Origin of the sequence: Microbacterium sp. Clip185 (assembly GCF_028743715.1) — a bacterium.
Classification (GTDB): Bacteria; Actinomycetota; Actinomycetes; order Actinomycetales; family Microbacteriaceae; genus Microbacterium.
In genome coordinates, this window is the sequence record NZ_CP117996.1 from 1,470,487 (window position 1) to 1,585,829 (window position 115,343).

Sequence of the window (115,343 nt, forward strand, 5' to 3'; positions counted from 1 at the left end):
CGCCGGGGAGGACGGCCGCGGGGTGGCTACCTGGCTCGGACGCGGCACGCCCGGCGCGGAGGCGCCGTGGCTCGCGCTGCAGTCGCGCGCCAGCGAAGCGGACGCGGAACAGGGAGTACGCGAGAGCGCGCTGCGCGCCGCTCGCGAACGCGGCCGCTTCACGAGGAACTTCGTGGTGCAGGGCACGGCGGCGGAGTGGGCGTTGTGCTGGTTGGCAGAGATCCGCCGGCGCCTGGATGCGCTGCCGACGACATCAGGGCCGCCCGCATCCGCATCCGGGCCCGCGTTCGCAGACCGCGCGCATCTCGTGTTCTTCCTCCACGACGAGGTCATGGTGCACGCGCCGGAGGAGTTGGCGGATGCGGCTGCGCAAGCCGTGACCGAAGCCGCCGAGGCGGCCGGACGCCTGCTGTTCGGCACGTTCCCGATCGACTTCCCGCTCGACGTCGAGGTCATCCGGCACGATCCGGAGGATGCGGACGCGCCCCGGTAGACTCGGAGCGCGAATGGGTCGGCTGGACGGTCGCGTCGCGGGAAACCGCGCCGAGGAACGTCCGGGCTCCGTAGGGCAGGGCGGTGGGTAACACCCACCCGGAGCAATCCGCGAGACAGTGCCACAGAGAGCAGACCGCCCGGGTTTCGGCCCGGGTAAGGGTGAAAGGGTGGTGTAAGAGACCACCGGGGTCGTGGTGACACGACCCGCAAGGTAAACCTCGTCCGGAGCAAGGCCAGACAGGGGATGATGACGCGGCTCGCCGAGTCCCCGGGTAGGCCGCTGGAGCGGCACGGCAACGTGTCGCCGAGAGAGATGACCGTCCACGGGGCGAAAGCCCCCGGACAGAACCCGGCGTACAGGCCGGCCCATTCGCGCCGCCTGCCGCAGACCTAGTCCCCGCGGGACTCGACGTAGATTCGCTCGCGGAGTTCGTCGAGCCGTCGGTTCACGGGCGCGACCTGATCGGCAGCGACGGCGTGTCCGTTTGCCGGGTGGATGACGAGATCGTTCAGGCTGCCCATCCCGCCGAACACGCCGCGTACGTCGCCGGGATCGCCGCCCGCGGCGAGGCGTTCGGCCGCGCGCGCCGCCCACTGCGCCCAGAACGTCTCGCTCACCGAGGACAGCAGTGCGTGCAGATCCCGCAGCGACTGTTCCAACAGCGTGTCGCCCATCTCGCCTCCTCGGGAACCGGTGCGTTTCGACGCGCCTTCGGCTTGCTCAATGAACGGGTGGCTGCGCATCCGGTCGTTGAGCGAGCGCAGCGAGTCGAAACGCCGGCGCCCGGTCACTGACCGGTGACGGTCTCCTCGAGATCCGGCTCGACGCCCAGCGAAAGTGCCGCAGCGCCGATGATGCCCGCGTTGTTGCGATGCACGGCGGGGACGATCGGGGTGCGCAGGTCGAGCAGATGCAGGAACTTGTCCGCGTGCTTGGACACGCCACCGCCGACGATGAACAGGTCAGGGCTGAACAGGAACTCGACGTGCGAGTAGTACCACTGCAGGCGTTCGGCCCACGCCTCCCAGCTCAGCTCGTCGCGCTCCATCGCGGAGTAGGCGGCGTACGCCTCGGCGTCCTTGCCGTGCTTCGCGCGCTGGAGGTGGCCGAGCTCGCTGTTGGGGATGAGGACGTTGTTGTAGATGACAGCCGAGCCGATGCCGGTGCCGAGGGTCGTGAGGATCGTGAGCCCGTCAACGCCCTTCGCGGCGCCGAAGCGCATCTCGGCGACGCCGGCCACATCCGCGTCGTTGGCGAAGTGGATGTCGCGGCCGAGACCTTCTTCGAAGAACTCCTCGGCGGGGAAGTCGATCCACTTGTCCGAGACGTTCGCAGCCGACAGCGTGCGACCGTTCTTCACGATCGCGGGGAAGGCCACACCGAGCGGGTAGTCGGAGTCCGCGACCTCGAGAGTGTCGAGCACGCTGCGCACCGCATCCAGCACGTCCTTCGGCTCCGCTCCCGAAGGTGTGGACACCTTGATCCGGTCGCTGATCAGCTCGCCCTTTTCGAGGTCGACGATTCCACCTTTGATGCCGGTTCCGCCGATGTCGATACCCACCGCGCGAGACTTCTCTGCTGCCATGGGTTCAGCCTATCCAGCACACGGGTCGCGATCAGTAGGATCGTCTCGAGAGCGATGAGGAGTCTGCCGTGAGCGAAGACAGCGAGAAGTACTGGTACAACCTCACCACCGGTGAGGTGGAGCGAGGTTTCGAGTCTCCGGCGATCGACCGCGCCGGTCCGTTCGACACCGCCGAAGAGGCGGCGAACGCCCCCGAACTGATCAAGCAGCGCTCCGCGCAGTGGGCGGCCGACGACGCCCTCGAGAACGACTGACGCGCCGCTCGGAGCGCATCCCCACCACGTGATCGGGCCCCTGCGGGGCCGGGAGGAAAAGCATGGACAAGCAGCGCGATTTCGTACTGCGCACGATCGAAGAGCGCGGCGTCAAGTTCATCCGTCTCTGGTTCACCGATGTCATCGGAACCCTGAAGTCGGTGGCGATCGCTCCCGCCGAGGTCGAGGGAGCCTTCACCGAGGGCCTCGGCTTCGACGGTTCAGCGATCGAGGGGCTCACCCGCACCTTCGAATCCGATCTGCTGGCCCATCCGGATCCCACGACGTTCCAGATCCTGCCGTGGCGCGGTGAGATCGACCCGACGGCGCGGATGTTCTGCGACATCACCACGCCCGACGGTCAGCCCGCCGTCGCCGACCCGCGTCACGTGCTCAAGCGCACGCTCGCGAAGGCATCGGATGCCGGGTTCACCTTCTACACGCACCCCGAGATCGAGTTCTACCTGCTGAAGTCCTCGACCTACGGCCCGGGCGGCCCCGAGCCGGTCGACTCCGCGGGCTACTTCGACAACGTCCCCGGCGGCACGGCTCACGACTTCCGCCGCCGCTCGGTGCGGATGCTGGAAGACCTCGGCATTTCGGTCGAGTTCAGCCACCACGAGGGCGGTCCCGGTCAGAACGAGATCGATCTCCGCTACGCCGACGCGCTGGCTACCGCCGACAACATCATGACGTTCCGCACGGTCATCAAGGAAGTGGCCATCGAGCAGGGCGTCTACGCGACCTTCATGCCGAAGCCGCTCAGCGGGCAGCCCGGCAGCGGCATGCACACGCACATGTCGCTCTTCGAGGGTGACCGCAATGCCTTCTACGAGGAGGGTGCGCAGTACCAGCTCTCCAAGGTCGGCCGCCAGTTCATCGCGGGTCTGCTGCGTCACGCGAACGAGATCTCCGCGGTCACGAACCAGTTCGTGAACTCGTACAAGCGCCTGTGGGGCGGCGACGAGGCTCCCAGCTTCATCAGCTGGGGTCACAACAACCGGTCGGCGCTCGTGCGCGTTCCGCTCTACAAGCCCAACAAGGGCGGCTCCTCGCGCGTGGAGTACCGCGCCCTCGACTCGGCCGCGAACCCCTACCTGGCCTACGCGCTCATGCTCGCCGCCGGCCTCAAGGGCATCGAAGAGGAATACGAACTGCCGCCCGAGGCCGAGGACAACGTGTGGTCGCTCACCGATTCCGAGCGCCGCGCGCTCGGATACGCACCGCTTCCCGCGAGCCTCGACCAGGCGTTGCAGTACATGGAGGAGTCCGAACTCGTCGCCGAGACGCTGGGCGAGACCGTCTTCACCTACGTGCTCGCCAACAAGCGGCGCGAGTGGGCGGGCTACCGTTCGCAGGTGACACCCTTCGAGCTGCAGAGCAACCTCGAGATGCTCTGAGCCGGCCATGGCCGGCACGGAGCGCTCCTCGAGCAGAACGGATCTCGTCCGTCTCGGACTAGGCGATCTCGAGGCGGCGGAGCAGGCGTTCGACGAATTCGTCGAGCTGCTGACGCTCAGCCGTGCCGAGGTGATCACCGACCTGGGTCTCGCCGCCGACCCGGACGGCGCGCTGCGCTGTGCGAGCCGGATCGCGCGTCGCAACCCGGATGCGGTCGCCGCGACCCTGCGCGATCCGCACGCGCGCCGCGTGTTCTGGCTGCTGCTGGGCGCATCGGACGGATTCGGCGAGTTCTATCTGCGCCATCCGGAAGAGCTCGCAGACCTCGCGACGGCGGGTGAGATCCTGCCGCGGGCGGATGAGATGCAGCGGGAGCTGCAGGAGTCGGTGGGCGCCGAGGACGGCTTCGCCGCATCAGGTGACGAATCAGCCTGGGTCGCGCTGCGCGTGCGCTACCGGCGGCTGCTGGCTCGCATCGCGGCATTCGATCTACGGGCACCGGACGCGATCGATGTGCTCCCCGAGGTGGCTGCGGCACTCGCTGATGCTGCGGGCGCAGCCCTCGAGGCCTCGCTGAGTGTCGCCCGCACCCGCATCTCGCAGGGCCGACCCGGGGGGCTCTTTCCCCGGGAGCAGGTAGCCGCGACGCGCCTGTCGATCATCGGCATGGGAAAGACCGGCGCTCGCGAGCTCAACTACGTCAGCGACGTCGACGTCATCTTCGTCTGCGGTGCCGCCGAGGGGGCCGAGGAGGAATGGGGCGCGAGTCGCCTCATCGACATCGCGACGCGCCTCGCGGTGCAGACGATGCAGGGCATCTCGGGAATCGAGATCGAACCGCCGTTGTGGGAGGTCGATGCGAACCTGCGCCCGGAGGGAAAACAAGGGGCGCTCGTGCGTACCCTCGAGTCCCACCTGTCGTACTACGACCGCTGGGCGGGCAGCTGGGAGTTCCAGGCGCTGCTGAAGGCGCGGCCACTCGCCGGCGACCTGGAGCTCGGACGCGAGTACGTCGCCGCCGTGCAGCCCAAAGTGTGGACGAGCGCCGCACGCGAGAACTTCGTCGACAGCGTGCAGCGGATGCGGGAGCGCGTCACGGATCACATCCCGGCGCACGAGGTGCCGCTGCAGATCAAGCTCGGTCCCGGCGGCATCCGCGACATCGAGTTCACGGTGCAGCTGCTCCAGCTCGTGCACGGTCTCACTGACGATCGCATCCGCCAGCGCGGCACGCTGGACGCGCTGGATGCGCTCGTCGCAGAGGGCTACATCGGGCGGGCCGAGGCCGCAGCTTTCGCCCGCGACTATCGGTTCCTCCGTGTGCTCGAGCACCGGCTGCAGTTGCGCGGACTCCGCCGCACGCACCTCATGCCCGAGAAGGACGATGATCGCCGCGTGCTCGCGCGCGCCAGCGGCGTCGCCGACAGCGCCGCAGGGGTCACGGCGGAGTGGGAGCGGGTCAAGCGCGAGGTGCGCGACATCCACGTGCGCCTGTTCTACCGGCCGCTCCTGTCGGCCGTGGCGGCGCTTCCGGAGGGCGAGCGCACACTGTCCGCCGCGCAGGCACATGATCGGCTCGCGGCCATCGGGTTCCAAGATCCGGCCGGCGCGCTCCGGCACATCGCGGCGCTGACGAGCGGCATCAGCCGAAAGGCCACGATCCAGCGGCATCTCATGCCGATCATGATCCGGTGGTTCGCGGACGGTGTGGATCCCGACTACGGGCTGCTCGCCTTCCGCCGCATCAGCGAGCGGCTGGGGGACACCCCGTGGTTCCTCCGCCTGCTGCGCGACTCGTCGGCGGCCGCCGAAAGCCTCACCCGCGTGTTGTCGGGCTCCCGCTACATCGGCGAGCTGATGGAGTGGATCCCGGAAGCGGCGGCCTGGCTCGACGATCCGGAGCTCTTGCGTCCCCGCAGCGGTGTCGCGTTGCAGACCGAGGCTCGGGCGATCCAGACGCGGCATGAGACCCTCGACGACGCGATGCCGTTCGTGCGGGCCCTGCGCCGTCGTGAGCTGCTGCGCACGGCGATGGCCGCCGTTCTCGGTGTCCTCACAATTGAAGAGCTCGCCGACTCGCTGAGCACGATCACGGAAGTCACCATCCAGGCGACGCTGCGGGCCGTGCGTCGCGAGGTCGTGCCGCCCGAGGACGACGCGCTCGACTTCTCCGTCATCGCCATGGGGCGCTTCGGAGGACGAGAGCTCGGCTTCGGCTCGGATGCGGACGTCCTGTACGTGTATCGGCCGAACGGTGTCGACCCGGAACGTGCGCACGCGCTGTCGCTGAAGCTCGTGCAAGGGCTGCGCACGCATTCCGAAGACCACCGTGTTCCCCTCGATCTGGACGCCGATCTGCGTCCCGAGGGGCGCAACGGTCCGCTCGTGCGATCGCTGGAGTCGTACGCGGAGTACTACGGCCGCTGGTCACTGTCGTGGGAGGCGCAGGCGCTTCTGCGCGCTCGGGGCGTCGCGGGGAGCGTGAAGCTCATCGACGCGTTCACAGAGCTGGCAGACCGCGTGCGGTACCCGGAGCGTGCAGACCCGCAGGGCGTGCGAGAGATCAAACGCATCAAGGCGCGCGTCGAAAGCGAGCGGCTCCCGCAGGGCGTCGATCCGTCGCGCCACCTCAAGCTCGGGCCCGGCGGTCTCAGCGATGTGGAATGGCTTGTCCAGCTACTGCAGCTGCAGCATGCTCACGCCGTGCCGGCGCTGCGCACGACGTCGACCACGGATGCGTTGCGCACCGCCGGGGAGGCGGGGTTGCTGCCTGAGAGCGCGGTTCCGCGCCTTCACGAGGCCTGGCGGTTCGCCAGTCGCCTGCGCTCGGCGAACACCCTGCTGTCGGCGCAGACGAGCGACGTGCTCCCCGCCGACCGACGTCGCCTCGACGGAATCGGGCGTCTGTTGGAGTATCCGCCGCGCTCCGCCTCCCGGGTCGAGGAGGACTGGATGCGGGTGGCACGCCTGTCGCGGCGCGTCTTCGAGAAGCAGTTCTACGGCTGAGCGGCGGCTCGGGTCGAGCGACGCGTCATCGGCTGCGACAATAGGCTCGTGCGCCGTTCCCGTCTTCCTCGCTTGTTGCGCGGGGCGACGTCTGCGGCCGTGGCGACCTTCGTCGCCCTCCTCTCGCATGTGAGCGCGGGCGGCACGGTGCCGGGGTGGCTCGGAATCGCCATCCCCTTCGTGCTGTCGCTCGCGGCGTGCACGGTGTTGACGGGGCGCCGCCTCTCCTTGTGGCGTCTCTCCGTGGCCGTCGTGCTGAGTCAGGCGCTCTTCCACACCCTCTTCGTGCTCGGCTCCTTCGCGGAGCCCGGTGCGGCGCAGGGGCATCACACGATGCACGGCATGGGTGAGATGCCGCCGGCGTCGAGCGCGCCCATGGCCGACGCGCTGCAGGGCGATCCCGTCATGTGGCTCGGTCACGCCGTCGCCGCCGTCGTCACCGTTCTCGCCCTGCACCGCGGCGAGCGCTGCGTGCGTGCGCTCATCGAGCTGACCCGCACTCTCGTCGGCCGTCTCCGCATCCGTCTCGCGCTCGTTGTCGCCGACGTCGAGGTCGACGCCCCCCGGTTCGCGTCCGCCGTCTTCACGCGCGCACTCCGCGTACGCCCGCGCCTCCTCCTCCGAGACATCGCCCGCCGGGGCCCACCTCACCTTCACACGGTCTGATCACGCGGCCTCGACGCCCTGGCGTCGTGTGCTGCGCTTCCGCCTGTCGCCCCGACAGGTGTCCCGTGTGGTGCGGCGCGTCAGCGCGCCGCTGTCGAAAGGTGTCCCATGTCCCTGTCGCGACGTATCGTCGCGGGGATCGTGGTGGCGTTCGCCGCCGTCTTGGCGGTGGCCGCTCCCGCGTCCGCTCACGATGAACTTCTCTCCTCCACGCCCGAAAGCGGGCAACGACTCACCGAAGCGCCCACGCAGGTCACGCTGACCTTCTCCGCCGACGTGCTCGACACCGGTGCGGCGGTGATCGTCGCCGACGCCGAGGGGCACGACTGGGCCGCCACCGAGCCGGTCCTCGACGGCCCGACGGTCAGCGTCGACCTGCAGCCGGACATGCCGGCAGCAGGGTACGAGGTGCGGTGGCGCGTGGTGTCGTCGGACGGGCATCCGATCGCCGGCACCGTGCCGTTCACGATCGGTGACGGCACGCCTCTCGAGCGCACGGCGCAGCCGACGGCTCCGACGGACGACGAACCGGCGGCGCAATCGGACGATCCGACGGCCGACGAGGCCGGTCAGGAGAACGCCGGAGCGCTGCGCATCGCGTTCGTCGGCGCCGCGGGCGCGGGCATCGCGGTCGCGCTCTTCGCACTCATCCTCTTCCTTCGCCGCCGCTCCGACGCGCGCGGCACGGACGACACCGAGCAGTGAGCTCGGCGTCTTCCCCGCCATCGAAAGGCACACCCCTGTGAACATTCCCACCAACCGCATCCGCTTTGCCGCCGTTATCGCGGCCGCTGTCCTCGCTCTCGCCGGCTGCGCGGCCGATGCTCAGCCCGCCGCGACGAGCACGAGCGCCGCCGACGCGATCACGGTCACCGACGCCTGGGTCAAGTCCGCTGGTTCCGGTATGTCCGCCGCCTTCGGCGAGATCAACAACGGCAGCGATGCTGATGTCACCGTCACGGCGGCGTCCACCGCCGCATCCACCTCGGTCGAGCTCCACGAGACGGTCGAGAACGAGTCTGGGCAGATGGTCATGCGCCAGATCGAGGGCGGATTCGTCATCCCCGCCCACGGCAGCCTGACCCTCGCGCCCGGGGGCAACCACATCATGCTCATGGATCTCACCGCGCCCCTGGTGGCCGGCGACGACGTCACCCTCACGCTCACCTACTCAGACGGCACGACCTCGCAGATCACCGCGCCGGTCAAGGACTACGCCGGAGCGAATGAGAACTACGAGAGCGGCGACATGAACATGGACATGAGCGGCGACAGCGAGACGGGCCAGTGATGTCACCGCGAGATCCCGACGACACGGCGGTGCGCACACGGGCTACCCGGCGTCAGTTCCTCCTCGGGGGAGCAGTCGCTGGAATCGGCGCTGCGGCGGCCATCGCCATCGACGCCGCGCTCCCTGCCTCGCCGTCTGCACCTTCGGCGGTCGCGCCCTTGAACGGCGACGTCACGGTGCCGTTCTACGGCGTGCACCAGGCGGGCGTCGACACGGATGCGCAGTCGCACGCCGTCTTCCTCGCCCTCGATCTGAAGCCCGAGGTCGACCGCGACGGCCTCCGCCGGCTCATGCGCACGCTGAGCGACGACGCGGCCCGGATGACGCAGGGAGAGCCCGCTCTCGCAGACTCCGAGCCCGAACTCGCGCTGGCACCGGCCCGCCTCACCGTCACGTTCGCGTTCGGACCACGCTTCGTCGCGGTGGCGGGCGGGGCCGCTCCGGCGTGGTTGGCGCCCCTGCCGGCCTTCGGCATCGACCGCCTGCAGCCGGAGTACTGCGACGGCGACCTCCTGATCCAGGTCGCCTCCGACGATCCTGTGACACTCGCTCACGCCTCGAGGATGCTGCTGAAGGATGCGCGCAGCTTCGCGAGCGTGCGGTGGACGCAGAACGGATTCCGTCGCGCGCACGGGACGGTCAAACCCGGAACCACGATGCGCAACCTCTTCGGGCAGGTGGACGGCACGGCGAATCCCGAGCCGGGCACGGCCGACTTCGACGAGGTCGTGTGGCATCCGAGCGGATGGCTCACCGGCGGCACCGGGGTGGTCGTGCGCCGCATCGCAATGGACCTCGACAAGTGGGATCGGCTGGACCGCCCAGGGCGTGACCAGTCCGTCGGGCGTTTCCAGTCGAACGGCGCGCCGCTGACGGGCACGCAGGAGCACGACGAGCCGGACTTCGACGCGAAGACGCCGATCGGCTTCCCCGTCATCCCCGAGTTCTCGCACATGCGTCGTGCACGCAGCGACGATCGTCGGGAGCGCATCTTCCGGCGCGGATACAACTACGACGACACTCCCGTCGGCGCAGAGATCTCCCGCGCGGGTCTCGTGTTCGTGTCGTTCCAGGCGGATGTGGCGGGCCAGTTCGTGCCGCTCCAGCGGCGCCTGGACGAACTCGACCTGTTGAACCAGTGGACGACGCCCATCGGGTCCGCGGTCTTCGCCGCACCCCCGGGCTGTGCGCCGGGCGGGTTCATCGGCGAGACCCTGCTGGCGTGAGGGAGCGAGTGATGACCGAGACCCTCATCCGTCCGCACCAGGAGCGCCCTCGCCCGGCCCGTCCCCGCGGCGGCTGGTTCGGCGCCCTTCTGCTGCGACTGCATTTCTACGCGGGGCTGCTCGTCGGTCCCTTCATTCTGGTGGCCGCAACGAGCGGGGCCCTGTACGCGTTGACGCCGCAGCTCGAACAGGTCGTGTACGCGCACGAGCTGCATGCGCCCGGGACGGCCACGAGGCTGTCGCTCGCCGACCAGATCAGGTCGGCGGAGGCGTACGTCGGCGACGGAGCGGTGCTGAGCGCGGTGCGGCCGGCCCCGGGACCCGGTGACACCACCCGCGTCATGTTCGCCGAGGACGGGCTCGGAGCCAGCGAGTCGCGCGCGGTGTTCGTCGACCCGGGCACGGGGGAGATCCGCGGAGATCTGACCGCCTACGGGACGAGCGGCGCGCTGCCGCTGCGTACCTGGGTCGACAACCTCCACCGCAACCTCCATCTCGGCGAGCCCGGGCGTCTGTACAGCGAGCTGGCCGCATCCTGGCTTGCGATCATCGTGCTCGCCGGCGGTGCGCTGTGGGTCATGCGCATCCGGAAGGCCCGCGCGAAGCGGGAGCTCCTTCGGCCCGCGGTGCGACGGCGCGGGTACCGGCGCCTGTTCAGCTGGCACGCGTCGGTCGGGATCTGGGTTCTCCTGGGAGCGCTCATGCTCTCAGCGACAGGCATCACGTGGTCCACCTATGCCGGTGCGAACGTCTCCGCTCTGCGTGCGGCGGTCGGCGGTGCCACGCCGGTGCTGCAGACGGATCTCTCGGGTGCGCAGGAGGCGCCGGACGAGCACGCCGCGCACCACGGTGGGGCAGCACCGACGCCGACGGGAGAGGCGAACCCCGCGACGTTCGACGCCGTGCTCGCGATCGCGCGCCGGATCAACGTCAACACGGGCGAAGTCGAGATCAAGCCTCCCGCCGCGCCTGGGCAGGCGTGGACGGTGACCGAGATCAAACGCTCGTTCCCGACGGAGGTGGATGCGGTCGCCATCGACGGGGCCTCGATGCAGGTCGTCTCGCGGGTGGACTTCGCGGACTTCCCGTTGCTGGCCAAGCTCGCGCGCTGGGGGATCGATCTGCATATGGGTGTGCTCTTCGGCTGGGCGAACCAGCTCGCGCTCCTGTTCATCGCCATCGGCATCGGAACACTCGTCGTGCTCGGCTACGCGATGTGGTGGAAGCGCCGACCGACCCGCGGCGGTCGGATGGTCGGGACGGCGCCGGCGCGCGGAGCGATGCGTGCGGCGCCCTGGTGGGGCGTTCTCGCGGTCATCGCTGCCGCTGCGGTCATCGGATGGTGGCTCCCGCTGGTCGGCTATCCGCTCATCGCGTTCGTGGTGGTCGACGTGCTCCTCGGCTTGCGGGCGCGACGGCGACCTCGCTGAGCCGACCGCTCTCTCCGGTGACCGCGGCGCGTGTCCCCGGTCACCGGAGAGAGCATGCTCGGTTATCCCCGGCATCGGCAAGGGTCGGTCGGTGCGGCATCCGCATCCGTAAGCTGGACGGCAACCGCTGAGCCTGTCTGAACGGCTCGGCCCGATGCACGTGACACGACGACAACCGGGGGAACGATGTCCGATCCGCAGCAGCCGTCCGAGCCGCAGACGCCGGCGCCCGACGCCGGGGTCCAGCCCGATCCCGCAGCGAGCGAGCAGCCGGCGGCGTCGCATTCCGGCTACGCTCCACAGCAACCGACGTCAACCGCACCCCAGCCGGGCTACCCGGCGTACGGGGTTCCGCCTCAGCCCTACGGCGTTCCGCCGGAGCAGAGCTACCCCGGATACGCGCAGCCGCAAGCTCCCGGCTACGCGCCGGCGCCGGGCTATGCGCCTGTTCCACAGGGGTACGGCCAGCCGCAGGCCCCGGGCTACCCTCCGGCGCAGGCATACAGTACGCCGCCGCAGGGGGGCGGATACCCGCAGCCCGCCTACGCGCCGCAGCCGGGCTACCAGCCTCCGAACGCCGGGCAGCAACCCGGCTACGCGCCGCAGGCCGCGTCCGCGGTCGAGGGGGCGCCGACGAACAACCCGGCGCTGTGGTCGCTCATCCTGGGGGCGATTTCGGCCGCTTCGTTGTTCAGCCTGCTGATCCCCTTCCTCGGTTTCTTCATCGTGATCATGACTTTCCCGCTGAGCATCTGTTCGGTGGCGCTCGGCTACGCGGGGCTCGCGAAGGCGAAGCGTTCGGGCGGTGTCGGCCGAACGAACGCGATCATCGGCATGATCCTCGGCCACATCGTGCTGCTGCTTGCGATCGCCGTCGGCGTCTTCCTGCTGGTGGCGCTCATCGCTGCTATGAGCAGTGGGTCCTTCGGCTGACTCCGGCAACGAAGAACCGCCCCGGCGAATGCCGGGGCGGTTCTTCGTGGAGAGCGCGAGGCCCTCGGCGTCAGACGCCGAAGTAGAGCTCGTACTCGAAGGGGTGCGGGCGCTGAGCGATCGGCTGGATCTCGTTCTCGATCTTGTACTCGATCCAGGTCTCGATGAGCTCCTCGGTGAAGACACCGCCCTGCAGCAGGAACTCGTGGTCGGCGCGCAGCGCCTCGAGCGAGTCGAGCAGCGAGTTCGGCACCTGCGGGATGCCCTTGGCCTCCTCGGGGGGAAGCTCGTAGAGGTCCTTGTCGACCGGCTCGTGCGGCTCGATGCGGTTCTTGATGCCGTCGAGACCGGCCATGAGCTGCGCGGCGAACGCGAGGTACGGGTTGCCCGAGGCGTCGGGCGCGCGGAACTCGATGCGCTTGGCCTTCGGGTTGGTGCCCGTGATCGGGATGCGGATGGCCGCCGAGCGGTTGCCGGCCGAGTAGACCAGGTTGACCGGAGCCTCGAAGCCCTTCACCAGACGGTGGTAGCTGTTCAGCGTGGGGTTGGTGAACGCCAGCACGGCGGGCGCGTGCGCCAGGATGCCGCCGATGTACCAGCGGGCGATGTCGGACAGGCCGCCGTAGCCCTTCTCGTCGTAGAACAGCGGCTTGCCGTCGTTCCACAGCGACTGGTGCGTGTGCATGCCGGAGCCGTTGTCGCCGAAGAGCGGCTTGGGCATGAAGGTCGCGACCTTGCCCCACTGCTCGGCGACGTTCTTGACGATGTACTTGAACTTCAGGATGTCGTCGGCCGCGTGCACCATGGTGTCGAAGCGGTAGTTGATCTCCTGCTGTCCGCCGGTGCCCACCTCGTGGTGCGCGCGCTCGAGGATCAGGCCCGCCTCGATGAGGCGCAGGCTGATGTCGTCGCGGAGGTCCGCCGTCTTGTCGACGGGGGAGACGGGGAAGTAGCCGCCCTTGTACGGGGTCTTGTTGGCCAGGTTGCCGCCCTCTTCGGCGCGGCCCGTGTTCCAGGCGCCCTCTTCGGAGTCGACCGAGTAGAAGCTCGAGTTCTGCTTCACCTCGTAGCGGACGTCGTCGAAGATGTAGAACTCGGCCTCGGGGGCGAAGAACGCGGTGTCGGCGATGCCGGTGGAGGCGAGGTACTTCTCGGCCTTCTTGGCGACCTGACGGGGGTCCTTCGAGTAGATCTCGCCGTTGCGCGGGTTGTAGATGTCGAAGACCATGACGAGCGTCTTCGCCTCGCGGAACGGGTCGAGGTACGCGGTCGACACGTCGGGGATGAGCTGCATGTCCGATTCGTGGATGTTCGCGAACCCGCGGATCGACGAGCCGTCGAACAGCTGGCCGACGGTGAAGAACTCCTCGTCGACGGTGGACGCGGGGATGTTGAAGTGCTGCTGCACACCAGGGAGATCCGTGAAGCGGATGTCGAGGAACTTGACGTCCTCGTCCTTGATGAACTTCAGCACCTCGGATGAATCACTGAACATGGAGACTCCAGAGGTAGGGCATTTCGGGAAGTTCCGCCCGCCACGGCGGGCTGATCCGACGCTATCGATCGGGCGTTGCTCGCCAGTGTCCCATATGTTTCCGGGATGTTACGGGTCCCCGATTAGGGTTGATGCATGCCCGAGACCCCCGTCGAATCCCGTTATCCCGGTGAGCGCCTCGGGCTGCCCCGTACCGGATCGACCTCGGTCGCTCGCGTCGGCCGGCGCCTTCTGGCGCTGCTGATCGACTGGACCTGCGCCACGATCCTGGCCGTCGCCTTCCTGCGGTACGACCCGTGGGCGCTTCCGGGGGAAGCGGGACCCTCGACGTTCGCCCCGATGCTGGTGTTCGCGCTGGTGCAGATCCTGTTCATCCCGCTGATCGGCGGAAGCCCGGGGCACCGCATCCTCGGCATGCGGCTGGTTCTCGTCAGGGGCGGATGGATCGGCCTGTGGCGACCGATCGTCCGTACGCTGTTGCTGCTGCTCGTCATCCCCGCGGTCGTGTGGGACGCCGACCAGCGCGGGCTGCATGATCAGGCCGCGGGCAGCGTGCTCATCCGCGGCTGAGCATCAACGCGGGCGCTGCGCCCGCACGCGGTTGGGATCGACGCCCTTCGGAATCGGCAGCGACGTCAGCGACTGCGACACGGAGTCGATGCGCTTGATGACGGCGGCCATCGTGGTGCGGTCGATCTTCTTCGGAAGGGCCTTGATCGTGCTTGCGAGCTTGGCGATCGGCACCTCGTCCTCGCCGTGACCCACGTAGAACACGGTCACGGGGACCCCCGACGCCACGCGCTGCGCCTTCGAACGCTCATCGGCGATGAGACGCGTCAAACGACCGCGGGCGCCCTCGCCCACGAGGACGATGCCGCCGCGCCCGACGGCGCGATACACGGCCTCCTGGGTGCGGGGGTTGATGCCGACGGGCATCTCGCTGGCCTGCCAGCGGCGTCCGAGCGACACCGACATCACACGCCCGGCGGCACCGGGCATGCCGTCGATCTGCTTGTACATCGCGGTCGTCGACAGGCGCGTGGTCAGAATGAGCGAGCCCAGGATGCCGGCGAACAGACCCGTGATGCCCCAGAGGATGACGCTCCAGACAGCGAACGGCGGGATGAGGAACCCGACGCCCGCGCCGAGCGCGATGCCGAGAAGCACGATGCCGATCAGGGCGTACGGCAGCCAGGAGTACGCGTCCTTGGTGTAGCGGTACAGGGTCTTCAACTGCGAGAAGAATCCGGGGCGCTTCTCGGGTGCGGAATCGCGGGCTGCCATACCCTCCAGCCTACCGGTGCCGTTCGATCTCTTCTCCCCACCCCCGAGCGCCGTACCGAGTGCCTCCCGGGCTGCTGAACGCGACGATGATCCGCCACGTGGCTGCGCATGATCGGAGCATGTCCTCGTCCCTCCTGCCCGCACCGCCGCCGCTGCGCCCGCTCCTGGAGCCCGTGGTCCTGCGTTCCGTGGCGGCTGACGCGGCGCCGTTCGGCGGGGAGGTCGTGGTGCACGAGGGTGAGCCGGTGCTGGCGGTGGCGGCGGACGACGTCGAGGGCACAGGAATCTGGGCGGCTTCGGGGGAGCATGTGATGGCTCCCCTGGATGTCGTGGCCGCAGCGAAGGGCGCCGTCGTCCTTCTCCCGATGGTCCGCTGCACGCTGGAATCCGCGCTTCGTCGGCGGGGAACGGTGGAGCCCGGCGAGGCGGTCACCATCGCCGTGAGCCTGTTGCGCGGCGTCGCGGCCGAGAACACCGCGCATCCGCGAGGCACCTGCGTCGGCAGCTGGTGGCTGGACAGCGCGGGGACCCCGCTGTTCGTCCACGGATGCGCGGGCTCGGTCGCCGCGGCCGGAGCCGCGGAGCTGATGGCGATGCTGGATCTCGGCGACCACGATTCCGTCGTGCACGCGATCCACGCCGCAACCGTCGCGGTGCGTGACGCGCGGCGGCTGCTCGGAGCTCTCGCTGCCCTGGAGGACGAGCTGTTCGCCGCAGCGAGGCCGCAGGCACTGCGCCTCGACGAGCCATCCGTGACGACGTCGATCACCCGCGCCCAGGCGCGTGCGGAGGTGAGTTCGTCGACCCCGGCGTGGCGTCGACTCACCGTGGCGATGGACGGTTCCCTGAGCGATCTGATCGCAGAGCGTGTCGACGCCCTGCGTCAGAGGCTGCGGCGTTCGCCGTCGGCGATGAAACCCCGCTCTCGGCGGCCCCTGCTGCTGTTCGGGATGGGGATCGTGGCGCTCGTGCTCGCCGTGGGGCTTCTGTGGCCGGAGCCCGATGGCGCGGCTCCCGCGCCGGAATCCTCCGCTGTGCCGACGGCGGCGGAGGATCCCGGCACTCCGCAGCCGCCCGTCGATGCCCCTCTCGCCGCGATGGCGCCGGACGACCCCATCACGGCGGCTCGAGCGCTGCTCGCGGAATGGACGGCGTGCAGCGACGACGCGTGTCGGGAAGGACTGCAGGAAGCGAGAATCGACGCCGACCCGACGGGCGCAGCCATGGTCCCCGAGGTCTCCTTGACGGTCATCGACGATCTCGGTGGGCTCACCCTGCTGCGCGCCGACGATCCGACGGGTGAAGCGGCGCCGCAGATCGTCGCGATCGTGCGTCAGAACGACGAATGGGTGCTGCGCGGCATCCACGATGTCGCACAGCACCCATAGGTGCGGGAAGGCTCAGATCCCGAGGTCTCCGGCGAAGTCGGCCGTCTCGAGGCGCGTCTTCATCGCCGAGAGGAAGCGTGCCGCGTCGGCGCCGTCGATGATCCGGTGGTCGTACGACAGAGCCAGATACACGTAGGAGCGAACCGAGAACGCGTCCTTGCCGTCGACCGTCACGACGCCGGGGCGCTTGACGACGGTGCCCGTGCCGAGGATGGCGGACTGCGGCAGGAACACGACCGGGGTGTCGAAGAGCGCACCGCGCGAACCGGTGTTCGTGACCGTGAACGTTCCGCCGGCGAGCTCGTCGGGCTTCAGCTTGTTGTCACGCGTACGGGCCGCGAGGTCGGCGATGTCGTGGGCGATCTGAGCGAGGTTCTTCTCGCCCGCCTCGCGCACGACCGGCGTGAGCAGACCGCGCTCGGTGTCGACGGCGATCGAGATGTTCTCGCTCGACGGGTACACGATCTGCTCGCCATCGACGGTCGCGTTGATGACGGGGTAGGTCTTCAGTGCCTCGGCGGCAGCCAGCACGAAGAACGGCAGGAAGGAGAGCTTGTCGCCCGTCTTCTGCTGGAACTCGTTCTTCACGCCGTCACGGAACAGCGCGACCTTCGTCACGTCGACCTCGACGACGGTCGTGAGCTGCGCGGTGGCCTGCATCGACTCGACGGCGCGCTTCGCCAAGACCTTGCGCAGACGCGACATCGGCTGCGTCGTGCCGCGGAGATCCGACACCTCGACGGGAGCCTTGGCCGCAGCCGGGGCCGTGGGAGCGGATGCTGCGGCGGGAGCGGCAGCAGCCTCGGCGGCCTTGAGCACATCCTCCTTGCGGATGCGCCCGCCGACCCCGGAACCGGTGACGGTCGCGAGGTCGACACCCTGCTGAGCAGCCAGACGGCGCACGAGCGGCGTCACATATCCCGAGCCTTCATCGCCGGCGGTCTCGGCCGCTGCGGGCGCGGCTGCGGGTGCCGGCGCGGCGGCTGCGGGCGCCGGCGCGGAAGCGGGGGCTGGGGCAGCGGCCGGAGCCGGCGTCGCGGGAGCCTCGGCCTCGGCCTGCTCGACCTCGACCGGCTTCTCGGTGGACGGAGCCTCGGGAGCGGCCTCGGCGGCCGGAGCGGCGCCGTCGCCGATGCGCGCGAGCGGGCTGCCGACGGCGACCGTCTCATCCTCCTGGACGAGGATGGCCTGCAGGGTGCCGGCGAACGGTGCGGGGATCTCCGTGTCGACCTTGTCGGTCGAGATCTCGAGCAGCGGCTCGTCCACGGCGACCTCGTCGCCGACGGCCTTCAGCCAGCGCGTGACGGTGCCTTCGGTGACGCTCTCGCCGAGTTCCGGGAGAACGACGTCACGACCGCCGGACGCGGAGGGCGCGGGTGCGGGAGCTGCCTCGGCCGCAGCCTCGGGCTCGGCGGCAGGAGCAGCCTCGGCGGCGGGCTCGGGAGCCGCGGCCGCCTCGGGCTCTGCTGCGGGAGCGGATGCTCCCGAGCCGTCCCCGATCTTCGCGAGGACAGCGCCCACCTCGACGGTGTCGTCCTCCTGGAAGAAGATCTCTTCGATGACGCCGCTGACCGGCGAGGGGATCTCGGTGTCGACCTTGTCGGTGGAGATCTCGAGCAGACCCTCGTCCGCCTCCACCGTGTCACCCACATTCTTGAGCCAGCGGGTGACCGTTCCCTCGGTGACGCTCTCGCCGAGAGCGGGGAGGACAACGGAAGTGCTCATGGGATTTGCTCCTTCGAACTGCGATATCAGTGTCTAGCTTAGTGAAGCCGAAGCCTCATAGCGTGTGCAGGGGCTTGCCTGCCAGGGCCAGGAACGCTTCGGACAGCGCCTCGCTCTGCGTGGGGTGCGCGTGGATGAAGGGAACCACATCCTCGGGGTGCGCATCCCAGCCGATCACCAGTTGCGCTTCGGTGATCAGCTCGCCCACTCGCGGGCCCGCGAGATGGACGCCCACCACCGGGCCGTCGACGCGTCGGATCACCCGTGCGACGCCGCCGCCGCCCAGGATCTCACTGCGTGCGTTGCCCGCGAGGTTGTAGTCGACGACACGGATGCCGTCGGCGCCGTATCGATCCTCGGCCACTGCGCGGGTGATGCCCACCGATGCAAGCTCCGGTGAGCTGTACACCACGCGGGGGACCAGCTCGTCCGAGACGATCGTCGGCTCCAGGCCCGCGATGCGCTCGGCTACGGCGATGCCGTGCTGGAAGCCGCGGTGGGCGAGTTGCGGTCCCGCCACGATGTCGCCGACGGCCCAGATGCCCGGCACAGCGGTGCGCAGCCGCTCGTCGACGACGACGAAGCCTCGGTCGAGGACGACCCCGGCCTCCTCGAGTCCGATGCCGTCGGCCGCGGGCTCGCGGCCCACGGCCACCAGAAGGTAGTCGCCGGTGATCACGGTGCCGTCGGCCAACTCCACCCGAACCTGCTCCGAATCCTGCGTGACTGCGGCGAAGGGGGAGCCGAGCCGCGTCTGGATGCCACGGCGGCGGAAGGCGCGGGCGAGCTGCTGACGCAGGATCTCGTCCTCGGCCGGTACGAGGGTGTCGGCAGCCTCTACGACCGTGACCTCGGCACCGAGGGAGCGCCACAGGCTGGCGAACTCGACACCGATGACTCCTCCGCCCAGCACGATCGCCCGCGACGGAACCTGGTCGAGCTCGAGCGCTGTCTCGCTGGAGAGGATGCGGCCGCCGAGCTCGATCCCGAGAGTGCGCGTGCGCGCTCCCGTGGCGACGACGATGTCGGTCGCTCGAATCGTCTCGCCGTCCACCTCGACCACGCCGGGGGAGACGATGCGGCCCCGGCCGGGGATGATCTCCACGCCGCGTGCAGCCAGCAGGCCTTGCAGCCCCTTGTACTTCTTCGCGACCAGATCTACGCGGAACGCGTGCATCGCGGGAACGTCGATCTCCTCGAGCGTCGCTTTCACGCCCAAAGACGGTCCTTCACGGACCGCATCCGCCGTCTCGCCGACGTGCAGAAGCGCCTTCGTAGGGACACAGCCTCGGTGCAGGCACGTACCGCCGACCTTGTCGGCCTCGATGACGATGACCTTCTTACCCAGCTCCGCTGCGCGCAGGGCCGCCGCGTAGCCCCCGCTGCCGCCGCCGATGATGGCGACGTCAGTGCTGCGGGCGGTCACCGGGAGGTTCCGGTGACGAGGTCGATAAGGCTGCGGACCGTGGCGGCCGTGGGTCCCTTGTCGGTGAAGCCGTAGCCTGCGCCCTTGTTCATCCCGACGCCGGCGATATCGAGGTGCACCCAGGGGATGCGCGGCGAATCGGGTCCGTCGGTGCGGCCGACGAAACGCTGCAGGAAGAGGCCGGCGAACAGCGAGCCCGCGGCGGGGTCGCCGATCTTGGCATTGACCATGTCGGCGATCGGGGAATCCAGCTCCTCCTCCATGTGCGCCGGCAGCGGCAGGCGCCAGGACAGCTCGGAGACCCGGTCGGCCGACTCCAGGTACTCGGCAACGGCGTCGTCCGAGCCCATGACACCCGTGAGGCGGTTGCCGAGCGCGACGGTGATGGCGCCGGTGAGGGTCGCGACGTCGACGATGAGGTCGGGGTTCTCGCGACTGGCTGCGACGAGGCCGTCGCCCAGAACGAGGCGACCCTCCGCATCCGTGTTCAGCACTTCGACCGTCGTTCCGTCGGCCATGCGAAGGACGTCGCCCGGGCGGGTCGCGCGGCCGGACGGCATGTTGTCGGCGATGCAGAGCCACGCCGTGACGCGGGCGTCCGCGGCGAGCTGCGCTGCCGCGCGAACGACGGCGAGGACCGTCGCGGCACCGCACATGTCGTACTTCATTCCGACCATGGATGCGGCGGGCTTGAGCGAGAGGCCGCCCGTGTCGAAGGTGATGCCCTTGCCGACGAGCGCGATGTGCCGCTTCGCATCGCCGGGGGAGTAGTCGAGGCGGACGAGGCGGGGCGGCCGGTCGGAGCCCTGGCCGACACCGAGGATTCCTCCGAAGCCCTCGTCGCGAAGTCGCACCTCGTCATAGACCTCGACCGTGATCGGGAGCTCGGCGACGAGTTCGGCGGCCCGGTCCGCCAGATCAGCCGGACCCAGCCACTCGGCAGGCGTGGACACAAGGTCTTTCACCACGGCGGCGGCGGACGCGTTCGCACGTGCGGCGGCAAGGTCGGCCTCGGAACCGTCGGCGTGGACGGTCACCGACTCCGCGCGCGTCTTGCCCGCGGAGCTCTTGTAGCCGGCGAAGCGGTAACCGCCGAGGCCCGCACCCTCTGCGAGCTCGCGTGCGCCGCCGACGACCGACGGCGCGGCGAGCGAGAGTGACGCGAAGCCGACGAGCGTGCGGACACCCGCACCCGCGGCGAAGCGCAGCGCCCCGCCATCGGGCGAGGCCCCGGTACCGACGACAGCGGTGGGAACGGCGGGAAGCTCTTCCACTCCGGTGAAGACCACACGCTGCACGGCCCCGGCCGCGCCGGTGAAGCCGACCGCGTCGAGCGTGTCGCGCACCGTCGCCCCGAGCCCGTCCTCGTAGAACGGGTCGTCGAGAGGGGGCAGCGCGAGCAGCAGCGCGTCCGCGGTGCTGTCGGTGAGAGGGGCCGAGGTGAAGTGCAGATCCGGGAACGGCATGAGTCCATCCTAAGGACGCTGACGGGAGTAGAGACGGCCCGCGGCGCCCGTTGGGTCTTCGGGGCCTCGTACCATGGAGGAATGTCCTGGACCCCGCCGCTGTACGTGAGCGTCGATGACGCGCCCGCGGTGCCCACCGGGTTGCCGCTCGTGATCCTGCTCACGGGTTTCACGGATGCGGGCTCCGCCGTGTCGCAGTCCATCGGCTACCTGCGCGAAGAGGCGAGCCCCACCGTCCTGCTGCGCTTCGAGAACGACGTTCTCCTCGACTACCGGGCGCGCAGGCCCCAGATCACGTTCGACGCAGACCACCTCACCGACTACCGTCCGGCGCGTCTGGAGCTCTCGCTTGCCCACGACGCCCTCTCGCGCCCCTTCCTGCTGCTCGCCGGCTACGAGCCGGACTTCGCGTGGGAGGCGTTCGTCAACGCCGTCCTGGGCGCGGCCACGGCGTTCGCCGTCTCCTCGGTGACGTGGGTCCACGCGATCGGGATGCCCGTGCCGCACACACGTCCCCTGGGTACGACGGTCTCCGGCAACCGTGCCGCGCTGACCGAGGCGCACTCGGTCTGGAAGCCGCACACGACCGTCCCCGCCACGGTGGGCCATCTGCTCGAATACCGATTCGTCGCATCCGGTCACTCCGTCGCTGGTTTCGTCCTGCTCGTTCCGCATTACCTGAGCGACACCGAGTACCCGGCTTCAGCCATCACCGCGCTCGACAGCATCACGGCCGCGACCGGGCTCGTGTTCGCTGTCGATGACCTGCGGGAGCAGAACGAGGACTTCCTTTCCAAGGTGGGGGAGCAGGTGAGTGCGAGCGACGAGCTCACCGCGATGCTCACCGGCCTCGAGGAGCGGTACGACGCTTACATGGCGGGCGCGACGCTCGCGACCCCTCTTCTGCACGAGGCCGATCTGCCTAGCGCGGACGAGATCGCGGCGGAACTGGAACGCTTCCTCGCCAACGGTTCGCACGACGACGATCAGCGAGGACCGAGTTTCGGCTGAGCCCGGACATCGGGGAATGCGGGGGGATCCGGGGGTGTTGTCAAGAGCAGTGGACCGCGCGTGCATAGCCGCGGTCGGGGGTATGAGACAATAGAGCACCGGCCCGTTGTCGATCAAGGAGTTTCCCGCTCCGGACTTGACAAGGGTCTTACTCGTGTTCGAGAACGACCGACGTGATCGCGTCGGTGAAAGGTGAACCGTGACTCCTGGCACGAAGACCGAATCCCGCTCGCGGAAGACCGCGACGCCGGGTGACGAGGAGGTCGTCGACGCGGCGACCGAGACCGCGGCGCCGGCCAAGAAGGCGCCCGCGAAGAAGGCTCCGGCCAAGAAGGCGCCCGCGAAGAAGGCTCCGGCTAAGAAGGCAGCCGACGAGGACGAGGAAGAGTTCGAGGACGACGTCGACGTGGACGTCGAGGTCGACGACAGCGACGACGCCGAAGAGGGCGACGAGCAGCAGGCTGCGGGCGGCAAGAAGACCGCCAAGGCCTCAGACGACGACGCGGACGACGAGGACGGCGAGAACACCAAGCCGGCCTTCAGCGAGCCGCTTCCCACGGGTGCGATCGTCATCTCCTCGAGCGACGAGGACGACGTCCCCGTCTACTCCACGCAGATCACGGGTGCCACCGCCGACCCTGTGAAGGACTACCTGAAGCAGATCGGCAAGGTTCCGCTGCTGAATGCGGCCGAAGAGGTCGAACTCGCCATGCGGATCGAGGCGGGCCTGTTCGCCGAGGAGAAGCTGTCGAAGATGTCGGCGGCCGAGAAATCGACGCAGCTCGGACTCGACCTCCAGTGGGTCGCCCGCGACGGACAGCGTGCCAAGAGCCACCTGCTGGGCGCGAACCTGCGACTGGTCGTCTCGCTCGCCAAGCGCTACACCGGGCGCGGCATGCAGTTCCTGGACCTCATCCAGGAGGGCAACCTCGGCCTCATCCGTGCGGTGGAGAAGTTCGACTACACCAAGGGCTTCAAGTTCTCGACCTACGCGACGTGGTGGATCCGTCAGGCCATCACCCGCGCCATGGCCGACCAGGCACGCACCATCCGTATCCCGGTGCACATGGTGGAGGTCATCAACAAGCTGGCTCGCGTGCAGCGTCAGATGCTCCAGGACCTGGGTCGTGAGCCCACGCCCGAAGAGCTGAGCCGCGAACTCGACATGACCCCCGAGAAGGTCATCGAGGTGCAGAAGTACGGCCGCGAGCCCATCTCGCTGCACACACCGCTGGGTGAAGACGGTGACAGCGAGTTCGGTGACCTCATCGAGGACACCGAGGCCGTGGTCCCCGCCGACGCGGTGGGCTTCACGATGCTGCAGCGTCAGCTCGAGTCTCTGCTCGACTCGCTGAGCGAGCGCGAGGCGGGCGTGATCCGCATGCGTTTCGGTCTCGGCGATGGCCAGCCCAAGACTCTCGACCAGATCGGCGACACGTTCGGTGTGACCCGCGAGCGGATCCGCCAGATCGAATCGAAGACCATGGCGAAGCTGCGGCACCCCAGCCGTTCGCAGTCGCTGCGCGACTACCTGGAGTGATCGCGGCGTGAGCGGCAGCATCCGTTATGTCCCCGCGGTGCTCGCAGGCAAGGCCGCCCGCTTCGCCACGCGTCTGCGCGGCGGCGGGTCGGCCTTCCCGGGCTACCTCGCCAACCGGCTCGCGCCGACACTGCTGAGCAGTCTGGCGGCGCAGTTCCCTTACGGCGTGGTCTTCGTCCTCGGCTCCAACGGCAAGACGACCACAACGCACATGGTCAGCGAGGTGCTGCGCGCCCACGGACTGCGTGTGTTCACCAACCCCACCGGCGCCAACCTGCCGCAGGGCGTGACCAGTGCACTCCTGGCTGAAGCCACTCCCACCGGTAAGGTCCGGGCGGATGTGGCGGTGCTCGAGGTGGACGAGGGGTACGCGGCGGAGCTCGCCGACATCCTGTCGCCCCGCGTCATCGTCGCCCTCAACGTGCAGGTCGATCAGCTCTACCGCTTCTACGAGACCGAGCGCGTCGCGGACATGATGCTCGACGCCGCGACCCGCGCCTCCGTACGCGTCGTGGTCAACCGCGACGACCCGTATCTCAGCAAGATCGACGCGTCGACGCTGCGGTCTCCGGTGTCGTTCTTCGGTGCGTCGAGCGAGGTCGTCGCGGCATCCGCGCACGGCTTGAACAACGCTGCCGACACGCGCAGCGGCACAGTCGGCGCCCTCGAGCATCCCGCCGAGAGCGAGGTCACCGCGGTGGCCGGGCGCAACGTCGAGATCACGCTCGACGGGCGGCCCATCGCCGTGACGCTGCCCGCTCGAGGACTGCATTACGCGGTCGATGCGGCCGCCGCGATCAGCACCGCGCGCCATGTGCTCGGCGATGCCTTCCGCGCTGACGCGGCCGCTGCGGGCTTCTCGAAGATGACGCCGGCCTACGGGCGAGGAGAGCTCGTGCCGCTGCGCCGCGACCGTTCGGGTGAACAGGTCGAGTTCGTGATGTTCAAGAACGGCCCCAGCCTGCAGCTCAACGTCGACGCGCTGGACGGTGCGCCGGAGCGCATCCTCATGGCCATCGACGAAGGCACGCCCGATGTGTCCTGGCTCTACGACGTCGATCTCAGCGCGTTCGATCACGTCGATGTCGTCACGGGGGAGAAGGCGCACCAGATCGCGACGCGCCTCGCCTACGCGGGCATCCCGATCGGTGTGGTGGAACCCGATATGGAGAAGGCGGTCGAGCTCATGCGGGCATTCGCTCCGACCTCGGCCGGCCGCCAGATCTGGTTCGTGAACTACGAGCTCATGATGATCGGACGCCGCATCCTCGGCTACGGCGACCAGGAGGTGGCTCGACGATGACGACGCTGCGAATCGTTCAGCTCTACCCTGACCTGCTGGGTGTCACCGGCGACCGAGGCAACGTGGAGGTGCTCGCGGCGCGCGCATCACTCGCGGGTCACGAAAGCGAGGTGACTCCGGTCGGCCTCGGCGAAGACGCGCCCTCGGAAGCGGACATCGTCGTGATCGGCAACGGTCCGCTGTCGGCGCTGCGCGTCGTGCGGGAAGACCTCGCCTCCCGGCGCGAATGGCTCGCAGCGCTCGTGGGTGCCGGCGCGGTCGTGCTCGCCGTAGGCGGGGGATCGGAGCTGCTCTCGGAGGGCATCGACCTCGTCGACGGCAGTCACCTCGACGGACTGGCGCTCATCCCGGCTCGTGTGGGCCGCACCAAACAGCGCCGTGTGGGTTACGTCGTCGCCGACACCGTGGACGGGAAGCTCATCGGGTTCGAAGACCACGCGTCGCTGTGGCGCCTGGGCGATCCGAGCATCGCCTACGGCACTGTGATCGCCGGTAACGGCGGGATCGATGGCGGGTTCGAGACGGTGCGTATGGGTACGGTGTATGCCACGAACGTGCAGGGGCCCGTGCTGCCGCTCAATCCCGACCTGGCCGACGCGATGCTCTCTCAGGCCTTCACGCGTCTCGGCTCGACCTACTCTGCCGGTCCTGCGCACGCGGAGATCGACGCTCACGCTCGCGCCGCGCGTGCTGAGATCGAGCGCCTCGCTGTCGACAAGCGTTTCACCGCCATCCAGCTCTGAGCGTATGAGCGACGACGGCGCCCCCGTGGCACGCATCCGCACGTCGGCCGTCGTGGCCAACGTCCGATCGGCAGGTGTCAGTGCGCCGGTCATCGATCTCCGCCGCGACGCATACGGGCACGGGCTCGTGCATGTTGCCGACGCGCTGCGCGCCGGCACGGATGCCGTCCTGCTCGTCGACCACACCGCCGAACTGGCTGATCGCGACCGTACGGTGACGGTCGGAGCCCCGACCCTGTCGCCCGACGTCGTGTTCGGGTGGGAGCTGACTCTTCCGGCCATGACACTGGTGGGCACCGTCCTGTCCACGAAAGCTCTGCGCGCGGGCGAGGGCGTCTCGTACGGGTACATCCACCGTGCGTCGGAGGACACGCGCGTGGCGCTCGTCACGGGCGGCTATGCGCAGGGTGTGGTACGAGAGCTCGGCAATCGAGCACACGTCCTCATCGGCGGTGTCTCCCATCCGATTGTCGGCCGTGTGGCGATGGATGTGTGCGTCGTCGACATCGGCGACACTCCCGTCGCTCGTGGCGACCGCGCGGTGTTCTTCGGCGATGACGCGCCGCGTGTGGCCGACTGGGCGCGCGCGACCGGATGGCGGGCGGACGAGATCGCGACGGCCGTGGGGCTGCGGGCCCGTCGGGTGGTGACCTCGTGAGTGCCGTTCTGCACGTTGACCTCGACCGCCTCGCCCGCAATATCGCTGTCGTGCGTGCTCGCGTCGCGCCGGCCGCCCTCATGCTCGTGGTCAAGGACGATGCGTACGGGCACGGCGTGACGCACGTGGTGCGCCGAGCTGTCGCCGAGGGCGTCGGCTGGATCGGTGCGTTCGACGTCGCGACGGCGCTCGAGGTGCGAGCGGCTGTGGGGCAGGAGCCGCGGGTGTTCGTCTGGATGATCGCCGGCGAGAGTGCGATCCGCTCGGCGCTCGATGCCGATCTCGACCTGGGGGTCGGTGATGCGGAGCTTCTCGAGGAAGTGGCGGATGCGGCCCGCGCGCGCGGCACCCGCGCCCGCATCCATTTGAAGATCGACACCGGTCTGCACCGCAATGGCATCCGCCCCGAGGAGTGGTCGGATGCGGTGGCCCGCGTCGTCGCACTGGCTCAGGAGGGCGTTGTGGAGCTCGCCGGTGTGTGGAGCCACATCGCCGAGGCGTCCGATGAGGAAGACGATCTTTCACGTGCCGCGTTCGAGCGGGCGGTCGCGGCTGTCACAGCCGCTGGATTCGACCGACCTCTTCGGCATCTCGCCGCGAGTGCCGCTTCTTCGGCGCGCGCGGAGTTCCGGTACGACCTCGTTCGGGTCGGGGCGTTCTGCTACGGGATCAGGCCGGCGGGCGGCCCCACGGACGCCGAGCTGGGCATCAGTCCCATCGGCTCGTGGGACGCACGTGTGATCTCGGTGGACGGAGACCGGGTCCGCATCGATGCGGGAGCGCTGGACGGACTGGTCTCAGCGCTGTCGGGTCTTGTGGACCTCGTGACGCCCGCCGGGCCGCGGCGACTTCTGGCGGTGGACGAGGTCAGCGCTGTCGTCAGCGGATGGGACGGGGCGCGCGTGGGGGATGTCGTTCGCATCTATGGCACGGATGCGGCGAGTCCCACCGATCTGGCCGAGGCGATCGGCACGATCGGTGAGGAGATCGCGCTGCGGGTATCGCCGCTCGTGGAGCGGCGATACCGCTGAGGCGGATCAGACCGCGTCGACCAGGCGAGCGGTCTCGTCGTGCCAGCTGGTGGCGACGGCGCGGAGCTTCTCTTCATACTTGCGGCCGTGGTGCGCGCAGAAAAGCAGCTCGCTGCCGTTGACCTCGGCGGCGATGTACGCCTGAGCTCCGCAGGAGTCGCAGCGGTCGGCGGCAGTCAGCCGGTGTTCCAGTACGGCGGACTGCTCGGTGGGTGTCGACGTCGTGCTCATCGGAGACCTCCTCGGTGCGTCGGGCGAGTACGGATATGACATGTAACCATGCGGGCCTATGACCCATGCCCGCTGTGTCGCGCGTTTCGCTGACCGCGTACGGCGGCCCCGGTGGGGTCGTGTCTGTGCAGAGCCGTGAGGGCGGCCCCGGATACCCTTGAGGATTGTGACTGCCGAGTACTCCGCCCATCATCTGCAGGTCCTCGAGGGGCTCGAGGCCGTGCGTAAGCGCCCGGGCATGTACATCGGCTCCACCGACTCCCGGGGACTCATGCACTGCCTCTGGGAGATCATCGACAACTCCGTCGACGAAGCCCTCGCCGGACACGGTTCGCGCATCGATATCCTGCTGCACGCCGACGGCAGCGTCGAGGTGCGCGACCGCGCTCGCGGCATCCCCGTCGACGTGGAACCGCGCACGGGATTGACCGGCGTCGAGGTCGTCTTCACCAAGCTCCACGCCGGCGGCAAGTTCGGTGGCGGCTCCTACGCCGCATCCGGCGGTCTGCACGGCGTCGGCGCATCCGTCGTTAACGCACTCTCGGAGCGCCTCGACGTCGAGGTCGACCGTGGCGGCAAGACCTACGCGATGTCGTTCCACCGCGGCGAGCCCGGCACGTTCGCGGGCGACTCGCCCGACGCCCCGTTCACGCCCTACCAGCGCTCGTCGGAGCTGCGCGTCGTGGGCAAGGCGCCGCGCGGAGTCACGGGAACCCGCATCCGCTACTGGGCGGACCGGCAGATCTTCACGAAGGACGCCACCTTCGGACTCGACGAGCTCGTGCAGCGGGTGCGCCAGACGGCCTTCCTCGTTCCCGGGCTCGAGATCGTGGTCGACGACCAGCGCGGCGAAGAGCGGGTCGAGACCAGTTATCGGTTCGACGGCGGCATCTCCGAGTTCGCCGACTTCCTGGCACCCGACGCTGCGATCACCGACACCTGGCGCCTGACCGGCGCGGGCACGTTCACCGAGACGGTGCCTGTACTGCAGCCCTCGGGTGCCATGGTGCCGACCGAGCTCGAGCGCTCCTGCGATGTGGACGTCGCGCTGCGTTGGGGAACCGGCTACGACACGACGATGCGCTCGTTCGTGAACATCATCGCCACCCCGAAGGGCGGCACCCATCAGGCCGGCTTCGAGGCCGGCCTGATGAAGGTGATCCGCGCGCAGGTGGAGCAGAACGCCCGCCGGCTCAAGGTCGGCAACGACAAGCTCGAGAAGGACGACATCCTCGCCGGACTCACGGTCGTTCTCACCGTGCGCCTTCCGGAGCCGCAGTTCGAGGGCCAGACGAAGGAGATCCTCGGTACGCCGGCGGTGCGTCAGATCGTCGCCAACGTGGTCTCTCGCGAGCTGACGGCGAAGTTCACCTCCACCAAGCGCGACGACAAGAACCAGACGGCACAGCTGCTGGAGAAGGTCGTCTCCGAGATGAAGGCGCGTATCTCCGCGCGCACCCACAAAGAGACGCAACGCCGCAAGTCGGCCCTCGAATCCTCGTCGCTGCCCGCGAAGCTCGCTGACTGCCGCACGAACGACGTGGCCGAGTCCGAACTGTTCATCGTGGAGGGCGACTCCGCTCTCGGCACGGCGAAGCTGGCACGCAACAGCGAGTACCAGGCGCTCCTGCCGATTCGAGGCAAGATCCTCAACGTCCAGAAGGCATCGATCAGCGACATGCTGTCCAATGCCGAGTGCGCGGCGATCATCCAGGTGATCGGTGCCGGTTCGGGACGCTCCTTCGACATCGACGCCGCGCGCTACGGCAAGGTCATCCTGATGAGCGACGCCGACGTCGACGGCGCCCACATCCGCACCCTCCTGCTCACGCTCTTCTTCCGTTACATGCGTCCGCTCGTCGAGGCCGGCCGCGTGTACGCCGCCGTGCCTCCGCTGCACCGCGTGGTCGTGATGAACCCGGGTACGAAGCCGAACGAGACGATCTACACGTACAGCGAGAAGGAGCTGCACGCGCTGCTCGCGAAGCTGCAGAAGGCCGGCAAGCGCTGGCAGGAGCCTGTGCAGCGTTACAAGGGTCTGGGTGAGATGGATGCCGACCAGCTCGCGACCACGACGATGGATCGCGCCGGCCGCATGCTCCGTCGCGTGACCGTGGAGGACGCGGATGCGGCCACCCGCGCGAACGAGGCCTTCGAGCTCCTGATGGGCAACGAAGTGGCCCCGCGCCGCGACTTCATCGTGACCTCGAGCGACCGGCTGTCTCGCGAGTCCATCGACGCCTGACCGGCCGCATCCGCCGCCCGTTCCCTTCTCCCGTCCGCGAGACTGCATTTCGCGCACGAGATCACGGGTATTACCCGTGATCTCGTGGCGGAGATGCAGTCTCGCCGAGGGAGGGAGCGCGAGGAGGGAGCGCGGTCAGGCGATGGCGGTGCCGATGGCGCCGATCACGTCGTCGAACGGCTGACCGGATGCGTCACGCTTCGCGCCCGCCTCGGGAAGCGTGCGCACGGCCCCGTCGGGTCCGACGGCGCGCGGCTGGTCGCCGACCCACGCGAGCATGAGGGTGTCCTCGCCCTTCAGGAAGCGCTGTGCGCGCACGCCGCCGGTCGCGCGTCCCTTCGCGGGGAACTCGGAGAGCACCGACACCTTGCCACTGCCTCCGGCGGTGCCGGCGAGTGCCTGCGAGGAGTCGGCGATCGTCACGACGACGGACTCCTCGGATGCGGCGACGGCGGTGAACATGATCACCTTGGCGCCGTCGGCGAGCCGGATGCCGGCCATGCCACCGGCGCTCTTGCCCTGGGGGCGCACCGCGGATGCATCGAATCGCAGCAGTTGCGCGTCCGAGCTCACGAAGACGAGTTCGACGTCGTCGGCTGCCAGAGCGGCGCCGACGACGCGGTCGCCGGGCTTCAGGGCGATGATCTCCGCATCCGGCTTGCCGGGCGCCAGCTCGGTGACCGCGACGCGCTTGACGACACCCTGGGCGGTGCCCAGGGCGATCGGGGCCGACGCGTCGAGCGGCACGAGAGCGAGGACATGCTCGTTGGCAGGGAGGCCGAGGTACTGGTCGGCCTTCGCGCCGGCGGCGGGCTGAACACTGTTGCCAGGCACCGAGGGCAGGTCGACGGGGGAGAAGCGCACGAGGCGTCCGGCGCTGGTGACCGCCCCTACATCGCCGCGGACCGTCGCATCCACCGCGCTGCGGATGGCGTCGTGCTTGCTGCGCCGCGCGGGAGGCACGATGCCGCCGTCGAGTGCATCCGCGACGAGCTCGGCACGCAGCATCCGTCCGGTCGCCGTGAGGAAGACACGGCACGGTGCGTCGGCGATCTGCAGGTCGGCCGCCGCCTTCGCGCCGCGGGGCGTGACGGGTCCGCCGTTCAACAGCAGCGTGCGACGCGGCGTGCCGTAGGTGTCAGACGCCACCTCGAGCTCCCGCGCCACCTGTGCGCGCAGGAGCACGTCGCTGCCCAGCAGTTCTTCGAGCGCTGCGATGTCGGCGCGCAGCTGGTCGCGCTCTGTCTCGAGCTCGATGCGCGAGAACCTGGTGAGGCGGCGCAGACGCAGCTCGAGGATGTACTCCGCTTGCAGGTGCGAGAGGTCGAACACCTCGATCAGGCGTGTGCGCGCTTGTTCGCTGTCGTCCGAGGACCGGATGACCTGGATGACCTCGTCGATGTCGAGGATCGCGATGAGCAGACCTTCGACGAGGTGCAGGCGCTCCTGCTTGCGGGCGAGGCGGTACCGACTGCGCCTCGTGACGACGGAGATCCGGTGGTCCAGGTACACGCGCAGGAGCGCCTTCAGCCCGAGTGTCTGCGGCTGACCGTCGACGAGGGCGACGTTGTTGATGCCGAAGGAGTCCTCCAGCGGCGTCAGCCGGTAGAGCTGATCGAGGACGGCCTTCGGATCGAACCCGGTCTTGATCGTGATGACCAGACGCAGGCCGTGGTTGCGGTCGGTGAAGTCGGCGACATCCGCGATGCCGGTGAGCTTCTTGGCGTTGACGGCATCCTTGATCTTCTCGATCACGCGCTCCGGACCCACCATGTAGGGCAGTTCGGTGACGACGAGGCCGGTGCGCCGTGGGCCCAGTGATTCGACCGAGACCTTCGCACGGGTGCGGAAGCTGCCGCGACCGTGGGCATAGGCGTCTTTGATCCCATCGAGGCCCACGATGACACCGCCGCCGGGAAGGTCGGGGCCCGGCACGAACTCCATGAGCTCTTCGAGCGTGGCGTCGGGGTTCTCGAGCAGATGGATGGCGGCAGCGACGACCTCGTTGAGGTTGTGCGGCGCCATGTTCGTCGCCATGCCGACCGCGATGCCGGTCGTGCCGTTCACGAGCAGGTTGGGGAAGGCGGCGGCGAGGACCTCGGGCTGCTGGAACTGGCCGTCGTAGTTGGGGATGAAGTCGACGACGTCCTCGTCGAGATTCTCGGTGAGAGCCAGCGCGGCCGGGGCCAGACGTGCCTCGGTGTAGCGCGCGGCGGCCGGACCGTCGTCGAGGGAGCCGAAGTTTCCGTGCCCGTCGACGAGCGGCACGCGCAGAGCGAAGTCCTGCGCGAGTCGCACCAGGGCGTCATAGATGGGGGAGTCGCCGTGGGGATGCAGCTTTCCCATGACCTCGCCGACGACACGTGCGCTCTTCACGTGCCCGCGGTCGGGGCGCAGCCCCATGTCGGCCATCTGGAACAGGATGCGCCGCTGCACGGGCTTGAGTCCGTCGCGTGCGTCCGGGAGAGCGCGCGAGTAGATGACCGAGTACGCATACTCGAGGAAGGACCCCTGCATCTCGGCAGACAGGTCGATGTCTTCGATGCGGCCTTCCTCGGCAGGCGCGGAATCGGACGTGGCTCGGGACATGCGCAACACCTCGGGTCGAAAAGGGCCTGGCGCGGGTATGCGAGACTGGGCCCGATGACCCTCAGCCTACCGGCGGACCCCTCCGGCGCCCCGAGGCTCACCGGTGTGCTGCCCGACGCGGTCGCGGCCCTCGACGGCGGCTCCGCCCGCTGGCCCACCGTGCAGAGCCTCATCGTCTTCGTCGTCGACGGACTCGGCGCCGCGAACCTCGCCGAGAACCTCGCGTACGCCCGTTTTCTGGCCGAGCATCGCGGCAAGAAGCGGGTGGCGACCTCGGTGTTCCCGAGCACGACGGCCGCCGCTCTGACGAGCCTGCTCACCGCATCCGATGTGGGCAGGCACGGACTCGTCGGCTACCGCGCGCGCGATCCGCTGACGGGTCTCGTGCACAACCAGCTCACGGACTGGGGCCCTCGCGCTCTCGACCCGCTCTCGTGGCCACAGGTCGCCCCGTTGAGCGCGAGCGACACGGCGCACCGCTGGGTCGTCGCATCCAAGCCCGAGTACGCAGGCACGGGGTTCACCGAAGCGACGCTCCGAGGGGCAGAGAACTTCGGTGAGAAGCGGCTCGACGACCGCGTCGACCGCGCGATCGCCGAGGCCCGCAGCGCGCCCGGCACCATCGTCTACCTCTACGCGCCCGAGCTCGACTCAGCGGGGCACCGGCACGGCGTCGCATCCGATCGGTGGACCGCCGCGCTCGAAGCGGTGGATGCGGCGGCACGCCGCCTGCACGCGGGAGCAGGCGCGGGTGTCGGGGTGATCCTCACCGCCGACCACGGAATGGTGGACGTCCCCCGGCACCGTCAGATCGTGATGACGGAGGGCGATGCCCGGCTGGAGGCTGCTGCGGCCATCGCCGGAGAACCACGGATGCTGCACCTGTACGCGCATCCCGGCGACGAAGCGTCCTTGATCCGTGCGTGGCGCGATGAGCCGATGGCATGGGTGTTCACGAGGGCACAGGCGATCGCCGCCGGCCTGTTCGGCGACACCGTCTCCGCTGCGGTCGCCTCGCGGATCGGCGACGTGTTGGTGGCAGCGCGCGGTCGCGTCGCCTACTACGACGGCCGCCTCGCCGACACCTCCGCGCAGCGCATGGTGGGTCAGCACGGGTCGCTCACGACGGAGGAGAGGGTCGTGCCCCTCATCGGTCTCGGGGGCTTCGCCGGCTGAGAGCGTTCAGCTCTCGTCGGAACGTGCTCCGAAGACGATCTCGTCCCAAGAGGGCATCGACGTGCGACCCTTACGTCGACCCGCATCGGAGGCCGGCTCAGTGCGCACGGTCTCCGCGGGCGCAGGTTCGCTGGTCTCGTTGTACCCCGGTTCCAGGGCGTCGAAGAGGGCGACCGGCGAGGGCGAACGAGTCGGCTCCTCGGGAGCATCTGCCGTCGGAGCCGCCGTGCGCTGACCGCGGCGACGCCGCAGGGCTTCCAGCAGGTCCGCCGTCTCGGCGGAGGTCTGCACCGCTTCGGGCGCCCGCTTGATCGCCGCATCCTGCACGGCGGGACTCGCCGGTGCCGGAAGCGTCGGACGCTCGGCCGCGTCGTGACGCGGGCCGAACGCGCCGCTGTCGAAGCGCGTGTCGTCCTTGATGCCCGGGGTGTCGAGTGCCCGAAGTCGAGGGATGAGGCCCTCCGGGAGTGACCCCTGTCGGGAGAGCTGCGTGGCGTCCGCGTTCAGCGGTGACAGCGAGCTGCGTCGGGGTTCGAAGCTCCAGCGCGCGTCGCGTTCGACATCGCCGGCGACGAAACCGAGCTTGACGACCCACCCGGTGGGTTCCTTCCAGCTCGTCCACCGCTCGCCGGTCGCGCCCGCTTCCGCCAACTTCGCGCGTACGGCGTCGCCGAAGCTCGTCTGGTTGTCGCCGTCGAAGTCGGATCCCAGCAGCACCGGCACTGAGAGAGCCTGTCCGACGATGAACTCCCGTTCGGCGAGCACGGGCGGCTCGAACCGGACGACGTCCTCGAGGGACGTGCCGAGCACTTCGGCGACCTCCCGGGCGGAGAGACCGGCGCGGATCTGCGCCTGGATCTCGCGGGGGCTGGGGCGGTTGGCCTTGACGGGCTCTTCGCGCTCCTTGCGTGCCCGACGAAGCTCTGCGCGCAGCACGTCATCGATGGCCAGGGAGTAGCGCTGCCCGGACTCGGTGGAGACCACCAGCACACCGTCTTCGGTGCCGATCACTCTGAGTTGTTCCATGCGACACACGCCTCCCATCTGCCGTGTGGGCCCATGCTGACACAGGGCGTCCCCGCTGGCGGGAATATCCGGGGCGTGGCGCGAGTTTCGATGCGTGCCGACCGCGGTGAGAGCACCATGCATCCGCATTTGCTAAATGCCACCCGGTCATGCAAACTATCGCCGCCTGCCCGACGGCGGGAGATCCACAACGCGACAAGAGACACGAGAAGAATGGCTACGGACTACGACGCCCCCCGCAAGACCGAAGACGACAGCGAGTCCATCGAAGCGCTCAAGGAGCGCGTTCCGGACAAGATGTCCGGGGCCGTCGACGTCGAGGACGCCGACAACCCGTCGGGCTTCGAGCTGCCCGGCGCCGACCTTTCGGACCTGGAGCTCGACGTCGTCGTGCTCCCCGCGCAGGAGGACGAGTTCACCTGCGTCAGCTGCTTCCTGGTGAAGCACCGCTCACAGATCGACCACGAGGAGTCGCTCGGCGCTATCTGCGTGGAGTGCGCTGCCTGACCTGCGCTCTGCGCACCGCCGCGGCGAGTCGGTCGGGGGTCCGTGAGGACACCACCCACGCCGGTGTCGGATCGTCCGCATCCTCGACGGGAACGACGACCGCCCCACCGATTCCGCCGCGCACCAGCATCCACGACCGAGGGTCGGCATCCCGGCCACGCGCGAACCGCGCGTCCTCGCCCGAGTAGGCGACCGGCTCTCCCAGAAGGTCGACCGGGATGTGGGCTCGACCCGCACGAAGCTCCCCACCAATGACCTCGACGCGAGGCGCGGTCGCCATCAGGGCCCAGACGATCAGGGCCGCGACCGCGACGCCCGCCACCAGCGCGAGAGTGGTGTCGACGGGGGAGAGGGCGAGCGCCACCATGGGGGCGCAGACCGCGGCTGCGACGAGCGTCCACAGCGAGGGGCTCAGGCGTTCGCGATAGACGACGTCGGAAGTCATGTTCTGCATTACCCTCGTGAGGTGGCCGAAAGCGTGGACATCCCCATTATCGCGCCCGTCGTCCCGGCGTTCGCTCATCCGGGCGACGCCGGCGCCGACCTGATCGCCGCGGAGGGGGTGCGACTCGGTCCCGGAGAACGTGCTCTCGTGGGCACCGGCGTGCGCATCGCGCTGCCCGAGGGGTACGCGGCGTTCGTCATGCCCCGTTCGGGGCTCGCGGCCAAGCACGGGGTGACGGTGGTCAACGCCCCGGGGACCGTCGATGCGGGTTACCGCGGCGAGATCAAGGTCGCGCTCCTGAACACCGACCGCACGGAGGCCTACGAGGTCTCGGCGGGGGACCGGATCGCGCAGCTGGTGGTCCTTCCGATCCCGCCGGTGCGCTTCCTGCCGGTCGACGAGCTGCCCGCCAGCGTGCGCGGCGAAGGGGGCTTCGGCTCCACCGGATACGACACTTCTGCGAGGACGACCCGATGACCGACGCATCTCTGGAACCGAGCGGCAAGAGCGCTCCGATCGACCGCGAGACCGCGGGACCCTTCGACGAGTCGGAGGTGAACCCGGTTCGTCCCTACATCGATCTGGGTGCGATCAAGGTGCTGCCGCGCGAGGGGCTCAACCTGCGGCTGGAGGTCGAGGAGCAGACGAAGCGCATCGTCGCCGTCGGACTCGACTATGCGGACTCCACGCTCCAGGTGCAGCCGTTCGCCGCGCCCCGCTCCAGCGGGCTCTGGGAGGAGACCCGAGAGCAGATCCGCCAGCAGGTACGTCAGCAGGGCGGGCGGGTCGAGGAGCGTGAGGGGCCGCTCGGCCCGGAGCTGCTCGCCGAGGTCCCGGTCGTCGTCGCCGGCGACGCCGGAAGCGGCGCCAAGCGGCTCGCGCGCTTCGTCGGCGTCGACGGTCCTCGCTGGTTCCTGCGCGGTGTGATCGGAGGAGCGGCGACGTCCAACGTCGACGCCGCGGCTCAGATCGAGGATCTCTTCCGATCGCTCGTGGTGGTCCGCGGTGGCACGCCGATGCCGCCGCGCGACCTGATCCCTCTGAAGATGCCGGCGACCCCGGGCGCCGCGTGAGCTCCGACGAGACGCACGGCGAGCGGCCGTCGCTGGAACCGCCGGCGCCCGCCGAGCCCCGCGCGTCCGAGCTCATCGGATCCGCTCTGGGCGCGGCCGCGCGACGCGCGGGGCTGGACCCGGCGCAGGAGGCGAGCACGGGTCACGTGGTGTGGCGGGCCATCGGCGGATGGCGCGGCATCATCGAGTCCGTGCTTCCGAGCCTCGTCTTCGTGGTCACCTTCACGGCGACGCAGGACCCCGCGGTCGGGACAGGGAACCTCCCGCTGTCCCTCGGGCTGTCGGTGGGCATCGCGGCGTTGTTCACGGTGGTGCGCCTGATCTGGCGGAGCAACGCTTCGCCCGCGCTCGGCGGTCTGATCGCCGCGGCCCTCGCGGCCGGACTGGCCTTGTGGACCGGCCGCGGTGAGGACAACTTCCTCCTCGGGTTTTTCATCAATGGGGGCTATGGTGCTGCCTTCGTCGTCTCGGCCTTCATCGGCTGGCCCATCATCGGACTCGCCGCAGGGTGGCTCATGGGTGAAGCGACCGCGTGGCGGAGCGACCGGCGCAAACGTCGCACCTTCTTCTGGCTCACGCTGGTCTGGGGGCTGTTCTTCTTCACGAAGTTGGCGGTCCAGCTGCCGTTCTATCTTTCGGGCGATGTGACCACACTCGGCGTGCTGAAGATCGCGATGGGGCTCCCGCTGTTCGCACCGTTGCTCGCGGTGACATGGCTGGTCGTCCGAGCGTCATACCCTCGAACCGGCGCCGTGTCCGACGCGGAAGGGTCCACCCGCCGGTGATACTATTTATCTCGACATCGAGATAAATTTCCGGGCGACGGGGTAAGGCTTACCTTCCTAGCAACCCCTTCCGGACGCGGGGAAGATGGGCAGATCGGGCCCCGCGACGACGCCCGTGAACGCCGACGAAGGAGACAGACGTGTCCACGGTTGACAGCTTCGGTGCGAAAAGCACCCTGACGGTCGGCAGCACCGACTACGAGATCTTCCGTATCGACACGGTCGCCGGTTACGAGAAGCTCCCCTTCAGTCTCAAGGTCCTCCTGGAGAACCTGTTGCGCACCGAGGACGGCGCCAACGTGACGAAGGAGCAGATCCAGGCCCTCGGCTCGTGGAACCCGGATGCGGAGCCCGACACCGAGATCCAGTTCACACCCGCACGCGTCGTGATGCAGGACTTCACGGGTGTGCCCTGCATCGTGGACCTCGCCACGATGCGCGAGGCCGTCACCGCCCTCGGCGGCGACCCGAACCGCATCAACCCGCTCTCGCCTGCCGAGATGGTCATCGACCACTCGGTCATCGCGGACCTCTTCGGTTCCGAGAACGCGCTCGAGCGCAACGTCGAGATCGAGTACGAGCGCAACGGCGAGCGTTACCAGTTCCTGCGCTGGGGCCAGACGGCCTTCGACGACTTCAAGGTCGTCCCGCCGGGAACCGGCATCGTGCACCAGGTGAACATCGAGCACCTCGCCAAGGTGATCTACGACCGCTCGGTCGACGGTGTGCTGCGCGCCTATCCCGACACCTGTGTCGGCACCGACTCGCACACCACCATGGTCAACGGTCTCGGCGTGCTCGGTTGGGGCGTCGGCGGCATCGAGGCAGAGGCTGCGATGCTCGGTCAGCCGGTCTCCATGCTGATCCCGCGCGTCGTCGGCTTCAAGCTCACCGGCGAGATCCCCGCCGGTGTCACCGCGACCGACGTCGTCCTGACGATCACCGACATGCTGCGCAAGCACGGCGTCGTGGGCAAGTTCGTCGAGTTCTACGGCGAGGGCGTCGCCTCCGTCCCCCTGGCCAACCGTGCCACGATCGGCAACATGAGCCCGGAGTTCGGCTCCACGGCCGCGATGTTCCCCATCGACGACGTGACCCTCGACTACCTGCGCCTCACCGGCCGCAGCGACGAGGCGATCGCGCTCGTCGAGGCGTACGCCAAGGAGCAGTCCCTCTGGCACGACCCCTCTCGCGAGCTGGTCTTCAGCGAGTACATGGAGCTCGACCTCGCCACGGTCGTCCCCTCGATCGCCGGCCCCAAGCGTCCCCAGGACCGCATCCTGCTGTCGGAGGCCAAGGCTCAGTTCGAGAAGGACATCCTCAACTACGCGACGGCGTCCACCTCGGACTCGATCGTCGACCTGGAGGGCGACCAGTCCTTCCCCGCATCCGACCCCGGTCCGGTGCCCGGTGACGAGCACGTGCACACCGGCGAGATCCTGATCTCCAGCGGGGGCCCGGCGGCGGCGTCCAAGCCCGTCAAGGTGACGCCCCCGGATGGAGCGCCCTACATCCTCGACAACGGCGCGGTCACCCTGGCGGCGATCACGTCCTGCACCAACACGTCCAACCCCTCGGTCATGATGGCCGCGGGCCTGCTGGCGAAGAAGGCCGTCGAGAAGGGCCTGACGCGCAAGCCCTGGGTCAAGACGACGCTCGGCCCGGGCTCGAAGGTCGTCACCGACTACTACGAGAAGTCGGGCCTCGACAAGTCGCTCGAGGGTCTCGGCTTCTACACCGTCGGCTACGGCTGCACGATCTGCATCGGCAACTCGGGTCCGCTCATCGAAGAGGTCTCCGAGGCCATCAACGAGAACGACCTCGCCGTGACGGCCGTCCTCTCGGGCAACCGCAACTTCGAGGGTCGCATCAGCCCGGACGTGAAGATGAACTACCTCGCGTCGCCGCCCCTGGTGGTGGCCTACGCGCTGGCGGGTTCGATGAACTTCGACTTCGACAACGACCCGCTCGGCAAGGACCAGAACGGCGAGGACGTGTTCCTCAAGGACATCTGGCCCTCGACCGAGGAGGTACAGGCCGTCATCGACACCTCGATCTCGCGCGAGCAGTTCATCAAGCAGTACGCGACCGTCTTCGACGGCGACGACCGCTGGCGGAACCTGCCCACGCCCACCGGCCCGGTGTTCGAGTGGGATGCGGACTCCACCTACGTGCGCAAGGCGCCCTACTTCGACGGTATGTCGATGGAGCTGACCCCGGTCTCCGACATCACCGGTGCCCGCGTGATGGCGACCCTGGGTGACTCGGTGACCACCGACCACATCAGCCCGGCAGGAAACATCAAGGCGGGCACCCCCGCCGCGCAGTACCTGACCGAGCACGGCGTCGCGCAGAAGGACTTCAACTCCTACGGCTCTCGCCGTGGAAACCACGAGGTCATGATCCGCGGAACGTTCGCCAACATCCGCCTCAAGAACGCGATCGTCAGCGCGGTCAACGACGGGGCGGTCGTCGAGGGCGGCTACACGCGCGACTTCACGCAGCCCGGTGGTCCGCAGTCGTTCATCTACGACGCCTGCCAGAACTACGCTGCGCAGGGCACACCTCTCGTCGTGTTCGGCGGCAAGGAGTACGGCTCCGGCTCGTCGCGCGACTGGGCGGCCAAGGGCACGAGCCTGCTCGGCGTCAAGGCCGTCATCACCGAGAGCTTCGAGCGCATCCACCGCTCGAACCTGATCGGCATGGGCGTCGTCCCGCTGCAGTTCCCCGAGGGTGAGAGCTGGTCCTCGCTCGGCCTCGACGGGACCGAGATCGTGTCGATCACGGGCCTGGAGAAGCTCAACGAGGGCGTCACGCCCAAGACGGTGACCGTCACGGCCGAGCCGAGCGAGTTTTCGCCGGAGGGCAAGCAGACGATCACGTTCGAGGCGAAGGTGCGCATCGACACCCCCGGTGAGGCGGACTACTACCGCAACGGCGGCATCCTGCAGTACGTGCTGCGCTCGCTCGTCTGAGCGTTCGCACCCGGACGGGTCGGTCCTGGCAAGGGACCGGCCCGTCTTTTGCTGCAGCGGCTAACCTGTGGAGATGAGCCGGATCTTCGCGACGCCGTTCGCCGACATCTACCCGCTCTACGTGGCCAAGATCGAGCGGAAGGGGCGCACCAGCGCCGAGCTCGACGAGGTCATCCGGTGGCTCACGGGGTTCGAGGACCGGGATATCTCCCGTCACCTCGCCGAGCGCACGAGCCTCGAGGAGTTCTTCGCGCAGGCGCACCTGAACCCGCACGTCGATCGGATCACCGGTGTGGTCTGCGGCATCCGCGTCGAGGAGATCGAAGACCCGCTCATGCAGCGCATCCGCTACCTCGACAAGCTCGTCGACGAACTCGCGAAGGGACGCCCGATGGCGAAGGTGTTGCGGCAGGAGCCCGCAGGCGCCGGGGGGACCCGCTCATGACGGCCTCGCCCGAGAGGAAGGGAACAGATATGTCGTTGTTGTCCGACGTCACCCGGCCGAGCGATCTGCGCACCCTGACGACCGCTCAGCTCGAAGAGCTCGCGGGAGAGATCCGCGCCTTCCTCATCGAGAACGTGGCGCGCACGGGAGGACACCTCGGACCGAACCTCGGGGTCGTGGAGCTCACCATCGCGTTGCACCGCGTGTTCGACTCCCCGAACGACCCCATCGTCTTCGATACCGGGCATCAGTCATACGTGCACAAGCTGCTCACCGGACGGCAGGACTTCTCGGCGCTTCGCTCGCGCGGGGGCCTGGCCGGCTACCCGCAGCGGTCGGAGAGCGAGCACGACATCGTCGAGTCTTCGCACGCCTCCAGCTCGCTCAGCTGGGCAGACGGCATCTCTCGTGCCTTCGCGCAGACGGGGCGTCGGGACCGGCACGTCGTTGCCGTCGTCGGCGACGGTGCGCTCACCGGCGGCATGACCTGGGAGGCGCTCAACAACATCTCCGACGACAACGACCGCAACCTCGTCATCGTCGTCAACGACAACGGCCGCTCCTATGCGCCGACGATCGGCGGGATGGCACGCTATCTGAATCGCGTCCGCACCGCCGATGCCTACCAGAGCCTGCACCGCGGTTCACGTAACCTCATCACCCGCCTGGGCCCTGCGGCGCGCGCGTTCTATCGGGGCGTTCGCGGCGGCACACGGGGCTTCCTGTCCCGTTTCACCAACAACGAGGCGCTGTACTCCAACCTCGACATCAAGTACCTGGGCCCGATCGACGGGCACGACATCCGGGCGCTGCTGGAGACACTCGAGCTGGCGAAGAACTACGGTGCTCCCGTGATCGTGCACACCATCACGGAGAAGGGCCGCGGCTATCAGCCCGCCGTCGAGGACGAGGCCGACCAGTTCCACGCCGTCGGCCGCATCGACCCCGTGACGGGTGCGACGCTCGGCTCGAGCGCGGGGACGGCGTGGACCGACGTCTTCGCGGAGGAACTCGCGCGCATCGGCGCGGCGCGTCCTGATGTGATCGCCGTCACCGCGGCGATGCTGCGCCCCACGGGTCTTCTGCCCTTCGCGCAGCAGTTCCCCGATCGGGTCTACGACGTCGGGATCGCCGAGCAGCACGCGGCCGCATCCGCGGCAGGTCTCGCCTACGGCGGTCTGCATCCGGTGGTGGCGATCTACGCGACGTTCATGAACCGTGCGTTCGATCAGGTGCTGATGGATGTGGCGTTGCACCGCGCGGGCGTGACGTTCGTCCTGGACCGCGCCGGCGTGACCGGGCCGGATGGGCCGAGCCACCACGGGATCTGGGATCTCGCGATGCTGCAGCTGGTTCCTCGCATCCGGATCGCCGCGCCACGCGACGCTGCCCGGCTGCGTGAGGAACTCGCGGAAGCCGTGGAGGTCTCGGATGCACCGACCGTGCTGCGCTATCCGAAGGGAGCGGTGGGCGAGGAACTCCCCGCCGTCGAGCGTCTGCACGATGGTGTCGACGTGCTCGCGAAGCCGCAAGCGGCAGACGTGCTCATCATCGGCATCGGTCCCATGGCGCACACGGCGATGGAGGTCGCCGAGCGACTGTCCGCGCAGGGAATCGGTGCGACGGTCGTCGATCCCCGATGGGTGGTCCCCGTGGCCGGCTCGCTCATCGAGCTGGCCGCCGCGCACCGCCTGGTGATCACGATCGAGGACGGCATCCGGGTGGGCGGCATCGGTACCCGCATCCGTCAGGTGCTCCGCGAGAACGGCGTCGATACGGCCGTGGACGAGCTCGGGGTGCCGGACGAGTTCATCGATCACGCCTCCCGCGACCAGATCCTGGTGGATGCGGGCCTCACGGCCGCCAAGATCGCCCAGGACGTCGTGGCGCAGGTGCTGGGTACCCGGATCCCCGTCGCTCGAGGATCGAAGGATGCGGCCGATCTCCGTGTCCCGGACGACGAAGGCGTCGGCTCTCGCAAGGCGTGACGCGCCGGAACAACGAAGGGGCGGCCCACCGATCGGTGGGCCGCCCCTTCGTCGTTCGTCAGGCGCCGACGCCGCGGATCGGGGGGTTGTGGAACGTCGCCCCGAACACGCGCTCCGACGCGCCCTCTCGATCGAGATAGGGCGATGCCCCGCCATCGATGAACGGCCAGCCGGCGCCGAGGATGAGGCACAGATCGATGTCCTGCACCTCCGGCACGACCTCGTCGTCCAGCATGATGCGGATCTCCTGTGCGAGTCCGTCCTGTACGCGCTGGAGGATCTCCGCCTCAGCGACGGGCGTCGTGCCCAGAGCTGGCTTCAGCACCTTCTCCGCCGCCTTCGTCCAGCCGGTGACCCGTCCGTTCTTGTCCTTCTCCACGATCTGGGACAGCTCTGCGAGCTCGTGGAAGTTCTCCGAAGCGAAGAACCGGTCGGGGAACGCATGCGCCATCGTGTCCTGCACGTGCGCGGCCACCTTCCAGCCGACGAGATCGATCAGCTGGAACGGCGTCATCGGCAGGCCGAGGGGCGCGAACGCCTTCTCGACGGTCAGCAGCGGAGTGCCCTCGTAGACCGCGCGCGCCGCCTCACCCATGACCTTGGCCAGCAGTCGGTTGACGACGAAGCCGGGAGCGTCGGCGGTGAGCACCGCGTTCTTGCCGAGGCCCTTGGCCACGACGAATGCGGTGGACAGCGCCGCATCCGAGGTCGCCTCCGTCTTGACCACCTCGATCAGGGGCATGACGGCGACGGGGTTGAAGAAGTGGAAGCCGACCAGGCGCTCGGGGTGAGCGAGCTTGGACCCGATCTCGGTGACCGACAGCGATGAGGTGTTGGTCGCGAGGATCGCGTCGTCGGCGACGATCGACTCGATCTCCGCGAACACCTGCTGCTTGACGCCGACTTCCTCGAAGACGGCCTCGATGACGAAGTCGCAGTCCGCGTACTGCGACTTGTCGGTCGTGCCGGTGACGAGCCCGCGCAGCTGGTTAGCGGCGTCGGCGTCAAGCCGACCCTTCGCCTCCAGCTTGCCGATCTCCTCGTGGATGTGCGCGACGCCCTTGTCCACTCGAGCCTGATCGATATCGGTGATGAGCACAGGCACCCGGAGCTTGCGCACGAACAGCAGCGCGAACTGGCTGGCCATGAGGCCGGCGCCGATGACGCCGACCTTCGTGACCTTCTTCGAGAGCGCCTTGTCGGGTGCACCGACCGGGCGCTTGGCGCGCTTCTGCACGAGGTCGAACGCGTACATCGAGGCGGCGAACTGGTCGCCGATGACGAGATCTGCGAGCGCCTCGTCTTCGCGCGCGAAGCCCTCCGCCCTGGTGCCGCCCTTGGCCTCGTCGAGAAGCTCGAGAGCGACGTAGGGAGAGCGCGGGACGGTGCCGATGCGGCTCTCGAGCATGCCGCGCGCCATCTTGATCGCGATGGGCCATTTCGTGAGGCGCTCGATCTTGCCGGGCTCGTTCTTGCGTTCCACCTTGATCGTGCCGCCGATGACGCCGTCAGCCCAGACGAGCGACTCCTCGAGGAAGTTCGCCGGCGAGAAGATCGCGTCGAACATCCCGAGTTCGTATGCCTGGCGCGGCTTGAGAGTCCGGTTCTGCTTCAGCGGGTTCGAGATGACGACCTCGAGCGCCTTCTCGATGCCGATGAGGTTGGGGAGCAGGTATGACCCGCCCCAGCCCGGGATGATGCCCAGGAACACCTCGGGCAACGCGATGGCGGCCGCGGATGCGTCGACGGTGCGGTAGGTGGAGTTGAGCGCGATCTCGACCCCACCACCCAGCGCCAGGCCGTTCACGAAGGCGAAGGAGGGTACGCCGAGCTCCGACAAGCGACCCAACACCTGATGACCGCGCTGCGCGATGAGCTTGGCGGCATCCCGCGAGGGGACCTTCGAGACATCCGAGAGGTCTGCGCCCGCGGCGAGGATGTATTGCTTGCCCGTGATGCCGACGGCCTGGATCTCGCCCGCGGCGGCGCGGGCGGCGAGGGCCGTGAGAGTGTCGCCGAGCTCTTTCAGCGTGGCCGGTCCGAGGGTGTTCGGTCGCGTGTGGTCCCGGCCGTTGTCGAGCGTGATGAGCGCCAGAACCTTGCCGGAGGGCAGCCGGATGTCGCGCACGGGGGAGTGGGTGACGACCTCGTCGCCGCTGAACTGATCGAGCGGCGAGAAGTCGATGGCGTCGTAATCGGTCATGTTCGCACTCACTTCCGCTTCTTGCCGTCGAAGAACGGGTTCTCCCAGATGACCGAGCCGCCCTGCCCCAGCCCCACGCACATCGCCGTGAGTCCGTAGCGGACATCCGGCCGTTCGCGGAACTGCGCGGCGAGCTGGATCATCAGACGCACACCGGATGCGGCCAGCGGGTGTCCGAGCGCGATGGCGCCGCCCCACGGGTTCACACGCGGGTCGTCATCGGCGATCCCGAAATGGTCGAGCAGGGAGATCACCTGGATCGCGAAGGCCTCGTTCAGCTCGAACAGACCGATGTCGTCGATCGTCAGTCCCGCCTTGCGCAGGGCCTTCTCCGTTGCGGGGATCGGCCCGATGCCCATGATCTCCGGCTGCACGCCGGCGAAGGCGAAGGAGACGAGACGCATCTTGGGTTGCAGCCCGAGTTCCTTGACAGCGCCGCCGCCCGCGAGCAGGCCCATCGTGGCGCCGTCGGTCAACGGGGACGAGGTGCCCGCCGTCACACGACCGTGAGGGCGGAACGGGGTCTTCAGGGTCGCGAGCTGTTCCAGCGTCGTCTCGGGGCGGCGTCCCTCATCTTCGGTGGCGAGGCCCCACGCGCCGTCCGCGTCCTTGATCGCCACCGGGACGAGGTCTGGCTGGAACTTCCCGTTCTCGTACGCCGCCTGCGCCTTGTGCTGGCTGAGCATGCCGAACATGTCGCTACGCTCGCGCGTCAGGTGCGGGAAACGGTCGAAGATACGCTCCGCGGTCACGCCCATGTTCAGCGCTCCCGGGTCGACCATCCGCTCGGCGATGAATCGCGGATTCGGGTCGGCGTTGGCTCCGATGGGGTGACGCCCCATGTGCTCCACACCGCCGGCGAGGGCGACGTCGTACATGCCGACGCCGATGGAGCCGGCCATCGTGGTGACGCTGGTCATGGCGCCGGCGCACATGCGGTCGATCGCGAAGCCGGGAACCGTCATCGGCAAGCCGGCGAGGATCGCGGCGGATCGGCCGAGGGTGAGTCCCTGGTCGCCCGTCTGGCTGGTCGCTGCGATGGCGACATCGTCGATGCGGTCCGCGGGGACCTGCGGATTGCGCTCCATGACGCCGATGATCGTCTTGACCACCAGATCGTCCGCGCGGGTGTTCCAGTACATGCCCTTCTCGCCGGCGCGCCCGAAGGGCGTACGCATGCCGTCGACGAAGAAGACGTCCGAAATCTCGGCCACTCTGCCTCCAATGATCGGGGTTTCCTCCAACGTAGGAGGGGCTCCGGGCCGGAAAAAACCGGTTGGGTCGAACCTACGAAGCGCTCTCCGCCGCATTCTCGACCGATTGCACGGAAGCCACAAAAGCATCGGCGATCACCTGTGCGGTTTCTCGCACCTGCCACTGCCGGGCGCCGAGCGCCAGCAGTGCGGCGCCCACCGTGTCCGCGTCGATCGATGCCGGCGGCTCCCATGCCACGCGTCGCAGCAGCTCGGGGGTCAGCAGGTTCTCGGTCGGCATCGTCAACTCCTCGGCGCGCGCTTCGACGAGCGGACGTGCCGCCTTCAGTCGGGCGTCCGCCTCGGGGTTGCGGTCGATCCATGCGCGCGGCGGAGGCAGAGCATCACTGCCGACACGCTCCAGGGGGAGATCGGTCGTCGCGCGCCCCTCCTCGATCGCCGCCCACCAGCGGTCGAGCTCCGACCGGCTTGCGCGACCGGTGAACTCCTTCACCGCGGCAAGAGCGCGTTTGCTGTCGGGTGCGGCGGCGACGGCGGCGACGAGCGCGCGGTCGGGCACCAGACGACCCGGCGACACGTCCTGCGCGATGGCGAGCTCTTCGCGCGCCTGCCAGAGTGCACGGGCGATGGCGAGGTTGCGGCGCCCCCGCAGCGTGTGCAGACCGCTCAATCGCCGCCACGGATCCGTCCGCGGCGGCTTCACGGGCCGGTCGAGCACGGCCTGGAACTCCTCCTCGGCCAGCTCGGACTTGCCCTGTTCGGCCAGCTCCGACACGAGTACGTCGCGAACGTCGATCAGATGCAGCACATCCAGTGCGGCGTACTCGAGCCAGGACTGGGGGAGCGGACGCGTCGACCAGTCCGCCGCGGAGTGCGCCTTGGCGAGCGTGATGCCCAGCGTGTCCTCGACGACCGCCCCGAGCCCGACTCGGGCGTGTCCGAGAAGCCGCGAGGCGAGCTCCGTGTCGAAGATGCGGGGTGGCTCCAATCCCAGCTCCCGCAGCGACGGGAGATCCTGGCTGGCGGCGTGCAGTACCCAGTCCGCGGTACCCAGCACGGACTGCAGGGGCGCGAAGTCGGACAGGGCGGGCGGGTCGATGAGGAACACGCCCGATCCGCGTCGATAGATCTGCACGAGGTATGCGCGCTGCGAATAGCGGAAACCGGATGCGCGTTCCACGTCGACAGCGAACGGACCTTCACCCTCGGCGAGTCTCGCGATCGCCGACGTGAACTCTTCTTCGTCGGCGATGACGGAGTACTCAGGCACGGGATGAACCCCTTCCCCGGATCTGCGCGATCCCTTCCGAGCCGGGTGGGAGCCCGGCGAGCATGCATACCAATTCTGCCCATGCTTCGACGTGACGTTCGATCTCGCCCTCGGGAGACCAGGACGCCCGCAGCTCGATCTGCGCACCGTCGCCCTCGGCGGCAAGCGACCCGAAGCCCTTGGACAGGGTCTTGGTGGCGGTGCCGGATGCGGCGTGATAGCCAGCGCCGCGCGTCTGCAGGGCATCGACGAGCCAGGACCAGGCGACGTCTGCGACGAGCGGATCCGTGCCGATCTCCGTGTCAAGCGGTGCTTGCGCGAAGCACACGATGCGCCAGGGAGAGTCCCAAGGCTCTGGCTCTGTCACATCGTGCAGGAGGAGGAAGCGGCCGGTGCCGAATGCGGACTCGTGCTCGCCGGGCTCGGGACGTACATCGCCAGCCAGCGCGAACGCGGCGGGGGCGATGCCGGAGGGGGCGGGAATCTCGCGCACGACGAGGTCCTCGCGGAACGACACCTCGAGGATCCGCGCGACGGCGTCGTCGAGTGCAGACGCGGGTGCGGCTGGGTCGGAGGGCACGGCGACAGACTAGAGTGAAGCCACGATGTTGGACTCCAGGCGCGCCGCCCGCCATGGCGCCTCACCCACAGCCCTCGCCCTCTTCCGCGGCGCAGCCGTCGCCCTCGCGACCGCGACCGCGTTGTGCTCCGCTCTGATCGGGGCCGTCGCCATCCGCGTCGCGCGTCAGGTCGTGACGCCCGCCGGGCGTCGGGCAGACACCCGCATCCTTGCGCTCGATCCGGCGTCGCAGACGATCACCCTCGAGCGCAATGACGACACCGAGCTTCCCGGGCGCTACGGACTGTTCACCCGCGGCACCGAGGACTACGTCAAGCTCGGCAGCGTCCTCGCCGAGAACGAAGCGGGCGTCAAGCGCAAACTGCTCACACACGTCGGCCAGGATGCGCGGCTCTCCGCCGAAGCGGCCTTCAGCGGCTGGTACTTCGACCGCCCCGAACAGCTGCAGCTGCCCTTCACCTCGCAGCTCATCGGTTCGGCAGTCGGGCCGTGCCCCGCGTGGCTCTTCCCCGCGGAGCAGGAGACGGATCTGTGGTGCATCCAGATCCACGGCCGCGGCACGACGCGGGCAGAATGCCTCCGCGCCGTGCCCCTCATGCACGGCTTGGGGATCACGACGCTCGTCGTCTCGTACCGCAACGACGGCGAGGCGCCGCGCAGCCGCACGGGAACCTACGGGCTCGGTGCCACGGAGTGGCGCGATGTGGACGCGGCGATCGGATTCGCCCGCCGCAACGGCGCGCGCCGCATCCTGCTCATGGGATGGTCGATGGGGGGCGCGATCGCGCTCCAGCTGGCGCTCAGCTCGGCGCACCGCGACATGATCGCCGGTGTGGTGCTGGACTCGCCGGTGATCGACTGGCGTGTCGTGCTCGACTACCAGGCGGGCCTCATGAAACTGCCTCCTACGGTGACGAAACTCGCCATCTCTGCGCTCGAGTCGGACTGGGGGACGGCCTTCACCCGCACCGGAACGCCGATCCCGTTCGACCGCCTCGACGTCGTCGCCCGTGCGGACGAACTGCGCGACCCGATCCTGATCCTGCACAGCGACGACGACGGCTTCGTCCCCTCGGATGCGTCGCACAGCCTTCGTCAGGCGCGCCCCGACCTCGTCGAGCTCGAGGTCTTCGAGGTGGCCCGCCACACGAAGCTGTGGAACTACGACGCGCAGCGGTGGAGCAGCCGCATCCGGGAATGGGTGCGCGCGCACGGTCTCACGCCGACGGTCGAGCCCGCAGATAGCTGAAGCCGGAGTCGTCAACGAGCAGCCCATGCGGGGCTCTGAGCGCATGCCCTTCGGGAACGCGGATGAACGGCGCCGGCGCCGGCACGAGCTGCGGCGCAACGGACACACAGAACTCGTCGATGACACCTGACCGAGCGAATTGCGAGGCGAGCGTGGGCCCGCCCTCGCAGACGACACGCAGCCAGCCACGGTCGGCGAAGGCCGAGATGACGCGGGAGGGGTCGAGATCATCGCCCGGAACCGCGATGACATCGAGTCCGAGGCCGTCGCTGTTGTGCCTCACGGTGTCGGCATCGCGCTCCGCGCACACGAGGAAGACGCGGGCGGTGTCGTCGTCGGGCGCCAGCCGATGGCCTTCGAGTCGTCCCGTCCGCGTGACGATCGCCAGCCGGGTGCGCTTGGGCACGACGTACCGCTCGGCGCGCACGCTCTGAGCGCCCACCACGACGACATCGCTCCATCCGCGGATGACCCCGAGAATACGTCGGTCGACGGGGCTCGAGAGCGTGTCGCTCGTGCCGTCGGCACCCGTCGCCGAACCCGTCAACGACGTGATCATGTTGAGCCGCACCGACCGCTCCTCGGCCGGCTCGTATTCGGCGCGCAGCCACTCGAGACCCGTGTCGTCGCCGGCATCGATGCGCTCGAGCGGTCGCGGGATGACGCGCGTGAGATGCATCGTCAGGCGCCGCTCTTGCGCACGATCTGTCGCTTCGCGCGAAGGAGCATCCCGGTCATCCCCGCGATGCGCAGGGGAGAGACCGCTCGCGTCAGCCCGAGGCTCTGCGGGTAGTCGTCGGGTACGGCGAGGGCGTCTGCCGCGGTGAGACCGGTCAGCCCCTGGGCGAGGATGCTCGCGAATCCGCGCGTCGTCGGGGCCTCCGCCGGAGCCGTGGCGTGCATCGCGACGATGCTGTCGTCGTCGACATCCACGACGATGTACACGGGCGACTGGCACTCGGCGACCCGTTCGCACAGTTCGGGATGCCCCTCGTACTCCGCCGGGATGGGCGGCAGCTCCTGCGAGAACTCCAGAAGAAGCTGCAGGCGTTCGGGTTCGGCGAGCGCGAGGAAGTCCTCACGGATCTCGGCGAGCTTCTCGGGGAGGGCGCTGTCGGTCATCCGCGACATTCTCGCACGCGGCGTCTAGCGTCCGGGCACCTGGCCCGGCTCCGAGCCGGTGACGATGGGAACGCGCACAGCGCTGCCCCATTCGGTCCACGAGCCGTCGTAGTTGCGGACGTCCTCGAAGCCGAGAAGGTGCTTCAGCACGAACCAGGTGTGGCTGGAGCGCTCACCGATCCGGCAGTACGCGACGACCGGTTCGCCGTCGGTAAGTCCGGCCTCATCGCGGTAGATGGCATCCAGCTCGGTCCGCGACTTGAACGTGCCGTCCTCCGCGACGGCGCGCGCCCACGGCACGCTCTGCGCGGACGGGATGTGACCGGCGCGCAGCGCGCCCTCCTCGGGATATGCGGGCGCGCTCGTGCGCTCGCCCGAGTACTCCTCGGGGGACCGCACGTCGATCAGCGGGTGCCCGAGGTGTGCCAGCACGTCCTCCTTGTAGGCCCGCAGGATGCTGTCGTCGCGCTCGACGACGGGGTACTCGGTGTGCGGCCGGTGCACGGGATCGGTCGTGATCTCGCGTCCTTCGGCGATCCAGCGGTCGCGGCCGCCGTCGAGCAGCCGGACGTCCTCGTGGCCGAACAGCGAGAACACCCACAGGGCGTACGCGGCCCACCAGTTGTTCTTGTCGCCGTAGATGACGACGGTGTCGTCGCGCGAGATGCCCTTGCGGCTGAGGAGGTCGGCGAACCCGGCGCCGTCGACGTAGTCGCGCACGACGGGGTCGTTCAGCTCGGTGTGCCAATCGACCTTCACCGCACCCGGGATGTGGCCCGTCTCGTACAGCAGTACGTCCTCGTCGGACTCCACGACGACGAGTCCGGGCGTTCCCAGGCGCTCCTGCAACCACTCGGTGGTCACGAGTCGCTCCGGGTGGGCGTAGGCCGCGAACTTCTCTGAGGTGGAATCGAGGTCGACGGGCACGGGGTTCTCCTGTTCAGCCGGGGCGTGACAGACCCCGTAAAGTGGGGAAGTCGCCTGATCGAGCCTAGGTTCGTGTCGCCGCGTCCGCATCCACCCCGTAACCGTGTGACACAGGATTCCGCATGACTTCGCCCGCGCATCAGAACGCCTTCGTTCACCTCGCCGAGCGGTCTCCGCAGGTGACCGGCGCGGACATGGTCGCCTCTCTCGTTCCGCCGCCGCAGTTCGCCGACGCGAGCTTCGACACGTACCGTGCGGATGATGCCTTCCCCTCGCAGGCCGAGGCCAAGCAGGTCCTCCGCGAGTTCGCCGGGGCGGTTGCCGAGGCGCCGAAGCGCGGACTCTTCCGCCGCGCCCCCCGAGCACCCGAGCGCAAGCCCGGCGTGTACCTGGACGGCGGGTTCGGCGTCGGCAAGACTCACCTGCTCGCATCGATCTATCACGCGATGCCCGCGCGCCGGAAGTACTTCGGATCGTTCATCGAGTACACGGCTCTGGTGGGCGCTCTCGGCTACCAGCAGACGGTGGAACTGTTCCGCGGTTCCGACCTGCTGTGCATCGACGAGTTCGAGCTGGATGACCCGGGCGACACGATGGTGATGACGCGATTGCTCGGCGAGCTCGTCGCATCCGGCACCAAGCTCGCCGCCACCTCCAACACGCCGCCCAACGCGCTGGGCGAGGGACGTTTCGCCGCACAGGACTTCCTCCGGGAGATCCAGGCGATGTCGGCATCGTTCGAGACCCTGCGGATCGACGGTGTCGACTACCGCCAACGTGCCGTCGACGGTCATGCCGTCGTTCTGGATGCGGGCGCGTATGAGAGCGCGCTCGTCGATGCCGCGTCAACTGGTGTCGCCTCCGAAGACGAGTTCGCGGCTCTCATTGCGCACCTGGCAAAGGTTCATCCGTCGCGCTACATCCGTCTCATCGACGGCGTCACGACCATCGGGCTGCGCGATGTGCAGCAGCTGACCGACCAGTCCGCGGCCCTTCGCTTCGTCGCTTTCGTCGACCGCGCCTACGACGCGCAGATTCCCGTGCGGGCGACCGGCACGGCTCTCGACCAGGTCTTCGGCGATGAGATGCTCGCGGGCGGCTACCGCAAGAAGTACCTGCGCGCCATCTCACGTCTGATCGCCCTCACCCACTCCTGAGCGGCGATCCCTGGCGGGTTCCCGGTGTGAGGAAACCTGTTGTTTACCGTGGCGGGCGCGCTGTAACAAGGCCGAAACACCATTCGCGCACCGCTGGAATTCCTTCTCGACAAACTGTGGACGTCCTGAAGCACCGCTACCCGATCTGCGGTCCTCGGACACCTCGAGTAACACGACATGGATGAGGAATTTCATGGATAGCGGAAATCTCGCCTGGGCCGTCACTGCGACGGCACTGGTGCTCTTCATGACGCCGGGCGTCGCGTTCTTCTACGGAGGACTCGTCAAGGCCAAGAGCGTCGTCAGCATGATGATGATGAGCTTCGGCGCGCTCGGCCTGGTCAGCGTTCTGTGGATCCTCTACGGGTTCAACATGAGCACGGTCACCGACGTGATGCAGTTCTCGGGCAACCCCTTCTCCGACTTCGGTATGGGGTCGGTGGGAGACAACAGCCTCGTGGGCGCCACCTACGGCGCGACGTTCGCGATCATCACGGTCGCCCTGATCTCGGGAGCGATCGCCGACCGCGCCAAGTTCGGTGCCTGGATGATCTTCGCGGGTGTGTGGGCCACCGTCGTCTACTTCCCCGTCGCGGCCTGGGTCTGGGGCGGTGGCTGGATCATGCAGCTCGGCACGACCTTCGGCTTCTCGACCGAGGTCATCGACTACGCCGGTGGTACCGCCGTGCACATCAACGCGGGCGCGGCCGCCCTCGCCCTTGCGCTCGTCCTCGGTAAGCGCATCGGCTTCCAGAAGGGCATCACGAAGCCCCACAACGTGCCGCTGGTCATGCTCGGTGCGGCCATCCTCTGGTTCGGCTGGTTCGGTTTCAACGCGGGTGCGCAGGGCACCGCGGGACTGCTGGGTGCTGAGGATTCCTCCGTCGGTCTCATCATCATCAACACGCTGGGTGCGACTGCAGCGGCGATCATCGGCTGGCTCGTCGTCGAGAAGCTCAAGGACGGCAAGGCCACCTCGGTGGGTGCGGCCTCGGGCGCTGTCGCCGGTCTCGTCGCCATCACCCCCGCGTGTGCGAACCTCACGCCCGGCTGGGCGCTGCTCCTCGGTGTGCTCACCGGTGCGGTCTGCGCCCTGGCGATCGAGCTCAAGTGGAAGCTCGGCTATGACGACTCCCTCGATGTGGTCGGCATCCACCTCGTCGGCGGTCTGATCGGAACGATCTACCTCGGCTTCTTCGCAACCGAAACCGGCCTGTTCGTCGGCGGTAACTACGAGCAGCTCGTGGTGCAGGTCATCGCGGCACTGGGTGTTCTGGTCTACTCCTTCGTCGTCGCCTGGATCATCGGCTTCGCGATCGAGAAGACGATGGGCTTCCGCATCAAGAACGAGGACGAGCTCGCCGGCGTGGACTCCACGGTTCACGGCGAGGAGGGTTACTCGCTCGCCGAGCAGTCCTGACACATCGATTCCAGCGGGAGAGGGCGTCGCGGGTCACCGCGGCGCCCTCTCCTTTCGGTGCCTGCGGCATCCGTCGGGCTGGATAGGCTGGCCCGATGGGTCTGCTCTCCCGCCTCGGCCGCGGTGTCCTGCGCCTGGTGCGCCCCGCGCCGTCGTCGCAGACGTACGAGGTGGATCCCCGTTCCATCGACCGGCTGAGGCTTACGTACGCACCGCGTCCCGATGGGATTCCGGATGCGGGGGAGATCGTCTGGACGTGGGTGCCCTACGCCGAACGCGACGGGCGCGGCAAGGACCGCCCCGTGCTCGTCGTGGCGCGTCAGAGCCGCGACCGCGTGTACGCGGTCAAACTGACCAGTCGCGCACACGCCGGCTCGGATGCCTATGTGGCACTGGGTGCGGGCGGATGGGACCCGCAGCGTCGCCCCTCGTGGGCGGACATCGATCAGCTGTACAGCGTGTCGCATGCCGGTCTGCGTCGCGAGGGAGCGACGCTCGACGCGGCACGCTTCGCTCGTGTCGCCGACGCGTTGCGCGCCCGGTTCGGCTGGCGTTGAGTTTCAGTCGTCGCTGATCGATAGGCCCACGTGCGCCGCGAGAAGCGGTGCCAGCTGCAGGGCCTGATCGTGCGTGATCGTGGCGCCGGACAGTTGGCCGACGCCCGCGACGGATGAGAGCGCTGCGCCTCTGAGATCGACATCCGCCAAGACCGCCCGAGGCAGCTCGAGCGAGGCGATTCGCGTGTCGGTGAACCGCACCCGCCGGCAGCGTGCGTCGGCCAGATCGAGTTCGTCGATGGCGCAGTCGGTGAACTGGACGTCGAGCAGCTCAGAGCCGCGCAGGTTCACGAAGCCGAGGCGGCATCCCATGAAGTGGATGCTGCGCAGCGAGCTGTCGTATGCGGTGAGGGCGCCGATACGGCCGCTCAGATGCGCGTCGGACCAGTCTGTGCCCGCGGCATCCATCACGGGAACGTCCAGCGCTTCGAAGGCGACCTCGAGCAGGCCCGCGCCGCGCATGTGCAACTCGGGGACGGCGAAGCGGCCGAAGCGGACCCCGTCGAGCCTGGCGTCGGTGAGATCGGTGGGGGAATGCCTCTCGACGGTGACTCTCACGCCCGTCACCGCCGCCCCGGCGCGCAGCTGTCCAGGGCTGCCCTCCGCGAGGTCGTCGAGGTGCAGGGTGTTCAGCTGCGGGGGCGCCGGCGGAAAGGCCATGCATTCATCCTGGCGTGTGCCGTTCGGATGCGCGAAGAGGGATGTCGATCCGTGAGTGCTCGCCGATATCCTCGCGTCATGAGTGAGAGCAGGCCGCGAACACGGAGGTCGCTTGTTCGCGGCCTGCTCTGGGGAGCGCTGGCGGTCATCACCGCGGGGATCCTCTTGTTCATCACGACGTCCAGTCAGGGAGCGTGCTATGACTCGGGCACCGACGCCGACGCGAGCTACTGCACCAGCGGACCTGTCGTGGGCGCGACCGGGGTGTGGATCCTCTGGACTCTTTGGGCGCTCCTCGCCGCCTATACCGGCTCCCGGGTACTTCGGCGAGGATCTCCGTGACAAAGACGCGGGGTGGGGCGGAAACACGAAACCCCCGGCTGTACCGGGGGTTTTGATGGTGGGCGATACCAGACTCGAACTGATGACCTCTTCCGTGTGAAGGAAGCGCGCTACCAACTGCGCCAATCGCCCGTGACCCGTGGGGCCGAGAATCGAGCATACCGGATGCGGACACGCTTCGTTGACCACACGGCGAGACACGCGCGGGCCCGTCTCGGTTTTGCGAAGCGTCGGAGTTGGGATAGTGTTTTCCAAGTGCCCGAGAGATCGGGAACGAAATGCGGATGTAGCGCAGTTGGTAGCGCATCACCTTGCCAAGGTGAGGGTCGCGAGTTCGAGTCTCGTCATCCGCTCGAGTGCGGGGATCTCCCTCCGGGGAGATCACGTCACGTGGGTCGAACCACACACGGTGGCGTGGCCGAGCGGCTAGGCACCGGCCTGCAAAGCCGTTTACACGGGTTCGAATCCCGTCGCCACCTCGCCTACAACTGAACAGCCTGTATAGGCGCGATTGGCGCAGCGGTAGCGCGCTTCCCTGACACGGAAGAGGTCACTGGTTCGATCCCAGTATCGCGCACCGAAGAACCCCCGGTCATCCGGGGGTTTTCTCGTTTTCGGGCTGGATTCTGCGCAGAAGCCCGGTTACTCGGATCCTTACGGCGCGTGGGGTGCCTTCGCGATCCAGGCCATCACAGGCTTCGCGCAGATCATGCTGCTCTGACCCGCCCCATGCGGTTCGGATGCGGTGAGCCCGCCCGGCGCGGCAGAGCGCCGGACGCCGGACGGGCGCGGTGCGTCAGGCGAGTTCGGCGAGAGCGGTCTTGATCAGCTCTGCGACGGCGCCGGGGTTGGAGACCATCACCGAGTGTGAAGCACCATCGATCACACGGGTGCCGCGTGAGCCCGCACGCTCCGCCATGAACGCGAGCCCTGCCTCGGGGATGTTCTTGTCGCCCGTGCCGTACACGAACCACGACGGCAGCGTCTTCCAGGCCGGGGTCTCGGCGGGCAGGCCTTCGCCGAGCGCGTAGTCGCGAATAGGACGCTGCGTGAGGGCGGACAGCTTGGCGACCTCGAGCGGCACATCGGCGGCGAACTGGTCGGGGAACAGTGCACGGTCGACGACGAGGTCATTGGTGCCGTCGCCGAGCGGATACGGGCGCACGCGCTCACCCAGGGTGCTGCCCGGGAACTGACCGGTGAGGTCGAGAGCGTTCTCGCCGTGGTCGGGTGCGAAGGCCGCGACGTACACGAGTCCCTTGACCTTGCCGTTTCCCGCGCCGGCCTCGGTGATGACCGCACCGCCGTAGGAGTGGCCGACGAGCAGTACGTCGCCGGGCAGCGAGTCCACGAGCCGACGCACGTTCTCGGCATCCGTGGTGACGCTGCGCAGCGCGTTCGGCGTCGCGATCGCGTCGATGCCCGCATCCTGCAGCAGGGTGAGGACGCCGTTCCAGCTCGATGACTCGGCGAAGGCGCCGTGGACGAGGACGACGGTGATATCGGACATGGGTGGGTTCTCCTCAGGTTCCTGTGCTCGCTCGCGAGGCGCCCGACGGCGCGGCGGTACGGCCCGAAGCTACAAGCGGTGGTGGCCGCCCGCATCCGCTCTGAGTCGGAATCCGCCCCGCTCCCTGACGAGCCGCGTCCCAGCCTCGACGCGAGTCGAAGCGACTTCCGTCACCGCGCGGTGCCGCCTCGGGGCGCGACTCGGCGAGACTCGCCGGCATCCACTTCACGGGACGAAGGAGCACCACCATGGACACGCCGGAGCGCACAGCGCCGCACCACGAGGCAGCGACGTTCGGAAATCCCGACCTTCCGCCGGAGGGCGAGATCAACACGGTCGACCGGCCGCAAAGCACCGTCATGACGGGCCCGCAGAACCCGGTCATCGCGTCGCAGTTCCCGAACCAGATCGACGCCCCGGCCACCGACATCTCCACGCAGCCGTTCTTCTGGTCCTCGTTCAACATCTCCCCGCGTCGCGTCCAGCGCGGGGGATGGGCGCGCGAGCTCACCAGCAGCGACTTCCATATCTCGGACGAGATCGCCGGCGTCAACATGTACCTCGAGCCGGGTGGGATCCGCGAGCTGCACTGGCATCAGACCGCGGAATGGGCCGTCATGACGCGCGGAAGGGCCCGCGTGACGACGCTCAGCCGCGCAGGCCTGCCGGCGGTCGAGGACGTGGAGGAGGGGGACCTGTGGTTCTTTCCCGCGGGGACCCCGCACTCGTTACAGGGGCTCGGGCCGGACGGTGCGGAGTTCGTGCTCGCTTTCGACGATGGACAGCAGTCGGAGTCGAACACGCTGCTGCTGACGGATTGGTTCGCACACACGCCGCCGGAGGTGCTGGCGAAGAATTTCGGGGTTGCGCAGGAGGTCTTCTCCGACATCCCGCTGCACAACCTCTGGATCTTCCCCGGGGACGAGCCGCCGGCACTTGAGGTCGATCAGGCCGCCGCCGGCGTCGAGTGGGGGATGGAGCCGGTCATCTTCCGGCTGTCCCGCTCTCAGCCCCGATATCAGAACTCAGGCGGCAGCGTTCAGGTCGCCGACTCGACCAACTACGCGTACTCGAACACCGTCGCTGCGGCGCTCGTAACGGTCGAACCGGGCTCGATGCGTGAGCTGCACTGGCACCCCAACGCGGACGAGTGGCAGTACTACCTGCGCGGCTCCGCCCGCATGACCGTGTTCAACACCGGCCCGCACGCCAACACCACGGACTTCCGTCCGGGGGATGTCGGCGTGGTGAAGAAGAACTACGGCCACTACATCGAGAACACGGGCGACGACGTCCTGCAGTTCCTCGAGGTGTTCCGCACCGACAAGTACGAGGAGATCAGCCTCGCCAACTGGCTGGCCCATGTGCCGCCTCAGCTCGTCGCCGCCCACCTCAACATCGATCCCGCCGTGCTCACCACCTTCCCCCGCACAGCTCAGGGCATCACGCCTCTGCGCGGCTGAACGGATGCGTGCGCCGGCGCCTCGTGGCGAGGCACTGGCGCACGCGTCCTCTCAACGTCCGGATTCGGGCGGCAGCGCCAGCCACGCGGCGCGGCGCTGCGCTTGGGCCACCGGATCAGGCACCGGCAGCGATGTCAGGAGACGTTCCGTATAGGCATCGTGAGGGTGCAGGAGCACCTGCGCGGTCGTTCCCTGCTCGCGCACCTCTCCCTGACGAAGCACGACGACCCGGTCGGCGACGGCGTCGATGACAGCCAGATCATGGCTGATGAACAGGGACGCGAAGCCGAGCTCCCGCTGGAGCGCCGCGAACAGCTCCAGCACCGTCGCCTGCACAGACACGTCGAGCGCGCTCGTCGGCTCGTCGGCGATCAGGAGCTTCGGGTCGAGCGCGAGGGCGCGCGCGAGCGAGGCGCGCTGACGCTGCCCGCCGGACAGCTCGTGCGGAAAACGGTCACCATATGCCGCGGGCAGACGCACCGCATCCAGCAGCTCGTCGACCCGCTTGCGCGCCTGAGCGGCGCTGCGCACCCGCTTGTGCACCACCAGGGGTTCGGCGATGCACTCCGCGATCGTCAGCAGGGGGTTGAAGCTGGTGGCCGGATCCTGGAAGACGAATCCCACCTGGGGTCGAAGGGCGGCGAGCGCTCGCGGCTTCACATCGCGCATCTGGGTTCCGAGCACCTCCAACGACCCGTCGACGACGGAGGTGAGACCGACGATCGCGCGACTGATGGTGGTCTTGCCGGAACCGGACTCCCCGACGAGTCCGAGGACCTCACCCGGGCCGATCCAGAAATCGACTCCGTGCACCGCCACGACCCCCGTGCGGCCGAAGCGGCCCGGGTAGGCGATGTGGAGATTCGAGGCGACCACGAGGCTGCCCGCGGGCGGCTCGGTGGGCGCGGGAGTCGCCGGATCCTGCGCGGCACTCTTGCCGGCGCCGACGTGAGGCACCGCGGCCAGCAGTTCCCTCGTGTAGGGCTGCTGCGGATCGGCGAAGAGCTCGCGCACCGGGGCCTGCTCGACGATCTCGCCGCGGTACATGACCACCACGCGATCGGCGAGGTCGGCGACCACGCCCATGTTGTGCGTGATGAGCACGATCGTCGCGCCGAACTCGTCGCGACATGCCCGCAGCAGTTCGAGGATCTCCGCCTGCACCGTGACATCCAGAGCTGTCGTCGGCTCGTCGGCGATGATGAGGCCCGCGTTCAGAACGAGGGCCATCGCGATCACGACGCGCTGCTTCTGCCCACCGGAGAACTGGTGCGGATAGTCGTCGACGCGCTTCTCCGGCTCGGGAACACCAACCTTGCGGAGGATCTCGACCGAGCGGCGCCGCGCCTCGGCGCGCGTGACTCGCTCGTGGGCGCGGATGCCCTCGGCGATCTGCCAGCCCACGGTGAACACCGGGTTCAACGCCGTCGACGGCTCCTGGAACACCATGGCGGCATCCCGACCACGCATTGCGCGCAGCTGGGCGGCGGTGGCGTGGACGATGTCGGTCTCGCCGCCGTCGCGCGCCTGGATCACGACAGCGCCGGAGGTCGTGGCCGTCTCCGGGAGCAGACCGAGCAGCGTGTTGGCCGTCACGGTCTTCCCCGAACCGGACTCTCCGACGATCGCGAGGACTTCGCCCGCGTGCGCCGCGAGTGAGATGCCGGCGACGGCGACGACGGGTTCGCCATCGGTCGCGAAGGTGACTTTCAGATCATCGATGCGCGCGATGTCGGTCATGCGGATGCCTCCTTCGTACGCGGGCGTGCGGCGCGGCGCCGGGTGCGAAGGCGCGGGTCGCTCAGATCGTTGAGGCTCTCACCGACGAGCGTGATGCCGAGCACGACGAGGACGATCGCGACGCCCGGGGGGATGGCGGTCCACCAGATGCCGCTCGTGACATCCGAGACGGCGCGGTTGAGGTCGTAGCCCCACTCCGCGGCGGCCGTCGCCTCGATGCCGAACCCGAGGAAGCCGAGGCCGGCGAGTGTCAGCAGCGCCTCCGAGGCGTTGAGGGTGACGACCACCGGGAGAGAGCGGGTGGAGTTGCGCAGGACGTGCCGCAGGAGGATGCGGGAGGTCGGCACGCCGATCACCTGCGCGGACTCCACGAACGGCTCCGCCTTGACCCGCACCACCTCGCTGCGGACGACCCGGAAGTACTGGGGGACGAACACGACGGTGATGGCGATCGCCGCGGCGAGGATGCCGCCCCTCAGCGTCGACTGCCCCTGGCTGATGACGATCGACATGACGATCGCCAGCAGCAGCGACGGGAAGGCGTAGATGGCGTCGGCGAGGACGACGAGCAGGCGGTCGAGCCAGCCCCCGAAGTACCCGCCGAGCAAGCCGACGAGCACGCCGAGGAAGATCGAGAACGCGATCGCGCACACGATGGCCAGCAGCGCCGTCTGCGCGCCCCAGATCGTCCGCGACAGGACGTCGAACCCGCTGACGGTCGTTCCGAGGAGATTGACTGCGTTCGGTGCCTGGAGGGTGCCGAAGTCCTGACCGTCCACGGAGCGCTGAGCGAAGCCGTAGGGAGCGATCCACGGGGCGAGGGCGGCGGTCAGGATGAACAGGGCCGTGATGACGAGACCGGTCACGAGCATGCCGCGCTGCAGCCCCACGCTCCGGCGGAGTTGTGAGAGGACAGGCAATCGGTCGAGCAGAGGACGACGGCGGTCGGTGACGGCGGCCGGGGAGGAGACCGTGGACATCAGTACCTCACTCGGGGGTCGATGAGGGCGGCGACGACGTCGACGATGAAGTTCGTGACCGCCACGACCACGGCGATCATGACGACGATGCCCTGGACGGCCACGAAATCCCGAGCCTTCAGGTACTCCGAGAGCATGAAGCCGATGCCCTTCCACTCGAACGTCGTCTCGGTGAGCACGGCGCCCGACAGGAGGACGGCGATCTGCAGGCCGATGACGGTGACGATCGGGATGAGGGCCGGGCGATAAGCGTGCTTCGTGACGAGCCGGTACTCGCCGACGCCGCGGGCTCGTGCGCTCGTGACGTACTGCGAGCCGAGGGTGCCGATCACGTTGGTCCGCACGAGACGCAGGAAGATTCCGGCCGTGAGGATGCCGAGCGCGAGCGCCGGCAGCACGGCGTGCCACAGGACATCGCCCACCGCATCCGCTCTGCCGAGCCTGATCGCGTCGATGAGATAGATCCCGGTCTGACCGTCCAGGCTCTGCAGGGCGAGCTCGGTGCGCGTTCCGGCCCGTCCGGATGCGGGGAGCACACCGAGCCCGACGGAGAAGATGAGCTTGAGCACCATCCCGAGGAAGAAGATCGGTGTGGCGTAGCCGAGGATCGCGGCGATCCTCAGGGCCGCATCCTGCCAGCGGTCGCGGCGGTAGGCCGCGAGCAGACCGAGCGGAATGCCGAGCACGAAGGCGACGATCAGGGCATACAGGGCGAGTTCGAGGGTCGCGGAACCGTACTGCAGCAGGATCGTCACGACGGGGCGTCCGTCGGTGATCGTGTTGCCGAAGTCACCGCGGAAGACGCCGCCGATGTACTCGGCGTACTGGACGATCAACGGACGGTCGTAGCCGGCCTCGTGGATGCGCTCGGCGAGTTGATCCGTGGGGAGTTTGCCGCCGAGGGCCGCTGTGATGGGGTCTCCGGTGACCCGCATCAGGAGGAAGACGACGGTGACGAGGATGAAGACGGTGGGGATGATCAGGACGAGCCTGATCAGGATGTAGCGCCAGAGCCCGCCCCGCTGGGGAGCGACGGGCTTGACGACGGCGGCGGCGTCTACCGCTGTGACCATGCGGAAACCTTTGAACGGTGGGAGTCCTCCGCCCGCGTCCGGACGACGCCGCCGCGATGGGGCCGCGTCGTCCGGAGCGAGAGAGGACCGGTCGGGTCTTACTTGTGGAGCGGGGCGTAGCGGAACTTGAACGAACCGTCGAGCACGGCGCCGTCCACGTCCTTGCCGACGACCGCGACCTGCGTACCCTGCAGCAGCGGCAGGGTCGACAGGTCCTTCGCGACGAGCTCCTGGATCTGCTCGATGTCCGACTGGCGCGCGGCCGCATCCGTCTCGGACGCCTGAGCCGTGATGAGCTCCTGCACCGCGCTGTTGTCGTAGTGGTTCACGAGGAAGTTGTCCGCGGTGAAGAACGGCGTGAGGTAGTTATCCGCATCCGAGTAGTCGGGGAACCACCCCAGCTGATACATCGGGTAGACGTCGGCGGTGCGGTCCTTGGAGTACTGCACCCACTCGGTCTGCGCGAGGTTGACGGTGAACAGGCCGCCTTCTTCCAGCTGCGACTTGACCGCGGCGTACTCGTCACCCGAGGAGGGGCCGTAGTGGTCGCCGTTGTACTGGAGGTTCAGCGTGACCGGGGTCGAGACACCCGCGGCTTCGAGGGTCGCCTTCGCCTTGTCGAGGTCCGGCGCCCCCGCGCCGTCGCCGTAGAGCTCCTTGAGGGGCTCGGTGGCACCGGTCAGGCCCTGAGGAACGTAGGAGTACAGCGGGGTGTAGGTGCCTTTGTAGACGTCCTCGCTCAGCGCCTGGCGGTCGACGAGATCGGCCATCGCCTGCCGCACCGCGAGTGACTTGGCCGGGTCGGCCTCGGATGTCGCGGCACCGAAGGGCATCGTGTCGAAGTTGAACACGATGTAGCGGATCTCGCCTCCGGGACCGTCCACGACCTTGACCGCGTCGTTCTTCGACAGGTCGTCCACGTCGGTGGCGGAGAGGCTGCGGAAGGCGACGTCGATGTTGCCGCCGGCGACGTCGAGCTTCAGGTTGGAGGAGTCGGCGTAGTACTTGACCGTGACGCTGCTGTTCTCCGCGGCGCCCAGAGCGCCCTTGTAGTCGGGGTTCGGCTTGTAGGAGATGAGCTCGTTGATCTTGTACGAGTCGATGACGTACTGACCGCCGAAGGCGTTTCCGGCGACGATGTCGTCGTCGCTGGTGAGCGCATCGGGGGAGAAGACCTCCTCGTCCACGATGGGGCCGGCGGGGCTGGAGAGGATCTGCTCCCACGTCTGGTCGTTGCCGTTCTTCAGAGTGAAGACGACGGTGGTGTCATCGGGCGCCTCGACGGAGGCGAGGTTGCCGAGGAGCGAGGAGGGGCCGTTCGGATCGGCGATCTTCAGCTGCCGGTCGAAGCTGAACTTCACATCCGACGACGTCAGCTTGTGACCGTTCGCGAACGTGAGGCCGTCCTTGAGCTTGACGGTGAACTCTGTCGGCGAGGTGAACTCGCCCGACTCGGCGATGTCCGGGGTGACATCGGCGGTGCCGTACTGACTGTTGAAGAGGAACGGATACACCTGGTTCATGACCGCGAACGAGCCGTTGTCGTACGAGCCGGCCGGGTCGATGAAGGTGATCTTGTCGGTGGTGCCGACGATGAGGTCGCCACCCGCGCCGCTTCCTGTCGACTCGCCGCCCCCGCCGCCGGAGCATGCGGCCAGCAGCACTGCCGTGCCGGCCAGAGCGGCGACTGCGAGGCCGACACGGCCGCGCCTGATGTGAACAAGAGACATAGTGGTATCCCTGCTGTGAATGGTCGCCGGGCGCACTTCGCCCAGCGCATGCAGGTCATTCTCACCTGATGGTGGGGAAACACCCAGCAACATGGCGATCTTTTAACGCACACGAAACGCCTTCCGCGATGCTCCCTCGGTCAGCAGATCGCTCAGGTCGTTGCCTGAAGATCATCGGTTGTGCCTGCGCCTAGACCACCGCTGAAGTCGTCGCAACCGCCCCCGGACGTGGCGTCTCCGAGCGCATGGTGGATGCATGAGACGCATCACGTACGCGGGCGAGAACGTTCTGACCACCGACGATGTGGCGCGCATCCTGGTGGAGCTGACGGCGGAGCTCGCCAAGCGCGGCGAAGCGGCCGCGGTGCGGATCCCCATCGATCCTGAGGGATCCGCCGAACTCGTGGTCGGTCTCGGCAACGACGTGCTCTCGGTGCCCATCGCATGGGAGGGCGATGATCCGGACTTCGACAGCTCGGAGCTCGAAGCGCACCTCGAGAGGGTGCGCCCGACGCCCGAGCGGCATCTCCGAGCAGTCGAGGGCTACAGCGACCCGGACGACGGATACGACCCCGACTACGACATCACCGAGGCCTGAGAGATCACCGCGACCACAGCAACGGCAGTGTGGCAAGCCCGACGACGAGGGGAGCGGCGAGCGCGCCCCAGAGGATGAAGCGCCCCCACGACACCTCGATGCCCTCCGACTGCAGTCGCTCGTGCCACAGCAGAGTCGCCAGCGATGCCCACGGCGTGACGAGCGGACCGGCATTGACGCCGATGAGCAGGGCGGCGAGATGAACGGGGGATGCGGCGACCGCCGGCTCGAGGGCCAGATACGCGGGCAGGTTGTTGATGACGTTCGCGCCGACCGTGCCTGCGCCGGCGACCGCGAAGGCGGCCCACGGCTCGTCCGAGGCATTCAGGACGGCCGACACCGGGTCCAGCAGACCGGCAGCATCCGCCGCGGAGGCGACCAGGAGCAGGCCGCTTGCGAACACGAGCAACTGCCAGGGGATGAGCCGCAGCGACAGCAGTCGCGGCGAGCGCCATGCGACGAATGCGACGAGCACGAGCGCCGCGGCCGTCGCGGGGATCCACGGCTCGAGGCCGGAGACCAGGAGCGGCAGCATGACCGCGACGATCACTCCGGCCGCGACCAGCAGCGCCCTGTCGGCGACCCGCGGCGATCCGGCGGGCGAGAAGCGTCCCCGCAGCCGACGACGGTCGCGCAGCCACAGCAGGACCACGGTGACGATCACGGCGATCAGCGCGGAAGGCCCGAGAAGCCCGATGAATGCTCCTGTGCCTCCCTCGAGATTGTGGGCGGCGAGCAGGTTGGTGAGGTTGGACACGGGAAGGAACAACGACGCCGTGTTGGCGAGCCAGACCGTGGCGAACGCGAACGGCAGCGGCGGAAGCCCGTTCGCCCTCGCGACGGCGACGACGACGGGGGTCAGCAGCACCGCGGTCGTGTCGAGGGAGAGGAAGGCGGTGGATACGAGTGCGAGCGCCACGACGAGCAGCCAGAGCACGATCGTGCGGCCTCGCGAGAGACGGGCCAGGAAGGCGCCCAGCACATCGAACAGGCCGACGCGGGTTGCGAGCTCGGCGACGACGGTGATCGCGGTGACGAAGCCGAGCACCGGCAGGATGCGCTCGGTCACCGCGACCGCCGCATCCGGGGGCAGGACGCCGAAAAGGACCGCGGCGATGCCGACCAGCAGCAGCGCGCCGCCGATGAGGGCCAGCTTCACGACACCATCTTGCCGCCTCGCAAGCTCGATAGGATCGATTGAGACCCACTTCAGGAGCGTCCTTTTGACTGATCTGACCCCGGCAGCCGTCGCCTACCCCGCAGACGGATTCGCCCTCTTCCCCGACCGCTCCGTCATCGCGTTGCGCGTGAACGGCGAACTGAAGGACCTCGCGACGACCGTCGACGACTCCGATGTCGTCGAGCCGATCACGATCTCGTCCGAGGACGGCCTCGCCATCCTCCGGCACTCGACGGCGCACGTGCTGGCACAGGCGGTGCAGCGGATCAAGCCGCAGACGAACCTGGGCATCGGGCCGCCGGTCACGGACGGCTTCTACTACGACTTCGGCACCGACACCCCGTTCACCCCGGAGGACGTCAGGGCCATCAAGAAGGAGATGGAGCGGATCGTCCGCGAGAACCAGCGCTTCGCGCGTCGGGTCGTGACCGACGACGAGGCGCGCGCGGAGCTCGCCGATGAGCCCTTCAAGCTCGAGCTGATCGGGCTGAAGGGCGGCAAGAAGGAGGCGGCCGAGGGGGCGTCAGTCGAGGTCGGTGCGGGCGAGCTCACGATCTACGACAACGTGAACCGAGACGGCGAGACCGTCTGGAAGGACCTCTGCCGCGGACCCCACGTGCCGAGCACCCGCGTCATCGGCAACGGGTGGGACCTGCAGCGCATCGCGGGTGCCTACTGGCGCGGCAGCGAGAAGAATCCGCAGCTGCAGCGCATCTACGGCACCGCGTGGGCCACGAAGGACGATCTGCGCGCGTATCAGCACCGGCTGGAGGAGGCCGCGAAGCGCGACCACCGCAAGCTCGGCAAGGAACTGGACCTGTTCTCGTTCCCCGACGAGATCGGCTCCGGGCTCAGCGTGTGGCACCCCAAAGGCGGGATCGTCCGCGGCGAGATGGAGCAGCACGCCCGGCGTCGGCACGTGGAGGGCGGTTACACCTACGTCTACACGCCGCACATCTCGAAGGAAGACCTCTTCATCACCTCGAACCACTTGGTGACCTACCGGGAGGGAATGTTCCCCCCGATTACCATGGACGAGGAGCGCGACGCAGAAGGCAACATCACCAAGGTCGGTCAGGAGTACTACCTGAAGCCGATGAACTGCCCGATGCACATCCTGATCTACAAGGAGCGCGGTCGCAGCTACCGCGACTTGCCGATGCGTCTCGCGGAGAACGGTACGGTCTACCGCAACGAGCTTTCGGGAGCGTTGCACGGCCTCACGCGCGTGCGCGGGTTCACCCAGGACGACTCCCACCTGTTCGTGACCCCGGAGCAGCTGGAGTCGGAGGCGACCCGGGTGCTGGAGTTCGTCATCTCGATGCTGCGCGACTTCGGCCTCGAGGACTTCGAGCTCGAGCTGTCGATGCGCGACGACGAGAAGTCGAAGTGGATCGGTTCGGACGAGTTCTGGGAGTACTCCACGAATGCGTTGCGCAACGTCGCCATGGCGAGCGGCCTGAAGCTCACCGAGGTGCCGGGCGAGGCCGCGTTCTACGGGCCGAAGATCGACCTCAAGACGCGCGACGCGATCGGCCGGACGTGGCAGTTGTCGACCGTGCAGGTCGACCCGAACCTCCCCGAGCGCTTCGGCCTGGAGTACACCGGTCCCGACGGTGAGAAGCACCGCCCGATCATGATCCACCGAGCGCTCTTCGGTTCGATCGAGCGCTTCTTCGCCATCCTGCTCGAGCACTACGCGGGTGCGTTCCCGGTGTGGCTCTCGCCCGTGCAGGTGGTGGGCATCCCGGTCGCCGAGCAGTTCGCGGACTACCTGGACGGCATCGTCGACCGGCTCAAGGTGTCGGGCGTCCGGGCGGAGGTCGATCACTCCGACGACCGGATGCAGAAGAAGATCCGCACGCACACCACGCAGAAGGTTCCGATCCAGCTGATCGCGGGGGAGCAGGACCGTAGCGCCGGCACCGTGTCCTTCCGCTTCCGTGACGGAACGCAGACCAACGGGATCCCCGTCGACGACGCGATCGCGATGATCCAGCGGGCGATCGCCGAGAAGAGCCTCGTCAACACCGCGGCGGACCTCGCGTGACGACCGAGCCGGAGCAGACGGATGCGGCGCTGATCGCCGCATCCGATCTGCCCGGCGTGCCGGATGAGTTCCAGCGGCTGTGGACTCCGCACCGGATGGCGTACATCCAGGCGGGGCCGGAGCCGCACTCCGAGCAGTGCCCGTTCTGTGCCGCGCCCCACAAGAGCGATGAGGACGGACTCATCGTGCATCGCGGAGCCCGCGCGTACGTCCTGTTGAATCTGTTCCCGTACAACTCGGGTCATCTGCTGGTGTGCCCGTATCGTCACATCCCCACCTACGATCAGGCGGATGCGGACGAGGTCGCCGAGATCGGTGCGCTCACCCAGACCGCGATGCGCGTGCTGCGCGAGACGTCCCGGTGCGACGGGTTCAACATCGGCATGAATCAGGGCGCCGTCGCCGGTGCGGGGGTGGCGGGTCATCTCCACCAGCACGTCGTTCCGCGGTGGGCCACCGACGCCAACTTCTTCCCGATCATCGCGCGCACCAAGGCGTTGCCGCAGTTGCTCGGCGACGTGCGTCGTTCGCTCGCGGACGCATGGCCGCTCTGAACGTTCTCCACAAGCCCCCGGCGTGAGCCGTGACCTGTCGATAACGTGGCGGGCATCGTTCCACGAGCCCGGGGGTCTCTCATGCGCACACGTTCCGTCCGTCTCATCGCACCCGTGTTGCTGTTCGCACTGATACCGCTGGCGGGGTGCCAGTTCACTCCGCTGCCCTCATCCAGCGAGCCGGGGGAGGCGCTGGCGCCTTCGGAGGACCCGACGCCGAGCGCGGGCGATTCGGGTGACGACGATCTGATCGACGGTGACGTCTTTGCCGAACGCGATGCGTTCTTCGAGGCGCAGCAGCAGGTTCCCGGCGACCCGATGCTCACGCCCAAAACGCCCGAGCAGCAGGAGTTCATCGCGCAGCAGCGCGCCTACACCGAGTCCCAGGGCGGCACCTGGTCACCCGAGCTCGAGAGCATCACCCTCGCTCTCGCGCTCGACGCGTGCGAGACCTCGATCCTCAACGGTCACCAGGTCGACGACATGTTGTACGCGACACACGTGGCCACGTCGCCGCTGATCTCCGCACTCACGAACGGCGATCCGACGACCGAGCGCAACGTCACCAGCATCATGGTCTTCGGAACAGGGTTCCTCTGTCCGGCAGACGCTCCGCAGTGGGAGAGCGCCTTCCGCGCCGCCACGGGCGGCTGAGGCGAGTCAGCGCACCTGGCGCACGGCGAACTGCATGCGCGGGTTCGCGTAGGCCTCCTGCGACTCCACGAGCTGGAGCTCGCGCTCGCCCGAGCGGTGCGTCGCCTCGAGCAGATCGAACACACTGGATGCGGTGCGTGCCAGGGCATCGGCGGCGTTCCCGGTGCGCGTGTAGTGCGCCGTGAACAGCGCGGCGGTGACGTCGCCCGATCCGTTCGCCTTCATCGGCAGCAGGGGGGTGGTCACGATCCATGCGCCCAGGGGAGTCACGGCCATCATCTCGATCGTGCCTTCCTCGCGGTCCGGACGCTCGACGCTCGTGACGAGGATCGTGCCCGGCCCCATCGCGCGGGCTGCGTCCGCGGAGGCGAGGGTCTCCTCGATCGTGTGCGGATCGGTGCCGGTGAGAAAGCCCAGTTCGAACTGATTGGGCGTGATGATGTCCGCCACCGGCACGACCTTCTCGCGGAGCAGCTCGGGGATGGCGGGGGCGACGAAACAGCCGGACTTGGCGTTGCCCATGACGGGGTCGCACGCGTAGACGGCGTTCGGATTGGCTGCCTTCACGCGCGCCACCGTCTCCACGATGACATCGGCGATGCCCTCTGAGCCCTGGTACCCGGACAGGACGACGTCGATCTTGTCGAAGACCCCGCGCTCCTCGATTCCCGTGATGACCTCACGCACGTCATCCGGCGCGATGAGCGGACCTCGCCAGGCGCCGTAGCCGGTGTGGTTCGAGAAGTTCACGGTGTACACCGGCAGAACCTCGACGCCGATGCGCTGCAGGGGGAACACCGCGGCGGAATTGCCGACGTGTCCGTAGGCGACGGCGGACTGGATCGAAAGTACCTTCACAGCGGAGTCATCCCATCTTCGAGGTGGCGGCGACCGCATCCACGGCCGCGACGAGGTCGACGATGAGCCGGTCGGCGTCGTCGTCGGAGAGGTCATGCACGGTCAGTCGCAGGAAGTGCGTCGCTCGCGCGTCGGCGAGCACGAACTCGTCGCCGGTGCGCGCGAGCCAGCCGCGTCGCATGAGCTGTTCGGCGACGGCGCGGGCGGACACGCCGAGCGGGACCCACAGGTTGAGCCCGTCGCCCGACTCGATGTCCATCCCGTGCTCCCGCGCGCGCTCAGCGAAGGCGCGGTTGCGGTCTGTGTAGTGCCGCCCGGTCGCCCGGATGCCGTCCCGGACCGCGTCGTCTGCGAGCAGAGCCACGGCGAGCCGCTGCAGGAGATGACTGACCCAGGTGGTGCCGGGGCTGAGCCGGAGAGCGAGTCGGTCCGCCGTCTCGGGATCAGAGGCGGCGACGGCCAGGCACATGTCGGGCCCGAGGAACTTCGACACCGACCGCACGAGAGCCCAGCGCCGGTGAGCGCTCCCGATGATCGAGTGATAAGGCTGCGTGGACAGGAGCGAGAAATGGTCGTCCTCGATGATCAGGACGTACGGATGGTTCTCCAGCACCGCGCGCAGCTCGGCGGCGCGGCGCGCGCTCAGACTGGCTCCGGTCGGATTCTGGGCGCGTGGCGTGCAGACGATCGCGCGGACACCGGCCGCGAGTGCCGCGCGAAGCCCGTCCACCGTCATCCCCTCGGCGTCAACGGGAACCGGAACAGCACGATAGCCGCCGAGACGCACGGTGTGGATGCTGGCCAGGAAGCACGGGTCCTCGAGTGCGACGGCGTCGTCTCTGGTCAGCGCCTGTGCCAGCAGGCGCTCCACGGCGTCGACCGCGCCGCTGGTGATCGTCAAGCGCACTGTCGCGGGCGCAACGTCGGCGCTCACCCAATCGCGCGCCCATTTCTCGAGCGCAGGGTCGATCACCGGCTCGCCGTAGAGCACCGGTCGGCGGGCGATGCGCGTCAGCGCCGGCACCGCATCGGGGATGCGGTCGGGGTCGGGGTTCCCGGTGCCCACGTCGCGGAGTACGGTGCCGGCGGCGAAGCCCTCTTGTGCGACAGGCGCGGCCTCCGCCACGAGCGTGCCGCCGCGGCCGCGGGTGACGACGGTGCCCGCCTGGGTGAGCAGTCGATACGCCGCCGCGACGGTGTTGCGGTTGACATCGAGCGACTCGGCGAGCGCCCGCACAGGGGGAAGCGATTCTCCGGGGGCGAGCTCGCCGCGCTCGACGAGCGCGCGGACGCTGTCGGCGATCTCGGCGGCCGAGGAGCCGCGGATCGCGGAGCGCGTGTCGGACAGAGACATCTCGTCGAGTCTACGCCGTAGGACATGATACTTTCTGGCCTATGACAAAAAGCCGCGCATCGCGGCGGCGACGAAGGAGCCCTCGATGACCGATTCCCTCACCGGTTCCACCCGCGTCAAGCGCGGACTGGCTGAGATGCTGAAGGGCGGGGTGATCATGGACGTGGTCACCGCCGAGCAGGCCCGCATCGCGGAGGACGCCGGAGCGGTCGCCGTCATGGCGCTCGAGCGCGTGCCCGCCGACATCCGCGCGCAGGGCGGCGTGGCGCGGATGAGCGATCCGGACCTGATCGACGAGATCATCGCCGCGGTGTCCATCCCCGTCATGGCGAAGGCGCGGATCGGTCATGTGGTCGAGGCTCAGGTCCTGCAGGCGCTCGGTGTGGACTATGTCGACGAGTCGGAGGTGCTCTCGCCCGCGGACTACGTGAACCACATCGACAAGTGGGGATTCACCGTTCCCTTCGTGTGCGGCGCCACGAACCTCGGTGAAGCCCTGCGTCGGATCACCGAGGGCGCGGCGATGATCCGTTCCAAGGGAGAGGCCGGCACCGGCGACGTCTCTGAGGCCACGAAGCACATCCGCACGATCCGCGGCGAGATCGCGGCTCTCGGCGCGAAGAGCGCCGACGAGCTGTACGTCGCGGCCAAGGAGCTCCAGGCGCCTTACGAGCTCGTGGCCGAGGTGGCCCGCACGGGCGCGCTGCCGGTCGTGCTGTTCACGGCGGGCGGCGTCGCGACGCCTGCCGATGCCGCCTTCATGATGCAGCTGGGAGCCGACGGCGTCTTCGTGGGCTCCGGGATCTTCAAGTCCGGCAATCCCGCGCAGCGTGCTGCCGCCATCGTGAAGGCGACCACGTTCTTCGACGATCCCGCCGTCATCGCCGAGGCCTCGCGCGGGCTCGGCGAGGCGATGGTCGGTATCAACGTGGCCGACCTCCCCGCACCGCACCGCCTCGCCGACCGTGGGTGGTGACGCTCCCCGAATCGGGGTCCTCGCCCTCCAGGGCGACGTCCGCGAGCACGTCCGCATCCTCCGCCTGCTCGGCGCGGGGGTGCGGACGGTTCGCCGACCCGCCGAGCTCGCCGAGGTCGACGGTCTGGTGATTCCCGGCGGAGAGTCGAGCGTGATCGACAAGCTGAGCCGCGCGTTCGGGATGCGCGACCCGCTACGCCGGACGATCGCAGACGGGCTGCCGGTGTACGGGACGTGTGCAGGGCTCATCCTGCTCGCCGACGAAGTGCTCGACGGGCTGCCGGGGCAGGAGAGCTTCGGCGGGCTGGATGTGGCCGTGCGGCGCAATGCGTTCGGCTCGCAGCTCGATTCGTTCGAGAGCGACCTGCACGTCGAGGTGTTCGGTGAGCCGCCGGTGAAGGCCGTCTTCATCCGGGCCCCCGTGGTCGAACGGGTGGGCGCAGGCGTCGAGATCCTGGCCACCCTGGACGACGGCCGGGTGGTGGCCGTGGAGCAGGGCAACCTGCTGGGGACCTCGTTCCACCCCGAGGTCTCGGACGAGACGCGGTTCCACGAACGGCTCCTCGAGCGGGTCCGTGCGCGGCTGAACTAAGATCGACGCTGGACTTTCCAGCCGCTGAACACGGGAGACTCATGTCCGGTCACTCCAAATGGGCCACCACGAAGCACAAGAAGGCCGTCGTCGACGCCCGTCGTGCGAAGTCGTGGGCGAAGCTCATCAAGAACATCGAGGTCGCCGCGAAGCTGGGCGGTGCCGATCTGGCGGGCAACCCGACGCTCTTCGATGCGGTCCTCAAGGCGAAGAAGACCTCGGTTCCCAAGGACAACATCGATCGCGCCATCAAGCGCGGCGCCGGCATCGGCGGCGAGTCGGTCGAGTACTCCTCGATCATGTACGAGGGCTACGGCCCCAGCGGCGTCGCCCTCATGATCGAGTGTCTGACCGACAACAAGAACCGCGCCGCCGCCGAGGTGCGCACGGCTCTGTCCCGCAACGGCGGAACGCTCGCCGATCCCGGGTCCGTCGCGTACAACTTCACCCGCAAGGGCGTCATCGTCGTCTCCGACGAGGGCACGAGCGAGGACGACGTCATGATGGCCGCCCTCGAGGCGGGCGCTGAGGAGATCGAGCCGCACGCGCAGGGCTTCGAAGTCATCACCGAGGCCTCCGATCTCGTGTCGGTTCGCACCGCGCTCACGGATGCGGGAATCGAGTACGAGTCGGCCGACGTCGAGTTCGTCCCGAACCTCAAGGTCGAGGTCGACGCCGAGACCGCGCGGAAGGTGTTCCGTCTCATCGACGCACTTGAGGACAGCGACGACGTGCAGAACGTCTTCAGCAACTTCGATCTCACCCCCGAGGTGCAGGCGGAGCTCGAAGCCGACGAGTGAGCGTGCGGTGTTGCGGGCGCGTCGAGGCTCCGGCTCGCCCGGAGGCACGTAGCGTGGCGGGGTGGGTTCTTCTCTGCGTGTGCTCGGCGTCGACCCGGGCTTGACGCGCTGCGGCGTGGGCGTCGTGGACGTCGCGGCCGACCGCCGCGCGAGCCTCGTGCACGTCGGGGTCATCCGATCGTCGCCCGAGCTTCCGACCGCTGAGCGGCTGCACCTCATCGCGCAGGGGCTTCGCGAGGCGGTGCAGGAGCATCGCCCCGATGTCGTCGCCGTCGAGCGTGTGTTCGCGCAGCAGAACCGCAGCACCGTGATGGGCACGGCGCAAGCCAGCGGCATCGCGTTGCTCATCGCCGCCGAGCATGGTCTGCGCACCGCGACGCACACGCCCAGCGAGGTGAAGGCTGCGATCACCGGCTACGGTTCCGCCGAGAAGCTGCAGGTCCAGACCATGGTGGCGCGGGTCCTCAGACTCGACGCGCTCCCTCAGCCCGCCGATGCGGCGGATGCGCTCGCGCTCGCGCTGTGTCACGCGTGGCGCGGTGGAAGCGCCGGGCCGGCAGCGGTGGCGGATGCGGCCCTCACACCGGCGCAGCGGGCGTGGCGAGCTGCGGAGAAGGCGCGCCGCTGAGCGTGTCGAATCGAACAAAGGTGCGAAGCGGGATAGGCTCGCAGCCATGATCGCCTCGCTCCGCGGCACCGTCGCGCACGCATCCTCCGACGGCCTCGTCCTGGAAGTCGCCGGCGTCGGGTACAGCGTGGCCGTCACGCCGGATGTCGCGCGTGCGATGCACCTGGGTGATGAGGTTCTGCTCCACACGCACATGATCGTCCGCGAGGACGCCCTGTCGCTCGTGGGCTTTCGCACCAGGGAAGAGCTGGCGGTGTTCGCGGCGTTGATCGCGGTGTCCGGGGTGGGGCCCAAGTCCGCGCTCGGCGTGCTGGCGGAGCTCAGCATCGACCAGATCGCGCAGGCGGTGGCCGACGAGGCCGACGGCCCCTTCCGCAAGGTCTCGGGGATCGGTCCCAAGACGGCGAAGCTCATCGTGGTGCAGCTCGCCGGCAAACTGGCGCCTCCCACCGCATCCACCACGGGCGCCACGGCGGCGTCCACCGATCTCGTGGCTCAGCTGGCGCAGGCGCTCGTGGGGCTGGGATGGTCCGAGCGTGTCGCCGCAGAGACGGCCGCGGTCGTGATCGCCGATGCACCCGACGAGCGCACGGTCGCCGCCCTGCTGCGGCGCGCCCTGGCGGCGCTGGGCCCGGCCCGCGGGGAGGTGCTGCGTGGATGAGCTGAGGGATGCGGGCACGCCCGCAGACGAGAGCGAACTCGCGATCGAGGGTGCGCTGCGTCCGGAGTCGCTCGCCGACTTCGTCGGTCAGCAGAAGGTGCGCGGTCAGCTGCAGCTCCTGCTCGACGCCGCGCGGATCCAGCAGCGCCCGCCCGACCACATCCTGCTCTCCGGCCCTCCGGGGCTCGGCAAGACGACGCTCGCGATGATCGTCGCGCACGAGAGCGGGCGCGCGCTGCGCATGTCGAGCGGGCCCGCGATCCAGCATGCCGGCGATCTGGCCGCGCTCCTGTCTTCCCTGACGCCTGGCGAGGTGCTCTTCGTCGACGAGATCCACCGCATGGCGCGATCTGCCGAGGAGATGCTCTACCTCGCGATGGAGGACTTCCGCATCGACATCATGGTCGGCAAGGGCGCCGGCGCTACGAGCATTCCCTTGGATCTCGCGCCCTTCACGCTCGTGGGCGCCACGACCCGGTCGGGCCTGCTGCCCAATCCGCTGCGCGACCGGTTCGGCTTCACCGCGCACCTCGAGTACTACGAGCCCGAAGAGCTCGAGCGTGTCATCGCGCGCTCGGCGACGATGCTCGGCGTGGAGTTGCCGGCCGCCGCACGCTCGGAGATCGCGCGGCGCTCGCGCGGAACGCCGCGCATCGCGAACCGGCTGCTGCGACGAGTACGCGACTATCTCATCGTCTACGCCGACGGCGGGTCGGGCAGTCTCGCCAGTGTCGACGCGGCACTCGAGTTGTACGACGTCGACCCGATCGGCCTGGACCGGCTCGATCGGGCCGTGCTGGACGCGCTCATCCGCCGCTTCCGCGGCGGCCCCGTCGGGCTCAGCACCCTTGCCGTCGCTGTGGGCGAAGAGGCGGACACGATCGAATCGGTCGTCGAGCCCTACCTGGTCCGGATCGGTTTCATGGGGCGCACGCCACGGGGTCGCGTAGCGACCCCGGAGGCCTACGGCCACCTGGGCGTGGCGCATCCGACCGGAGCGCTGCGGCTCGATGACCTATAATCGCTGAAGGCTTTCGCCGCAACTGACTCGACCAGCGCTGGACCCGGTTCGCGCTGCCCCGGAAAGGGCCCCTCCGCTTCATGGATTTCGCGACCTTCTTCTCCCAGTACGGCCTGATCGTCCTCCTGGTGATCCTCCTGATCTTCATGTTCTGGAGCTCGCGTCGCCGCATGCAGAAGGCCAAGGCCGAGCAGGAGCAGAAGGCCCGTCAGACCGTTCCCGGCGCCGAGGTGCTGTTGCAGGGCGGTCTCTACGGCACGATCGTCGCGTTCGACCCCGACAACCTCGACCAGCCGGCGGTCATCGAGATCGCCCCGGGCGTCGAGATCAAGGTGCACAGCCAGGCCATCCTGCGCGTCGTCGATCCCGCCGAGGGCGTCGTGACCGAGGACGAGTTCATCGAGGCCGAGGCGAGCGAGGCGGAGTACATCGCCGGCGTCGCCGACGGTGACATCACCTCGATCAGCGACGACCGAAAGTACTCGTCGCACAGCGACGAGGTCGAGAACGACAAGAAGGACAAGCCCGAGGCCTGACGCCTCCGTTCCTTCCTGCACGAGAAAGCTGATCGTCCGTGGCGACATCCACTCCCGTCCGTCACGCCTGGCGCGCCCTCATCGGGCTCCTCGCGGTGACCGCTGTGTTGTTCGGCGTGAACGCCCTGGGCGTCTACGTCTTCAAGACCTCTGCAGGAGCTCCCGCGAGCTCCTGGTCTCCCGAGCTCGCCCTCGACCTACAGGGCGGCACGCAGATCATCCTCGCGGCGCAGACCGCCGACGGCGCCGCTCCCAGCGGCGACCAGATGACGCAGGCGGTCACGATCATCCGTCAGCGCGTCGACGCCTCCGGTGTCGGCGAGGCCGATGTCACGACCGAAGGCGGACGCAACGTCGTCGTGCAGATCCCGGGCGAAGCGGATGAAGAGACGCGCCAGCGCATCCAGGACTCGGCACAGCTGCAGCTGCGGCCCGTGCTCATCGAGTCGGGCGAGGTCAGCGGCAGCTTCATCGGCCAGGACGGCACCGCGACGCCGTATCCGACTCCCGACCCGTCGCTCGAGGCCACCCCGACGGCGTCGCCCACGAACGGCAGCGACGTCAGCTGGGTCACCCCGAAGCTGCAGGCGGAGTTCCAGGCGTACGACTGCGCCAACCCCACCAACGACCCTGCGAACGCCCCCGACGACCAGCCGCTGATCACGTGTTCGACGGACGGCACGGCCAAGTACATCCTCGGCCCGGTCGAGATCAAGGGCGACGACGTCGCCGACGCGAGCTCCGGCGTCGTGCAGACGAACGGCCAGTGGGCGGTGAACCTCGTGTTCAACGCCGAGGGCACCGAGAAGTTCACCGAGATCAGCCAGCGGCTGTACCCGCTGCAGCGCCCGCTGAACCAGTTCGCGTTCGTGCTCGACGGAACGGTGCTCTCTGCTCCCTCGATGAACGGCATCATCACCGACGGCAAGCCGCAGATCACCGGCTCCTTCTCGCAGGAGAGCGCGAAGACGCTGGCCGACCAGCTCAAATACGGTGCCCTGCCGTTGAGCTTCACCGTCCAGAGCTCCGACACGATCTCTGCGACCCTCGGTTCCCAGCAGCTCATGATCGGTCTGATCGCCGGCCTCATCGGTCTGGCGCTCGTCGCGGTCTACTCGCTGAGCGTCTACCGAGCGCTCGGCACGGTGATCATGGCGTCGCTCGTCGTAATGGGCGTGCTGACCTACATCACGCTCTGCATCCTCGCCTGGCGCATGGGCTACCGTCTGTCGCTGGCCGGCGTCGCGGGTGTCATCGTGTCGATCGGATTCACCGCCGACTCGTTCATCATCTACTTCGAACGCATCCGAGACGAGCTCCGCGACGGGAAGTCGATCACGGCCGCGGTCGAGGACGGGTGGAGCCGCGCCAAGCGCACGATCTACATCTCCAAGTCGATCAACGTGCTCGCCGCCGTCGTGCTGTACATCCTCGCCGACGCGACCGTGAAGGGCTTCGCGTTCACGCTGGGTCTGACGACCGTCATCGACGTGCTCATCTTCATCCTGTTCACGCACCCCGTGATGCAGCTCCTTGCCCGCACCCGGTTCTTCGGCTCCGGCCACCCGCTCTCGGGTCTCGACCCGACAGCGCTCGGCGCGGTCTACCGTGGTCGCGCGCAGTTCCGCGCTCCCGTGGCTCAGACCGGTCGCGTCGCCCGTTCTCGCGGCGAGGCGGAGCGGCGTCAGACCATCGCCGAGCGCAAGCGCGCTGCGCAGCTGGGTGATGCAGGCTCCACATCCGCGGACGAAACCGCGTCCCAGTCGAAGGGCGGTCGCAGCTGATGCGCTCGATGTCCCAGGTCGGCAACGACCTCTACACCGGCAAGACCTCCTTCCCGTTCGTCGGGCGTCGCCGGCTCTGGTTCCTGATCGGTGCCGTGCTCGTCATCGCTTCCGCGCTGGTGCCGCTGTTTCGTCCGATCGAGTTCTCGATCGAGTTCACGGGCGGATCCCAGTTCACGATCAACGAGCTGTCCAACCCCGACCAGGCGATCGCCACGAGCGCCGTGCAGTCCGTCGTTCCGAACGCCGAGACCCGTGTGACCACGGTCGGTTCGGACTCCGTCCGGGTGCAGACCGATCAGATGTCCAATGACGAGACGCAGCGCGTGTCCGAGGCGCTCGCGGAGGCGTACAACGTGCCCGCCGCCGATGTCACGTCGTCCTTCATCGGCCCCAGCTGGGGCGAGGGGGTGACCCGGCAGTCCCTGTGGGGCCTGGCGATCTTCCTCACGCTGACCTTCGTGATCCTGGCCCTCTACTTCCGCACGTGGAAGATGTCTGCGGCCGCCATCATCGGCGTCGTCGACGTGCTCATCGTCACGATCGGCATCTACGCGGTGTTCGGTTTCGCGATCTCGCCTGCGGCCGTCATCGGATTCCTCACGATCCTCGCCTATTCGCTCTACGACATCACGGTCGTGTTCGACAAGATCAGAGAGAACACGAGGGATGACGGGGAGATCTCTGCCCGGACGTTCGGCGAGTCCGTGAACCTCGCGGTGAACCAGACCCTCATCCGTTCCATCAACACGACCGTGGTCGCCATCCTGCCGACCGGTGCGATCCTGTTCATCGGTGCGTTCTGGCTCGGTGCGCAGACGCTGACGGACATCTCGCTGTCGATCTTCGTGGGAACCATCGTGGCCGCGTACTCGACGCTCTTCCTCGCGGCGCCCCTGTACAGCCTCTTCCGCGAGGGAGAAGCGAAGGTCAAGGCGAGCGATGCGCGCGTGCGATCGGCACGCGAGCGCGCAGTCGTCGAAGCCTGATCGGATCACACGCGCGTAAAATGATCCGACCGGGCGAAGGGTGGTGATCGAGGCATGGCCGAGACGCTTCCCGCGGGCGCCCAGAGTTCTTCTCTGCGCCGGCTGATCCCGCGCATCTTCTCGCGGGCTGCGCGCCGCGACGACGTCGACAAGCTGGTCCGCACGGTCCGCACCCACCATCCGAAAGGCGATCTCGCGATCGTCGAGCGGGCCTATGTCGTGGCAGCGCGGGCGCACGAGGGGCAGAAGCGGCAGAGCGGCGAGCCGTACATCACGCATCCGCTCGCCGTAGCTCAGATCCTGGCCGATCTCGGCCTCGGCCCCAAGGCCGTGGCCGCAGCTCTCCTGCACGACACAGTCGAGGACACGGGGTACCGACTCGACGAGCTGAGCGCGGAGTTCGGCGACGAAGTCGCGATGCTCGTCGACGGCGTCACGAAGCTCGACAAGGTCAAATACGGCGAGAGCGCGCAGGCCGAGACCGTCCGCAAGATGATCGTGGCGATGTCTCGCGACATCCGTGTCCTGGTCATCAAGCTCGCTGACCGCCTGCACAACGCCCGCACGTGGGGTTTCGTGCCGCCCGAGAAGGCGTCGAAGAAGGCGACCGAGACACTCGAGATCTACGCGCCTCTGGCGCACCGACTGGGCATCCAGGCGATCAAGTCCGAACTCGAAGACCTCTCGTTCGCCGTCCTCCATCCGAAGCTCTACGTCGAGATCGACAGTCTCGTCAAGCAGCGCACCCCTCAGCGCGAGCAGTACCTGCAGAACGTCATCAACGCCGTCGAAGAGGACCTGCGCGAGCTGCGTATCCGCGGGCGTGTGGCGGGACGACCCAAGCAGCTCTACTCGGTCTACCAGAAGATGGTCGTGCGGGGCCGTGAGTTCGACGACATCTACGACCTGATCGGCATCCGGGTCATCGTGGCGACCGTGCGCGATTGCTACGCCGTCCTGGGTGCCCTCCACGCGCGGTGGACACCGCTTCCCGGGCGGTTCAAGGACTACATCGCCACGCCGAAGTTCAACCTGTACCAATCGCTGCACACGACCGTCATCGGCCCCAACGGGCGAACGGTCGAGATCCAGATCCGCACGAACGAGATGCACCAGCAGGCCGAGTTCGGCGTTGCGGCGCACTGGAAGTACAAAGAGCGCATGTCGGGCGCCAAGAACGACGCGAAGGCCGTCGACGCCGACATGGCCTGGCTCGCCCACATCTCCGACTGGCAGGCGGAGACGGCTGACCCGGGGGAGTTCCTCGACTCGCTTCGGTTCGAGATCGGTGCGAAAGAGGTCTACGTCTTCACCCCCAAGGGCCGCGTCATCGGCCTGCCGGCGGGCGCCACACCGGTCGATTTCGCGTACGCGGTGCACACCGAGATCGGGCACCGCACGATGGGCTCGAAGGTCAACGGCCGGCTCGTGCCGCTCGAGTCCGAACTCCACTCCGGCGACGTCGTCGAGGTGTTCACCTCCAAGAACCCGGATGCGGGCCCCAGCCAGGACTGGCTCGGATTCGTCAAGAGCACGCGCGCGCGCAACAAGATCCGCGGGTGGTTCACCAAGGAGCGCCGCGAAGAGGCCATCGAGCAGGGTCGCGAGTCCATCGCGCGCGCCATGCGGCGCCAGAACCTGCCGCTGCAGCGTCTGATGAGCCAGGACTCCTTCACGCAGGTCGCGCAGCAGCTGCGCTACGAGGACGTGTCGGCTCTGTACGCGGCCGTCGGTGAGGGGCACGTCTCCACGCAGTCGGTGATCGAGAAGGTGACGGCGCTGGTCGCCGCCGACAACGACACCTCCACCGGCCCGATCGACATCCCGCACATCGGCCGTGGTCGTGCCCCTCGTGACGGCGATTCCGGCGTGCTCGTGCGTGGTGCTCCCGACATCCTCGTCAAACTGGCCAAGTGCTGCACGCCCGTCCCGGGTGACGAGATCGTCGGCTTCGTCACCCGAGGGAGCGGTGTCTCGGTGCACCGCGCCGACTGCACCAACGTCAAAGCGCTCGAGGCAGATCCCGAGCGCATGATCGAGGTCGAGTGGGCCCCGACCACGAAGAGCGTGTTCCTCGTGCAGATCCAGGTCGAGGCCCTCGACCGCTCGGGACTTCTCAGCGACGTGACGCGGGTGCTGAGTGAGCACCACGTCAACATCCTGTCCGCGACGGTGTCGACCTCGAACGACCGACTCGCGCTCAGCCGATTCGTGTTCGAGATGGGCGACACGGTACATCTCGACCGCGTGCTGAATGCGGTGCGCCGCATCGACGCCGTCTACGACGTCTACCGCGTCACATCGTCCTGACGAGCTCCTCGAGCAGAGCGAGCGCGGCGAGGCGCCGGGGTACGCGTCGCCTGGCTTCCAGCCAGACGACGGCGTCGCGAACGGCCTGTGGCGCGCGCTGTGCGCATTGGCTGAGGAAGGAGTGCGCCGTCTCGTCGGTGCCCCGTGCGAGATCCGCGACGGTGCGAGCGGGCGTCGTGACGGGAACCCCGCCCAGACGGATCAGATCTTCGTCGGGGATGCGTGGATCGCGGTAGACGAAGCGGCGGTCCACGGGCTCGTGCAGACGATGCGCGCTGATGCGCTGCAGGTCGTGACGCACGGGCACCTCGTCGATGAAGCCGTGAACCCAGGCCGCGCTGCGGTGGGTCGCCGCCATCCGGTCGCCGACGAGCGGGCGCAGAGATGCGGCCCTCAGTGCGGCTGTCTCGATCGTGTCCGCGGGGACGAAGCCTTCGCCGAGTCCCACGAGATCCCCGTCGAGGCACGCGGCGGTGAGCTCGGCCCGACTGAGCAGCTCGCTCGGGAAGTAGAGGAAACGGGAGCCCATCGCCTCAGTGTGCCGCGGTCCGATACGAAAACGCGCGGGGCCCGTCCGATCTGTGGACAGGCCCCGCGCGTCGAGATCACACGGAGGAGGGATCAGCCGCCGATCGCGCGCAGCCACGCCTTGCGGGCTTCGAGCGACTCGCGCGCTGTCTTCGCGGCCTTCGTGTCCTTGCGGGCTTCCGCGTCGGCCAGTTCGCTCTCGAGCTTCTCGATGGCGTCGGTCAGCTGGCGGGTCATGTCGTTCGCGCGGGCCGTCGTCTCCGGCTCGTTGCGCTTCCACTCGGCGTCCTCCCGGCCGCGCACGTGCTGTTCGATCTTGCGCAGCTCGTCGTCGAGGGCGCGCTCGCGATCGCGCGGGAAGATGCGGCCGATCTCATCCCACTGACGCTGGACCTCGGTGAGGCGTTGACGTGCGGTGGACAGGTTCTTCTCGTCGACGATGGGCTTCGCCGTCTCGAGCAGCGCCTGCTTGGCGACGATCCGCTCCTTGGACTCTTCGGCTTCGGCGGCCTCGCGGCCCTGGCGCGCGCCATAGAGCGCGTCTCCCGCGGCCTTGAAGCGAGCCCAGAGAGCGTCATCGACGCGTTTGCCTGCGCGTCCGGCGGCCTTCCACTCGTCGAGGAGGTCGCGGTAGGCCGGAATGCCGTCCTCGCCGCGCGGGGCGAGAGCCTCGGCGCGCTCCACGAGACGCGTCTTGCGGTCCTTGGCGGCCTTGTGCACCTCGTCGAGCTCCGCATAGAAGGCACGACGGTGACGCTCCAGCGTGCTGCGCGCGTCACGGAAACGCGTCCACAGCTGCTGAGACGCGGACTTCGGCAGACGCGGGCCGTTCTGCTGCTGGCTCTGCCACTGGTCGAACAGTTCTGAGAGCTCTGCGGTGACCTGCTTCCACTGCAGCGACTTCGGGTCGCGAGCAGCGAGCGCCTCGGCGCGCTCGACGAGCACGGTCCGCTGGGCGAGCGCTTCGTCGACAGCGGCCTTCGCGGCCTCCGCTTCGTGCGCCGTGGCCTCGGCGAGGGACGCGACCAGTGCGTCGAGCCGTGCACGCAGCGATTCCAGGTCGCCGACGGCCGCGGCGTCCGTGACCTTCTCCCGCAGCGTGTCGGCAGTGTGTCGCAGGTCAGAAGCCGATGCGCCGCCACGGCGATGACGCACCTCGAGGAGCGTCACCTCGCTGGCGAGGTCGGTGTACTTGCGCACGAAGTACGCGAGTGCCTCCTCCGGCGTCCCGTCGGGATACTGGCCGACGACGCGCCAACTCTCGCCCTCGCGCACGGCGACGGTGCCGTCGGCATCCACCCGACCCCAGGGCTCGTCAGCGGACCCGTTGGTGTCGGGCTGGTCAGGGGTGTGGTCTGTCGCGGCAGTCACGGGGCACCTCGAGCGTCTCGCGTCGGCGGGGGAAATCGGATTCAGCCTAGTACGCCGGCCGGTCCAGCGCCGTGCAGGTCAGGACGTGGGCTCCGGTGTCGGCAGCGGGGTCGCGGGCGGCGTGGTGTCCGAGGGCGTCGGGGCGGGCGTCTCCACGGTCGGGGAGATCGCGCCGGGCCCGAGCGTGTAGTACGCGATCTGGCCGCCGAGCACAGCGAGCACGAGCACGCCGCCGCCGATGCCCGCGATGAGGTTGTCGCGACGGCGCCGACGGATCTGCGCGTCGTGGTGGGCGCGGCGCGCCTGATACAGACGAGCGCGTTCGCGCTCCGCACGCTGCTGCTTGCTTCCCGATGCCACGGTTCCTCCTCACCGGCCGGACCAGCCGATCTTATGCGGCGCCGACGGCGGCCATCAAAGCCGGGCGTCGTCGGCGGCCGTTAGCCTGGGGGAGTGACCTCCTCCGGCGCCCTCTTCCAGGGTCAGACGCCTCTCGCCGTGCGCATGCGCCCGGTGTCACTGGCCGAGGTCGCGGGCCAGGGGCACCTGCTCAAGCCCGGCTCTCCGCTGGTCGCGCTGGCCGATCCTGATCGGCAGACATCGGGAGCGGTGTCGGTCATCCTCTGGGGCCCGCCCGGCACCGGCAAGACCACGCTCGCGCAGGCGATCGCCCGCTCGTCGGGGCGTCGTTTCGTCGAGCTGTCCGCCATCACTGCGGGAGTGAAGGATGTGCGGGAGGTGATGCAGGAGGCCCTCAACCAGCGCGACCTGTACGGGCAGTCCACCATCCTGTTCCTGGACGAGATCCATCGCTTCACCAAGGCGCAGCAGGACGCGCTGCTGCCCGGTGTCGAGAACGGGTGGGTCGTGCTCATCGCGGCGACGACGGAGAACCCGTCGTTCTCCGTCATTTCGCCGCTGTTGTCGCGCTCGCTCCTGCTGACCTTGAAGCCCCTGGGAGACGATGACCTGGGTGCTCTGGTTGATCGTGCGGTGCGTGATCCACGGGGATTGGGCGGGCGGGTCGCCCTCGACGACGAGGCGAGGGACGCGCTCGTGCGCCTCGCCTCCGGAGATGCGCGGCGTGCATTGACGGCGCTGGAGGCCGCGGCGGCCATGACCGACGGCGAGGAGTCGCCGCGCATCACGGCTGCGCTCATCGCGCAGGCGGTCGATCGTGCTCTGCTGCGCTACGACCGCCAGGGCGATGAGCACTACGACGTGATCAGCGCATTCATCAAGTCGATCCGCGGATCGGATGCGGATGCCGCGATCCACTACCTGGCGCGGATGATCGAGGCGGGGGAGGATCCCCGGTTCATCGCTCGGCGTCTGGTCATCTCCGCTGCTGAGGACATCGGCCTGGCCGATCCGCAGGCTCTGCAGATCGCGGTCGCCGCCGCGGACGCGGTGGCCTTCATCGGAATGCCCGAAGGGCGCATTCCCCTTGCGGAGGCGACCGTGTACCTGGCCACCACCGCGAAGTCGAACGCGGCCTACAACGCGATCAACGCCGCGATCGCCGATGTGAAGGCCGGCGGCTTCGGGCGGGTTCCCACGCACCTGCGTGACGCGCACTATCCGGGTGCCAAGCGTCTGGGGCACGGCAAGGGGTACGTCTACCCGCACGATCTCGACGTGGGGGTGGCGACGCAGCAGTATCTCCCCGATGAGCTCCGCGGGCGGCGGTACTACCAGCCCACTCAGCGGGGCATCGAGCGCGACATCGCCGCGCGGGTCGAGAAGATCCGCCGGATCCTCGAGGGGTGACGTGTTCGCGCGCCCAATTGCGCTGGACGACCGTCTGATAAGATGAATCGGCTCGAAACCGAGTTTTCGGGCATCCCCCTCCTTCTGCACCACCGTCCGACGCGCCCCGGCGTGCGCGTCATCGGGAGAAGTCGGGTGATACGCCCGTGAGCCGCGAAAGGCGCGGCCACGTCATCGGAAGGACACCTTCGTGACCACGAAGTCCCAGGACCGCCGCAAGGTCCGCCTGTCGCGCGCGCTCGGCGTCGCGCTGACGCCCAAGGCCGCCCGCTACCTCGAGAAGCGTCCCTACGCTCCCGGCGAGCACGGCCGCACCAAGCGCAAGGCCGACAGCGACTACGCCGTTCGCCTTCGTGAGAAGCAGCGTCTGCGCGAGCAGTACGGCATCCGTGAGAAGCAGCTGCGCATCGCGTTCAACGAGGCCCGTCGCACCGACGGCCTGACGGGTGAGAACCTCGTCGAGCTGCTCGAGATGCGTCTCGACGCCCTCGTGCTGCGTTCCGGCTTCGCCCGGACCACGGCGCAGGCTCGCCAGTTCGTCGTGCACCGCCACATCATGGTCGACGGCCAGATCGTGGACCGCCCGTCGTTCCGCGTCAAGCCCGGCCAGCTCATCCACGTCAAGGCCCGCAGCGAGGGCACCGAGCCGTTCCAGGTCGCGGCCGCCGGCGGTCACGCCGAGGTTCTGCCGAACGTCCCCGGCTACCTCGAGGTCGAGCTCGACAAGCTCCAGGCCCGCCTGGTTCGTCGCCCGAAGCGCGCTGAGGTCCCCGTGACCTGTGACGTGCAGCTGGTCGTCGAGTACTACGCCGCGCGCTGAGTCGTTCGCGCACGAAGGGCGTCGGGTCTTCCCGGCGCCCTTCGCCGTTCTCCCGTCGGTGGGCGTGGTTCTCGCCTACGATGGATTGTGCTCGCGACAGACGCGGACACGATGAGAAAGTGGTCACGGTGAGAAGTCTTCTCTGGTTCGCGGTCGGAACGACGGCCGGATTCGTCCTCGCACACCTCGTCAACAAGGATCCGCGCGGCCACGAGGTCCTCGCCGAGATCGACGCCCGCATCACGGAGTTCACCGACCGCATCCAAGACGCCTACCGCGAGCAGCAGGCCCGGTTCGAAACCTCGCCCGACGCCGCAGGCTCCGCCGCCGAGAACAGCTGACCGCACGCGAGCTCCGAACGGCCGCTCCGGCGGCCCTCCTGTCCTGCCCGAGGAAGACACCGCATGAAGACCGCAGAGATCGCCCAGCGTTACCTCGACTACTTCGAGAAGAACGACCACACGATCGTCCCCTCCGCCTCTCTGGTCAGCGATGACCCCACGCTGCTGTTCACGGTCGCCGGCATGGTGCCGTTCGTGCCGTTTCTGAACGGCACCGTCCCCCCGCCGTTCCCGCGCGCCGCCGACGTGCAGAAGTGCATCCGGACCAACGACATCGAGGAAGTCGGTCACACGGCGCGGCACGGCACCTTCTTCCAGATGCTGGGCAACTGGTCGTTCGGCGACTACTTCAAAGAAGGCGCCATCACGTATGCCTGGGATCTCCTGACGCGCTCAGAGGCCGACGGCGGCCTCGGTTTCCAGGAGAAGGACCTCTGGGTCACGGTGTACGAGACCGACGACGAGGCCGCCGACCTGTGGCGCCGCATCGCGGGGCTGCCGGAGCACCGCATCCAGCGACTCGGACGCGAGGACAACTACTGGTCGACGGGGCAGCCGGGGCCTGCGGGTCCGTGCTCGGAGATCTACTTCGACCGGGGTCCGGCCTACGGACGCGACGGCGGCCCCGCCGTCGACGATTCACGGTTCACGGAGATCTGGAACCTCGTGTTCATGCAGTACGCGATCACGAATGTGCGCTCGAAGATCGACTTCGACATCGTGGGCGAGCTGCCGAACAAGAACATCGACACCGGCATGGGACTCGAGCGCGTCGCTTTCATCAAGCAGGGCGTCGACAACATGTACGAGACCGATCAGGTGCGCCCCGTGCTCGACCGGGCCGTCGAGCTCTCGGGCCGTCCGTACGGCAAGGAACACGAGGACGATGTGCGCTACCGCGTCATCGCGGATCATGTGCGCTCCTCTCTCATGCTGCTCTCCGACGGCGTCACCCCGTCGAACGAGGGGCGGGGCTACATCCTTCGTCGTCTCATGCGCCGCTCCATCCGCGCGATGCGGCTGCTCGGCGTCGACGGCGCGACCTTCCCGGAACTGTTCGCCGCGTCGCGCGACGCCATGGCCGCCTCGTACCCGGTCGTGGCCGAGGACTGGGGCCGCATCTCTCAATACGCCTTCGCGGAGGAGGAGACGTTCCTGCGCACGCTCGCGTCCGGTTCTTCGATCCTCGATCTCTCGATCGCCGAGACGAAGAAGACCGGTGGTTCGTCGATCTCCGGTGACCAGGCGTTCCTGCTGCACGACACGTACGGCTTCCCGATCGATCTCACGCTCGAGGTCGCGGAGGAGGCCGGTCTCAGCGTCGACCGTGCGGCCTTCGACACCCTGATGCAGGAACAGCGCACGCGCGCCAAGGCCGATGCCAAGAGCCGTCGTCGCCAGCTCGCCGACCACAGCGTCTACCGCGACTTCCGTGCACAGGGCGAGACGGTCTTCACCGGCTACACGGACTTGGCGACCGAGTCGCGCGTGCTGGGCATCCTGCTCGACGGCGTCTCGGTCGACCGGGCGCGTCAGGGGCAGGTCGTCGAAGTGATCCTGCCGGCGACGGCACTGTATGCCGAGTCCGGCGGCCAGGTCGCCGACAAGGGCACCATCGTCGGTTCGGGTTTCGAACTCGACGTGCTGGATGTGCAGAAGCCGGTGCCGGGACTCATCAGCCACACCGTCGAGGTGCTCACGGGCGAGGTCGGCGTCGGTGACGCCGCCACGACCGTCGTGGATGCGGCGAACCGCCGCGCCGCGCGGCAGGCGCACTCCGCGACCCACCTCGTGCACGCCGCGCTGCGCGACACCCTCGGAAGTTCCGCCACGCAGGCGGGATCGCTGAACCGTGCGGGGTACATGCGCTTCGACTTCAACTGGAGTCAGGCGCTGTCGCCCGCGACGCGCAGCGAGATCGAGGAGATCGCCAACAACGCCGTTCGCGACAACCTCGAGGTGACGACCCGCGTGCTGCCTCTGGACGAGGCCAAGGAACTGGGCGCGATGGCGCTGTTCGGTGAGAAGTACGGCACCACCGTGCGCATGGTCGACATCGGGGGGCCGTGGTCGCGTGAGCTGTGCGCCGGTACGCACGTGTCCTCCAGTGCGGAGATCGGACTCATCAACCTCGTCGGCGAGTCCTCGGTGGGTGCGACCGCCCGCCGAGTGGAGGCACTCGTCGGACTCGACGCGTTCCGCGATCTCGCCGCCGAGCGGGCGATCGTCTCGCAGCTGACGTCGGACCTCAAGGTCCCGCGTGAGCAGATCCCCGCCAGGATCGCCGATCTCGCTGCGAGCCTGAAGGCCGCGGAGAAGAAGATCGCGGCATTCGAGGCGCAGGCTCTCGCGCAGCGTGCCCCGGAGCTTGCCGAACAGGTGCGTCGCGTCGGGAAGCTCGGCGCCGTCGTCGCCTCGATCGGCGCTGTCGGATCTGCCGACGACCTTCGGACGGTCGCCCTGGCGGTGCGTGATCGTCTCGGCGAGGACGCGAGTGTCGTCGCGCTGGGTGCCACCGCAGGCGGCCGACCGATCGTCATCGTCGCGACCAATGAGGCGGCACGGCGTGCGGGCGTCAAGGCCGGGGCTCTCGCCAAGGGCGCCGCGGGCGTGCTCGGCGGCGGCGGCGGCGGTCGCGATGACGTGGCGCAGGGCGGCGGTTCGGATGCGGCTGCACTGCCCGACGCGCTCGACGGGATCGTCCGATCGCTGGAGACCGCGTCGGCGTGAGCGATTTCCGCAGGGGCGTCAGGCTCGGCATCGACGTCGGGAAGGCCCGGGTCGGCGTCGCGCGCTGCGATCCCGACGGGATGCTCGCGACACCGGTGGAGACCGTCGCGAGAGCGGAGGACTCGCCGCAGCGCGTGCTCGCCATCGCCCAGGAGGAGAACGCCACCGCGCTCTACGTCGGGCTGCCGATCAGCCTGAACGGCAACGAGACGGCGTCGACGCAGGACGCCCGTGATTTCGCGCGGGCCCTCGCGACCTCGGGGTCGCTGCCCGTGCGACTGGTCGACGAGCGGCTGAGCACGGTGTCGGCGCATGCGGCGCTGCGGCGTTCAGGACGTTCCCAGCGCTCATCGCGTGGGATAGTGGACCAGGTCGCCGCCGTGATCCTGTTGCAGAACGCGCTCGATGTCGAGAAGCAGACAGGGCGGGCGCCCGGCACTCCCGTCGACCCGGACCAGGAGACCGACTGATGTCCGACACTCCCTCTTCCCGCCGCGAGGCGCGCGAAGCCGCTGAACGCGAGCGCGCGAGCACGCCGCCCGCCGCCTCCGACCAGCCGGCTCCCGCGGCGTCCGAGCCGATCTTCCGGACGCCCGCTGAGCCCGCGCCGGCCGCCGCGGCGCGCCCTTCGCTGGACGACCTCTTCACGGGTGAGGCGACGACCGACGTCCTCGGCGCGCCGCCGCCCCCGCCGGACAAGCGCCGTCGCCGAAAGGGCGGCTGGATCGCCCTCGCGATCGTGGTCGTGCTGGTGGGTGGTGTCGCCGCGGGTGGACTCTGGGTGTGGAACACCTACGAGGACAAGATCCGTGCCGTGCTCGGTTGGGAGGAGCCCACCGAGTTCGAGGCCGGTCAAGCACACGGAGAGGCGACCATCACGGTCGCCAGCGGCGACGCGGGACCCCAGGTCTCACAGAAGATGTTCGACGCGGGTGTGACGCGCACGGCGAACTCGCTCTACAGCTACATGATCGACAACAACATCGCCTTCACGTTCCAGCCCGGTACGTACAAGCTGCAGCAGGAGATGACCTCGGCGGCTGCGTTGGAGGCGCTGGGGGACCCGGCCAACCGGATGGAGGGGCGCGTCGTGCTCCCCGAGGGGCTGACCGTGGATGTGTCGCTGCAGCGGATCGCCGACGGCGCGGGCGTGTCGCTCGACGATCTCACGGCAGCCGTCGCCGATCCCTCTGCCTACGGCGTCTCGGCCTCGAGCCTGGAGGGGTGGCTCTTTCCCGCGACGTACACGATCGAGCCCGGCACCAGTGCGACGGCGATCATCCAGATGATGGTGGACCGTACCATCCAGTCCCTCGATGCGGCCGGTGTCCCGGCCGACCAGCGGGAGCGCATCCTGACGATCGCTTCGATCATCCAGCGTGAGGCGCGGTACGAGGCCGACATGCAGAAGGTGTCGCGCGTCATCCTCAACCGACTCGACCCGTCCAACCAGGAGACCTTCGGCCTGCTGCAGATGGACTCGACCGCGCAGTACGGTTACGGCGAACTCCACGCCGGCTCCGTGAGCACTTCGGAACAGGCGCAGCACGACGACAACCCGTGGAACACCTACGTGCATCCGGGACTGCCGGTCGGACCGATCTCGAACCCGGGCGATGTGGCCATCGACGCAGCGATGCACCCGGCCGATGGGCCGTGGCTCTACTTCGTGACGGTCAATCTGGACACCGGGGAGACGGTGTTCACGACGACGTACGCCGAGCACCAGAAGTACGTGAAGCAGTTCCAGCAGTGGTGCAGCGAGCACCCGGACTCGGGATGCTGAGCGGCTCACGTCTCGCCGTGTGGGGCGATCCCATCTCCCACAGCCGTTCGCCGCTGCTGCACGCGGCGGCGTACGAGGTGCTCGGCGTGGCGTGGACCTACGACCGGCGACGCGTCGACGAAGCAGGGTTCGGAGCGGCGCTCTCGTCGCTGGACTCGTCCTGGCGCGGTCTCTCGCTCACGATGCCCCTCAAGTCGGCGGGTTTCCGGGCGGCCGTGGAGGTCGACGCGAGGGCGCGGGCGACCGGCGCCGTGAACACGCTCCTGCTCGATGATCGCGGCCCTCGTGGGTACAACACGGACGTGGGGGGAATCGTGGCCGCGCTCGGTGAGGCCGGCGTCGGTGCGGTGCGGTCGGCCCGCATCCTGGGAGCCGGAGCCACCGCGACATCCGCTCTGGTCGCGCTGTCGGAGATGGGAATCGCCTCCGTCGAGATCGTGGCGCGTCGTCCGGATGCGGCGAACGAACTCGTAAGCCGCGGCACTGCGATGGGGATGCGTGTCTCCGCGCGGCCCCTGGACGGGCCGCATGGCCCGGTCGATGTGACCGTGGCGACCCTTCCCGGCGACGCGGCCCTCTCGAGCGCGGTCGTCTCGTCCCTGGCCGATTCGGGCGGCGCCTTCATGGACGTCGTCTACGGCACGTGGCCGACACCCCTGTCGACGGCATGGTCGGAGCGCGGCCTCACCGCGGTGTCAGGGCTTCCGATGCTGCTCCACCAGGCGCTGCGCCAGGTGCGCGTGTTCGTGGGCGGGGCGCAGGACGAGCCGCTCCACGACGAAGCCCGGGTACTGGCCGCAATGCGCCGGGCGCTCGTGGGAGAATAGACGAATGCTCCGCGTGCTCACGGCCGGCGAATCGCACGGCCCCGAACTCGTCGCCATCATGGAGGGCCTGCCTGCGGGCGTGCCCGTCGCCCGTGACGCGATCCAGGCCGACCTCGCCCGCCGCAAGCTGGGCTACGGCCGCGGCTCGCGGATGAAGTTCGAGGAGGACGAACTCTCGATCTCCTCGGGCGTGGTGCACGGATACTCCATCGGCAGCCCGATCGCGCTTCGCGTGGGCAATACCGAGTGGCCCAAGTGGGTCGAGGTCATGAGCCCTGATCCGGTGGAGCTCACCGACCGTTCGCGTGGCCGCGGGGCTGCTCTGACGCGTCCTCGACCCGGTCACGCCGACCTCGTCGGGATGCAGAAGTACGGGTTCGACGAGGCGCGCCCCATCCTCGAGCGCGCCAGCGCCCGCGAGACCGCCGCGCGCGTCGCCCTGGGCGCCATCGCCCGGTCCTTCCTCGGCGAGCTCGGCATCCGCCTCGTGAGCCACACGCTCTCGATCGGACCGGTGCGCGTGCCCGAGGGTGCGGCGCTTCCGATGCCGGACGATGTCGACGCGCTGGATGCGGATCCGCTGCGCTGTTTCGATCCGACGACGTCAGAGGCGATGATCGCCGAGGTCGACGCCGCGAAGAAGGACGGTGACACCCTCGGCGGCATCGTCGAGGTCCTCGCGTACGGCGTACCGCCGGGGCTGGGCTCGCACGTCCAGTGGGATCGGCGTCTCGACGCCAAGCTGGCGCAGGCGCTCATGAGCATTCAGGCCATCAAGGGCGTGGAAGTCGGCGACGGCTTCGAGACCACCCGTCGGCGCGGCTCGGCGGCGCATGACGAGTTGTTCGCGACGGATGGCGGCATCACGCGCGGCACCGACCGCGCGGGGGGCACCGAGGGCGGTATGTCCACCGGTACGGTCCTGCGCGTGCGGGCGGGGATGAAGCCGATCGCGACGGTTCCGCACGCACTGCGAACGATCGATGTCGCCACGGGCGAGACCGCTTCTGCCCACCATCAGCGTTCGGACGTCTGCGCCGTGCCTGCCGCGGGCGTCGTCGCCGAGGCCATGGTCGCCATCGTGCTCGCGGATGTGGTACTGGAGAAGTTCGGCGGCGACAACATCGTCGAGACCCGTCGCAACCTGCAGACGTATCTGGCGGCGATCCCGGACACCCTGCGCACGGCGGACGCCAGCGATCCCGATCTCGATCGATGATCGCGTCCGCCGATTCGGCGATCGTGCTCGTCGGGCCCATGGGAGCCGGCAAGACCAGCATCGGCAAGCGCGTCGCGAAGGCGCTGGAAGTCGGGTTCGTCGACACCGACGCCTCGGTGGTGCGCGAGCACGGCGCGATCTCGGACATCTTCGCGACGCACGGCGAGGCCCGCTTCCGGGAACTCGAGCGTGAGGCCGTCGTGCACGCGTTGGCGAGCCGTGGCGTGGTGTCGCTCGGCGGCGGATCCATCCTCGACCCGGATACGCGCGCCGATCTGCGGGGCCATCGCGTCGCGCTCTTGACGGTTTCGCCGGCGATCGTGGCCGGTCGGATCGGAGGCGGGCACCGGCCGCTGCTCGCCGACGAGAGCGAGGATCCCGTCGCGCGCTGGCACCGCATCCTCGAGGAGCGGATGCCGCTGTACGCAGAAGTCGCCGACGCGACGTTCGACACCTCGCACGGGCCGTTGTCCGACGTCGTCGACCAGATCGTGGCCTGGGCGCGCACGGCCGCACCGAAGGGACACCAATGACCGAGACGACAGAGATCACCGTTCCCGGCGACGACGGGTACACCATCCACCTCGGCCGTGACATCCTGGATCGGGTGGGCGCGGCTCTGGCTGCGTCCGTGCGCAAGGTCCTCGTCGTCCACCCGCCCACTCTGGCGGCGGCGGCGGCGACGCTGCGGGAGCGTCTGATGACCGACGGCACCCGCGAGGTCCTGCTGGCGGAGATCCCGGATGCGGAGCAGGGCAAGCGCGTCGAGGTCGCCGCGTTCTGCTGGCAGGTGATGGGTCAGGCGGATTTCACCCGGACGGATGCGGTCGTCGGATTCGGTGGGGGAGCGGTGACGGATCTGGCGGGCTTCGTCGCGGCCACCTGGCTGCGGGGCATCCAGGTCGTCCAGGTTCCGACGACCGTCCTGGGTATGGTCGACGCGGCCGTCGGTGGCAAGACAGGAATCAACACCGCTGAGGGCAAGAACCTCGTGGGCGCCTTCTGGGCGCCGCGGGCCGTCGTCTGCGACCTCTCGATGCTCGACGGCCTGTCGCAGAACGAGGCGACGGCGGGCTTCGCCGAGGTCGTCAAGGCGGGCTTCATCTGGGCTCCCGAGATCCTGGACCGCATCGAAGCGGAGCCGCAGTCGATCGTGGACCCCTCATCCGCGTCCTTCCGACGCTGTCTCGAGCTCGCGATCGACATGAAGGCGCGGGTCGTGGGCGAGGACTTCCGCGAGGCGGGGCTGCGGGAGATCCTCAACTACGGTCACACCCTCGGGCACGCGATCGAGCACGCGGAGCGCTACCGCTGGCGTCATGGCGCGGCGATCTCCATCGGCATGGTCTATGCCGCCGAGCTGTCGCGCCTGGCGGGACGCCTGTCGGATGCCGCCGCGGTGCGGCATCGCGAGATCCTCGAGTCCCTCGGGCTCCCGACGAGCTACCGCGCCGGGGCCTGGCCGCAGCTGCTCGCGACCATGCAGCGCGACAAGAAGTCCCGTGGCGGCATGCTGCGCTTCATCGTGCTCGACGACATCGCGCGCCCGACCGTCCTCCAGGCTCCCGACGAGTCGCTGCTGTTCGCGGCGTACCAGGAGGTCGCCGGCTGAGACCGACGCGCGGGTCACGTGCTCCTGGTAGCGTGCGAGCGTGACCACCGCACGTCGTCTCCTGCTCGTCAACGGCCCGAACCTGAATCTGCTCGGAACGCGTGAGCCCGAGATCTACGGGACGGCGACGCTTGCGGATGTCGAGCGCATCGCGTCGGAGGCCGCCGCGATCCACGGTTTTGAGATGCGCGCCGTGCAGAGCAACCACGAGGGCTTGCTCATCGACGCGATCCACGCCGCACGGGAGGATTGTTCGGGGATCGTGATCAACCCGGGCGGCCTCACCCACACCTCGGTGGTGCTGCGCGATGCGCTGAGCGGCGTCTCGCTCCCCGTTGCCGAAGTCCACATCTCCGACGTCATGTCTCGCGAGGAGTTCCGTCACCACTCGTACGTCCGGGATGTCGCGATCGTTCACGTCATCGGCGAGGGCGTCCACGGCTACGCCGCGGCGGTGGACCGGCTCATCCGCGTGATCGCCGGCCAGGCCGACGGCTGAGAACTCATTCCGGCGCGTCGGGAATGAGTTCACTCATTTTTGAGTTGACTCATTCGTGTCGAACGATGCAGGGCGCCGGGAGCGCGGGAAGCAGCTGAAGCGGGAGCGGATCTCCGCCGCCGCGCGCGATCTGTTCGACGAGTTCGGCTATGCGCGGGTCACCACGCAGCAGGTGGCGGATCGTGCGGATGTCGCCGTGGGCACGGTTTTCCGTTACGCGGCGACGAAGGCGGAACTCCTCCTGATGGTTCGCAACGAGGATGTGCGCCGCGCGGTTCGCCGCGGGTTGGAGGCGGCCCGAGCGGTTCCGGACGCGGCCGAGGCGGTCCACGCCGCGCTCACCCCCCTCTTCGACACGGCGGCGCAGCGTGCCTCGGACGCGGCCGTGTACCAGCGCGAGCTCATGTTCGGCGATGCGGACGATCCGCACCGCGCCGAGGGGCTGGCGGTGGTCGACGAGCTGGAGGACGGCATCGCCCGGATCCTGACTGGCGGCCATACGAGCGCCGCAGCTCGCAGCGCGGCTCGCGCCATCTTCGCCTGCGCACACATCGTTCTCGTCCGCCCGCGGGGCGAAGAGGGCTTCGACACCTCCGACCTGCCCAGGCAGATCGCGCAGATCGTCGCCGGCTACCGTGCCGGCGCTGGTGAGACAGCGGCCGACCCGACCGCGAGATGAGCGACGGGCCACCCCCGTCAGGAAGAAGAGATCATGACCGACATCACGACCGTCGCGGTTCTCGGAACAGGTGTTCTGGGATCGCAGATCGCCTTTCAGAGCGCGTACAGCGGCTTCCCCGTCGTCGCGTACGACATCAGCGACGCTGCTCTCGCCGCTGCGCGCGAGCGGTTCGAGCGTCTCGCCGCCACTTATCGGGCCGAAGTGCCCGGCGCCGCCGACGGGACGCGTGTGGAGGATGCGCTGGCGCGTCTGACGCTGACCACGAGCCTGGCCGAGGCGGCGCGGACCGACCTCGTCATCGAGGCCGTCCCGGAGGTGCTCGATCTGAAGCGCCAGGTGTACTCGGAGCTGGCGGGACTCGCGAGCGAGAACACGATCTTCGCGACCAACTCGTCCACGCTCCTGCCCTCGGACATCGTCGAGTTCACCGGTCGCCCCGACCGCTTCCTCGCGCTCCACTTCGCGAACCGCGTGTGGAAGTTCAATACCGGCGAGGTCATGGGAACCGAGCGCACGGCTCCCGAGGCGTTCGACGCGGTGATGCGCTTCGCCGAGTCCATCGGCATGGTGCCCATCGCCATCCGAAAGGAGAAGGCGGGCTACGTGCTCAACTCGCTCCTGGTGCCGCTGCTCAACGCCGGCATGGGCCTGGCTGCGGGGGGATACGCCTCGGTCGCCGACATCGACAAGACCTGGCGCATCGCCACGGGAGCCCCGATGGGCCCGCTTCAGATGCTGGACGTCATCGGCCTGAACACGCCGTACAACATCCTCACGCACTCGAGCACCGGGGATCAGGAGCTGGCCGCATGGTTGAAGGAGAACTACATCGACCAGGGCAAGCTGGGCGTGGCGACGGGTGAAGGGTTCTATCGGTACGCATGACGCCGCCGCCGGTCCTGCCGTCGCACCGCTCGTGCCCGGCAGGGCCGGCGACGATCCCGTAAGATAAGTCGCTGGGCCATCGGTCATCACCACGCGCCCGCAGATCTCACGACGAACGGAACCTCCACCTCCATGGCATCTACCGCAGACATCAAGAACGGCGTCGTCCTCAGCATCGACGGGCAGCTGTGGAACGTCGTGGAGTTCCAGCACGTCAAGCCCGGCAAGGGCGGCGCGTTCGTCCGCACCAAGCTGAAGAGCGTTATGACCGGCAAGGTCGTCGACAAGACGTTCAACGCCGGCGCCAAGGTCGACATCCAGAACGTCGACCGCCGTGACTTCACCTACCTCTACAACGACGGTGAGGGCTTCGTCTTCATGGATGTCGCCGACTACGACCAGATCACGGTGGGAGCGGCGACCGTCGGAGATGCAGCGAACTACCTGCTCGAGAACCAGCAGGTCCAGATCGCGCTGCACGACGGCAACCCGCTCTACATCGAGCTCCCGGCATCCGTCGTCCTCGAGATCACCTACACCGAGCCGGGCCTGCAGGGTGACCGCTCGTCTGCCGGAACAAAGCCTGCCACGGTCGAGACCGGCCACGAGATCCAGGTGCCGCTGTTCGTCGAGACGGGCACGAAGGTCAAGGTCGACACGCGCACGGGCGACTACCTCGGCCGCGTCAGCTGACGGGTGAGCGCTCGTAGCAAGGCGCGCAAGCGCGCCCTCGACATCCTTTTCCAGGCCGACGTCCGCGGCGAAGACCCCGCATCCATCCTTGCCGCGGAGGCCTCCCGTGCGGCGGGGGAGCCTGATCGGCAGAGCTCCTGGCTGTACGCGCGTGACATCGTCGACGGCGTCATCGACCACCGTGACGAGATCGACGAGCAGATCATGACGCACGCGCGCGACTGGAAGATCGAGCGGATGCCTGCGGTCGACCGCGCCGTCCTGCGCATCGGCGTCTGGGAGGCCGTCTTCAACGACGAGGTTCCCGTCGCTGTCGCCATCGATGAGGCCGTCGAGCTCGCCAAGGAGTACTCGACGGACGAGGCCGGGTCGTTCGTCCACGGCGTGCTCGCGCGGATCGCGCGCTCGGCCTGACGCGCGGAGCGCGGGCGAACGCCTAGCATCGACGCCAGGCGCGGAAGGGGCTGGGCATGACGTCGCTGCTGGAGATCAGGATCGTCAGCCCCGTGCTCATCGGCGTGTTCTGCGTGACGAGCCTCGTGGCTCTCGGATACCTCCTGTGGCGTCCCCGCCGCAGACGTTGGCCGCTTCAGGCGGGACTCGCGTTCGCCATCGGTGCCGTGCTGGCGCTTGCGGTCGCGCTGGTGGCAGATGCGACGGGCGCGTTCGGCATCGCGTTGCCGTGGCAAGTGAAGGCCTGGGCGGCCGCGGGGCTCGGGGCGACGGCTGTCGCGATCCGGAACCTGTGGGGTGCACGGTGGTGGCGGCGCGTGATCGCGTCGACCGCCGCCGTCCTGTTCCTCGTCACGACGACTCTCGGGATCAACGCCCATTTCGGGCTGAACGCCACGCTCGCCAACTTCCTGCACATCCAGATCGACAAGCCGATCGCGATCCCCACGGCGTCGCCGGGAGCGTGGGATCCCTCCGTGCCGCTATCCCAGAGCTGGCAGCCACCGTCCGACATGCCGGCCAAGGGGACGCAGGGGACCGTATCGATCCCGGCGACGAAGTCCGGCTTCTCGGCGAGACAGGCGGGGCTCTACATCCCGCCCGCAGGCCTCACCGCCAACCCCCCGCTTCTGCCGCTGGTCATCATGATGATGGGACAGCCCGGGGATCCCGACCCCCAGTACATCGCTGCGACCCTCGACGCGGCAGCGGCGAAGAACAAGGGGCTCGCGCCCTACGTGCTCGTCGTGGACCAGCTGGGGGACCCCACCCGCGATCCTGCGTGCGCGGACTCGGCGATGTACGGGAACGTCGAGACCTACGTCACGCAGGACGTCGTCGACTTCGCCCGGACGCTGCCCGTGATTCCCCGCGCACAGGACTGGGTCATCGCGGGCTACTCCAACGGCGGCGGTTGCGCCTTCACCTACGCGGCCGAGCATCCGGACATCTGGGGCAACCTCCTCTCCATCAGCGGCGAGATCGTGCCGGGGTCGGAACACCCAGACGAGACGATCGCCGATGTCTACGGTGGGTCTGCGCAGGCGTACAAAGCCGCGCAGCCGATGAGCATCCTCGCGTCAGGCACCGTGGCGTATCCGAACGAGTGGGCGCTGTTCACCGCGGGCGAGAACGACCCGGACTACGTCGCCCAGGCGCAGGCAGGGGCAGCCGCGGCGGTTGCGGCCGGCTGGGATGCGCAGAGCTACATCGTGCCGGGTGCCGGGCACGTGATCGACGCCCTCGAGGGCGGGCTGGCCGAGGGCTTCTCGCGGCTGTATCCGCGACTGGGACTGGCGCCGTCCTGACCCGTGCGGGGAGAGTCGGCGGTGCGGACAGGACACACAGCCGCGGCTGCCTAGACTCGACTGCGGAAAGGACTCTTCTATGCGCATCACGGGTCTCGGCCACGCGGGCATGTTCATCGAGACGGCGGGCGGCAGCATCCTCTGCGACCCCGTCATCGGCCCCTCGTTCTTCGGATCGTGGTTCCCGTTCCCCGACAACCGCGGGCTCGACTGGGAGCGCTTCGGACAGGCGGACTTCCTCTACATCTCGCATCGCCATCGTGATCACTTCGACCCGCGGCTGCTTCGGCGGTACGTGCGCGCGGACATCCCCGTGCTCCTGCCGGAGTACCCGACGGACGATCTCGAGAAGGATCTGCGGGAGCTGGGCTACGAGAACATCATCTACACCCAGGCCGGCGTTCCGCTGCAGTTCGGCGAGCTCTCCGTCATGGTGACGCCGTTGCGCGCCCCCAGCGACGGACCCATCGGCGACTCGTCGCTGAGTGTCGACGACGGGACGGCCTCTGTCCTGAACCAGAATGACTCGCATCCTCTCGATCTCGAGAAGCTGCTCTCGTTCTCCAAGCCGGACGCCTACTTCACGCAGGTCTCCGGAGCGATCTGGTGGCCGATGGTCTACGACCTTCCTCAGGAGTCGAAGCAGAACTTCGCGCAGCTCAAGCGCGACGCGCAGAACAAGCGCGCGATGTACTACATCGAGAAGGTCGACGCCGAGCACGTCTTCCCGATGGCGGGCCCGCCGATGTTCCTGCGCGAGGAGCTGTTCCGCTACAACGGCCTCGGTCTCGAGAACGACTCGATCTTCACCGACCAGAGCGAGTTCCTGGCCCACATGGCCGAGGTTCGTCCCGAGCAGAAGGGCTATCTGTTCGTGCCCGGCACACAGGTAGACCTGGATCACGGCGCGATCGAGATCACGCAGACCCTGTACACCGAAGCCGAGATCGAGCGCATCTTCGCCGACAAGTGGGCCTACCTCGCCGAGCAGCGCGACAGCCGCCAGCAGGAGGTGCGCGACGAGGAGGCGAGACGGGCCGAGGTGCTGCCGCCCGCCGAGATGCTCGCCGCCATCAAGGAGTGGTGGGAGCCGCTGCTGCGCCGCGCCCGGACGATCCGCAACGGCGTCGGGGGCAATGTCCGGTTCCGCATCGGTGAGCTCGACATGGTGGTCGACTTCCCGAAGGCGAAGGTGCGCGAGTACGCGGGGGAGGAGTGCGTCTACTGGTACACGATTCCGGCCGACCTCGTGTCCACGAACATCGCCGACCACGAGATCGACTGGTCGAACTCGATCTTCCTGTCGATGCAGTTCGAGGTCGGACGAAGTGGCAAGTTCAACGAGTTCCTGACCACATTCCTGAAGTGCCTCTCACGCGATCGCATCGAGTACGTCGAGAACTGGTACGCCGAGCAGTCCGACCAGACCGAGGATGCCCAGCTCGGCGACTGGGTGGTGCAGCGTCGCTGCCCGCACCTGCGCGCGGACCTCACCAAGACGGGCAAGATCGAGGACGGCGTGCTCACCTGCAGCCTGCACGACTGGAAGTGGGACCTCGCGAGCGGGCGCTGTCTGACGACGCAGGGGCACCCCATCCGCGCATCGCGTGCAGCCGCCGAGGTACCCTCCGGCGTCTGAACCTGCGTCCGCTCGCCGGCCGGAGCTGACTGCCTGGTCGGCGAGCGGTGGCCCCCCGGGGGTCAGCTCTGGTCGGCGGTGTACTGGCGGGCGCGTCCGCGCACGCCCGCGAAGTGGTACGGCCATGGGGACTGCGCCGGCACCGTGACATCCTGACGGCTTCCGAGGTGGGCCGCCGCGTGCAGGGCACGGTAGGCCGGAACATCCACACGGGTGCGCGCGGCCAGGAGCTCTGCGGTCTCGTCGGCGCGAGTGTGCTCACGGTACCCGGGCTGGACCACGCCCGCGAAGAACTCGCTCACGCTGCCGGAGCCGTAGCTGAACATGCCCACGCGCTTGCCGGTGAGGTCGTCGTCGCCGTCCAGGAGAGCAGCGAGTCCGAAATACAGCGATGCGGTGTACGAGTTGCCGATGCGCCGGTTGTAGAGGGTCGAGCGCAGGTAGCGGTCCTCCGCGAGTTCCGTGCCCAGATGCTCGGCGAGACGGCGATGCGCCTTGGCCGCCATCCGCGTGAAGGGCTGGTGGTGGGTGAAGACATCGATCTCGTCGGCGGCCACGCCGCCATGGGCGCGGTAGTCGTCCCACGCGCCGACGAAGCCGTCGAGGTACGCCTCGATGGACAGCTTGCCGTCGACCACGGCGGTGACGCTGTCGTTGGGTCGCCAGAAATCGTCGACGTGTGCGGTGTGCAGTCCCGTCGCCGGCTCGATGCTCAGCAGAGCGGGATCCGCGGTGACGAGCATCGCCACCGCTCCGGCTCCCTGCGTGGGTTCGGCGGCCGAGTCGAGTTCGTAACGCGCGATGTCGCTCGCGATGACGAGCACCTTCGATCCCGGCTCGCGTGCGACCAGCCCCGCGGCCGCCTGCAGGGCGGCGGTCGCGGAGTAGCAGGCCTGCTTGAGCTCGATGACGCGGCTGGTGGAGGGAAGGCCGAGCAGGTCGTGCACCCAGACGCCGGCGGATTTGGACTGGTCCACGCCGGACTCGGTGGCGAAGAAGACGGTGCGGATGCCCTCGACGCCGTGCCGGTCGATGATGCGGCGGGCGGCGCTCGCACCCATCGTGACGATGTCCTCATCCGGGCCGGGGACGCTCATCTGATCCTGTCCCAGCCCGATGTGGAACTTCCCGGGGTCCACTCCGGTCGCCGCCGCCAGGTCGTCGAGCTCCAGCACGTGGCCGGCGGTCGCGACCGCCAGGTCATGGATACCGATCACAGGCGCGTTCATCGCGTGGCCTTTCCGTTGCGCTCCAGCTGGAGGTGCGAGGTCATGAGTTCTCCGGGATTCGTCTGCGCCGCCAGCAGCGAGAGCTCGCCGCACAGGACGGTCGCTGCCACGAGCGCGGCCAGGCGGCGTGCGTTCTCACCCGGCTCCCGCTCCTCGCGGCACCCGAGACGGGTCAGGGCCTCCTCGACCTGGGGGAGGTCCTTGCCGTTGCCGACGGTGCCGACGATGAGGGTGGGCAGCGTGCAGGAGAAGTACAGGTCGCCGTCGCCGCGGACCTCGGCCCACGTGATGCCCTGCGAGCCTTCCACGATGTTCGCCGCGTCCTGGCCGGTCGCGAGGAAGATGGCGAGCAGCATGTTGGCGTAGTGCGCATTCGCGGAGCGGAGAGCTCCCGCGATCGTGGAGCCGACGAGGTTCTTGCGCGTGTTCAGCTCGACGATGCGCTCCGCGGTGGAGCGCAACTGCTTCTCGACGAGCTCCGCGGGGATGAGGATGTCGGCGACGACATTGCGCCCGCGCCCGAGGATGCCGTTGACGGCGGTCGCCTTCTTATCCGAGCAGTAGTTGCCGGAGATCGATCCGTACTCCAGCTCGGGATGCCAGTGCAGGATCTGCGTCATGAGCGACTCGGCGGCCAGCGTCACCATGTTGTGGCCGGACGCGTCACCGGTGGACAGGGCGAAGCGCACGAAGAGCAGGTTGCCGACGACCTCGGTGTCGACATCGAGAAGCCGTGCGTGCCGGCTCTGCGCCGCCACGGTGGCCGCGAGCTCTGCAAACCGGCCGCGGATGTCGCGGCCGGCGCGGACGGCGGTCGCGGCATCGACGGCGGTGAACAGCGAGGAGCGCGTCATGCGTTCGTCCACCACCGTGACCCGGATGCCGTCGTCCACCAGGCGGGAGATGCGGGCGCCGCGTCCGACCGAGGGCCACAGGGGGCTCTCGTACGTGGCGAGAGGAACCTCCTGCTCGCCGGCGACGTCGCCGCTCAGACGGAGGGGGCCCACCCAGCGGGTGGGAAGGGGAGTGAACTCACCGGTCATTCCGGCTCCTTCCAGGTGCGCCGGGCGCATCGGAGCGATGCGCCAGCGAGGTGATGTCGATCGCGCGCGCCCGCGCGAACTCGGCGGTCGCGCCGCTGATGACGAGGTCCGTGGTGACCAGGTCCGCACCCGTCGGTGCGCCCAGGACGGTCAGAAGGGCTCGCAGCTGTGACTTCCACGCATCCAGCGCGGCAGACAGTGCGTCGGCGCCCCCGTCGAGCACGATGCGAAGGAACGTGCCCGAAACGCCGACCGCGCCTGCTCCGAGGGCAAGGCCTCGGATGACGTCGAGGGGCGTGCGCACGCCTCCCGAGGCGAGAAGCGGCGGTGCATCGGCGGGCGCGTCGAGCAGGCACTCGACGGCGCTCTGCCCCCATCCGGCAAGGTAACCGAAATCCGCATCCGCCCGGCGGGCGTTCTCGATCTGCACGAAGTCCGTGCCGCCGCGACCGGCGACATCCGCGGCACGGACGCCGACCCCTCCGAGAACCGAGAGCGTGCGCCGGCTGAACCCGAAGCCGACCTCCTTGACGATGACGGGGACGTCCACGGCCGCGACGATGCGCTCCAGGGAGGCGATCCAGTGTCCGAACGATCGCCCGCCTTCGGGCATCACGATCTCCTGCACGGCGTTCACGTGGATCTGCAGGGCGTCGGCGTCGACGAGGTCGACCGCACGACGGGCGTCGTCGGCGGAGCGTTCGATCCCGACGTTGGCGAACAAGAGCCCGTCCGGGTTCTCCTCGCGCAGCACCCGGAAACTGCCGGCGGCGTCAGGGTCGTCGAGTGCGACACTCATCGATCCTGAGGCGATCGGCACGCCGGCGGCGGCGGCCGCCGCAGCCAGCGCGCGATTGATCTCACCGGTACGGGCGCTGCCACCGGTCATCGCGTTGATGTAGAACGGGGTGGGCCAGCGCAGCCCTGCCACCTCGGTGTCGAGCGTCACATCGGCCGCATCGATGCCGGACAGTGCGTGATGGAGGATGCGTACGTCGTCGAAACCGTTGCCGGCGATGAGCGGGTGCTGGGCCGCAGCGAGCCGTACGTGGTCGTCCTTGCGATCCGCGGCGCTCACGGCGCACCTCCCTCGGCGGGGGACACCGACAGCGTCAAGTGACGGATGTCGCGCTCCTCCCAATCGCGGAGCATGCCAGGGACGTCGGCGTCCTGCGGAGCCAGGACGATGCCGCAGTCTCCGCCGCCGGCGCCCGACGACTTCGCGGCGGCGCCTGCCGCTTCGGCGGTGTCGCAGAGCGCAGTCAGCGCATCCGTCTCGATGGCGACGCCGGCGCTTCGACCGAGCCGGCGCAGCAGACGTCGCGCCCGTCGGACGGCGTCGAGCGTGGCGGCGTCGTCTCCATCGTCCAGAGCGTGCGCGAGCTCCGTGACGCACGTGCGCGAGTCGAGCAGGAACGCGGGGTAGTCCATGGTGCCGGAACCGTCGCGCACCGCGTCGACGAGCCGCTCGGTGGATGCGGGACGACCCGTCCATCCGACGAGGAATCGGAGGGATGCCGGCGGCGTGAGGCGGGCGATGTCCAGCGATTCCCAGCCGTGCGATGCGAGCAGCTCGGCGACCGACGCGCCCTCGTCGAGGGCGTTGCGCAGCACGCGCCGGTCGGGCGAGCGATACGAAATCCAGCCGCCGAACGCACTGGCGGCCAGATCGCCGCCCGATGCCTGCGGTGCGACCTGAATGGTCGCCAGCAGCGCCAGTCGGTACGCGTCGCGCCGGGAGAGGCCGAACCCGTAGAACTCGTCGATGGCGCGGATCGTCGCGATCGTGACCGCGGCGGAGGATCCGAGGCCGAACTTGCGGCCTGACGCGTCGTCGAGCCCGCTGTCGATGCGCAGATCGTAATAGCGCGCGGGCAGTCCGCGTTCGGAGCGCAGACGTTCGGCGAGCGTGATCGCCGAAAGCACATACTCATACGGATGGTGCTCGGTATCGATCGTGAGGCCGTCGCCGGCCCGGCCCCAGACCAGGGGAGTGCGGCCGAACTCGGGGGAGTGGACGCTTCCGGAGTGTGCGCTGGGTGAGAGGCGGACCGTCAGGTAGCGATCGACGGCGACGAGCACGGCCGGCTCTCCGGGCGTCACGACCGCGTATTCGCCCGCGATGAAGAGTTTGCCCGGCGAACGGACGATGATCGGGGCGGTCATTCGACGGACCGTCCGCCGACCACCAGCCCCGGCCCGGGCAGCGCCACGACCGTCTCGGCGAGCGCGCCGAGCTCACCCGCGACGGCTTCCGCGTCGGCGGCACGGCACAGGGCGACGACGTTCGGGCCGGCATCCGCTGTCGCATACGATTCCAGGCCCGCGTCGCGCAGTGCCGCCACCCGGTCGAACAGGGCGATGCTCGTCGGCGAGAGGTAACGGATGGAGGGCGCGGAGGCCTGGATCACGGCGTGCATCCGAAGCGCGTTGTTCTCCGTGAGAGCTCCGAGCCGGGCGACGTCGCCGTCGAGACAGGCGCGCCGCGCCTCTTCGAGCGTCTCGGCGGTCGAGGTGATCCACGCCGGGTAGAAGGGCGACGTGTCTGCCGTGCGACGCATCGCCTCCCGGCTGGACACCTGCTTCTCGCCGCTGTCCACGATCGCGACGACCATGGCGAGGTCCGCCGGTGCCGGCAACGGCTCCGCGTAGGAGTGCTCGTCGTCGCCGGCGTGCCAGAGGGCGAAGCCGCCGAAGATCGAACGGGCGGCGGAGCCCGAGCCGCGACGGGCGAGCCTGCTGAGCTCTCGCGCGCTCAGCTCCAGCCCGAAGGCGGATGCGGCCGCGCCCGCGAGCGCGGCGAAGCCTGCCGCCGAGGAGGCGAGCCCCGCAGCGGACGGCACCGTGTTGTGCGATTCCACACGCGCATGCAGCGGGGATCCGGAGCGCTCGCGCACGATATCGAGGAACCGCGCGGTCCGCTCGGCAGAGACCCCCGACTGCTCGCGACCGTTCAGCACGAACACGTCGGCGTCCAACGAGTCGTCCACGACGACGGTGGTGGTCGTGGGGAACACACCCAGGGTCATCGACAGGCTGCCGGTCGCCGGCAGATTGAGTGCGGCGTCCTGCTTGCCCCAGTACTTCACCAGAGCGATGTTCGGATGCGCGATCGCGCGGGCCTCGGTCATGTCGTCGCCTCCACCGTGGTGGTCCAGGTCGCGGCCGCTCCCGCGGCACGCAGAGCGCCGGCGACCTCGGCAGCGCTCTCGTCGTCTCGGGTGAGCACGAGGACGCATCCGCCGCGCCCTCCGCCGGTCAGTTTCGCGCCCCAGGCGCCATGTGCGCGGGCGGTGATGGCGAGTTCGTCGAGCGCCGGGTCGCCCACCCCCAGCAGATCGAGCGCCGCGTGGCCCTGATCCATGACCGCGCCCAGGCTGCGGACATCGCCGGTTGCGAGGTGCGCGCGGGCATTCAGGGTGAGCTCGCCCAGCTGGTCGAGGAGAGCGTCCGTGCCTGCCGGATCCGCCTCGTGACGCGCGCGCACGCCCGCGACTGCTTCGCGCGTGCGGCCGGCGACGCCGGTGTCGGCGATCACGAATGTGAGCGGGACGGCCACCGCGACGGGCGACACGACGCCGCCCTCGAACCAGATCGGGGCGCCGGCGCGCACGGCGTGCGCGTCGAGACCGCTCGGTGCGACATGCGCGATCCGCTCAGCGCGCTGGATCGTCTCGTGCTCCTGGGTCGCATCCAGGACCACACCGTAGGCCGCGGCCACGGCGCGAACGACGGCAGCGGCCACGGCGGCGGAGGAGCCGACACCGCGTTCGGCCGGCAGATTGCTCTCGATGCGCAGCTCGATGGACTCGCCGGTGGCGCCGACCACCTCGAGCGCGGCGGCGGCCGCCATGGCCGTGGGCCCCAGACGTGCGGGCGCCGCGGCGAGGGGACCGTCGTAGAGGGCGCTGTGCAGGAGACTCGGACCGCTCGTCCGACGGACGTCCGCTCGCACCTGCAGAGCAGAGAGCGGGATGGCGAGCGCGGGCCGTTCGTAGACGACGGCGTGCTCGCCGAGGAGGATCGCCTTGCCGGATGCCCGCCCGCTCGCGGCGGCAGTGGGTGTCGGCGTCGCCGGCGCGTCGGATGGGCGCGCGGGACGGGCGGAAGAACTGGTCATAGGAACGCACGCGAGCCTAACAGCGTCCGCGCCGCCCAGCGCGGAGCCGGCTCTCTGGGATAGTCTGTCTACAAACCCCAGCAACCTTTAACACCGTCCTGAGAGGCGGAGAAGGGAGCGGCGGATGAGCACGCGCACCGTGCTGCATGAGGCCGACATCGCCAGAGCACTGACTCGGATCTCGCACGAGATCCTGGAGTCCAACCGCGGTCCGGAAGGGCTGGTGATCCTCGGTATTCCGACGAGAGGGGTGCCGCTCGCGCGCCGCATCGGCGCCCTCGTCTCCGACTTCGGCGGCGCACCGGTGCCCGTGGGCGCCCTCGACGTCACGATGTACCGCGATGACCTCGCGAGCAACCCCACCCGAGCACCGCACCGCACCGACATCCCCGCGGGCGGCATCGACCAGCGCACCGTCGTCCTGGTCGACGATGTGCTCTTCTCGGGGCGGAGCATCCGCGCGGCTCTCGACGCGCTCCAGGACATCGGTCGCCCGGCAGCCGTGCGGTTGGCGGCACTGATCGACCGCGGCCACCGCGAGCTCCCGATCCGCCCCGACTTCGTCGGCAAGAACCTCCCGAGCGCGCGTGACGAGCGTGTGAACGTCCGCCTGGCCGAGACCGACGGCGTCGAGGAGGTGACGATCGAATCATGAGGAATCTTCTCGACACGCGCACGCTCGGCCGCGAGCAGGCGCTACGCATCCTCGATGTCGCCGAGGACATGGCGGACACGCAGCAGCGTGAGATCAAGAAGCTGCCGACGCTGCGTGGCAAGACGGTGGTGAACCTCTTCTTCGAGGACTCGACCCGCACGCGGATCTCCTTCGAGGCGGCGGCGAAGCGTCTGTCCGCCGACGTCATCAACTTCTCCGCCAAGGGCTCCAGCGTCTCCAAGGGCGAGTCCCTCCAGGACACCGCCCAGACGCTGCAGGCCATGGGAGCGGATGCGGTCGTGATCCGACACGGCGCCTCGGGCGCACCGCGCACGCTCGCCACGAGCGGCTGGATCACCGCGGGCGTGGTCAACGCCGGCGACGGTACGCACGAGCATCCGACGCAGGCCCTGCTGGATGCGTTCACGCTGCGTAAGCGTCTGTTCGGTTCCGACAGCCGGGGGCGCGACCTCTCGGGCGTTTCCGTCGCGATCGTCGGCGACATCCTGCACTCGCGCGTCGCCCGTTCGAACGTCTGGCTGCTGAACACACTGGGGGCACGGATCACCCTCGTCGGGCCGCCGACCCTCATCCCGCAGGATGTGTCGGCGTGGCCCGCCACGATCGAGTACGACCTCGATCGCGCGATCGGTGCCGGCCCGGATGCGCTCATGATGCTGCGCATCCAGCTCGAGCGGATGAACGCGGCCTACTTTCCGACCGAGCGAGAGTACGCGAGAGCCTGGGGCCTCGATGGCGAGCGTCTCGACGCCCTGCCGGCCGATAGCATTGTCATGCACCCTGGGCCGATGAACCGCGGTCTGGAGATCTCCGCTGCGGCGGCGGACTCGCCGCGATCCACGGTGCTCGAGCAGGTCACCAACGGCGTATCCGTGCGGATGGCCGTGCTGTACCTGCTGCTTGCGGGCGAACGTCCCGCCTCCGAGAAAGAAGGTGCGTCATGAGCGGAACGTATGTGATCCGCGGTGTGCGACCGGTCGGCGCCGCTGCGCTCGATCTCGTCGTCGCGGACGGCCTCATCCAGGAGATGGGCAGCGGTCTCAGCCGTGCCGGCGCCCAGGTCATCGACGCGGACGGCCTCATCGCGCTCCCGGGTCTCGTCGATCTGCACACGCATCTCCGTGAGCCCGGCTACGAAGCGTCGGAGACGATCCTCACCGGCTCGCGTGCCGGCGCTGCAGGCGGATACACCGCCCTGTTCGCCATGCCCAACACCTCGCCCGTGGCCGACACGGCCGGAGTCGTCGAGCAGGAGCTGGCACTCGGTGAGGCCGCGGGGTTCGTCGACGTCCAGCCCATCGGCGCGGTCACGGTCGGACAGAAGGGCGAGCGCCTGGCGGAGCTGGGTGCGATGGCGCACTCTCGCGCGCGCGTGCGCGTGTTCAGCGATGATGGCTTCTGCGTCTTCGATCCGCTCATCATGCGTCGCGCCCTGGAGTACGTGAAGGCGTTCGACGGCGTGATCGCGCAGCACGCCCAGGATCCGCGCCTGACCGAGGGCGCCCAGATGAACGAGGGTGCGGTCTCGGCGGAGCTGGGGCTCACCGGGTGGCCCGCTGTCGCTGAGGAGTCGATCATCGCCCGCGACGTGCTGCTCGCGGAGCATGTCGGGTCGCGGCTGCACGTGTGCCATCTCTCGACGGCCGGCAGCGTCGACATCATCCGCTGGGCCAAGAAGCGCGGGATCGCGGTGACCGCCGAGGTCACCCCGCACCATCTGCTGCTGACCGAGGAACTCGTGCGTGGTTACGACGCGCGGTACAAGGTGAACCCGCCGTTGCGGCGAGACGAGGACGTGCAGGCGGTGCGGGAGGGCCTCGCCGACGGCACGATCGACATCGTCGCGACCGATCACGCGCCGCATCCCGCTGAGGCGAAGGCCTGCGAATGGCAGGCTGCGGCGAACGGCATGGTCGGGCTCGAGAGCGCCCTGCGAGTGGTGCACCACGCCATGGTCGAGACCGGGCTGCTCGAGTGGACGGATGTGGCGCGGGTCATGAGCAGCGCCCCCGCCAGAATCGGTCGCCTTCCAGGCCATGGCCGCCCCCTCGCCGTCGGCGAGCCCGCCCACCTGGCTCTGTACGACGACACCGTGCGCGCGACGTTCGCGGTCGACGACCTGCGCGGACGCAGCACCAACTCGCCGTACCTCGGGCGCGAGCTGCCGGGCTCGACACGCTGGACGTTCCGCGCCGGCATCGCGACCGTGCGCGACGGCGTCGTGGCGGATGCGGCGGAGGTGCACGCATGAGCCGGGAGGGCGCGCTGCTGGTCATGCTCTCCGTTGCGCTGCTGCTGATCGGCCTCACGTTCTGGGGCTGGCGGCGCCGCGTGCGACGAGACAGCGGCCTTGCCGCGCCGCTCGGATCGCCGCCCGCCGGGGCAGAGGTGCTCGCACGCTTCTCCGGCCTCTACGTCGCGACGACCGCGCACGACACCGCCCTCGAGCGTCTCGCCGTTCGAGGACTCGGGTTCCGCGCCAAGGCCGACCTCCTGATCACTGACGCCGGCGTGGCGCTTGACGCCCAGGGCGGCGCACCGGTGTTCATCGACAGAAGGCGCCTCGTGTCCGCGCAACAGGCCACGGTCACCATCGACCGCGTGGTCGAACGCGACGGGCTCGCCCGCCTCAGCTGGTACATCGACGACGACATGGTCGTCGACTCCTACTTCCGCCCGCAGGACGCCTCGGCACGCGCGGTCGCCGCCGCCCTCGACGCGATCCTGCCCCACCCCACCTCGACGGGAACCGACGTATGACTCTCTTCCGCACCGGACCGGCCGTCCTCGTCCTCGAAGACGGCACACGCCACACCGGCCGCGCTTACGGCGCCACCGGAACGACCCTCGGCGAGGTCGTCTTCGCCACGGGGATGACCGGCTACCAGGAGACCCTCACCGACCCCTCCTACGCAGGGCAGATCGTCCTGCAGACCGCGCCCCACATCGGCAACACGGGTGTCAACGACGAGGACCCCGAGTCGCGTCGCATCTGGGTCGCCGGCTACATCGTCCGCGACCCCTCACGGGTCGTATCCAACTGGCGTGCCGACGAATCGCTCGATGACGCACTCACGAACGACGGGATCGTCGGCATCAGCGGGATCGACACCCGAGCCGTGACGCGCCACATCCGCTCCGCCGGAAGCATGCGGGGTGGGATCTTCTCGGGCGACGCGGCATCGATCGCGCCTGAAGAGCAGCTGCGCATCGTGCGCGAGGCGCCGGCGATGGCGGGGCAGAACCTCTCCGCCTCCGTCTCCGTGGCCGAGACCGAGATCACCCCCGCGACCGCGGAGCGCATCGGCAACCTCGCCGTCCTCGACCTCGGTGTCAAGCAGGCGACCATCGACAACCTCGCCGCCCGTGGATTCGACGTGCACGTGCTGCCGCAGACCGCCACGATCGACGAGATCCGGGCGATCGAGCCCGTCGCCGTCTTCTACTCCAACGGGCCGGGCGACCCGGCGGCATCCGCCGACCACGTGGAGCTGTTGCGCGCGGTGCTCGATGACCGCCTGCCGTTCTTCGGCATCTGCTTCGGCAACCAGCTGCTCGGGCGCGCGCTGGGCTACGGCACGTACAAGCTGCCCTTCGGGCACCGCGGCATCAACCAGCCCGTCATGGACCGCACGACCGGCCGCGTCGAGATCACCGCGCACAATCACGGGTTCGCGGTCGACGCGCCCCTGGACGGCGTGAGCGACAGCCCCAATGGCTACGGCCGCGTCGAGGTCAGCCACGTCGGCCTCAACGACCAGGTCGTCGAAGGCCTGCGCGCCCTCGACATCCCCGCGTTCAGCGTGCAGTACCACCCGGAGGCCGCTGCCGGCCCGCACGACGCGAACTACCTCTTCGACCGGTTCCGGGACATGGTCATCGCCGAGCAGAGCAAGAAGGACACCAAGTAATGCCCAAGCGCGACGACATCCGCTCCGTCCTCGTCATCGGCTCCGGCCCGATCGTCATCGGTCAGGCGTGCGAGTTCGATTACTCCGGCACCCAGGCGTGCCGCGTGCTGCGCGCCGAGGGCGTGCGCGTGATCCTGGTCAACTCCAACCCGGCCACGATCATGACCGACCCCGACTTCGCCGATGCGACCTACATCGAGCCCATCAACTGGCGGGTCATCGAGACGATCATCGCCAAGGAGCGTCCCGACGCGATCCTGCCGACCCTGGGCGGCCAGACGGCGCTGAATGCGGCGATCGACCTGCACAAGAACGGCGTGCTGGAGAAGTACGGCATCGAGCTCATCGGCGCCAACTTCGAGGCCATCAACAAGGGCGAGGACCGCCAGATCTTCAAGGAGCTGGTGATCGAGGCCGGCGCCGATGTGGCCGCCTCCGTCATCTGCCACTCCATGGATGAACTGCTCGCGGGCGCCGAGAAGCTCGGATACCCGCTCGTGGTCCGCCCGTCGTTCACGATGGGAGGCCTCGGCTCCGGCTTCGCGTACGACGAGGCCGACCTCCGCCGCATCGGGGGTGCCGGACTGCACGACTCGCCCACGAACGAGGTGCTCCTGGAGGAGTCCATCCTCGGCTGGAAGGAGTACGAGCTCGAGCTCATGCGCGACACCGCCGACAACACGGTGGTCGTCTGTTCGATCGAGAACGTCGACCCGGTCGGCGTGCACACGGGCGACTCGATCACCGTCGCTCCTGCGCTCACGCTCACCGACCGCGAGTACCAGAAGCTGCGCGACATCGGGATCGAGATCATCCGGCGCGTGGGCGTCGACACCGGTGGCTGCAACATCCAGTTCGCCGTCGACCCCGTGACCGGTCGCATCATCGTGATCGAGATGAACCCGCGCGTGTCGCGCTCCTCGGCGCTGGCCTCCAAGGCCACGGGATTCCCGATCGCCAAGATCGCCGCAAAGCTCGCGATCGGCTACCGCCTCGACGAGATCCCGAACGACATCACGAAGGTGACCCCGGCAAGCTTCGAGCCGACCCTGGACTACGTCGTCGTCAAGGTGCCGCGCTTCAACTTCGAGAAGTTCCCCGCCGCGGACACGACTCTCACGACGACCATGAAGTCGGTCGGCGAGGCGATGGCCATCGGCCGAAACTACGCGACGGCCCTGCAGAAGGCGCTGCGCTCGCTCGAGAAGCGCGGCTCCAGCTTCCATTGGGGCGAGGAGACGCGTTCTGTCGAAGAGCTGCTGGAGATCGCCACGATTCCGACCGACGGCCGCATCGTCGTCCTGCAGCAGGCGATGCGCAAGGGCGCGACGATCGAGCAGGCCTTCGAGGCGACGGCGATCGACCCATGGTTCCTCGATCAGATCGCGCTCATCAACGAGGTGGCAGAGTTCGTGCGCACGGCCGGAGAGCTCGATGCCGAGGTCCTGCGAGTCGCCAAGGAGCACGGTTTCAGCGACATCCAGATCGCGGAGCTCCGCGGCATCGGCGAGGCCGAAGTACGCGGCATCCGGCATGCGCTGGGGCTGCGGCCCGTCTACAAGACGGTGGACACCTGCGCGGGCGAGTTCCCCGCCCTCACTCCTTACCACTACTCGAGCTACGACGCCGAGACGGAGGTGTCGCCCTCTGAGCGCACCAAGGTCGTGATCATCGGCTCCGGCCCCAACCGCATCGGTCAGGGAGTCGAGTTCGACTACTCGTGCGTGCACGCGAGCTTCGCGCTCTCGGATGCGGGCTACGAGACGGTCATGATCAACTGCAACCCCGAGACGGTCTCGACCGACTACGACACGAGCGACCGTCTCTACTTCGAGCCACTCACTCTGGAAGACGTCCTCGAGGTGCTGCACGCAGAGAGCGCCTCGGGCGAGATCCTCGGTGTCATCTGCCAGCTCGGCGGACAGACGCCACTGGGGCTGGCGAAGGGCATCGAGGCGGCGGGCTACCGCATCCTCGGCACGAGCCCCGCGGCGATCGACCTGGCGGAGGAGCGCGAGCTGTTCTCGCGCCTGCTCGACGACGCGGGCCTGGTCGCTCCCCGCAACGGCACCGCGATCGACGTCGACGGCGCAGTGAGCGTCGCCGAGGAGATCGGGTACCCCGTGCTCGTGCGCCCGAGCTTCGTGCTCGGCGGCCGCGGCATGGAGATCGTCTACTCGACAGATGCGCTGCGCGATTACTTCGTCCGCATCGCCGACGCGGCCATCATCGGTCCAGGACTCCCGCTTCTGGTCGACCGGTTCCTGGATGACGCGATCGAGCTCGACGTCGACGCCCTCTTCGACGGCGAGGAGCTCTACATCGGCGGCGTGATGGAGCACCTCGAGGAAGCCGGCATCCACTCCGGCGACTCGTCCTGCACGCTCCCGCCGGTGTCGCTGGGTCGTACCGACGTGGATCGGGTCCGCGAGGCGACGCTCGCCATCGCGCAGGGCGTGGGTGTGCGCGGGCTGCTCAACGTGCAGTTCGCCATCAGTGCCGGCGTGCTCTACGTGATCGAGGCGAACCCCCGCGCGAGCCGCACGGTTCCCTTCGTGTCCAAGGCGCTCGGCATCCCTCTCGCGAAGGCGGCCAGCCGCATCATGGCGGGAAGCTCCATCGCCGAGCTCAAGGCCGAGGGGATGCTGCCGGAGCAAGACGGATCGCGCGTTCCGCTGGACGCACCGGTCGCTGTGAAGGAGGCGGTGCTTCCCTTCAAGCGCTTCCGCACCAAGGACGGTCAGACCGTCGACTCCGTGCTCGGGCCGGAGATGCGCTCCACCGGTGAGGTCATGGGCTTCGACCGCGACTTCCCGACGGCGTTCGCGAAGAGCCAGCAGGCTGCGTACGGCGGCATGCCGCTGTCGGGAACCGTTTTCATCTCCGTGGCCGACGCCGACAAGCGGGCCGTCATCCTCCCGGCGCACCGCCTGCAGGAGCTCGGCTACGAGCTCGTCGCGACGGAGGGCACCGCGGAGATCCTCGCGCGCAACGGCATCGCCGTCCGCACCGTCAACAAGTACTCGGCGACGCAGGAGACGGGCGAGACGAACATCGTCGACCTCATCAACGCGGGTGAGATCGACATGATCGTCAACACGCCCAGTGGCGGCCTCGCTCGCGCGGACGGCTACGAGATCCGCGCGGCGGCTGTCGCTGCCGACAAGGCGCTGTTCACGACGATGGCCGTGCTCGGTGCCGCCGTGAGCGCATTGCCGGTGCTGCGTGAGGGCTTCGACGTGAAGAGCCTTCAGGAGTACGCGGTGGAGCGGGCGGCCCGCGCGTGAGCGCAGCCGGCTTCGGAACGCGGCTACAGGCCGCGCTCGACGAGCACGGGCAGTTGTGCGTGGGGATCGACCCCCACGCCCAGCTTCTGCGCGCGTGGGACCTCGGCGAGGACGCGGCCGGGGTGCGCGAGTTCGGCCTGCGCGTCGTGGATGCGGCGGCCGGGCGCGTGGGTGTCGTGAAGCCGCAGGTCGCCTTCTACGAGCGGTTCGGGTCACCGGGCTACGCCGCCCTCGAGGATGTGCTCGCGGCGGCGAGGGCGGCGGGTCTGCTGGTGATCGCCGACGCGAAGCGCGGCGACATCGGCACCACGATGGACGGCTACGCCGCCG

General features: G+C 68.7%; 105 protein-coding genes, 4 tRNA genes, 1 other RNA gene and 1 pseudogene (2 of these 111 only partly in view). 74 read left to right on the plus strand and 37 right to left on the minus strand.

What is annotated here, in order from left to right; genetic code table 11:
* Together PQV94_RS07070 and rnpB are read left to right on the plus strand one after the other, a co-directional pair.
* Positions 1-493, plus strand: the end of a protein-coding gene (locus PQV94_RS07070) for a bifunctional 3'-5' exonuclease/DNA polymerase (RefSeq protein ID WP_274288053.1). Its footprint begins 1,169 nt before the window's first position; only the last 493 of its 1,662 coding nucleotides appear in the window; the start codon falls outside the window, past its left edge; the stop codon is at positions 491-493.
* Between the two features lie 14 nt (positions 494-507).
* An RNA gene (gene rnpB, locus PQV94_RS07075) (RNase P RNA component class A) lies at positions 508-868 on the plus strand.
* Positions 869-885: 17 nt separating this feature from the next.
* Here rnpB and PQV94_RS07080 read toward each other — a convergent pair.
* Positions 886-1,170 carry a DUF6966 domain-containing protein gene (locus PQV94_RS07080; protein WP_274288054.1) on the minus strand — a complete coding sequence of 95 codons (285 nt, stop codon included), beginning with the start codon at positions 1,168-1,170 and terminating at the stop codon, positions 886-888.
* 113 nt (positions 1,171-1,283) lie between these two features.
* Positions 1,284-2,081 (minus strand): polyphosphate--glucose phosphotransferase, encoded by a 798-nt coding sequence (gene ppgK / locus PQV94_RS07085; RefSeq protein ID WP_274288055.1) that lies wholly within the window; start codon positions 2,079-2,081, stop codon positions 1,284-1,286.
* 68 nt (positions 2,082-2,149) lie between these two features.
* Between ppgK and PQV94_RS07090 the strand changes: the two genes are divergently transcribed.
* From PQV94_RS07090 to PQV94_RS07130, 9 genes are all read left to right on the plus strand, one after another.
* Positions 2,150-2,335, plus strand: a complete 186-nt coding sequence (locus PQV94_RS07090; RefSeq protein WP_137416882.1) for an SPOR domain-containing protein — start codon at positions 2,150-2,152, stop codon at positions 2,333-2,335.
* A gap of 62 nt (positions 2,336-2,397) precedes the next feature.
* Complete coding sequence (locus tag PQV94_RS07095; RefSeq protein ID WP_274288056.1) at positions 2,398-3,735, plus strand: glutamine synthetase family protein; 1,338 nt, start codon at positions 2,398-2,400, stop codon at positions 3,733-3,735.
* Between the two features lie 7 nt (positions 3,736-3,742).
* Positions 3,743-6,742, plus strand: coding sequence for a bifunctional [glutamine synthetase] adenylyltransferase/[glutamine synthetase]-adenylyl-L-tyrosine phosphorylase (locus PQV94_RS07100; RefSeq protein ID WP_274288057.1), 3,000 nt, complete (start codon positions 3,743-3,745; stop codon positions 6,740-6,742).
* A 48-nt stretch (positions 6,743-6,790) separates the two neighbouring features.
* Positions 6,791-7,408 (plus strand): hypothetical protein, encoded by a 618-nt coding sequence (locus tag PQV94_RS07105; protein WP_274288058.1) that lies wholly within the window; start codon positions 6,791-6,793, stop codon positions 7,406-7,408.
* Between the two features lie 108 nt (positions 7,409-7,516).
* Complete coding sequence (locus PQV94_RS07110; protein WP_274288059.1) at positions 7,517-8,113, plus strand: copper resistance CopC family protein; 597 nt, start codon at positions 7,517-7,519, stop codon at positions 8,111-8,113.
* A gap of 37 nt (positions 8,114-8,150) precedes the next feature.
* Complete coding sequence (locus tag PQV94_RS07115; protein WP_337994372.1) at positions 8,151-8,699, plus strand: copper chaperone PCu(A)C; 549 nt, start codon at positions 8,151-8,153, stop codon at positions 8,697-8,699.
* Positions 8,699-9,925, plus strand: coding sequence for a Dyp-type peroxidase (locus tag PQV94_RS07120; RefSeq protein WP_274288060.1), 1,227 nt, complete (start codon positions 8,699-8,701; stop codon positions 9,923-9,925). The genes PQV94_RS07115 and PQV94_RS07120 overlap by 1 nt, the downstream gene beginning before the upstream one ends.
* Before the next feature lie 11 nt (positions 9,926-9,936).
* Positions 9,937-11,355, plus strand: a complete 1,419-nt coding sequence (locus PQV94_RS07125) for a PepSY-associated TM helix domain-containing protein (protein ID WP_274288061.1) — start codon at positions 9,937-9,939, stop codon at positions 11,353-11,355.
* 186 nt (positions 11,356-11,541) lie between these two features.
* A complete protein-coding gene (locus tag PQV94_RS07130) occupies positions 11,542-12,288 on the plus strand; it encodes a hypothetical protein (protein ID WP_274288062.1) in 747 nt (248 codons plus the stop codon).
* Between the two features lie 70 nt (positions 12,289-12,358).
* Here the strand turns inward: PQV94_RS07130 and glnA are convergent, their stop codons facing one another.
* A complete protein-coding gene (glnA, locus tag PQV94_RS07135; RefSeq protein ID WP_137416890.1) occupies positions 12,359-13,783 on the minus strand; it encodes a type I glutamate--ammonia ligase in 1,425 nt (474 codons plus the stop codon).
* Between the two features lie 135 nt (positions 13,784-13,918).
* Here glnA and PQV94_RS07140 point away from each other — a divergent pair, with 135 nt between their 5' ends.
* A complete protein-coding gene (locus tag PQV94_RS07140; RefSeq protein WP_274288063.1) occupies positions 13,919-14,353 on the plus strand; it encodes an RDD family protein in 435 nt (144 codons plus the stop codon).
* 3 nt (positions 14,354-14,356) lie between these two features.
* Here the strand turns inward: PQV94_RS07140 and PQV94_RS07145 are convergent, their stop codons facing one another.
* A complete protein-coding gene (locus PQV94_RS07145; protein ID WP_274288064.1) occupies positions 14,357-15,067 on the minus strand; it encodes a DUF4191 domain-containing protein in 711 nt (236 codons plus the stop codon).
* Between the two features lie 119 nt (positions 15,068-15,186).
* Between PQV94_RS07145 and PQV94_RS07150 the strand changes: the two genes are divergently transcribed.
* Positions 15,187-16,455 carry a hypothetical protein gene (locus PQV94_RS07150; RefSeq protein ID WP_274288065.1) on the plus strand — a complete coding sequence of 423 codons (1,269 nt, stop codon included), beginning with the start codon at positions 15,187-15,189 and terminating at the stop codon, positions 16,453-16,455.
* Between the two features lie 12 nt (positions 16,456-16,467).
* On the opposite strand, the gene sucB is transcribed toward PQV94_RS07150, so the two are convergent.
* From sucB to PQV94_RS07165, 3 genes are read right to left on the minus strand one after another with little or no spacing between them, the layout of a single operon-like run.
* On the minus strand, positions 16,468-18,180 hold the full coding sequence (gene sucB, locus PQV94_RS07155) for a 2-oxoglutarate dehydrogenase, E2 component, dihydrolipoamide succinyltransferase (RefSeq protein WP_274288066.1): 1,713 nt from the start codon (positions 18,178-18,180) through the stop codon (positions 16,468-16,470).
* A gap of 55 nt (positions 18,181-18,235) precedes the next feature.
* A complete protein-coding gene (lpdA, locus tag PQV94_RS07160) occupies positions 18,236-19,606 on the minus strand; it encodes a dihydrolipoyl dehydrogenase (protein ID WP_274288067.1) in 1,371 nt (456 codons plus the stop codon).
* Positions 19,603-21,072, minus strand: a complete 1,470-nt coding sequence (locus tag PQV94_RS07165) for a leucyl aminopeptidase (protein WP_274288068.1) — start codon at positions 21,070-21,072, stop codon at positions 19,603-19,605. The genes lpdA and PQV94_RS07165 overlap by 4 nt, the downstream gene beginning before the upstream one ends.
* 81 nt (positions 21,073-21,153) lie before the next feature.
* On the opposite strand from PQV94_RS07165, the gene PQV94_RS07170 reads away from it, so the two are divergent.
* The 6 genes from PQV94_RS07170 (at position 21,154) to PQV94_RS07195 (ending at position 27,358) form a co-directional block, all read left to right on the plus strand.
* Positions 21,154-22,083, plus strand: a complete 930-nt coding sequence (locus tag PQV94_RS07170) for a proteasome assembly chaperone family protein (protein ID WP_274288069.1) — start codon at positions 21,154-21,156, stop codon at positions 22,081-22,083.
* A 199-nt stretch (positions 22,084-22,282) separates the two neighbouring features.
* Entirely contained in the window at positions 22,283-23,623 is a 1,341-nt protein-coding gene (locus PQV94_RS07175) for an RNA polymerase sigma factor (RefSeq protein WP_274288070.1), read from the plus strand.
* 7 nt (positions 23,624-23,630) lie between these two features.
* A complete protein-coding gene (locus tag PQV94_RS07180; protein ID WP_274288071.1) occupies positions 23,631-24,926 on the plus strand; it encodes a MurT ligase domain-containing protein in 1,296 nt (431 codons plus the stop codon).
* The gene (locus PQV94_RS07185; protein WP_274288072.1) at positions 24,923-25,669 is read left to right on the plus strand and encodes a type 1 glutamine amidotransferase; all 747 of its coding nucleotides are present in this window, start codon (positions 24,923-24,925) and stop codon (positions 25,667-25,669) included. The genes PQV94_RS07180 and PQV94_RS07185 overlap by 4 nt, the downstream gene beginning before the upstream one ends.
* A gap of 4 nt (positions 25,670-25,673) precedes the next feature.
* The gene (locus PQV94_RS07190) at positions 25,674-26,327 is read left to right on the plus strand and encodes an alanine racemase (RefSeq protein ID WP_274288073.1); all 654 of its coding nucleotides are present in this window, start codon (positions 25,674-25,676) and stop codon (positions 26,325-26,327) included.
* Positions 26,324-27,358 (plus strand): alanine racemase, encoded by a 1,035-nt coding sequence (locus PQV94_RS07195; protein ID WP_274288074.1) that lies wholly within the window; start codon positions 26,324-26,326, stop codon positions 27,356-27,358. The genes PQV94_RS07190 and PQV94_RS07195 overlap by 4 nt, the downstream gene beginning before the upstream one ends.
* Before the next feature lie 6 nt (positions 27,359-27,364).
* On the opposite strand, the gene PQV94_RS07200 is transcribed toward PQV94_RS07195, so the two are convergent.
* On the minus strand, positions 27,365-27,589 hold the full coding sequence (locus tag PQV94_RS07200) for a DUF7455 domain-containing protein (protein WP_137416902.1): 225 nt from the start codon (positions 27,587-27,589) through the stop codon (positions 27,365-27,367).
* A 166-nt stretch (positions 27,590-27,755) separates the two neighbouring features.
* Here PQV94_RS07200 and PQV94_RS07205 point away from each other — a divergent pair, with 166 nt between their 5' ends.
* On the plus strand, positions 27,756-29,834 hold the full coding sequence (locus tag PQV94_RS07205) for a DNA gyrase/topoisomerase IV subunit B (protein ID WP_443192714.1): 2,079 nt from the start codon (positions 27,756-27,758) through the stop codon (positions 29,832-29,834).
* A gap of 135 nt (positions 29,835-29,969) precedes the next feature.
* Here PQV94_RS07205 and PQV94_RS07210 read toward each other — a convergent pair whose 3' ends face one another.
* Positions 29,970-32,423, minus strand: coding sequence for a DNA gyrase/topoisomerase IV subunit A (locus PQV94_RS07210; protein WP_274288075.1), 2,454 nt, complete (start codon positions 32,421-32,423; stop codon positions 29,970-29,972).
* 54 nt (positions 32,424-32,477) lie between these two features.
* Here PQV94_RS07210 and PQV94_RS07215 point away from each other — a divergent pair, with 54 nt between their 5' ends.
* Positions 32,478-33,599 carry an alkaline phosphatase family protein gene (locus tag PQV94_RS07215; RefSeq protein WP_274288076.1) on the plus strand — a complete coding sequence of 374 codons (1,122 nt, stop codon included), beginning with the start codon at positions 32,478-32,480 and terminating at the stop codon, positions 33,597-33,599.
* A 6-nt stretch (positions 33,600-33,605) separates the two neighbouring features.
* On the opposite strand, the gene sepH is transcribed toward PQV94_RS07215, so the two are convergent.
* Positions 33,606-34,625 carry a septation protein SepH gene (gene sepH / locus PQV94_RS07220; protein ID WP_274288077.1) on the minus strand — a complete coding sequence of 340 codons (1,020 nt, stop codon included), beginning with the start codon at positions 34,623-34,625 and terminating at the stop codon, positions 33,606-33,608.
* 213 nt (positions 34,626-34,838) lie between these two features.
* Between sepH and PQV94_RS07225 the strand changes: the two genes are divergently transcribed.
* Positions 34,839-35,132 carry a DUF4193 domain-containing protein gene (locus tag PQV94_RS07225; RefSeq protein ID WP_137416906.1) on the plus strand — a complete coding sequence of 98 codons (294 nt, stop codon included), beginning with the start codon at positions 34,839-34,841 and terminating at the stop codon, positions 35,130-35,132.
* Here the strand turns inward: PQV94_RS07225 and PQV94_RS07230 are convergent.
* Complete coding sequence (locus PQV94_RS07230; protein WP_337994373.1) at positions 35,107-35,577, minus strand: DUF3093 domain-containing protein; 471 nt, start codon at positions 35,575-35,577, stop codon at positions 35,107-35,109. The genes PQV94_RS07225 and PQV94_RS07230 overlap by 26 nt on opposite strands.
* A gap of 21 nt (positions 35,578-35,598) precedes the next feature.
* On the opposite strand from PQV94_RS07230, the gene dut reads away from it, so the two are divergent.
* From dut to dxs, 6 genes are all read left to right on the plus strand, one after another.
* Positions 35,599-36,054 carry a dUTP diphosphatase gene (gene dut, locus PQV94_RS07235; protein ID WP_274288079.1) on the plus strand — a complete coding sequence of 152 codons (456 nt, stop codon included), beginning with the start codon at positions 35,599-35,601 and terminating at the stop codon, positions 36,052-36,054.
* On the plus strand, positions 36,051-36,650 hold the full coding sequence (locus PQV94_RS07240) for a DUF3710 domain-containing protein (protein ID WP_274288080.1): 600 nt from the start codon (positions 36,051-36,053) through the stop codon (positions 36,648-36,650). Before dut ends, PQV94_RS07240 begins: the two co-directional genes overlap by 4 nt.
* Complete coding sequence (locus PQV94_RS07245) at positions 36,647-37,435, plus strand: DUF3159 domain-containing protein (protein ID WP_274288081.1); 789 nt, start codon at positions 36,647-36,649, stop codon at positions 37,433-37,435. The genes PQV94_RS07240 and PQV94_RS07245 overlap by 4 nt, the downstream gene beginning before the upstream one ends.
* A 140-nt stretch (positions 37,436-37,575) precedes the next feature.
* Positions 37,576-40,410, plus strand: a complete 2,835-nt coding sequence (locus tag PQV94_RS07250; RefSeq protein WP_274288082.1) for an aconitate hydratase — start codon at positions 37,576-37,578, stop codon at positions 40,408-40,410.
* A 73-nt stretch (positions 40,411-40,483) separates the two neighbouring features.
* Positions 40,484-40,855: a DUF2200 domain-containing protein gene (locus PQV94_RS07255; protein ID WP_274288083.1), complete on the plus strand. Its 372-nt coding sequence runs from the start codon at positions 40,484-40,486 to the stop codon at positions 40,853-40,855.
* A 29-nt stretch (positions 40,856-40,884) separates the two neighbouring features.
* Complete coding sequence (gene dxs / locus PQV94_RS07260) at positions 40,885-42,843, plus strand: 1-deoxy-D-xylulose-5-phosphate synthase (protein ID WP_274288084.1); 1,959 nt, start codon at positions 40,885-40,887, stop codon at positions 42,841-42,843.
* Positions 42,844-42,901: 58 nt separating this feature from the next.
* Here the strand turns inward: dxs and PQV94_RS07265 are convergent, their stop codons facing one another.
* The 4 genes from PQV94_RS07265 to PQV94_RS07280 form a co-directional block, all read right to left on the minus strand.
* Positions 42,902-45,046, minus strand: coding sequence for a 3-hydroxyacyl-CoA dehydrogenase NAD-binding domain-containing protein (locus PQV94_RS07265; protein WP_274288085.1), 2,145 nt, complete (start codon positions 45,044-45,046; stop codon positions 42,902-42,904).
* An 8-nt stretch (positions 45,047-45,054) separates the two neighbouring features.
* Positions 45,055-46,260, minus strand: a complete 1,206-nt coding sequence (locus PQV94_RS07270) for a thiolase family protein (RefSeq protein WP_274288086.1) — start codon at positions 46,258-46,260, stop codon at positions 45,055-45,057.
* A gap of 73 nt (positions 46,261-46,333) precedes the next feature.
* Positions 46,334-47,530, minus strand: a complete 1,197-nt coding sequence (locus tag PQV94_RS07275) for a ribonuclease D (protein ID WP_274288087.1) — start codon at positions 47,528-47,530, stop codon at positions 46,334-46,336.
* A complete protein-coding gene (locus PQV94_RS07280; protein WP_274288088.1) occupies positions 47,523-48,110 on the minus strand; it encodes a DUF3000 domain-containing protein in 588 nt (195 codons plus the stop codon). The genes PQV94_RS07275 and PQV94_RS07280 overlap by 8 nt, the downstream gene beginning before the upstream one ends.
* Positions 48,111-48,135: 25 nt before the next feature.
* Here PQV94_RS07280 and PQV94_RS07285 point away from each other — a divergent pair, with 25 nt between their 5' ends.
* Entirely contained in the window at positions 48,136-49,359 is a 1,224-nt protein-coding gene (locus tag PQV94_RS07285; RefSeq protein WP_274288089.1) for an alpha/beta hydrolase family protein, read from the plus strand.
* On the opposite strand, the gene PQV94_RS07290 is transcribed toward PQV94_RS07285, so the two are convergent.
* The 3 genes from PQV94_RS07290 to PQV94_RS07300 are packed head-to-tail and all read right to left on the minus strand — an operon-like array spanning position 49,328 to position 51,408.
* A complete protein-coding gene (locus PQV94_RS07290) occupies positions 49,328-50,038 on the minus strand; it encodes a dihydrofolate reductase family protein (protein WP_274288090.1) in 711 nt (236 codons plus the stop codon). The two genes, PQV94_RS07285 and PQV94_RS07290, sit on opposite strands and share 32 nt — an antisense overlap.
* A gap of 2 nt (positions 50,039-50,040) precedes the next feature.
* Entirely contained in the window at positions 50,041-50,481 is a 441-nt protein-coding gene (locus PQV94_RS07295) for a SufE family protein (protein ID WP_274288091.1), read from the minus strand.
* A 24-nt stretch (positions 50,482-50,505) separates the two neighbouring features.
* Positions 50,506-51,408: a sulfurtransferase gene (locus tag PQV94_RS07300; RefSeq protein WP_274288092.1), complete on the minus strand. Its 903-nt coding sequence runs from the start codon at positions 51,406-51,408 to the stop codon at positions 50,506-50,508.
* A 122-nt stretch (positions 51,409-51,530) separates the two neighbouring features.
* Here PQV94_RS07300 and zapE point away from each other — a divergent pair, with 122 nt between their 5' ends.
* The 3 genes from zapE (at position 51,531) to PQV94_RS07315 (ending at position 54,542) form a co-directional block, all read left to right on the plus strand.
* Positions 51,531-52,565 (plus strand): cell division protein ZapE, encoded by a 1,035-nt coding sequence (zapE, locus tag PQV94_RS07305; RefSeq protein ID WP_274288093.1) that lies wholly within the window; start codon positions 51,531-51,533, stop codon positions 52,563-52,565.
* Between the two features lie 193 nt (positions 52,566-52,758).
* Complete coding sequence (locus PQV94_RS07310) at positions 52,759-53,985, plus strand: ammonium transporter (protein ID WP_274288094.1); 1,227 nt, start codon at positions 52,759-52,761, stop codon at positions 53,983-53,985.
* 95 nt (positions 53,986-54,080) lie between these two features.
* On the plus strand, positions 54,081-54,542 hold the full coding sequence (locus PQV94_RS07315; protein WP_274288095.1) for a type II toxin-antitoxin system PemK/MazF family toxin: 462 nt from the start codon (positions 54,081-54,083) through the stop codon (positions 54,540-54,542).
* Between the two features lie 3 nt (positions 54,543-54,545).
* Here the strand turns inward: PQV94_RS07315 and PQV94_RS07320 are convergent, their stop codons facing one another.
* Both PQV94_RS07320 and PQV94_RS07325 read right to left on the minus strand, forming a co-directional pair.
* A complete protein-coding gene (locus PQV94_RS07320) occupies positions 54,546-55,202 on the minus strand; it encodes a pentapeptide repeat-containing protein (RefSeq protein WP_274288096.1) in 657 nt (218 codons plus the stop codon).
* A 398-nt stretch (positions 55,203-55,600) separates the two neighbouring features.
* A tRNA-Val gene (locus tag PQV94_RS07325) sits at positions 55,601-55,676 on the minus strand.
* 148 nt (positions 55,677-55,824) lie between these two features.
* Here PQV94_RS07325 and PQV94_RS07330 point away from each other — a divergent pair.
* The 3 genes from PQV94_RS07330 to PQV94_RS07340 all read left to right on the plus strand — a co-directional run bounded on the left by PQV94_RS07330 (position 55,825) and on the right by PQV94_RS07340 (position 56,121).
* Positions 55,825-55,897: transfer RNA gene (locus PQV94_RS07330), tRNA-Gly, on the plus strand.
* Between the two features lie 55 nt (positions 55,898-55,952).
* Positions 55,953-56,023: transfer RNA gene (locus PQV94_RS07335), tRNA-Cys, on the plus strand.
* 26 nt (positions 56,024-56,049) lie between these two features.
* Positions 56,050-56,121: transfer RNA gene (locus PQV94_RS07340), tRNA-Val, on the plus strand.
* Between the two features lie 219 nt (positions 56,122-56,340).
* On the opposite strand, the gene PQV94_RS07345 is transcribed toward PQV94_RS07340, so the two are convergent.
* Positions 56,341-57,054, minus strand: a complete 714-nt coding sequence (locus PQV94_RS07345) for an alpha/beta fold hydrolase (RefSeq protein WP_274288097.1) — start codon at positions 57,052-57,054, stop codon at positions 56,341-56,343.
* 248 nt (positions 57,055-57,302) lie between these two features.
* Between PQV94_RS07345 and PQV94_RS07350 the strand changes: the two genes are divergently transcribed.
* The gene (locus PQV94_RS07350) at positions 57,303-58,517 is read left to right on the plus strand and encodes a cupin domain-containing protein (RefSeq protein ID WP_274288098.1); all 1,215 of its coding nucleotides are present in this window, start codon (positions 57,303-57,305) and stop codon (positions 58,515-58,517) included.
* 51 nt (positions 58,518-58,568) lie between these two features.
* On the opposite strand, the gene PQV94_RS07355 is transcribed toward PQV94_RS07350, so the two are convergent.
* The 4 genes from PQV94_RS07355 to PQV94_RS07370 all read right to left on the minus strand — a co-directional run bounded on the left by PQV94_RS07355 (position 58,569) and on the right by PQV94_RS07370 (position 64,040).
* Positions 58,569-60,257, minus strand: coding sequence for a dipeptide ABC transporter ATP-binding protein (locus PQV94_RS07355; protein ID WP_274288099.1), 1,689 nt, complete (start codon positions 60,255-60,257; stop codon positions 58,569-58,571).
* Positions 60,254-61,237, minus strand: coding sequence for an ABC transporter permease (locus PQV94_RS07360; protein ID WP_274288100.1), 984 nt, complete (start codon positions 61,235-61,237; stop codon positions 60,254-60,256). The genes PQV94_RS07355 and PQV94_RS07360 overlap by 4 nt, the downstream gene beginning before the upstream one ends.
* Positions 61,237-62,310: an ABC transporter permease gene (locus PQV94_RS07365; protein ID WP_274288101.1), complete on the minus strand. Its 1,074-nt coding sequence runs from the start codon at positions 62,308-62,310 to the stop codon at positions 61,237-61,239. The genes PQV94_RS07360 and PQV94_RS07365 overlap by 1 nt, the downstream gene beginning before the upstream one ends.
* A gap of 98 nt (positions 62,311-62,408) precedes the next feature.
* Positions 62,409-64,040 carry an ABC transporter substrate-binding protein gene (locus tag PQV94_RS07370; protein WP_274288102.1) on the minus strand — a complete coding sequence of 544 codons (1,632 nt, stop codon included), beginning with the start codon at positions 64,038-64,040 and terminating at the stop codon, positions 62,409-62,411.
* Positions 64,041-64,296: 256 nt separating this feature from the next.
* On the opposite strand from PQV94_RS07370, the gene PQV94_RS07375 reads away from it, so the two are divergent.
* The gene (locus PQV94_RS07375; RefSeq protein WP_274288103.1) at positions 64,297-64,638 is read left to right on the plus strand and encodes a hypothetical protein; all 342 of its coding nucleotides are present in this window, start codon (positions 64,297-64,299) and stop codon (positions 64,636-64,638) included.
* A gap of 4 nt (positions 64,639-64,642) precedes the next feature.
* Here the strand turns inward: PQV94_RS07375 and PQV94_RS07380 are convergent, their stop codons facing one another.
* Positions 64,643-65,797, minus strand: coding sequence for an SLC13 family permease (locus tag PQV94_RS07380; protein ID WP_274288104.1), 1,155 nt, complete (start codon positions 65,795-65,797; stop codon positions 64,643-64,645).
* Between the two features lie 64 nt (positions 65,798-65,861).
* On the opposite strand from PQV94_RS07380, the gene thrS reads away from it, so the two are divergent.
* The 3 genes from thrS (at position 65,862) to PQV94_RS07395 (ending at position 69,076) form a co-directional block, all read left to right on the plus strand.
* On the plus strand, positions 65,862-67,868 hold the full coding sequence (gene thrS / locus PQV94_RS07385; RefSeq protein WP_274288105.1) for a threonine--tRNA ligase: 2,007 nt from the start codon (positions 65,862-65,864) through the stop codon (positions 67,866-67,868).
* Complete coding sequence (locus PQV94_RS07390) at positions 67,865-68,422, plus strand: HIT family protein (protein WP_274288106.1); 558 nt, start codon at positions 67,865-67,867, stop codon at positions 68,420-68,422. The genes thrS and PQV94_RS07390 overlap by 4 nt, the downstream gene beginning before the upstream one ends.
* An 81-nt stretch (positions 68,423-68,503) precedes the next feature.
* A complete protein-coding gene (locus PQV94_RS07395; RefSeq protein ID WP_274288107.1) occupies positions 68,504-69,076 on the plus strand; it encodes a hypothetical protein in 573 nt (190 codons plus the stop codon).
* A 6-nt stretch (positions 69,077-69,082) separates the two neighbouring features.
* On the opposite strand, the gene pdxY is transcribed toward PQV94_RS07395, so the two are convergent.
* Both pdxY and PQV94_RS07405 read right to left on the minus strand, forming a co-directional pair.
* Complete coding sequence (gene pdxY / locus PQV94_RS07400) at positions 69,083-69,934, minus strand: pyridoxal kinase PdxY (RefSeq protein WP_274288108.1); 852 nt, start codon at positions 69,932-69,934, stop codon at positions 69,083-69,085.
* A 7-nt stretch (positions 69,935-69,941) separates the two neighbouring features.
* Positions 69,942-71,288 carry an aminotransferase class I/II-fold pyridoxal phosphate-dependent enzyme gene (locus PQV94_RS07405; RefSeq protein WP_274288109.1) on the minus strand — a complete coding sequence of 449 codons (1,347 nt, stop codon included), beginning with the start codon at positions 71,286-71,288 and terminating at the stop codon, positions 69,942-69,944.
* Between the two features lie 85 nt (positions 71,289-71,373).
* Between PQV94_RS07405 and pdxS the strand changes: the two genes are divergently transcribed.
* From pdxS to PQV94_RS07455, 10 genes are all read left to right on the plus strand, one after another.
* The gene (gene pdxS / locus PQV94_RS07410) at positions 71,374-72,264 is read left to right on the plus strand and encodes a pyridoxal 5'-phosphate synthase lyase subunit PdxS (RefSeq protein WP_274288110.1); all 891 of its coding nucleotides are present in this window, start codon (positions 71,374-71,376) and stop codon (positions 72,262-72,264) included.
* Positions 72,254-72,856: a pyridoxal 5'-phosphate synthase glutaminase subunit PdxT gene (gene pdxT / locus PQV94_RS07415; protein ID WP_274288111.1), complete on the plus strand. Its 603-nt coding sequence runs from the start codon at positions 72,254-72,256 to the stop codon at positions 72,854-72,856. The genes pdxS and pdxT overlap by 11 nt, the downstream gene beginning before the upstream one ends.
* Positions 72,857-72,897: 41 nt before the next feature.
* Positions 72,898-73,656 (plus strand): YebC/PmpR family DNA-binding transcriptional regulator, encoded by a 759-nt coding sequence (locus PQV94_RS07420; RefSeq protein WP_274288112.1) that lies wholly within the window; start codon positions 72,898-72,900, stop codon positions 73,654-73,656.
* A 61-nt stretch (positions 73,657-73,717) separates the two neighbouring features.
* Positions 73,718-74,284: a crossover junction endodeoxyribonuclease RuvC gene (ruvC, locus tag PQV94_RS07425; protein ID WP_274288113.1), complete on the plus strand. Its 567-nt coding sequence runs from the start codon at positions 73,718-73,720 to the stop codon at positions 74,282-74,284.
* Positions 74,285-74,330: 46 nt separating this feature from the next.
* The gene (gene ruvA / locus PQV94_RS07430; RefSeq protein WP_274288114.1) at positions 74,331-74,945 is read left to right on the plus strand and encodes a Holliday junction branch migration protein RuvA; all 615 of its coding nucleotides are present in this window, start codon (positions 74,331-74,333) and stop codon (positions 74,943-74,945) included.
* Positions 74,938-75,966, plus strand: coding sequence for a Holliday junction branch migration DNA helicase RuvB (ruvB, locus tag PQV94_RS07435; RefSeq protein ID WP_274288115.1), 1,029 nt, complete (start codon positions 74,938-74,940; stop codon positions 75,964-75,966). The genes ruvA and ruvB overlap by 8 nt, the downstream gene beginning before the upstream one ends.
* Before the next feature lie 80 nt (positions 75,967-76,046).
* Positions 76,047-76,502: a preprotein translocase subunit YajC gene (locus tag PQV94_RS07440; RefSeq protein WP_274288116.1), complete on the plus strand. Its 456-nt coding sequence runs from the start codon at positions 76,047-76,049 to the stop codon at positions 76,500-76,502.
* A 38-nt stretch (positions 76,503-76,540) separates the two neighbouring features.
* Positions 76,541-78,286 carry a protein translocase subunit SecD gene (gene secD / locus PQV94_RS07445; RefSeq protein ID WP_274288117.1) on the plus strand — a complete coding sequence of 582 codons (1,746 nt, stop codon included), beginning with the start codon at positions 76,541-76,543 and terminating at the stop codon, positions 78,284-78,286.
* Positions 78,286-79,275 carry a protein translocase subunit SecF gene (gene secF / locus PQV94_RS07450; RefSeq protein ID WP_274288118.1) on the plus strand — a complete coding sequence of 330 codons (990 nt, stop codon included), beginning with the start codon at positions 78,286-78,288 and terminating at the stop codon, positions 79,273-79,275. Before secD ends, secF begins: the two co-directional genes overlap by 1 nt.
* 54 nt (positions 79,276-79,329) lie before the next feature.
* A complete protein-coding gene (locus PQV94_RS07455) occupies positions 79,330-81,585 on the plus strand; it encodes a RelA/SpoT family protein (RefSeq protein WP_274288119.1) in 2,256 nt (751 codons plus the stop codon).
* Here the strand turns inward: PQV94_RS07455 and PQV94_RS07460 are convergent.
* From PQV94_RS07460 to PQV94_RS07470, 3 genes are all read right to left on the minus strand, one after another.
* Positions 81,572-82,114 carry a type IV toxin-antitoxin system AbiEi family antitoxin gene (locus tag PQV94_RS07460; RefSeq protein ID WP_274288120.1) on the minus strand — a complete coding sequence of 181 codons (543 nt, stop codon included), beginning with the start codon at positions 82,112-82,114 and terminating at the stop codon, positions 81,572-81,574. The two genes, PQV94_RS07455 and PQV94_RS07460, sit on opposite strands and share 14 nt — an antisense overlap.
* A 92-nt stretch (positions 82,115-82,206) precedes the next feature.
* Entirely contained in the window at positions 82,207-83,484 is a 1,278-nt protein-coding gene (locus PQV94_RS07465) for a DUF349 domain-containing protein (protein ID WP_274288121.1), read from the minus strand.
* 78 nt (positions 83,485-83,562) lie between these two features.
* Positions 83,563-83,844: a dioxygenase gene (locus PQV94_RS07470; protein ID WP_274288122.1), complete on the minus strand. Its 282-nt coding sequence runs from the start codon at positions 83,842-83,844 to the stop codon at positions 83,563-83,565.
* 93 nt (positions 83,845-83,937) lie between these two features.
* Between PQV94_RS07470 and PQV94_RS07475 the strand changes: the two genes are divergently transcribed.
* The 17 genes from PQV94_RS07475 to PQV94_RS07555 all read left to right on the plus strand — a co-directional run bounded on the left by PQV94_RS07475 (position 83,938) and on the right by PQV94_RS07555 (position 100,747).
* Complete coding sequence (locus tag PQV94_RS07475; RefSeq protein WP_274288123.1) at positions 83,938-85,254, plus strand: replication-associated recombination protein A; 1,317 nt, start codon at positions 83,938-83,940, stop codon at positions 85,252-85,254.
* A 190-nt stretch (positions 85,255-85,444) separates the two neighbouring features.
* Positions 85,445-86,074, plus strand: coding sequence for a 30S ribosomal protein S4 (rpsD, locus tag PQV94_RS07480; RefSeq protein WP_243227891.1), 630 nt, complete (start codon positions 85,445-85,447; stop codon positions 86,072-86,074).
* 128 nt (positions 86,075-86,202) lie between these two features.
* Positions 86,203-86,415 (plus strand): hypothetical protein, encoded by a 213-nt coding sequence (locus PQV94_RS07485; RefSeq protein ID WP_274288124.1) that lies wholly within the window; start codon positions 86,203-86,205, stop codon positions 86,413-86,415.
* A gap of 63 nt (positions 86,416-86,478) precedes the next feature.
* Positions 86,479-89,145, plus strand: coding sequence for an alanine--tRNA ligase (gene alaS / locus PQV94_RS07490; protein WP_274288125.1), 2,667 nt, complete (start codon positions 86,479-86,481; stop codon positions 89,143-89,145).
* Positions 89,142-89,615, plus strand: a complete 474-nt coding sequence (gene ruvX / locus PQV94_RS07495; protein WP_274288126.1) for a Holliday junction resolvase RuvX — start codon at positions 89,142-89,144, stop codon at positions 89,613-89,615. Before alaS ends, ruvX begins: the two co-directional genes overlap by 4 nt.
* Positions 89,615-90,931 (plus strand): endolytic transglycosylase MltG, encoded by a 1,317-nt coding sequence (mltG, locus tag PQV94_RS07500; protein ID WP_274288127.1) that lies wholly within the window; start codon positions 89,615-89,617, stop codon positions 90,929-90,931. The genes ruvX and mltG overlap by 1 nt, the downstream gene beginning before the upstream one ends.
* Complete coding sequence (locus PQV94_RS07505) at positions 90,898-91,758, plus strand: shikimate dehydrogenase (RefSeq protein WP_337994374.1); 861 nt, start codon at positions 90,898-90,900, stop codon at positions 91,756-91,758. Before mltG ends, PQV94_RS07505 begins: the two co-directional genes overlap by 34 nt.
* A gap of 4 nt (positions 91,759-91,762) precedes the next feature.
* On the plus strand, positions 91,763-92,977 hold the full coding sequence (gene aroC, locus PQV94_RS07510) for a chorismate synthase (protein WP_274288128.1): 1,215 nt from the start codon (positions 91,763-91,765) through the stop codon (positions 92,975-92,977).
* A complete protein-coding gene (locus PQV94_RS07515) occupies positions 92,974-93,510 on the plus strand; it encodes a shikimate kinase (RefSeq protein ID WP_274288129.1) in 537 nt (178 codons plus the stop codon). Before aroC ends, PQV94_RS07515 begins: the two co-directional genes overlap by 4 nt.
* On the plus strand, positions 93,507-94,589 hold the full coding sequence (gene aroB / locus PQV94_RS07520; RefSeq protein WP_274288130.1) for a 3-dehydroquinate synthase: 1,083 nt from the start codon (positions 93,507-93,509) through the stop codon (positions 94,587-94,589). The genes PQV94_RS07515 and aroB overlap by 4 nt, the downstream gene beginning before the upstream one ends.
* A gap of 40 nt (positions 94,590-94,629) precedes the next feature.
* Positions 94,630-95,088 (plus strand): type II 3-dehydroquinate dehydratase, encoded by a 459-nt coding sequence (locus PQV94_RS07525; RefSeq protein WP_274288131.1) that lies wholly within the window; start codon positions 94,630-94,632, stop codon positions 95,086-95,088.
* Between the two features lie 55 nt (positions 95,089-95,143).
* A complete protein-coding gene (locus PQV94_RS07530; protein ID WP_274288132.1) occupies positions 95,144-95,767 on the plus strand; it encodes a TetR/AcrR family transcriptional regulator in 624 nt (207 codons plus the stop codon).
* Between the two features lie 33 nt (positions 95,768-95,800).
* Positions 95,801-96,655 carry a 3-hydroxyacyl-CoA dehydrogenase gene (locus tag PQV94_RS07535; RefSeq protein ID WP_274288133.1) on the plus strand — a complete coding sequence of 285 codons (855 nt, stop codon included), beginning with the start codon at positions 95,801-95,803 and terminating at the stop codon, positions 96,653-96,655.
* 132 nt (positions 96,656-96,787) lie between these two features.
* Positions 96,788-97,348, plus strand: coding sequence for an elongation factor P (efp, locus tag PQV94_RS07540; protein WP_137416962.1), 561 nt, complete (start codon positions 96,788-96,790; stop codon positions 97,346-97,348).
* A gap of 3 nt (positions 97,349-97,351) precedes the next feature.
* On the plus strand, positions 97,352-97,762 hold the full coding sequence (gene nusB / locus PQV94_RS07545) for a transcription antitermination factor NusB (protein WP_274288134.1): 411 nt from the start codon (positions 97,352-97,354) through the stop codon (positions 97,760-97,762).
* 56 nt (positions 97,763-97,818) lie between these two features.
* Complete coding sequence (locus PQV94_RS07550; protein ID WP_274288135.1) at positions 97,819-99,108, plus strand: alpha/beta hydrolase; 1,290 nt, start codon at positions 97,819-97,821, stop codon at positions 99,106-99,108.
* A 79-nt stretch (positions 99,109-99,187) separates the two neighbouring features.
* Positions 99,188-100,747, plus strand: coding sequence for a Rieske 2Fe-2S domain-containing protein (locus PQV94_RS07555; RefSeq protein ID WP_274288136.1), 1,560 nt, complete (start codon positions 99,188-99,190; stop codon positions 100,745-100,747).
* A 62-nt stretch (positions 100,748-100,809) separates the two neighbouring features.
* Here the strand turns inward: PQV94_RS07555 and PQV94_RS07560 are convergent, their stop codons facing one another.
* The 6 genes from PQV94_RS07560 to mvk are packed head-to-tail and all read right to left on the minus strand — an operon-like array spanning position 100,810 to position 107,139.
* Positions 100,810-101,976, minus strand: coding sequence for a hydroxymethylglutaryl-CoA synthase (locus PQV94_RS07560; protein ID WP_274288137.1), 1,167 nt, complete (start codon positions 101,974-101,976; stop codon positions 100,810-100,812).
* Entirely contained in the window at positions 101,973-103,019 is a 1,047-nt protein-coding gene (locus PQV94_RS07565) for a hydroxymethylglutaryl-CoA reductase (protein WP_274288138.1), read from the minus strand. Before PQV94_RS07565 ends, PQV94_RS07560 begins: the two co-directional genes overlap by 4 nt.
* On the minus strand, positions 103,009-104,097 hold the full coding sequence (fni, locus tag PQV94_RS07570; RefSeq protein ID WP_274288139.1) for a type 2 isopentenyl-diphosphate Delta-isomerase: 1,089 nt from the start codon (positions 104,095-104,097) through the stop codon (positions 103,009-103,011). Before fni ends, PQV94_RS07565 begins: the two co-directional genes overlap by 11 nt.
* On the minus strand, positions 104,094-105,185 hold the full coding sequence (locus tag PQV94_RS07575; protein ID WP_274288140.1) for a phosphomevalonate kinase: 1,092 nt from the start codon (positions 105,183-105,185) through the stop codon (positions 104,094-104,096). Before PQV94_RS07575 ends, fni begins: the two co-directional genes overlap by 4 nt.
* The gene (mvaD, locus tag PQV94_RS07580; RefSeq protein ID WP_274288141.1) at positions 105,182-106,150 is read right to left on the minus strand and encodes a diphosphomevalonate decarboxylase; all 969 of its coding nucleotides are present in this window, start codon (positions 106,148-106,150) and stop codon (positions 105,182-105,184) included. Before mvaD ends, PQV94_RS07575 begins: the two co-directional genes overlap by 4 nt.
* Entirely contained in the window at positions 106,147-107,139 is a 993-nt protein-coding gene (mvk, locus tag PQV94_RS07585) for a mevalonate kinase (RefSeq protein ID WP_274288142.1), read from the minus strand. Before mvk ends, mvaD begins: the two co-directional genes overlap by 4 nt.
* A 121-nt stretch (positions 107,140-107,260) precedes the next feature.
* Here mvk and pyrR point away from each other — a divergent pair.
* The 7 genes and pseudogenes from pyrR to pyrF all read left to right on the plus strand — a co-directional run.
* Positions 107,261-107,794: pseudogene (gene pyrR / locus PQV94_RS07590) on the plus strand (bifunctional pyr operon transcriptional regulator/uracil phosphoribosyltransferase PyrR); the annotation flags it as partial.
* Positions 107,791-108,759, plus strand: coding sequence for an aspartate carbamoyltransferase catalytic subunit (locus PQV94_RS07595; protein ID WP_274288143.1), 969 nt, complete (start codon positions 107,791-107,793; stop codon positions 108,757-108,759). The pseudogene pyrR and the gene PQV94_RS07595, both read left to right, overlap by 4 nt.
* Complete coding sequence (locus PQV94_RS07600; protein WP_274288144.1) at positions 108,756-110,066, plus strand: dihydroorotase; 1,311 nt, start codon at positions 108,756-108,758, stop codon at positions 110,064-110,066. The genes PQV94_RS07595 and PQV94_RS07600 overlap by 4 nt, the downstream gene beginning before the upstream one ends.
* Positions 110,063-110,575: a PH-like domain-containing protein gene (locus PQV94_RS07605; protein ID WP_274288145.1), complete on the plus strand. Its 513-nt coding sequence runs from the start codon at positions 110,063-110,065 to the stop codon at positions 110,573-110,575. The genes PQV94_RS07600 and PQV94_RS07605 overlap by 4 nt, the downstream gene beginning before the upstream one ends.
* Entirely contained in the window at positions 110,572-111,726 is a 1,155-nt protein-coding gene (carA, locus tag PQV94_RS07610; RefSeq protein WP_274288146.1) for a glutamine-hydrolyzing carbamoyl-phosphate synthase small subunit, read from the plus strand. Before PQV94_RS07605 ends, carA begins: the two co-directional genes overlap by 4 nt.
* Positions 111,726-115,013 (plus strand): carbamoyl-phosphate synthase large subunit, encoded by a 3,288-nt coding sequence (carB, locus tag PQV94_RS07615; protein WP_274288147.1) that lies wholly within the window; start codon positions 111,726-111,728, stop codon positions 115,011-115,013. Before carA ends, carB begins: the two co-directional genes overlap by 1 nt.
* On the plus strand, positions 115,010-115,343 hold the start of the coding sequence (gene pyrF, locus PQV94_RS07620; RefSeq protein WP_274288148.1) for an orotidine-5'-phosphate decarboxylase. The gene runs 527 nt beyond the window's last position; 334 of the gene's 861 nt are visible here — the first part of the coding sequence; the start codon lies at positions 115,010-115,012; its stop codon lies off the right edge, out of view. The genes carB and pyrF overlap by 4 nt, the downstream gene beginning before the upstream one ends.

Coding starts and splice junctions, on each gene's coding strand:
- PQV94_RS07185 (WP_274288072.1), top strand. CDS start 24,923: ATGACGACGCTGCGAATCGTTCAGCTCTACCCTGACCTGCTGGGTGTC.
- dxs (WP_274288084.1), top strand. CDS start 40,885: ATGTCGTTGTTGTCCGACGTCACCCGGCCGAGCGATCTGCGCACCCTG.
- alaS (WP_274288125.1), top strand. CDS start 86,479: ATGAAGACCGCAGAGATCGCCCAGCGTTACCTCGACTACTTCGAGAAG.
- ppgK (WP_274288055.1), bottom strand. CDS start 2,081: ATGGCAGCAGAGAAGTCTCGCGCGGTGGGTATCGACATCGGCGGAACC.
- secF (WP_274288118.1), top strand. CDS start 78,286: ATGCGCTCGATGTCCCAGGTCGGCAACGACCTCTACACCGGCAAGACC.
- PQV94_RS07420 (WP_274288112.1), top strand. CDS start 72,898: ATGTCCGGTCACTCCAAATGGGCCACCACGAAGCACAAGAAGGCCGTC.
- PQV94_RS07440 (WP_274288116.1), top strand. CDS start 76,047: ATGGATTTCGCGACCTTCTTCTCCCAGTACGGCCTGATCGTCCTCCTG.
- PQV94_RS07550 (WP_274288135.1), top strand. CDS start 97,819: ATGACGTCGCTGCTGGAGATCAGGATCGTCAGCCCCGTGCTCATCGGC.
- PQV94_RS07355 (WP_274288099.1), bottom strand. CDS start 60,257: ATGACCGACATCGCGCGCATCGATGATCTGAAAGTCACCTTCGCGACC.
- PQV94_RS07150 (WP_274288065.1), top strand. CDS start 15,187: ATGTCCTCGTCCCTCCTGCCCGCACCGCCGCCGCTGCGCCCGCTCCTG.
- PQV94_RS07125 (WP_274288061.1), top strand. CDS start 9,937: ATGACCGAGACCCTCATCCGTCCGCACCAGGAGCGCCCTCGCCCGGCC.
- mvk (WP_274288142.1), bottom strand. CDS start 107,139: ATGACCAGTTCTTCCGCCCGTCCCGCGCGCCCATCCGACGCGCCGGCG.
- PQV94_RS07535 (WP_274288133.1), top strand. CDS start 95,801: ATGACCGACATCACGACCGTCGCGGTTCTCGGAACAGGTGTTCTGGGA.
- PQV94_RS07350 (WP_274288098.1), top strand. CDS start 57,303: ATGGACACGCCGGAGCGCACAGCGCCGCACCACGAGGCAGCGACGTTC.
- aroC (WP_274288128.1), top strand. CDS start 91,763: ATGCTCCGCGTGCTCACGGCCGGCGAATCGCACGGCCCCGAACTCGTC.
- PQV94_RS07395 (WP_274288107.1), top strand. CDS start 68,504: ATGCGCACACGTTCCGTCCGTCTCATCGCACCCGTGTTGCTGTTCGCA.
- PQV94_RS07225 (WP_137416906.1), top strand. CDS start 34,839: ATGGCTACGGACTACGACGCCCCCCGCAAGACCGAAGACGACAGCGAG.
- ruvA (WP_274288114.1), top strand. CDS start 74,331: ATGATCGCCTCGCTCCGCGGCACCGTCGCGCACGCATCCTCCGACGGC.
- PQV94_RS07515 (WP_274288129.1), top strand. CDS start 92,974: ATGATCGCGTCCGCCGATTCGGCGATCGTGCTCGTCGGGCCCATGGGA.
- PQV94_RS07600 (WP_274288144.1), top strand. CDS start 108,756: ATGAGCGGAACGTATGTGATCCGCGGTGTGCGACCGGTCGGCGCCGCT.
- PQV94_RS07565 (WP_274288138.1), bottom strand. CDS start 103,019: ATGACCGGTGAGTTCACTCCCCTTCCCACCCGCTGGGTGGGCCCCCTC.
- PQV94_RS07365 (WP_274288101.1), bottom strand. CDS start 62,310: ATGGTCACAGCGGTAGACGCCGCCGCCGTCGTCAAGCCCGTCGCTCCC.
- efp (WP_137416962.1), top strand. CDS start 96,788: ATGGCATCTACCGCAGACATCAAGAACGGCGTCGTCCTCAGCATCGAC.
- PQV94_RS07200 (WP_137416902.1), bottom strand. CDS start 27,589: ATGAGCACGACGTCGACACCCACCGAGCAGTCCGCCGTACTGGAACAC.
- PQV94_RS07265 (WP_274288085.1), bottom strand. CDS start 45,046: ATGACCGATTACGACGCCATCGACTTCTCGCCGCTCGATCAGTTCAGC.
- glnA (WP_137416890.1), bottom strand. CDS start 13,783: ATGTTCAGTGATTCATCCGAGGTGCTGAAGTTCATCAAGGACGAGGAC.
- PQV94_RS07240 (WP_274288080.1), top strand. CDS start 36,051: ATGACCGACGCATCTCTGGAACCGAGCGGCAAGAGCGCTCCGATCGAC.
- PQV94_RS07285 (WP_274288089.1), top strand. CDS start 48,136: ATGTTGGACTCCAGGCGCGCCGCCCGCCATGGCGCCTCACCCACAGCC.
- PQV94_RS07370 (WP_274288102.1), bottom strand. CDS start 64,040: ATGTCTCTTGTTCACATCAGGCGCGGCCGTGTCGGCCTCGCAGTCGCC.
- PQV94_RS07320 (WP_274288096.1), bottom strand. CDS start 55,202: ATGGCCTTTCCGCCGGCGCCCCCGCAGCTGAACACCCTGCACCTCGAC.
- PQV94_RS07555 (WP_274288136.1), top strand. CDS start 99,188: ATGCGCATCACGGGTCTCGGCCACGCGGGCATGTTCATCGAGACGGCG.
- PQV94_RS07295 (WP_274288091.1), bottom strand. CDS start 50,481: ATGACCGACAGCGCCCTCCCCGAGAAGCTCGCCGAGATCCGTGAGGAC.
- PQV94_RS07100 (WP_274288057.1), top strand. CDS start 3,743: ATGGCCGGCACGGAGCGCTCCTCGAGCAGAACGGATCTCGTCCGTCTC.
- mltG (WP_274288127.1), top strand. CDS start 89,615: ATGTCCGACACTCCCTCTTCCCGCCGCGAGGCGCGCGAAGCCGCTGAA.
- carB (WP_274288147.1), top strand. CDS start 111,726: ATGCCCAAGCGCGACGACATCCGCTCCGTCCTCGTCATCGGCTCCGGC.
- PQV94_RS07120 (WP_274288060.1), top strand. CDS start 8,699: ATGTCACCGCGAGATCCCGACGACACGGCGGTGCGCACACGGGCTACC.
- PQV94_RS07455 (WP_274288119.1), top strand. CDS start 79,330: ATGGCCGAGACGCTTCCCGCGGGCGCCCAGAGTTCTTCTCTGCGCCGG.
- PQV94_RS07345 (WP_274288097.1), bottom strand. CDS start 57,054: ATGTCCGATATCACCGTCGTCCTCGTCCACGGCGCCTTCGCCGAGTCA.
- PQV94_RS07360 (WP_274288100.1), bottom strand. CDS start 61,237: ATGTCCACGGTCTCCTCCCCGGCCGCCGTCACCGACCGCCGTCGTCCT.
- PQV94_RS07310 (WP_274288094.1), top strand. CDS start 52,759: ATGGATAGCGGAAATCTCGCCTGGGCCGTCACTGCGACGGCACTGGTG.
- PQV94_RS07165 (WP_274288068.1), bottom strand. CDS start 21,072: ATGCCGTTCCCGGATCTGCACTTCACCTCGGCCCCTCTCACCGACAGC.
- PQV94_RS07560 (WP_274288137.1), bottom strand. CDS start 101,976: ATGAACGCGCCTGTGATCGGTATCCATGACCTGGCGGTCGCGACCGCC.
- mvaD (WP_274288141.1), bottom strand. CDS start 106,150: ATGACCGAGGCCCGCGCGATCGCGCATCCGAACATCGCTCTGGTGAAG.
- sucB (WP_274288066.1), bottom strand. CDS start 18,180: ATGAGCACTTCCGTTGTCCTCCCCGCTCTCGGCGAGAGCGTCACCGAG.
- pdxS (WP_274288110.1), top strand. CDS start 71,374: ATGACCGATTCCCTCACCGGTTCCACCCGCGTCAAGCGCGGACTGGCT.
- PQV94_RS07605 (WP_274288145.1), top strand. CDS start 110,063: ATGAGCCGGGAGGGCGCGCTGCTGGTCATGCTCTCCGTTGCGCTGCTG.
- PQV94_RS07375 (WP_274288103.1), top strand. CDS start 64,297: ATGAGACGCATCACGTACGCGGGCGAGAACGTTCTGACCACCGACGAT.
- PQV94_RS07130 (WP_274288062.1), top strand. CDS start 11,542: ATGTCCGATCCGCAGCAGCCGTCCGAGCCGCAGACGCCGGCGCCCGAC.
- PQV94_RS07575 (WP_274288140.1), bottom strand. CDS start 105,185: ATGACCGCCCCGATCATCGTCCGTTCGCCGGGCAAACTCTTCATCGCG.
- sepH (WP_274288077.1), bottom strand. CDS start 34,625: ATGGAACAACTCAGAGTGATCGGCACCGAAGACGGTGTGCTGGTGGTC.
- PQV94_RS07230 (WP_337994373.1), bottom strand. CDS start 35,577: ATGACTTCCGACGTCGTCTATCGCGAACGCCTGAGCCCCTCGCTGTGG.
- carA (WP_274288146.1), top strand. CDS start 110,572: ATGACTCTCTTCCGCACCGGACCGGCCGTCCTCGTCCTCGAAGACGGC.
- PQV94_RS07110 (WP_274288059.1), top strand. CDS start 7,517: ATGTCCCTGTCGCGACGTATCGTCGCGGGGATCGTGGTGGCGTTCGCC.
- PQV94_RS07170 (WP_274288069.1), top strand. CDS start 21,154: ATGTCCTGGACCCCGCCGCTGTACGTGAGCGTCGATGACGCGCCCGCG.
- PQV94_RS07255 (WP_274288083.1), top strand. CDS start 40,484: ATGAGCCGGATCTTCGCGACGCCGTTCGCCGACATCTACCCGCTCTAC.
- PQV94_RS07140 (WP_274288063.1), top strand. CDS start 13,919: ATGCCCGAGACCCCCGTCGAATCCCGTTATCCCGGTGAGCGCCTCGGG.
- zapE (WP_274288093.1), top strand. CDS start 51,531: ATGACTTCGCCCGCGCATCAGAACGCCTTCGTTCACCTCGCCGAGCGG.
- PQV94_RS07145 (WP_274288064.1), bottom strand. CDS start 15,067: ATGGCAGCCCGCGATTCCGCACCCGAGAAGCGCCCCGGATTCTTCTCG.
- PQV94_RS07405 (WP_274288109.1), bottom strand. CDS start 71,288: ATGTCTCTGTCCGACACGCGCTCCGCGATCCGCGGCTCCTCGGCCGCC.
- PQV94_RS07315 (WP_274288095.1), top strand. CDS start 54,081: ATGGGTCTGCTCTCCCGCCTCGGCCGCGGTGTCCTGCGCCTGGTGCGC.
- PQV94_RS07595 (WP_274288143.1), top strand. CDS start 107,791: ATGAGGAATCTTCTCGACACGCGCACGCTCGGCCGCGAGCAGGCGCTA.
- PQV94_RS07460 (WP_274288120.1), bottom strand. CDS start 82,114: ATGGGCTCCCGTTTCCTCTACTTCCCGAGCGAGCTGCTCAGTCGGGCC.
- PQV94_RS07290 (WP_274288090.1), bottom strand. CDS start 50,038: ATGCATCTCACGCGCGTCATCCCGCGACCGCTCGAGCGCATCGATGCC.
- PQV94_RS07080 (WP_274288054.1), bottom strand. CDS start 1,170: ATGGGCGACACGCTGTTGGAACAGTCGCTGCGGGATCTGCACGCACTG.
- PQV94_RS07215 (WP_274288076.1), top strand. CDS start 32,478: ATGACCCTCAGCCTACCGGCGGACCCCTCCGGCGCCCCGAGGCTCACC.
- PQV94_RS07210 (WP_274288075.1), bottom strand. CDS start 32,423: ATGTCCCGAGCCACGTCCGATTCCGCGCCTGCCGAGGAAGGCCGCATC.
- PQV94_RS07095 (WP_274288056.1), top strand. CDS start 2,398: ATGGACAAGCAGCGCGATTTCGTACTGCGCACGATCGAAGAGCGCGGC.
- aroB (WP_274288130.1), top strand. CDS start 93,507: ATGACCGAGACGACAGAGATCACCGTTCCCGGCGACGACGGGTACACC.
- PQV94_RS07190 (WP_274288073.1), top strand. CDS start 25,674: ATGAGCGACGACGGCGCCCCCGTGGCACGCATCCGCACGTCGGCCGTC.